Origin of the sequence: Polyangium sp. y55x31, from assembly GCF_029946505.1 — a bacterium.
Lineage (GTDB): Bacteria > Myxococcota_A > Polyangia > Polyangiales > Polyangiaceae > Polyangium.
On the sequence record NZ_JARZHG010000038.1, the window covers coordinates 1 to 112,947 of the forward strand.

Consider the following 112,947-nt stretch of genomic DNA (forward strand, 5'->3'; position numbering starts at 1 on the left):
GCCACCCGCGCCTGCGCCGCCTGCGCCGCCGGCACCACCCGCGCCGCCGGCACCACCTGCGCCGCCGGCGCCGCCCGCGCCGCCCTCGCCCGTCTCGCAGGCGCCTGCCTGGCAGGTGCCGTCGGTGCAAGCCGTGCCGTCCGGCACCGTGCCGTCGGCCGGGCAATCCACGATCGCGCCGTCGCAAAGCTCCGCCAGGTCGCACTCACCCGCCGCTGCGCGGCATTCCGTGCCTGCCACGGCGAGCGCGTCGGCTGGGCAATCCACCGTTGCGCCGTCGCAGCTCTCTGCCACGTCGCAGAGGCCGATCGCCATGCGGCACACGGTGCCGGCGCTCGACAAGACGTCCGCTGGGCAATCGTCCGACGCGCCGTCGCACGTCTCCGCTGCGTCGCACGCGCCTGCCATGCCGCGGCACTCGGTGCCTGCGGCGACCTTCGCGTCCGCCGGGCAAGCGCCGTTCACGCCGTCGCAGCTCTCCGCCACGTCGCAAGCGCCCGCCGCGGCCCGGCATGCGGTGCCTGCCGGGACGAGGTTGTCGCCGGGGCAGAGTGGCGTGAACCCGTCGCAGATCTCGTCGACGTCGCACGCGCCCACGGCTGCGCGGCAAACGCTGCCGCCTGCGGCCACTGCGTCCGCCGGGCAAGCGTTGCTCGCGCCGTCGCACGTCTCCGCCGGATCGCAGCCGCCGATCGAGGCGCGGCACTCGGTGCCGGCCGCGACCTTTGCGTCCGCGGGGCAAGCAGTGCTCGTCCCGTCGCACATCTCGGCCACGTCGCACGCGCCGCCGGTCATGCGGCACTCGGTGCCGGCCGCAGAAGGCGTGCAGGTGCCCACCGCGCCCGCGAGGTTGCAGACCTGGCAATCGCTCGCCACGCCGCCGCCGCAGGCCGTGTTGCAGCAGACGCCGTCGGCGCAGAAGCCGCTCGCGCAGTCCTTTCCGATCTGGCACGCCTGCCCGTTGTCGAGCTTGTTCTGCGGCGTGAACATGTACGCGGCGCCGCTGCCTGCGGCCGCGCCGGTGTGCGCCTCGGCGCCGACGATCGCCCACGAGCCGCTCACGCCGACGGCGTAACCGAACTGATCGCCGAGTCCGGCGTCCGAGCCCGTGAGCTTCTTCTCCTGGGCCCACACGCCCGCGGTCCGCAGGAACACGTAGGCCGAGCCGGTCGACTGCGGATCGTCGTAACGCGCGCCCATGACTGCCGTGTCCCCGACGAGCGATACGGAGTAGCCGAACTGATCCCCGCCGTCGCCGTCCGCCGCGAGGATCTGCGCCTGCTGCGCCCAGACGCCCCCCGTGCGCGTGTATGCGTACACCTTGCCTTGCGAGGCCATGGCGAGCGGCGCGGCGATGAGCGCGGTGTCGCCAGCGATCGCGACGGAGTAGCCGAACCAATCGTTCGCCTTGCCGTCGGGCGGGGCGAGCTTCGCTTGTTGCGCCCAGACGCCGGCGGTCCGGAAAAACACGAACGCCGAGCCCGACGCCGTGCCATTGTCGTCATCGGCGTACGCGCCGACGACGATGGTATCGGCCGAGACCGCGACGGACGTGCCGAACTCGTCCTGCCCGGCGGCCGCTGCGCCTGCCGTGAGCTTCGCGCCCTGCTGCGCGAACGTGGTCGCGCCCTTCAGGTACACGTAGGCCGAGCCTGCGTCCACGTTGGCCCCGTTGTCGTCGAACGGCGCGCCGACCACGAGCGTCGTGCCCGAGATCGCGACGGACGAGCCGAACCTGTCGCCCGCGGCATTATCGGCCGCGACGATCTTCTGGAGCTGCGTGAAATTCGAGCCGAAGGCCGTCCGCTGGAAGACGAAGACCGCGCCGCGGCTGGCGTTGTCGATCGGGGCGCCGATCGCGATGATGTTGCCGGAGATCGCCACCGCGCGGCCGAACCGGTCGCCGGCCGTGAGCGAGGCATCGCCCGAAAGGAGCCTCTGCGCCTGCGTCCACGTGTTGTTCCCGGCGTTCCGGAGGAACACGTACACCGAGCCTGCGTCCGCGCCCTTGGCGGCGTCGTCGTCGTCCGGCGCGCCCACGACGGCCGTGTCCCCGTCGATCGCCACCGCATAACCGAACGCATCGTCCGCCGCGCCGTCGTTCGCCAGGAGCTTCTGCGACTCGGCCCATACGATGGGATCGACCACGATCGGATAGATCGCGCCCGTGTCGTCCACGTGAATGGCGAGCCGGCCCTCTTCGGCCGAGAGGAACGACGGGAGCACGCGGCCGTTCGCGTCCGTGACGTAGAGGTCGGTGTAGCGGAGGATCACCTCGCCCGCCTCGTCGCGCAGGAGCGCCGCGTCCGCCTCGGCCGTGAGCTCGGGCAGGAGCCCCTCGGCGCGCATCGAAAGCGTGACCATGCCGCCGCCCGCCTCGCGGCACGCGGGCCGCTTCGCGAGATCGAAGCCCTGCTCCAGGCCGAGCGGGCCATTCAAATACCACTCCACGACATCGCCGCGGCGATATTCGGCGCGATTGCCGCGCGCCTCGGGTGAAGCCTCGGCCGCAGGCTCGAGATCGCCGTCGCAACCCACGGCGTCGAGCGAAAACTCGAACGGGCGATCGGCCCGCGCGTCGACGGCGACCCGCACCCCCGCCGGAGAGAGCTCCGCGGAGAGGCCCTGCGCCGGATTCCGGGCGGAAATCGTGCCCTTGTCGCCACGCTCCAGCCGATACGCGGGCGAGGCGTCCTTTTGCACCGCCGCCACGTAGGCGGCGCGCAGCCCCGCGTGATCCACCGCTTCCCCTGCCGGGGGCGCCTTCGCCTGCGCCGAAAGGGAAGCGTCCCCCGATTGCGGACCTCTGTCGTCCGCCCCGCACGCTGCCGCCAGCGAGACCGGAAGAGCAAACCACCATCGCTTCGCTGCCAACATTCTTCACCCCGTATCGTGAAGGGAAAAAGCTACACTCTGGACGAGCGGCCATGTTACCAAAGCCGCCCTTGCAGAGCGACGCCTTACGGCGGGACCACGTCCGCTTCGCCTCCACGCGCGTGTCGGGGCCGCGTTGGGAAGGCCACCAAAAAGCGAACGTGCGACCTGCCTGCCCCGTTGATGTAGCGGCGTGAGCGACTATGCTGCGCCGCCATGTCGGAATTTTTGGTGGACAAGAAGCGCACGCACTCCTGCAACGCGCTGCGTACGAGCGACGTCGGCAAGGACGTCGTGCTGATGGGCTGGGTGGCGCATCGCCGGGACCACGGCGGCCGAGTGTTCATCGATCTGCGGGATCGCGAGGGCCTGACGCAGGTGGTCTTCGGCCCGGAGATCGGGAAGGAAGCGCACGAGCTCGCCAGCGAGCTGCGCTCGGAGTACTGCATCGGCATCGCCGGCAAGGTGGTGACGCGCGTCTCGTCGGGCGGGCAGCCCAATCCGAAGCTCGCGACCGGCGAGGTCGAGGTGAATGCCGAGCAGCTCCACATCTTCTCGCGCTCGGAGACGCCGCCGTTCCTCATCGAGGACGAGATCGACACGCGCGAAGAAATCCGGCTGAAGCACCGCTACCTGGACCTGCGCCGTCCCGCGCTGCAGCGAAACTTCCTGGTGCGCTCGAAGCTCTACCGCGCCGCGCGTGATTACTTCCACGGCGAAGGCTTCACCGAGCTCGAGACGCCTTTCATGGTGAAGTACACCCCCGGCGGCGCGCGAAACTTCCTCGTCCCCTCGCGCCTGAACCCGGGGAACTTCTATGCGCTCGCCGAGTCGCCGCAGATCTTCAAGCAGCTCTTCATGGTCGCGGGCTTCGAGCGATATTTCCAGATCGTGCGTTGCTTCCGCGACGAGGACCTCCGGCTCGATCGACAGCCGGAGTTCACGCAGGTCGACGTGGAGATGTCCTTCATCACGGAGGAGGACATTTACGCGACGATGGAGGGCCTCATCGCCCGCGCCTGGAAGGACGTGCTCGACGTGGAGCTGCCGCGGCCGTTCCTCCGCATGAGCTACCGCGAGGCGATGCTCAAATACGGCTCCGACAAGCCCGACCTGCGCTTCGGGCTCGAGCTCGCCGACCTGACCGACGTGCTCCGCCCGCTCGAAGGCGGCGGCGTGCCGCTCTTCAAGACCGCCCTCGAGCAGAAGGGAATCATCAAAGCGCTCCGGATCCCCGCAAAGGAGGCCGCGTCGCTGTCGCGCACGGAGGCCGACAAACTCGAAGAGTTCGTGAAGGGATTCGGCGCACGCGGCCTCGCGCGAGCGCGCGTGGGCGAAGGCGGCGAGTGGACGCAGTCGCCGCTCAGCAAGACGGTGACGCCCGAAGCGCGGGCCGCAGTGAACTCCGCGCTCGGCGCCGGCCCCGGCGATCTCCTGTTCTTCCAGTTCGGCTCGTTCAAGCTCGTGAACGCAGTGCTCGGCGGCCTGCGCCTGCACCTCGGGCACAAGCTCGGGCTCATCCCCGAAGGACAATGGCGTTTCCTCTGGGTCACCGATTTCCCGATGTTCGAGCAAGCCGAGAGCGGGCAATGGGTCGCCGCACATCACCCGTTCACGTCTCCGAAGCCGGAGCACGTGCAACACCTCGGCACCGACAACGGACGCGTGGAGGCGCGCGCCTACGACCTCGTGCTGAACGGCAACGAAATCGCAGGCGGCTCGATCCGTATCCACCAGCGCGAGGTACAAGCCAAGGTCTTCGCCGCACTCGGCCTCTCCGAGGACGATTTCCGCGCAAAGTTCGGCTTCCTCCTCGACGCATTCCGCTACGGCCCGCCCCCGCACGGCGGCATCGCCTTCGGCCTCGACCGCCTGACGATGCTCCTCTGCAACGCAGGCAGCCTGCGCGACGTCATCGCCTTCCCGAAGACGCAAAAAGGCACAGACCTCATGACGGACGCGCCCACCGGCGTCGCCCCCGAACAACTCGACGAGCTCGGCGTACAGCTCAAGAAGGTCTGAGCCCCTGGAGCCGGGGCTCTGCCCCGGACCCCGCGGGGGCTGTTCGCCCCTCGACCCGAACCAGGCACGGCCTGGACCGAGGGCGGAAAAACTGCGCGGTGCGCAGTTTTTCCGACGGGCCGGTGGCAAGACCGTGAGGGTCCGTTTCAAGCTTGAAGCGTCAGCGCTGCGGTCTTGACGGGCAGGGTCGTCGCCGGTCTTGACCTGGCCCGTTCGATGAACTGCGCATTGCGCAGTTCATCGACCCCGAGTCCAGCGCTTGCGCTGGTCCGGGTGCAGGGGCGGACAGCCCCTGCTGGGGCCTGGGGCAAAGCCCCAGCGACAGGGCGCACAGGTATCCTATGCGCTCATGCCGGACATGACCGTGCCTGCGGCATATCCATCGACGAACTCTTGCAGCTTCCGCAACTGGTATGTCCGCACGAGCCCTCGGAGCTCTTCGAGCCATGGGCCGAGTCGCGGATCGTTTTGCTCCATCCGTGCCGCTTCTGCGATCACGTTCCGGACCCGCCCCGACATCACCAGCTTCGACAAAACGGCGAGCTCCTCGCCGGACGGCGGCACCAGCGGACCTCTCTCCCGCGCCTCCGTGACCGGGACCTTCTTCTCGGCATGAATCCATTCTATGCCGAGGAAGCGCTGGAGCTTTTCGAAGAGCGCGCTTGCTTGTACGGGCTTGTGCAAGGAATCGTTCCAACCGGCGCGGGCGCTGTCTTGCCGTTCGACTCCGGATACGTTCGCCGAGTAGACCAGGATTGCGATTTCGCCGAGCTCGGGCATCTGCCGCAGGCGGCGCGTGGCTTCGTATCCGTCCATGCCTGGCATGGCCAGGTCCATCAAGACGAGCCCTGGCCTCCGCTCCAGGGCCAGCCGGAGCGCCGTTTCACCGTCTTCGGCATGAATGACCTCGAAGCCGATCGGGACCAGCAGATCGCTCACCAGGGCTCGGTTTTGCGGGTTGTCGTCCACGACGAGGATCGTGCGACGCTCGCCGCGATATCCGGTGATGGTATCCCACACGAGCGCCATGTCGGCGCTCGTGGAACCGGGCGCTTCTGCGAGCGCGAGCGTCACCGTGAATGCGCTCCCTTTGCCGAGCTCGCTCTCGACCTCGATCGTACCGCCCATATGGTCGACGATCCTCTTCGTGATGGCGAGGCCGAGCCCTGTGCCGGCGCCTTTTGCCTTGTGATCGCCGACCTGCTCGAAGGGATCGAAGATACGCGAGAGGTGCTCCGAGGCGATCCCGGGGCCCGTATCGTCGACCCGGAACCGAAACGTGATCCCTTTCGCGGGGTCGCGTGAAAGCTCGTCGATGACGAGGCTCACGCTTCCTCGCTCGGTGAATTTGATGGCGTTGCTCACGAGGTTCAAGAGCACCTGCGTCAGGCGTTTTTCGTCGCCGTAGACCGCGGACCTCGTGCCCGCGCGTATCGATTGCGTGAAGGTGATGCCCTTCTGGACCGCGCGCACGCGACATAGATCCACCACGGTGCGCACCGTGGCGTCGAGGTCGAACCTCTTTGGAACGAGCTCCATCTTGCCGGCCTCGATTTTCGCGAGATCGAGCAGGTCTTCCAGCAAGGAAAGGAGGTGCTCGCCCGATTTGTGGATGGTTTGCACCCCATCACGGCTCTTCGGGGAGAGCTCGGGCGCGCGCGCGAGGACCTGGGCGTAGCCGAGAATGCCGTTGAGCGGCGTGCGCAGCTCGTGGCTCATGCTCGAGAGGAAATCGCTCTTTGCCCGGTTCGCTCGATCGGCCGCCTCCTTGGCGATCCGAAGCTCGGCCGTGCGCTCCTTGATCTTGGCCTCCAGGTCCCGGTACAGCATCGCGTTTTCGACGGCAATGGCCGCCTGCGAGGCCAGCACCGACAAGAACTCCACGCGCGCGGGAGGGAACGCCGACGCCACGTCGCGGTGCTCGAGGTACAGCACGCCCACGAGATGGCCTCTGTGTGTCAATGGCAGAGCCAAGAGCGCGAGCACCGCATGTGATGCGAGATAGGGGTCGCCGGCGAAACGCGCCTCGTTCCTGGCATCACCCGCCACCACGGGTTCGCCCGTGCGGGCCGCATACTGCACCACGGTCGTCGGTACGTCGTTGCTTTGCCCGAGCAGCTCCGATAGCCCCGTCTCGATGCGAGCCCCCTCCACCGATAGCCGCGCCACGACGGAGAGCGCTTCCCCTTGACTGAGCACGAGGGCGCCGCGTTGCGCTCCGGCATTCTCGAGGAGGAGCCCCATCAGCCGGCCCACCACGCGCTCCGGGTCGAGCTCGCTCGAAAGGGCCTGCGCCGCGCGCACCGCCGTGTTCACGTCGAAATTCGCGCCCGCGGAGGCGCCCGTGGTCGTCGTGATCGCCGTCGTCAGGGTCGCGCGCTCGGCGGCCGACGCTTGCACGGTCGCCTTGAGCAATGCGGGGTATTTCGCGCCCAGATGAGCGACCACGTTGTTTGCGCCCCAACGCGCGTAGGCATCACGCGCCTCGCGCAGGTACAGGGCGCCGATATGGCTCTTGCCTGTTTGCAGGCGGAACTCGGCGGCGAGCTGGGTCGAAAGAGCCTCGATGTGCAGGAAGCGGTGCTCGCGCGAGAGCTCGATGGCCTCGTCGTATCTGGCCGCCGCCTCCTCGGTCTTGCCGAGGACGCGGGCGTATTCGGCCTCGACGAGGCGCAGCTTGTGGAGGAAGTTCGACGGGCAGCCCTCCGCGAAATATCGCAGTCGCTCGAGGCCGTGCTCGAGATGCTCCCGCAGCCGCGCCTGCTCCTCGGCGCCGGCGGTGTCGTGCAAGCGCTTCGCCGCCGAAAGCGCGAGGAAGAGCGGGATGTCCGTCACCGGCGGCATGCCGAGGATGTCGGCTCGGAATTGATCTGCCTCCCGCGCCCGCGACAGCGCGCGCTCCCACCTGCCCGTGACGCAGAACAGATAGGCTTCCAAGGTACGAGCGAGCCCTCCCGTGAAACCGTCCCCGTCCGCCAAGAGGGAGCGCGAACCTCGCGACAAAGGCTCGTCCTCGAGGAGCTTCGGGGCGCCCTCGGGCGTCATCAGCACCTCGCAATAAGATGCGACCGCCTCGTAGTGGTGCCTTCCCACGGCGTCGCCTGAGCGCTGCACGAGATCCCAGCGAGCCTTGACCTGCGCGTGGACCTCTGCGAGCGGCAGGCCACGCCAGGCGCGGTAATAAAACAGCTCGGCCAGGAGGCCCCAGCTCGTGCCCTGGAACGAGCCGATCTTCAAGCCGGTCGTGATGGCCTGTTCGTAGAGGGCAGCCGTCTCGTCGACAGGTCTGGAATAGACCATGTAAATGCCATGCAGCACCAGGCACTCGGGGAGCATTGCGGACCCCACGCGCGTTGCGGCGCGTACCCCGGGCTCGACCCAGCGCAAGACGCGGCGATACATGCCCGTCGCCACCGACCACACATTGGCGAAGCTGCAAAGCATGAGGGTCGCAGCCGGCGTGAGGGCCCCCCGTCGCACCGCCTCGGAGACCAGGCGAACGATGATGAGCGTGTAAAGCATCGGCCGGCCGCCGTAGATCGAACAGAGCTGCGCCTGCGTCATCAGCGCGTCGATGAGCCGGTACTCCTGGGACCGCTCGGGCGGCATTCGATCGAATGCACCGAGATCCTGCTCCAGCCATCGATCCAGCGCGGCGGACTCCTCGACGAGCGCCGGCTGACACGCCTCGTCCGTGGCGGGGAAGGTAAAACCCCGCTCCGCGAGCGCCGCGATGCCGAGCTCGATTCCCCGCGCATACCGGCCCGTCGCCAGGCAGCAGCGGACGCGGATCTCCTGCGCCGAAAGCCAAGGCACCACCGAAAGAGGCCTCGCGAGCAAATCGAGGGCCCGTGCTTCGACGTCGTCGAATTCGCGCAAGAGATAAGCGGCTTCCAGGCGCTCCAGCGCAATCTCCACCGACAGCGCTTGCTCTTCCTCGAAGGCTCGCTCGCCGAGGAGCGCCTTTGCGCTGTCCAGCAGGCTGGCCATCAATCGGTACGAGCTCGCCGCCTTTGCGACGCGAGCGGCCTCCAGGTTCACCCGCGCGACGTCATTGCGCTCCGCAACGGACGAGATCCGCGCCGAGCCCTGGTTCATGTGCCGCACGAGCTCCAGCAGTTGTTGTGCCGTGCCGCCTTCGGCTCGATATCGCGCCCAGAGCCGCCGGCCGATCTCGAGGTGCGCGAGGACGCGCTGCTCCGGCGAGATCCGCTCGTAGCTCGCCTGTTGCACGCGGTCGTGCAAGAACCGGTACGAAGCGTCCAGCGCTCCCTCGCCGACCGCTCCGAGCGCCTGCGCGGGGCGATACGCCCCATCGACCGGCACGACCAGCTCCTCTTGCAGCGCCGGCCACAATGCCCCCGTCACCCGGGCGCGCTCCCATCCGCTCAATCGCTCCAGATCCTGGAGATGGAACGTATGCCCTGCGCACGCCGCGAGCCCCAGGAGCTGCTGCGTGGCGTCCGGCATGTCTCGCACCTTGTCCGTCAGGAGCGCCACCACGTTATCGGTGACCTGCGCCCGCTCCAGATCGGCTTGATTCCAGCGCCATTCTCCGCTCTCCGGGTCCCTCACCACGTGCTTCTGCCGGTGCAGGGAGAGCAGCAATTGCTCCAGGAAAAACGGATTTCCGCGCGTCTTTTGCCATTGCACACGTGAAAGCGGCGCCACGCGGCTCGGCTCGCTCTCGAGCGTCCGTGAAAGCCATTTTTGCACCTGCTCTTCCGACAGGGGGCCCACCGTCAGCCGCGAAACCTTGGCTTCGCTCGCCTCCGTGGCCTCCACGAGCTTCCACAACGGATGCTCGGGCGGCGTCTCGTTGTCACGGTAGGCTGCGATCACCAGGAGCGATTTGCGCTCCACGTCCGTCAGCAGCGTCTGCAGGATGATCAACGTGGCGCTGTCGGCCCACTGCATGTCGTCCAGGAACATCACCAGCGGCGGGTTTGGCGCCGTGACGGCTCGAACGAAATTCAGCCACGTCAGCTTCTGCCGATTGAGCACCTGCTCGCCTTCCACCGGCGGCACGGGCGGCAGTTTGCCCATGACGAGGTCGAGCTCCGGCACCACGTCCGCAATCAGCCGCGCGTTGTCTCCGACCTCGTCCCGGATCCGAGTTCGCCAGCTCTCGAGGACCGCCTTCGGGCTCGAGAGCCATTGACGCATCAGCCCCCCGAATGCTTGGGCCATCGCTGCGTACGGCGTCGACCGCGCGAGCTGGTCGTGTTTGCCTGCAATCAAGAGGCCGCGCCCGGCCTTCGCGATGTCGTGATAGACCGTGCGCACCAGCGCCGTTTTCCCAATGCCCGAGGGCCCGCCGACGAGCAGAAGCTCCGCCGCGCCCCGCGCAGCGCGGGCAAACGACTCCCCTACCCGCTCGACGTCTTGCTCCCGCCCCACGAGCACCTGCGGCAACCTGAGCTTCCGTGAGAAGTCCTTCTTTCCAAGCGGGAAGGGCTCCACCGTGCCGCGCTCGTCCCATTGCCGGAGCGCCTCCTCCAGGTCCTCCGCCACGCCTTTGGCTGTCTGGTACCGCCGGTCGGGATCCTTCGTCAGGAGCTTCGATACGATCGCCGCCACGGCGCTCGGCACCTCCGGCGCGACCGTATCGAGCGCAGGCGGGGCCTTGGCCAGGTGCGCGTGCACCAAGGAAAGCGGATCCCGCTCCGTGAAGGGCCGCCGCCCCGATAACACCTCGAAGAGCGTCACGCCCAGTGAATAAAGATCCGTGCGTGTATCGAGCGCACGCGCCGTGCGCCCCGTCTGCTCCGGCGAGATGTATGCCAGGGTCCCGTCGAGCGCTTCGGGAATGCTCGCCTCCGTCGCCTCCTGGGACAGGAGCGAGGCGATGCCGAAATCGAGCAGGGTGATCTGCTCGCACGTATCATCCACGAGCACGTTTTGCGGCTTGACGTCCTTGTGCATCACACCGGCGGCATGCACGCCTTCGAGCACCCGAGCGAGGCGCCGCCCGAACCGCAGCCCGGCCGCCACCGGCAAACGACCCTGCTTGGCGAGCACCTTATCGACCGAGCGATATCCAGGGTCTTCGAGCACCAGCGCCACGGTGCCGTCCCGCTGCTCGAACGCATGCACGCGCGCCACGCCGGGCACGGCCGCGAGCTGCCGAAGCACTTGATGCTCATGGACGAGTCGCCCCATGACGCGGGGGCTCGGCATCTCGGCCAGCGGAACCTTGATCGCCACCTTCGCGCCCGAGGCGAGGTGCGATGCGCGATAGACGCGGGTCTCGCTTCCCTCGTAAGCGACGTCCCCCAAGCCATACTCCGTCAAATCCATCCGCGAACCCCTCCCGTGCGTCTCGTAGAGATGCACGATCCCGATCTGCACCCAACTAACCTCGGCGAGGCGGCGCACGTCAATGCAATTTTGAACGACGCGAGAATTGGTCGTGTCGAGCCAAACCGCGCGAGCACACAATCGAAGCTCACCGCCCCTGCATCGTGTACAAGCGAAATCACATCCACGCCGGAAAGGCCCACTTTTGCAGACTCGCCGCCATGCGTTTCCAGGAGCGTCGTCACATGTTTGACGCTTTACTGTCGTGGCGCTTCTTGATACGGTCCGCCGGAAACTCTTCGGGGGCTGGGATGGACGCTCTGACGCAATACAATGGACTCGTGGTCGCGGTCGACGACAATCCCGTCAACCTCGACACGCTGCTCGAAGCATTGTCGGGCGAGCGTCTGGACCTCGCCGTCGCCACCGATGGCAACATGGCGATGCGCCTGATCGAGCGCGAGCAGCCTGATCTCGTTCTCCTCGACGTCATGTTGCCGGACATCGACGGCTTCGAGGTGTGCAGGCGGCTGAAGGCCAATCCGCAAACCGCCGACACCCAGATCGTCTTCATGACCTCCTTGAGCAATCGGGAGCATCGATTGCAGGGGCTGCATGCGGGCGCCGTGGATTACATAAGCAAGCCCTTCGATTCCGAGGAGCTCTTGGCGCGCATACGCCCGCACATCGCCGTCCGGCGCATGACGCGGGCGCTGCAGGAAAAAAATACGAGCCTGGAGGCGGAAATCCGGCAGCGCGCCGCCGCCGAGGCCGCGCGCGAGGCGCTGCTCCTCGAGCTCATGGCCCGCACCGACGAGCTGCGTGACGCCAAGGATCGGCTCGAGCGCGAGCTCGTCGAGAAAGGCCGCGTGAATGCGGAGAGGACCGCGCTGCACGAGCAGATCATCGCCGCGCAGCGCACCCGGCTCCTCGAGCTCTCCACGCCGCTCATTCCGATCACGGATCGCATCCTGGTCATGCCGCTCATCGGTACGATGGACGCCGACCGGGCCGAGCAGGCCATCGAGGCGATGCTCCAGGGCGCCAGCAGCCGATCCGCCGATTTCGTCATTCTCGACATCACGGGCCTCAAGCGCGTGGACGAGAACGTCGCCAGCATGCTCCTCGCCGCTGCCAGCGGCCTCAGGCTCCTCGGGACGCGCACGGTGATCACCGGGATACGCGCGGAGGTGGCCCGGACGCTCGTCCATGGCAACGCATCCCTGCAAGGTATCGTCACGAAGGCGACGCTCCAGGATGGCATTGCGGTCGCAATGCGGGCCGCCCGCCATCGCGAATGAGGCATCTTCCCGCGTCCGTCCCCGGAGCACGTCGGCGGCGGCGCGTGCAGCCCCCGGTCGCCGGGAAGCGTAGGGACGACCACGGCTTCGTCGCGCCAAGGTTGCCCTGAAGATCAAAATTCCCCAGAGACCGATGGTCGCATTTCGCCCCGCTCGATCTAGGATCGATGTGCTCGGACGGCGCGCCCCCGGAAAGGACGCGAGGGAAAACGATGGACCTGCGGGAGTACACGCTGGGAGAGGTCGTCTACGACGGCAGCGAAACACGGGTATGGCGCGCGGTCCATGTCCCCTCGGGAGCGCACGTGGCAATCAAGAGCCCGGTGGCCGGGGTGCCCAGTCCGCGCGTGATGGGGCGGCTGATCCACGAGCACCAGGCGCTCATCCAGCTCGCGGACGTGCCCGGGGTGGCGCGCGCACGGACGCTTTTGCAGCAGGGCGGCACGACGGCGCTGGTGCTGGAGGATCCTGGGCTCGACTCGCTCGATCGCCTGCTCGCCAAGCAGGGGCGCTTGCCGATCGGGTCCGCGCTGCGGCTCGGCCGGCGCCTGTCGCGGGTGCTCGAGGGCGTGCATGCCGCCGGCGTGATGCACAAGGACATCAAGCCGCAAAACGTGCTGGTCGACGAGGCGTGTGAGAGGGTCACGCTGCTCGATTTCGGCATCGCCTCGCTCCTGTCCCAGGAGGCGACCGAGGCGAGCATTCCCGAGGCGCTGGAGGGGACGCTGGTTTATATTTCCCCGGAGCAGACGGGGCGCACGGCACGCGCGCTCGATACGCGCACGGATCTTTATTCACTGGGCGTGACGCTCTTCGAGGTGATGTCAGGGCGGCTGCCCTTCACGGAGCGCGATCCGCTTTCGCTGGTGCACGCGCACCTGGCCAAGGACCCGCCTCCGCTCGATTCCGTCGCCCCGGACGTGCCCAGGGCCGTGGCGGCCATCGTGGCGAAGCTCCTGGCCAAGGATCCCGAGCGCCGCTACCAGACGGCCCGCGGCGTGGCGGAGGACCTGGAGGAGGCGCTCCGGCAATGGGACGAGCGGGGCACGGTGGAGCCCTTCCCGCTGGGAAAGAAGGACTTTTCGCGCAAGCTGCGATTGCCGCAGGCGCTCGTGGGGCGGGAGCGCGACGTCGAGCGGGTGGGCGAGTCCTTTGCGCGCGCCGCGCAGGGCATGACGGAGCTTTTGCTCGTCGGCGGTCCCTCGGGCATCGGCAAAACGGCGCTGGTGCGAACGGTTTACAGGGACATCGCGCAGGCGGGGCGTGGGCTCTTGATCGCGGGCAAGCACGATCAGCTCGCACGGTCGACGCCCTACGCGGCGCTTTCGCAAGCGTTCGGGGCGCTGATGCGTCAATGGCTCTCGAGCCCGGAGGCGGTGCTCGAGGCCTGGCGGGAGCGAATTCGGCGCGAGGTCGGGGACAACGCGCGTCTGATTGCGGACGTGGTGCCGGAGCTCGACCTCGTCATGGGCAAACTGCCGCCCGTGCCGCCGGTGGAAGGCGAGCAGGTGCTCAATCGGCAGAAGCTGACGTGGCTGAACTTCGTTCGAGCCGTCACGGCGCCAAACCCGCCGCTCGTGATGTTCCTGGACGACATGCAATGGGCCGACAGCGCCACGTTGATCATCCTGCAGACGCTGCTGACGGACGTGGAGCGCAAATCGCTGCTCGTGATCGCGGCGTACCGCGACAACGAGACGCCGCCCGAGCACCCGCTGTGGAAGCTCGTGGAGGCGGTGGAAAAGAGCGAGGCCAAGGTTTCTCGAATGACGGTGGGCCCCCTGTCGGGAGAGCAGGTGCAAAAGTGGCTCTCGCGAACGCTGGAGAGCGAGCCCGCGCGGGTTTTGCCGCTCTCGCGCGTGCTTTCGCACAAGACCCGCGGAAACCCGTTTTTCCTGGAACAGCTCCTGCTCTCCCTGCACCGGCAGAAGCAGGTGGTGAGGGACCCGGAGAGCGGGGCGTGGCGCTGGGAGCAATCGTCGCTGGAGAGGGCGGGCGTCACCGATAACGTGGTGGCGCTCCTGACGGACAAGGTGCGCGAGATGCCCGAGCCGACGCAAAAGCTTCTGGGGCTCGCGGCCTGCGCAGGGCATACGTTCCATCTCCAGGATCTGGAGCGATTGAGCGGATGGGAGCGCGCCCGGGTGACGGGGGCATTGTGGCCGGCGCTGGATGCGGAGCTGGTGGTGCCGGTCGACGGCGCTTACCGCCCCGCGCAGGCGCTCGGCGGCATTGGCGATGTGGCTCTGGACGCGGCATACCGGTTCCTGCACGACCGCGTGCAGCAGGCGAGCTACGAGCGGATCTCGCCGGAGCAGCGCATCCTCGCGCACCTCGAGATCGGCCGGCGGCTCCGGGCGCGTCATCGTGCCGAGGGGGGTACGGCCCAGCAATTCCTGGAGCTCGTGCGGCACCTGAATCTGGGCTCGGCGCGGCTCGAATCGGCGGAGGAGCGCAAGGAGCTCGCGCGGCTGAACCTCGAGGCCGCGCGCACCGCGAAGGCCGCGAGCTCGCACCGATTGATGGCCAACCTGCTGGACAACGCGCAGGCGCTCCTCGGCGAGCGGGCCTGGGAGGAGGAGCGCGAGTTATCGGCGGAGATCGGGCTGGAGCGGCTGGAGGCCGCTTATCTCTTGCGGGAGTTCGACGACGTCGAGGCGCGGGCGCTCGCGTTGCTGGACAGGTCTCTGCCGGAGGTGGCGTGGCTCTCGGCGCAGGAAATCCGCACGCGCTGCTGCGTCGCCACGGGTCAGTACGCGCGGGGGATCGGCCTCGGGATAGCCGCGCTCGCGAAGCAGGGCATCACGTTCCCCGACACGGACGACGCGTGTCAGGCCGCGCTCCTGCAAGAGTCCACCGAGCTGGATCAATGGCTCGAACACCACCCGGACGGGTTCGATCGAATGCAGATCGATCCGTCTCTGGAGCACCGGCTCATCGATGCCCTGATGACGCAGGCGCAGCTCTGCACGATCTACGGCGGCCGGCCGATGTTGTATTCGCTCATCATCGCCCGCATCGTGTCCGAGGCGATACGGCGGGACGCGCTCACGCCGGCGGCCACCTTCATGATCTGCAGCTTTGCCAACGTGTGGTCGGTGGCGACGGGCATGTATCGCCGTGTCATGCGCTGGCTCACGCCCGGGGTGCGCGCCGCGGAGCGCGTGGGTTCCCCGATGCTCCCCGAGTGCATCGCACTCAAGGGAATTTACCTGGTCCACTCGAGGCCCATCGATGAAGCGTCCCCGGTTTACGAGCAAGGCATCGCAGCCGGCTTGAAGATCGGGTCGTTTCAAGGCACGAGCTGGGGGCTCCTGGCCGAGCTGTTTTATTACCGCGTTTGGCGCGGCCTACCGCTCACGGAGGTCCACGCGCAGCTCAAGGCTCGCTGGGATCTCGTGCAGCGCGCGGGAGACGCCGTGGGAAGGCACCATTTCGAGGCGGTCGCGTCCTATTGCGAGGTGTTGATGACGCCCGAGGGCGCCCCGAAACTCCTCGAGGACGAGCCCTTGTCGCGCGGTTCGCGCTCCCTCCTCGGGGACGGGGACGGTTTCACGGGAGGGCTCGCTCGTACCTTGGAAGCCTATCTGTTCTGCGTCACCGGCAGGTGGGAGCGCGCGCTCTCGCGGGCGCGGGAGGCAGATCAATTCCGCGCCGACATCCTCGGTATGCCGCCGGTGACGGACATCCCGCTCTTTCTCGCGCTCGCATCTGCAAAATGCTGGCATGTCGCCGCCGGCACCGAGGAGCGGGCGCGGCTGCGGGAGCACATCGAGGACAGCCTCGCGCGATTGCGCTACTTCACCGAAGGCTGCGAAGAAAACTTCCTCCACAAGCTGCGCCTCGTCGAGGCCGAATACGCCCGCGTCCTCGGCAAGACCGAGGAGGCAGCGGCCAAATACGACGAGGCCATCGAGCTCGCCCGCGAGCACCGCTTCCTGCACATCGAGGCTTTGGCAGCCCAGCTCGCCGCCGAGTTTCGCCTGGCCATGGGCAAGAGCCACATCGGGGCGATGTACCTGCGCGAGGCGCGTGATGCCTACGCGCGCTGGGGCGCTTATGCCGTGGTCGCCCACCTGGGCGCGAGATATCCCGCCGTGCTCAAGGTCTCCATGCACGAGCCTTCCCCCGAGCGAACGACCGTGACGGCGACGACCACGACCACGGGTGGATCCACGGACGCGAATTTCGACGTGAAAACCGCGGTGCGCGCGGCGCAGGCCCTTTCGAGCGAGCTCGACCCGGAGCGTGTGGTGGGCCGGCTGATGGAGCTCACGCTGGAGAACGCGGGGGCGCAGCGCGGCGCCCTGGTGCTCAGCGACGGGGAAGCGCTCTCCGTCGTCGCGCGGCTCTCGGTGAAGGGTCCCCGCATCGAGACGGGTCTGTCCGAGCCTCTCAGGCAGAGTCAGGACGTGCCGATGGCGGTGGTGAAATATGCGGCCCGCACGGGCGAGCCGGTGGTGACGGGCGACGCGAGGTCCGAGGCGCGCTTCGCCGCCGACCCGTACCTCGCATCACACGCGGTCCTCTCGCTGCTCGCGCTGCCCTTGACGCATCGGGGCCACGTGGTGGGCGTGCTCTACCTCGAGCACCGCGACGTGCCGTCGGCATTCCCTCCGGCGCGCGTGGAGCTCTTGTCGGTGCTCGCCTCGCAGGCGGCGATCGCCGTCGAGAATGCCATGTTGTACCGGGACCTCGAGGTCAAGATCCAGGAGCGCACGGCTCAGCTCCAGATCGCCAAGGAGGCGGCCGACCGCGCCAATCGGGCGAAGAGCGATTTCCTCTCGAGCATGAGCCACGAGCTACGCACGCCGCTCAATGGCATCCTGGGGTATGCGCAGTTCCTCATGCGAGCGCCCGAGCTCTCGCCGAAGAGCCGCGAAGGGGTGCGTATCGTGAAGAAATCGGGCGAGCACCTGCTTTCGCTGCTCAATGACCTCCTCGACCTGGCGAAAATCGAGGCCGGCAAGATGGAGCTCGTCCCGCTGAGGTTCGACTTTTCCTCCTTCGTGCATACCATCGTGGACCTCTGCCGTGTGCGCGCCGAACAGAGGGGCATCACCTTCACCCACGAGGTGCGCGGCCCGGCGCTCGCCGCCGTGAACGCCGACGAAAAGCGATTGACGCAGGTGCTCCTGAACCTGCTCGGCAACGCCATCAAGTTCACCGAGCGCGGCGCGGTCACCTTGCTCGTCGACGTGCTCGGCGACGGCGGAGGTGGTCGGCGCGAGGTTCGCTTCCGGATCGAGGACACGGGCCCCGGCATCGCCCCGGAGCACCTCGCGCGTATCTTCGAGCCCTTCGAGCAGGTGGGAGACCAGAGGGTGAAGAGCGAGGGGACCGGGCTCGGCCTCGCCATCACGAAGAGGCTCATCGAGCAGATGGGCGGAACCATCCATGTCGAGAGCGAGCTCGGCAAAGGGAGCGCATTCACGGTGACGCTCACGCTCGCCGAGGCGCTCCCATTCGCGGCCGCCGACGAATCCCCGGGGTGGGAAACGATCACCGGGTATCGCGGCGAGCGCCGCAAGATCCTCGTCGTGGACGACAACCCCAGAAACCGCGCGTTGTTCTGCGATTTGCTGGTCCCCATCGGCTTCGATGTCGTCCAGGCCGACGGCGGCGAATCCGCGCTGCGGCTGGCCCTCGAGCACAGGCCGGCGCTGATCCTGATGGACCTCACCATGCCAGGCCTGGACGGTTATGAGACCACGCGCCGTTTGCGGCAGATGCGCGAGCTCGACGGGGTGGTGATCCTGGCATCGTCTGCGAACGTCGCCGCCGCCGAACAGCCGAAAGGAGTTCAGGCAGGCTGGGACGATTTCTTGCCCAAACCCGTGCAGGCCAGTGTGCTCTTCGAAAAGATCGCGCGTTACCTGGGCGTGGAATGGACGCATGAGCCGGTGAAATCCGCGGCCTCCGTGGCGGTGGAGGCGGACGGCGCGCTGGCGCCGCCCTCGGCCGAGCAGCTATCGCTGCTATCGCGGCTGGTGGCGTCGGGCCGTATCCGGAACGTGCTGGCGGAGGCGGAGCGAATGCAGCAAAACGAGCCGCGACTCGGCCCCTGGCTCAAGCAATTCCAGTCGCTGGCGCTGACCTACCAGATACGAAAGCTACAGGAGTTCGTCGAGGCGTATGCCGCGGCGGGCCAGCCGGTGGCCAACGAGAACACCTGATCCGCTACACGGACCGGATGCGGCCATCCGGGCTCGTCTCGGCCGCGGCATGGTATCGCCCGGCCAAACTCGCCACGTGCGCCACCAGCTCCGACGGCTTCACTGGCTTGGCCAGGTGCATCTGATATCCGGCCAAGAGCGCCCGCGCGCGGTCCTCGGCGCGCGCGAATGCGGTCAACGCCAGCGCCGGCACGCTCCCCCCACGCTCCTGCGGCAACTGCCGTACCTTCTGGATCAGCTCATACCCGCCCTCTTGCGGCATGCCGATGTCGCTCACGAGGACCGTCGGCTGGACGCGATCGAGCTCCGCCAGAGCCTCCACGACCGAACCCGCCGTCCGCACCTCCGCATGGCACTCCACCAGGATCCGCAGGAGCAACTCTCGCGTATCCGGCTCGTCGTCCACCACGAGCACCCGCACCCCCGTCAAACTCAAAAGCTCCCCGCCGCGGTGCCACAAGGGCCGGCGCTGCGGCATCGAGGGCGGCCTTTCTCCGGCCAAACCCTTGGCATGCTTGGCATCCAGCGGCAGCTTCACCGTGAAGCACGCCCCCTGGCCCTTTCCACGGCTCGCCGCCTCCACCGTCCCCCCGTGCAGCTCCACCAGGTGCTGCACGATCGAAAGACCCAAACCGAGCCCGCCGTGCTCGCGCGTGGTCGAAGCGTCTGCTTGCCGGAACTGCTCGAATACGTGCGGCAAAAACGCCGAATCGATGCCGATGCCCGTATCGCTCACCGCGAGACGCGCGTACGAGCCCTCGCGACGCAGCGATACCTCGACCTGCCCGCCCTGCGGCGTGAACTTGATCGAATTGCTGAGCAGGTTCCACACGATCTGCTGGAGGCGATTCGGGTCCCCGAGGACCGGTTCCCCGGCCGACGCGACGCTGAGCTCGAGGCGAATCCCCTTCGTCTTCGCCGCCGGCTCCGCCGATTCCAGCAACGTTTCGAGCATCTCGGCCAGATCGACCGACTCCGTCTCGAGGCTCAGTCGCCCGCTGATGATACGCGACATGTCCAGGAGGTCGTCGATGAGCTTGGCTTGTGTCCGCGCGTTCCGCTCGATCGTCCCGAGCCCCCGGCGCAGGATCTCGTCCGAGGGACCACGGGTGAGGAGCAATTGCGACCAGCCGAGGATCGCGGTGAGCGGCGTCCGTAGCTCGTGGCTCAAGAGCGCCAGGAACTCATCCTTCAGCCGCCCGGTACGCTCGAGCTCGGCCCGCGCCGCTTGTTCGCGCGAGAGCAGCCTCTCCCGCTCCGCCGCCGTCCGCGTCCGCTCGCTGATGTCCGTGGAAATCCCGCAAATCGCATACGCCCTACCCGACTCGTCGAACAGCGGGCATTTGATCGAGATATACGTGTGGATCCCGTCGTCCTGAGGCACCCACTCTTCCTTTTCCAGCGGCCTCCCGGCCTCCGCCACCTGCCGGTCGAATGCGCGCAATGCGTCGGCGCACTCCACGGGGAACAAGTCATAGTCGGTCTTGCCGACGAGCGACCGCGCGGACACATGAAATAATTCTTCGAAGCGGCGGTTGACCATCAAATAGCGGCCATCGATGTCCTTGACGAAGAGGACCGCCGTGGAATTGTCGGCGATGGCCCGAAGCAGATGCTGGCTCTCGCGCAGAGCCTCTTCCGCGCGCCGGCGCTCGGCGTTCTCCGCTTTGAGAGCCGCGTTCGAGCTCGCAAGCTCCGCCGTGCGCTCTCGCACCCGTTGTTCCAGCTCCTGATGGGCGCGCTGCAACTGCGCGTTCTTCGCTTCCAGCTCCTTCTGTGCCTCGCGCAAGCTGAGGTGCGTCTTGATCCGCGCGAGCACCTCATCAATCTCGAATGGTTTGGTGATGTAATCGACGCCCCCCGCCTCGAACCCCACGAGCTTGTTCGCCGCTTCGCCGAGGCAGGTCATGAAGATCACGGGGATGTCGCGGGTGCTCTCCGCCGCTTTCAGGCGCCGGCACGTCTCGAAGCCGTCGATCCCAGGCATCACGACGTCCAGCAGGATCAGGTCGGGCTTCATGAGGCTCGCCCGCTTCAACGCATCCTCCGCGTCCTGAGCGACGAGCGCCTGGTGGCCCGCGGATTCCAGATGATCCACGAGCACGGCCAGGTTGATGGGCATGTCATCCACGATGAGGATCGTGCCCTCGCGAGCACCGGGCGCGGAGGATCGGCTCATGGTCGTCGACCGCCCCAGGCGCGCCGCGCGCCGCCCCCCGGCATCACCTTCCACGCGAACCGCTGGGCCAGCCGGCCCGAAAAAGGCCAACCCCGCCCGTTCGCCTCACCAAGGCGCCCCCCGGCCGGTATCCCGCCTGTCGAAAAGCGAGGCTCGCTCGTACGCAACACCCGCTGTTTCTGCTGCGCCCGGGAGCCCATTAGGAACCTCGCTATCCAACTGCTCGATCCTGGGCTCTTCGCGAGGCGGCGTCAATCCAAACCGTGGTCCCTCGCAGTCAGGAGCGCTCGTCTGGCCGGGCGCGTGTTGTTTGTCCGACCTGCGGCCGTGCTTCCACGCCTGTTCCGCGCTTGTCAAGCCGAACGAGGACGGCTGCGCCCGGCATGGACGAGGGCCCGAAGCAGCCCTCGAACCTCGACGGCTTCGAGGACGCGATAGGCGCCGCCGCAGAACGGATGGACCGAGCGTCATGTCGTCGACGCTGCCGACACCTCCCCGCGTTTCTCCACCATGTCGATCACGACGTCCAGGGTATCGGCGACGACGCGATTGACGAGCCGGACCATGGCGTGGATGTTCTGCAATCGCTCACGCCCCTCGAACGATCGTCGCGACGGCCGTAAAATGCATTGCGGCGGCGACGACGGTGCAGGCGTGAAAGACCTCGTGGTAGCCGAAGACGCCGACGACGGGGTTCGGGCGCTTCGCTGCGTACGCCAGGGCGCCGAGCGTGTAGAAGACGCCTCCGCCGAACACCAGGAAGAGCTGCGTCATGTCGAGCGCGCGCCCCACGGCGCCCAGAAATGGCACGATGCACCAGCCGGCGGTGACGGCCACGGCAGCGGTCACCCATTTCGGCGAACCCGACCAGAAGACCGACTTGACGATGCCGACGGCTGCGCACGCCCATGCCAGCGCGCAAAGGCGCGTCCCGTCTCCCTGGCCCAGGGCGATCAGGGCGATGGGCGTATACGTGCCAGCAATCAGCACGAAAATGGCCGCGTGGTCGAGGCGACGCATGCGCAGGCGCGCCTTCGGGCCCCAGTTGATCCGGTGGTACGTCGCGCTGACCGAGAAGAGGGTGAGCAGGCTGAGGCTGTAGATCGCGGCGGCCACCGAACGGCGGAGCCCGGCGGAGATGCAAACGAGCGCCACGCCCGCAACGAATGCGACCACCGCCGCCCACTGGTGAATGACGCCCCGGAGCCGGGGCTTCTCGGAGTGTGGTTCGAAGCCGTTCGCGGGCGATGCAAGCGAGTCGTCGTTCATGGCAGGCCTCCTCGAGGTCAGCGACGGCGCGCTTACCTACGGTAACGTAGATACGATCGAGTAGGCTAGCAGGTCAAACGGTCCTTCGTGTCGTTCGTGGTCCTGACCGAAACGTGACCAAACTTGCAGGGTCAGCCGTCTGCGGGCAGGCGCGCGAGACCGGCCGTTGGGATCCTGAAACCTACTCGTCCGTAGGTAGAAGGGCCATGGTGTCGGCGAACGGCCATCACGGCGACCAGCGTGACGGCTCCCGCGGGGCTAAACTCGCCGCGATGCCGCCCCGAGCGCCCCGCCTCTCTGCTTCCGCACGCCGCGCCTCGATCATCGACGCGGGCCGGTTCGTCTTTGCGCGACGCGGTTACGAAGCCACTTCGGTCGAAGAAATCGCCGAACGCGCCAAGGTCTCCAAGCCCGTCATCTACGAGCACTTCGGTGGGAAGGAAGGGCTCTATGCGGTCGTGGTCGATCGAGAGATGGACTACGTGGTCCGAAGGATTTCGGAGGCCATCGCTCAAGGCGGGCCGCGCGAGCGACTCGAGCAGGGGGCCCTCGCCTTCCTCACCTACGTCAAAGACCACCCCGATGGTTTCGCGATCCTCGCCCACGACGCCCCCGCCGCGGGCGGAGGGATGTTGTCGTTGCTCAGCGACCTCGGCGTGCGGGTCAGCGAGGTCTTCACCGCTTCTTTCAAAGCCGCCGGTTACGACGCTCGGGCGGCGCCCATCTACGGTCATGCCCTCGTCGGGATGGTGACGTTCGTCGGCCAGTGGTGGACGACGGCCCGCAAGCCCCCGATCGAGGAGGTTGCCACCCACATCGCGGCTCTCGCGTGGATGGGCCTCCGTCGCCTTCCCAAGCGCCCCACGAGCATCGGAAAACGGGCGGGTTGATTGGCTTCACCAGGTTTTGCCGGGGGTGAAAACGCCCGCGATCGTTCCCACGCCCACTCCCGTTCCCACGCCCACTCCCGTTCTCGCTTCCACGCGCGCTCCCGCCACCGTCCCCGCTTTTGCTCCCGCCAGTGCCACGGTCTCCGCGCCCGACAGCGCATTGCCGGCGTCCGTTTTTACCATTTGAATGAGCACGCCGTGGACGACTCGACAATCGACCAAGTGGCTCGAAGGAGATGGCACTGGGCACTCCTGGGCCGAGGCCGAGCATCGTGGCTCGGCCTCGCAGGAGGCGTCCCAGAATGCGAAGAAAATTGGGAGGCTGCGACATGAATTCCATCTCGAAGCTCGGAACGCTCCTGCTCGCGCTGTCTGGCTCGATCGCCATGTTGTGCACGGGCTGCGCCACAGAGGCTTCCGAAGCCAACCTCGAGGCCGATATCGCCAGCGCCGAGGACGCATCCGTCGCGGACGCCAGCGCCGAGGCCACGAACGACAGCCTAGCCGCGGTGGACGAAAACGCCGACGTCGCGGATGCAGACGAAGGGTCCACGGCGGAAGAGACCTTGGCGCTCTCGGTGGGGTGGGGGCGCGGCGGCTCGTGCGGCAGGCCGTGCGGCGGCGGCGCGTACGGGTACGGGTACGGGGGCTCCTGCAACCGCGGCTTCGATGACGACTTCGACGTGTACCGCGGCCCCCGCGGCGGGTTCGGCTTCGTCGGCCCCGGCGGCAACTTCGGCTTCGTCGGCCCCCGCGGCGGAATCGGCGCTGTCGGCCCCGGCGGCGCGATCGGCATCGGCCCCGGCGGCGGAATCGGTGCCGTCGGCCCCGGCGGCAACTTCGGCTTCGTCGGCCCCCGCGGCGGAGTCGGCATCTACTAGCCGCGCCGGCGCCATCACGCGTCCTGCCACGGGAGCGACGATTGCCGAGCCATTCATCGCTCCTCGGCGGCGGCTGCCATCTTCCGCGATGGCAGCCGCCAACCGGGCAATGCTCACGAGGCGCCATCCGCGCACGACGCGTCCCTCCCTCCTCGAACGTGCACCACGAGGAGCGCGGATCCCGACGCCCCACCTTTCCAGATGCGGCGAGCCCCACGCCTCGGGTAGGATCTTCCTCCTCTACCCCGAGACTGGAGCTTGCCGCATGCGTCGTCCTCTCACCCTCGCTGCCATCGCGATCCCCCTCGCCGCCGCCTCCTTCGCCGCCTGCGGCGGATCGGGCAGCGAAACCACCCAGGGTGCCGGCGCCGCGAGCAGCAGCGGCGTGGGCGGCACGGGCGGCGCCGGCAACGGCGGCGAAGGCCTCGGCGGCGACATCTTCGGCGACGGCGGCCTGGGCCAGCTCGTGTCGATCGACGTCACGCCGAAGGATCTCGTGATCGAGGTCGTCAATGGCCAGATCCCGCCGCCCATCACCTACAAGGCGGTCGGCACGACGAGCACGGGCAGCATCGTCGACGTGGTCGGTTCATGGACGTACGATCGCGGCGACATCGGGAGCATCGTCCCGGCGAGCGGCGCGTTCACCGCGAGCGGCCTGCTCGGCGGCACGGGCAACGTGACGTTCGAGGCCGAGGGCGTGAAAGGCTCGACCACGGCCACCGTAAAACTCCGCTACCTCGACGATTCGCAGATGATCGATCCGAACGTCAAGGCCCAATTCCCCACGGCCGTCGAGGCGGATCCGGCCCTCACGCTCCTCTATCCGTACGACAAGACCGTGTTCCCGCGCGGCCTGCTCGGGCCCACGATCCAGTGGAATGGCGGAAACGCGGGCGACGTCTATCACATTCACATCAAGAGCCCCGCCTTCGAATACGAGACCTGGCGCACGGTGCCGCCGCCCTCGCGCTTCGATTTCCCCAAGCTGCCCGACGACATCTGGCGCAAGCTCACCGATTCCACGAACGGCGACGTGCAGGTCGACATCGCGCGCTTCGACGGGACGAAGGCGTACCTCGCGAAGACGCAGACGTGGAAGATCGCCCCGGCGAACCTCGCCGGCACCATTTATTACTGGGAGGTCAACACGGGCAGCGTCGTGCGCATCAAGCCGGGTGACGTCGCGCCCGAGGCGTTCCTCACGCCGCCCCCGGGCGTCGGCTGCGTGGCCTGCCACAGCGTCTCGAAGGACGGCACGCGGCTCGTGGCCTCGTTCCACGGCGGCTACAGCCCCTGGGGTACGTTCGATACGGCCACGGGCACGTCGCTCTTCAACACGAATGCCTCGTCCGGCTTCCAGGCCATTTCGCCGAACGGCTCGCACGTGCTCTGGCGGCACTGGAACGACGGCGCCTTCAATTCGACGGGCTTCCTCTCGCTCAGCACGTACGACAGCGACGTCGAGCTCGCCCAGCTCAATCCGGGCGGCGGCGCCCCCGCGCACCCGGCCTGGTCGGGCGACGGGCAGAAGATCGCGTTCAGCGTGCGCACGGACGGCAATGGGCTCGATTTCACCCAGTCGACGCTCTGGGTGACGGACGTGAACCTGGCCGTACCTTCCTTCTCGAATACGAAGATGATCGTGCCGAACGACGCCGGCAGGCCCACGGTCACGTTCCCGACCTTCAGCCCCGACTCGAAATGGATCGCGTTCGAGCGCTCGACGATGGCGCGTTCGCGCGGCGCGCTGGCCGAGATCTGGCTGACGAACCCGGACGGCTCGGTGGTCATCCCGCTCGACAACACGAACGGCATGGGCCACATCGAGGCCGAGCAGACGACGGCGAACTACGAGCCGACGTTCAATCCATTCTCGCTCGGCGGCTATTTCTGGCTCGTCATCGTGTCCGAGCGCAAGTACGGGAACACCCTCACCGATACGAACCCGAACACGCGGCGCAAGCAGCTCTGGGTGACGGCGATCGACGCGAACCCGGTGGCCGGCCAGGATCCGAGCCACCCGGCGTTCTGGCTGCCCGGCCAGGGCCTCGACAACCAGAACATGCGCGGTGAATGGGCGAAATCGCCCTGCAAGCAGCTCGGCGAGGGTTGCAACGCCGGATTCGATTGCTGCGACGGCTTCTGCAAGCCCGACGCGCAGAGCGGCGCGCTCGTCTGCTCCGACCAGGCCGAGGGCTGCTCGAAGCTCGGCGAGGCCTGCATGACGGCCGCGAATTGCTGCGACCCGGACGCGAAATGCATCGGCGGCTTCTGCGCGTCCGACGGGCCGAAGTGATTCGCCGTTCGAGCGAGCCCCCGTGGACCTGCTCCACGCGGGCTTCGCTCGAACGAGGTACGCCACGGGTTCGCGTCCCGTGCTCATGACGGCCCTCGTCGCGTCGCTCGGGTTCGTCACGACGGCGATCTCGACGGCGCCCGACGGTGGTGATCGGCAGGCTCATGACGGCGACGCGGCTCACGCTCCTCGTGGTGCAAGCGAAGCGCTTTGCCCGCGCGGAACCCGCGGAAATTCACCACGAACATGCTACGGTCGGGTCCCATGGCGCAACCCTTCGACGCGGAGCTCGAAGAGCTCGTCAGCAAGTTCTCCCGCGATTTGGCAGACCAGATTCGCGCGCTCATCCTCCGTCGGCTGGGGATCGAGCGCGCGCCGGCCACGCGCCCCGCCCCCCGGGCGACGCCGGTGAGGTCCGCGCCCATCTCGGCGCCCGCCGCGCCCCCGTCCTCCCGCACGAAGCGCGCGCCGAGCCGCGCCCCCGCCACGGTCCGCGCCCCCGTCTCCGAGCGAAGGCACGCCTCCCGCCCGACGAACGAGGAGCGGGCCGCGGCCCTCGAGCGCATCGCCCGCATCGTGGGCAACGGCAGCGGCCTCAGCGTCGGCGAGATCGAGCGGCAATCCGGCTTCACCCGCGGCGCCGTCGGCTCCGCGCTGAAGACGCTGAAGGACCAAGGGCGCATCTTCATGGGCGGCACGAAGCGCTTCGCCCGCTACGCGACCACCCAGGCCGCGGCCGATCAGGCCAGCCTCGAAGCCCGACGCGGCGCCGCGGCTTGACCCCCGGATGACCTGGCTCGACGCCCTGCTCCTCGGCGCGCTCGAGGGCCTCACCGAGTTTTTGCCCGTCTCGTCGACCGGGCACCTCATCCTGCTCGGCGCCTTTCTCGGCAAGCACGACGAGGTCGCGAAGACGCTCGACGTGGTGATCCAGCTCGGCGCCGTGGTCGCGGTCGTCGTGTACTACCGCGCCCGCCTCGCCGCGCTCGCCCGCGGCTGCCTGCGCAAAGACCCCGCGAGCCTACGCCTGCTCGCGGCGCTCGCCGTGGCCTTCTTCCCGGCGGCGTTCGTGGGCTTTCTGCTGCACGGCTTCATCAAGGAGCGCCTCTTCGGCCCCTGGCCCGTGGGGATCGCGCTCATCGTCGGCGGCGTCGTGATGACCGGCGTCGACGCCTTCCGGCGCAAAAACGGCGCGGACGCGGCCGGCGACGACGACACGGAGCTCGGCTCCATCACGGTCGGCCGCGCCGCGGTGATCGGCCTCTTTCAGTGCTTCGCGCTCTGGCCGGGGGCGTCGCGCTCCATGACCACGATCGTCGGCGGCCAAATCGCCGGGCTCCGCACCAAGGCCGCGGCCGATTTCTCCTTCCTCCTCGCCATCCCCACGCTCGGCGCCGCGACCGTCTACGACCTCGCCAAAGGCGGCGCGGCGCTCCTCGCCTCCCCCTCCGGTCCGCTCTCGCTCGCCGTGGGCCTTTCCGCCTCGTTCGTCGTCGCGTGGCTCGTGATCGCTGCATTCCTGCGGTACCTCACGCGCTTCGGCCTCGCGCCGTTCGGCCTCTATCGTATCGCCCTCGGGGCGCTCGTCCTCTGGATCGCGCGCTCCTGAGCCAAACGAAAGAGCGCTTCATTTCGAGATCACGAGTCGATAGAGTGCGCGCCTCATGAAGAGGTCCCTGCTCCGCCGGACGAGCGCCGGTTCCTCGCTCGTCGCGCTCGCCGCGCTCGCGTCCGCCGCGGCCACCGCCTGCTCGTCCACGCCGCCGCCCACGCCCAAGCCCATCGCCAAGCCCACGCCGCCGCCCCTGACGGTGGCCGCGCCCCCGCCCCTGCCGCCGTCGCACTGGTCGACCGCGGGCGGCGCGACCGAGGTGGGCCCGAAGCTCGACGCGGGCACGCTGGTCCTCGTCGGCGGGCGCCGCGCGATCGTGGGCAAGGACGGCTCCGTGAAGGCCGAGGCCGCGCCCTCGCCCGAGCCGCTCGAAGAGGTGGTCGAGGTCCCGATGCCGAACGGCGGTCGCCGCCTCGTGGCGCGGGGTCATCGCGGGATCTACAGGCTCGACGATCCGCTCGGCGCCCCGAAGCCCCTCGCCCAGGCCGAGCAGGACATCCGCGGAATGGGCGCATACGCGGGCCTCGTCGCGGTGTGGACCTTCGGCGGCGACATGCCGCGCTTCGTCGACGTGGAGACGGGGCGCCTCAAGCCCGTGACCACGCTTCCGCCGCTGCCGCTGCGCGCGGTCGCATTCCGCGACGCCAAGGAAGGCGCGGGCGTCTTCGACGGCGTGGGGCTCGCGGTCACGGCCGACGGGGGCGCGACGTGGAAGCGCGTGACCGAGGACGTGAAGGGCGACGCGCTCCGTGTGCTCGAGCTCGCGGTGCGGGACGGCATGATCCGCGCGTTCGTGTACGAAGAGGGCCGCGACGCGCCGGTGGACGTGGCGCAGGCGCGCCTCGGTCGGCTCGCGGATCACACGCCCAAGGACGACGATCCGGCGCTCGTGAAGTGGATCCGCGCGACGCATCGGGACCCCTTGGCCGCCGCGGCCGCGTCGGGCGTGCTCTTGCCCGACGGCGGCGCGATCGTGGCGAGCCACGGCATGGTCGCGCGGGTCGACACGAAGACCGGCATGGTCACGGCCGCCGCCGAGTTCGCGCGCGGCGACGGGCTCGGCACGTGTGGCATGAGCCGCGCCGGCAAGCACGCGTGGATGGCCTGCTCGCTCAGCGAGGACATGGGCGGCGACAGGTACGATCCGTTCGGCGTGATGCGCGTCTCGCTCGAAGGCGGCACCTTGAAGCCGGAGCGCCCGGCGCTCATCCGCAGCGGCGAGGCCGAGCTCCGCACCTCGCCGAGCGGCGGCGTCCTTCTGCTCGCCGCCTGCAGCGCGGACGACGACGACGGTGTCTGCACGCGCCAGCCCGACGGCCGCTGGCTCACGCTGCGCGGCGAGGTCGACCTCTTCCCGCGCGGCGCGGGCCCGCTCGCGGACGGCCGCATCGCATTCGTGCGCAACATCTGGGAGGGCGACGTGCCCGAATCCGAGCGCCGCGACGACGAGGAAGCAGCGCGCGAGGAGGACGAAGAGAGCGAGGGGTCGCGCGAGGGCGAGGACGAGCGCGAGGACAAACCCGTCCCCGAGCACAAGCGCGTCTACGTCGCCGCGCTCGGCGAGGGCGGCAAGGAAGAGCGCATCGCCACGCTCGATTTCCAGCCGATCGGTGAGCTCCGCGTGATCAGCGCGATCGAGGAGGACGACGAGCACACGCTCTCCTTCGTGATGGCCGACGACGAAGGCGTCTACGCGGTCTCGCAGCCCGCGGGCTCGGGCAAGGAAGCGCGCAAGCCGCACCGGCTGCAGGGCGCCTCGAGCGCGCGGATCCGCGGCGGGCGTGGCATCGCGATCGGCGACGACGGGATCAGCGCGTCGAGCGACGGCGGCAGGACGTGGCAGAGCGTGCCGCTGCCGGAGAGCGTGCGCTCGTCGCTCTCCGACGTGACGGGCCTGCTCGATGATCCCACGGTGTTCAACACGTCCGAGGTCGGCATGATGCTCGACCGGCACGTGCGGATCGGCTGGGGCGCCGAGGAGCCGCGCGACGACCGCGCCGAGCCTCCGTTCGACGTGACGATCCCGCGTGCCGAGACGAACTACGGCGCGGGCGCCGAGCGCGTGCTCGCATGCACGGGCGAGGGCGCGATCCAGGCCACGGCGCCGCTCACGAGCTCGAGCTTCATCGCGCAGCTCCTCGGCAAGAAGGGCGCGGCGCCGAAGGGCACGAAGAGGACGCAGCGGACAGCGCCCACGGGGCGCAACGGGCTCATGGACGTGGTCGCGCTCCTCGAAGAAGAGGGACCGGACAAACCCGGCTCGGAGCCGGCGAAGTGGACGCTCTCGTGGCACGACGCGGCCGAGGTCGGCGGCAAGGTGCGCTCATGGAGCGGCCCACCGCCGAAGGGCACGGGGTGGGGCACGGAGCTCCGCGCGGCAGCGGGTTCGGGCGCGCGCGCTCTCTTCACGCTACGCGTGGGCAGCGCGAAGAACGTGCTCGTCCGCACGAAGGCCGGCGGCGGCGTGGAGACGGCCGAGGTCGGCTTCGACCTTTTGCCGTCGAACGAAGTCGTATTCGGCGCAGACAAGGGCGAGCCGATCGCGTGGATGCGCGACACGGCGCTCGTCGTGTGGGTCTCGGGCGAGGCGCCGCGGATCGTCGGGCACGTGGCGGCGCGGAGCACGCGCACGCTCGGCGAGCCTACGAAGGATGGGATCCCGGTCCTTTTGAGCTCGTACGACTGGAGCGCGATGCGCGTCTTCCCGATCCCGCCGGCCGAGAAGAAGGGCGCGCCGGCGCCGCTGCCGCTCACACCGACGCTCGAGGGCTGGGTGACCGTGCCGCACATCCGCAACCAGATCGGCAAGTTCGCGCCGTGCGCGGCCAAGCCCAAAGCAGGCGCGCGGTTCTTCGTGACGCGCGGATATGCCCGGGCCCTGGTGGACGGAGCAAACGGCTCGCTCGCCTCGGCGCTCTACGACGTACGCCTCTCGGGCAACGACGCTTGCATCGCGCAGGTGTCCACGCTCTACACGCCGGACCGGGGCTCGGTGCGGCCGCCGCCGCCGCCGACCGGCAAGGGCGCAGCGCCCGCGAAGAAGGGCCCGATCACGTTCGTGCGGGCAGACTTCCTGGGCAAGAAGGCGGAGGGCGGCGATCGAGGTCTGCCCGCGAAGGACCAGGTCTTCAAGCTGTCCTGCACGCTCGAAGACCGGAAGTAAGGAAAGGCCGGCCGGTTCACGGGTCTCCGTGGTACGGAAGCCCGGTCCTCCAACGAAGGTGTTCGTCATGTCCGATCGACATCCCCACCATCACCACGAGCCGCCGCGCGCCGTCCGGGACCTGAGCGACGGCGTCGAAGACCAGCTCGTGCCGCTCACGGCGCTGGATCCCCTGCAGATCAAGAGCTTCGACGATCTCGTCACGGCCATGGGCCGCACGGCCTTCAGCGGCCGCTCGCTCGGCGAGGCGTGCGACGTGCTGACGGAGATGACGCTCGATCCGGAGTGCCTGATCGTCGCGACGTTCTCCGGCGCGATGACGGTCGCAAAGATGGGCCTCGTCATCGTCCGCATGATCGAGGCAGGGATGATCCACGCCATCATCTCGACGGGCGCGCTCATGGCGCACGGACTCAGCGAGGCCGTGGGGCTCACGCACTACAAGGCGAACCCGAACGTGCCAGACGAGGTGCTCTTCCAGAAGGGCTACAACCGCGTCTACGACACGCTCGAGATGGAGAAGAACCTCAACACGATCGACGAGTTCGTCCGAGCCCAGCTCGACAAGCTCGACCCGAACGTGCCGTGGTCGAGCGAGATGATCTGCCGCCAGCTCGGCAAGGCGCTCGCAGAGATGGGCGACTCGCCGGGCATCCTGCGCAGCGCCTACCTGCACAACGTGCCCGTCTACGTCCCAGCCTTCACGGACAGCGAGATGGGCCTCGACGTGGCCGTATGGAAGCTCCGGCAGATCCACGCCCAGCACGGCAACGACCCAAACTTCGATCCGTTCAAGCACGCAGCCGCGCCGACGTACAACCCGTTCCTCGATCTGCTGAGCTACGCAAAGCTCATCGGGACGAAGAAGAAGCTCGGCATCTTCACGATCGGCGGCGGCGTGCCGCGCAACTGGGCGCAGCAAGTCGGGCCGTTCTACGACATCGTAGGTCACCGGCTCGGTGTGGAAGTGGAGCACCCGCGCTTCCAGTACGGCGTGCGCATCTGCCCCGAGCCCGTGCACTGGGGCGGGCTCTCAGGCTGCACCTATTCCGAAGGCGTGAGCTGGGGCAAGTTCGTCCCGCCGAACGAAGGCGGCCGCTACGCCGAGGTCTACGCAGACGCGACAGTCGCGTGGCCACTCATCGTGCGCGCAGTGCTCGAGCGGCTGGAGAAGCGCCGCGGCAAGGCCGTCGAGGCGAAGTAGGACGACGGAAGCCGTTGCGCTGGGGCGTTGCCCCAGGCCCCAGCAGGGGCTGTCCGCCCCTGCACCCGGACCAGCGCAAGCGCTGGACCCGGGGTCGATGAACTGCGCGATGCGCAGTTCATCGAACAGGCCACGACCCCGCCCACCAAGACCGCAGCGCTGACGTCTCAACCGGCAACGTGCCGCTGCGTGCGACGACCTTCATGGTCTTGCCACCGGCCCGTGGAAGAACTGCGCACCGCGCAGTTCTTCCATCACGAGTCCAGGGCTTGCCCTGGTTCGGGTCGAGGGGCGAACAGCCCCCGCGGGGTCCGGGGCAGCGCCCCGGCGCGGCGCGCCCCAAGCACCTCGCTCACTACGGTGACAGTTTTCCCCGCGGATCTTTCCGCCGCGCCCACTCGCACATCACCATGCCTGCGGCGATCGCCACCGGGTACGAGTGGTTGATCCCGTACATCGGAATCGCGAGGATCTGGCTGCACGCGCCGAGCAACGTGTCGGAGAGCCCGTCGTTTTCGCTGCCGAACAGGAACACGAGGCCGTCTGGCATCTCTGCTTCCCACAGCGTCGTGCGCGCGTGATCCCGCTCCACGCCGATCAGCGGGCGGCCGCGCACGGCTTCGAGGAAGGCCTCTTCGTCGGGGCACTCGACGATCGTCTCGTACTTTGCCATCCCCATCGCGGCGCGCTCGTACCAGGGCTCCGTCCCCACGAGGAAGATCTCGCTGACCAGGAACGAGTGTGCCGTGCGGATGATTGCCCCGATGTTGAAGGGGTTTTTCGCGCGGCAGACGGCGATCGAGAATGGGTGGCGGATCGGCGCGAGCTCCTCGCGGATCTCTTCGGTCGACAGGTGGAATGCGGGGACCTTCACGGCTCAGTCGACTTGCCCGAACTCTGCGAACGTCGGGTAGATGGGCCCCTCGCGCAAGGTCACGCTCGCCGTCGTCCCGTCTGCGTGCCGCAGCACGACGGGCAGGCCGTCCGAGGGGATCGAGTTGAACGCGCTCCGCACCGCGTTGCTGCTCATCTTCGTCACCTCCTTACCGTTGATCTGCACGACCTCGTCGCCTGGCTGCGCGCCTGCGCGCTCGGCGGGGCTGCCGCCGATCATGCGCGTGAGGAAGCACGTGTCCGTGCGCAGCTCGAACCACAGCCCGAGCCCGAACATTGCGTGCGCGCGCTCGTAGGCGAGGACGACCTCGCCGGCGCCTGGCACGTCGAGCCGGATGCGATCGCCGAGCACGAGATCCTCGGTCGGGCGGAACTCCTTCACGCCGATGGGCTTGTCCGTGACGGTGTTCGCGTCCCAGATCTCCACGCGCATCTTGTCTGCGGACGAGACCTGGAAGTTGCCGCGTGGCGCGTCGTCCCAGCTCGGCTCGAGCGTCTCGCTCTTCGGGTTCGTCCGCAGCACCTCCTGGTCGTTGATGTAGAGCTTGGCGTAGGGATCCGGCAGCTTGCCGATGGCTTGCTTCCAGCTCCTGCCGTCGCGCATCGTGTCCTTGATCGTCCCGGAGACGACGCGGATCCAGCGCAGATCGTCGGGCGGCGGCGGATCGAGCGCCTGCTCGGCGGTGATCTTGCGGATGTTGGTCCCGATCTCGGGATAAAGCGCGACGCATCCGACCTGGAACGCCGCGGCGGCGAGGAGGGTCGCGAGCACGAGCGCGGGGGCGAGTCTTTTCGTGTTCATCGCGGAGGGGAAGTTCGGGGCGGAGTCACCGAAGCGTCCGGGGCACCCTGGCCAAGGACGAAGCTCCTGTCTATCAGAGATCGAGGGGCGCTGCGGGAGCCCCCGATGGCGTCGCCCTGCGCCTCCCCACGTCGTTCGGGCCCATGGTCCGAATGCCAGCCGGCAAGCGAAGCTGTGACTTGCCCGGACGCCTCCGTTTCATCACAAAAAGGGGAGCAGGCTCCGTCCATCCCCACGTTCTCACCGCGCCGCGGAGAGGGAAGGCAACACCATGGCTCGTCTCGTCGGCTTCGTCGGCAACCGTCCGGACCTCGGGGCACGAGTCCTCGAGCTCGAAGCGCGCCACCTCCTGGTGCACAAGCAGCCCGATCGCATCCCGGGCTGGGGTGTCGGCTTCTACCAGGGTGGCGAGATCCTCTTGAAACGCCGCCCCATCGACGATCGCCCCCAGATCAACGTCGCCGAGATGACCCACGGCCTGCGCGCCGACACCCTCATCGCGCACGTGCGGCTCGGGACCGTCGGCGGCTCGCGCACGGAGAACACGCATCCGTTCCGGTACCGGCAGTGGCTCTTCGCGCACACGGGCACGATCGAGGCGTTCTCCACGCTGCGCGGCCGCCTGTCGGACTCGCTGCCGCAGTTCCTCCAGCGCGACGTTCGCGGCGAAACGGACAGCGAGCTGCTCTTCCACCTGTTCCTCTCGTTCCTCCACGACGCCGGTGTCCTCGAGCGTCAGGACGTACCGCCGGAGGCGGCGCGCAGCGCGCTTCGTTCGAGCATCTCGCTCGTCGACGGGCTCTCGGCCGAGGAGGGCAAGGGCCCGAGCCGCATGAACCTGCTCGTCGCGGCCCCCGATTACGTGATCGCCATGCACGGGGGTGGTCGCATGGTTTCCCGCGTTTTCCAGGGCGCCGCGGATCTCGAGCGTATCCTCGGCGACGGCGGCCTCGGGCGCATGCGCCTGCCCGACTTCGCCTCCTGCCGCCTCTCGATCCTCGCCTCCGACTTCGACGACGACCGGACGCCGCCCGGATGGACGGCCGTCCAGGACCGTGCGATCGTCACGCTCACCCGCACGGATGAGCCTCTCGTCGAGTCGATCTGACCTGCCCCAAAGCACACGCGCTGCCGCGGCTGCGTGCGCGCTCCTGCTCGTGAGCCTCCTCGGCTGCGGGGGCGCGGGGGCGCCCCTGTTCGCCACGACCTCGGAGCTGCCGGAGGGATCACGCAGGCCGGACGGCGTCGCGGTGGATCCGGCGAGCGCGCCGCCGCGCGCGAAGGACGTGGCAAACGCGGAGGCCGGGCTCGTCACGCTGCGCACGCCGCTCGGGACGGAGGCCGTCCTCACGACGGTGAACGGTTTTTTCCGGGCGATCGTGAACGAGGACATGGAGGCGCTCGAAGCGCTCTTCACGCGCGACGCGCTGTCGATCAGCACGACCTACGGCCCGAACAACAACGCGCCTTCGGCGCCGCTCTTCTGGACGCAGCGCATGCGCCGGCTCGACTACACGAAGCTCGCAGGTGAGGTCGTCTTCCGCGAGGCCGAGGTCGAGGTGTACCGCGCCGAGGATGCGCTCACGTCCTCGCCACACCCGGCGATCCGCGTCGAGGCGCTCTCGGCGGGGGATGTCGTCGTGCGCGTGCCGATCGCAGCGTCGCGCGTGGGATCGGATCGGCTCCTCGGAGACGAGGTCGTGCTCTGGCTGCGCCGCGAGGGCGAGCGCTACCGGATCTATCGAATCGTCGAAGATTTCCAGATGCCTTGAGAATCGGGAGCCTGGTTTGCCCGACCTCGCTCGGGTGACCACAATGCTGACCATGAGTCGCCTCAAGGTCGCGTTCGTGGCGTCGGGCGGGGCCGTACGAGGTCTCGCCCACCTCGGGGTCCTCAAGGCCTGCGAGGAGCTCGGGGTCCTGCCGGAGATCTTCGTGGGCACGAGCTCCGGCGCGCTGGTCTCCGCGACGTATGGCCAGGACATCCCCCTCGACGTCCTGCTCGACGCGTACCGCCTCCCATGGCGCCGCCGTCACCGCGGCCCTCGGCTCTTCCCCTCCACGTTCATCGGCCTGCCGAGGCCCAAGGAGTTCCTCGATCCGGGCCACCTCACCTCGGGGATCTTCTCGGCCGATCGGCTGGAGAACTACCTCGCGAGCTTTTTGCCCATCAACGATTTCCGCAAGCTCCCGAACCCCGTGTTCGTGACCGCCGTGGACATCGACACAGGCGAGCGCGTGGTGTTCGGCCCAGGCCACGACGAGACGACACCCATCAGCCGAGCCGTCGCGGCGAGCTGCTGCGTGCCCGGGATCTTCCGCCCATTCCGCATCGGCGATCGATACTTCGTGAACGGCGAGGTCGCACGCACGCTCTCCGCAGACCTCGCGATCGCAGCGGGAGCAGACGTGGTGATCATCTCGAACGTGTACAAGCCGGAGCGCGTGCGCGAAGGGCGGCGCAGCCTGGCGCGGCGCGGCCCCTTCCCGGTCCTGCGGCAGTCGCTCAGCGTGCTGCTCACGGAGAAGGAGCGGCAAGGCGTGGAGCTTTACGGAAAACTCCACCCGCACGTGACGTTCCTCGACATCGCGCCAGATCTCGGGCCGTTCAGCTACCTGAACCGCTTCGCAGTGCGATCACTCGTGCTGCGAGGATATCGGCAAGCACTCCGGGTGCTGGCCGAGGCGAAAGAGAAGGGCTTGTTCGACCGGACGAACAAGCTCGTGCGTCCGCTGAATTGAGGCTCGCGTGAGGCGCCGCGCCGGGGCGCTGCCCCGGACCCCGCGGGGGCTGTTCGCCCCTCGACCCGAACCAGGGCAAGCCCTGGACTCGGGGGGAAGAACTGCGCGGTGCGCAGTTCTTCCACGGGCCGGTGGCAAGACCTTGGAGGTCGTCGCGCGCAGCGGCACGTGGCCGGTTGAGACGTCAGCGCTGCGGTCTTGGTGGGCGGGGTCGTAGCCTGTTCGATGAACTGCGCATCGCGCAGTTCATCGACCCCGGGTCCAGCGCTTGCGCTGGTCCGGGTGCAGGGGCGGACAGCCCCTGCTGGGGTCTGGGGCAACGCCCCAGCGCAACGGCCTCGAGCGAGCCGCTCACATCCCTGCGACGATGCGGAACTCGCCGTTGTAGGGCACGAGCTCCAGGCGGTTGTCCTCGACCTTGCGGCGCCACTCCTCGCTCTTCGTGCCGGGGATGCGGTAGCTCGCGCTGTATGTGTAGTCGACGAAGATCATGTCGTCTTCGTGGATGATGCGGCGGTAGCGGATCTCGTAGCGGATCGCGCGTGCGTCCTGGAATGCGCCGGTCAGGTACGCTTTCAGGCCGGCGTAATCGATGTCGTCGCCTGGGTCGACGTTGCCGCCGTCCTCGTAGTAGTCGGGTGACGCGAAGCCGTAGAGGACGGAGACGTCCTTGTCCTCGACGGCGTGCCGGTACTTCTCGCAAAATGCGATGATCTTGCGGTTTTCGTCGGTGTCCTCCACGTCGGTGTTGGGGATGTAGCGCGTGGCGCATCCCGTGAGCGTGGAGAGGGCGAGCGCGAAGGCGGCAAGGGTTCGGGTCGAGGGCATCGCTTGGATTCCGGGGAATCGAGGGTCGACGACGAGGCGCGCGAGCGCGCCATCGTGGTCTACGCGCAACTTGCCAGACGACCCCTACCCCCGGCAAGCCGACCGCCAATTTGTCACGAAATCGAGCACTTTTGCCTGCAAGGCAAGGTGCCCGATCGGGCCTTCGTGGTGGTCGCTCGTGATGTCAGGGTCGATCGAAGCAAGCGCGTTTTCGGCGGAAACGCCGAGCAAAACGGCCACCGCGCCCTCGGCGTAGGGGCGATGTGATGCGGACGTGAATGACAGAAGATCACGCGCCGCAGGGCCGGCGTCGTCGACTGCGAGCACGATGAGGCGATCTGCGTCGCCCATCGCGACGAGCTCGGCGCCGACGGAGAGCGCCTCGGTGCCGCCGTCGAGGCCTGCGTTCACCGCGAAGCTCGGGCCGCGGAGCTGAAAGACGATCGCGCACTCGCCGGCGACGGCGTTCGGCGAGGTGGCTGGGAAGAGGCGCGGATCGACGGCGGCGGGGCCGCGCGCGCGGCGACGTGCGTCGAAGCGATCGTTCGTGTCGAGCGTGGCGAGCGCATGTCCCGCGACGATGCCGGCGCCCGCGAGGACCTCGCGACCCACGTTGCGGGCGAGCTCCGCGACGGCGCGCATCCCGAGGCGACAGAGCGGATCGAGCCGCGCGAGGCGATCCCGCGGGACACCCGTCAGCGCGGAGAGCTCGACCAGATCGACACTCGTGACCGCGGCGTGCGCGTGCAGATACACGGGGCGCGCCTGCCTGCGCGCGCGGCCGCTCGGCGCGCGCGTGAGGACGAGCGCGGCGTTTGCGCCGCCAAACGCGGCCGAGAGCTTGAGCGCGGCATCGAGCGGTCGTGCTTCGGCGCGGTCGAGCACGGAGGCCGCGGCGTCCGGATCGAGCTCCCCTTCCCCTGCCGCGGCCGGCGCGATCTCGCGTCGCAAAGCATCCGCCGCGGCGAGCGATTCGAGCACGCCGGCTGCGCCGAGCGTGTGTCCGATCTGCGCCTTGAAGGGGTGCACGATCGGCGCGGGAGCTCCTTCGAAGAGCCGGGCGATCGCGCGGGATTCCATCGCGTCGTTGAAGGGCGTCGCGGTCGCGTGGGCGCTGACGAGGCCGATCGTCGCGGGAGTGATCCCGCTGTCTGCGATCGCGGCAGCGCCTGCGCGCGCGAGCCCGTCGCCGGTGCGATCGGGCGCCGTGATGTGCACGGCGTCCGTGGAGGCGCCGAAGCCCGCGACGCGGACGAACACCGAGGCGCCGCGCGTGTCCTCCTCGCGGACGAGCGCGACGAGGCCGGCACCTTCGCCGAGGCTCATGCCGTCGCGGCCGACACGGAAAGGCCGCGGGCGTGAAGCCGTGGTCGCGCGGAGGGCCTCGAAGCCGGTGGCGACGAAGCCCGAGACCGCGTCGTAGCCGCCCGCGATCACGAGGTCACACGCGCCCCGGTCGAGCCAGCGCAGGCCGAGGCCGATCGCCAGGGTCGAAGCGGCGCACGCGGCGACGAGGTGCACGCGGCGGGAAACGTTCGAGCTCGAAAGATTTGCGGCGGCGAAGGCCTCGTCGAACGGCGCGAAGTAGGTGGCGCGCCCGGCGAGCGCGGCGCGTTCGTCCTCACGAGCGGACTCGCCGCGGGCCCAGGCCTCGCGGGCCGCGAAAAACCGCGTCGCCCCGAGCATGCCGCCGCTCGACGTGCCGACGGCGATCCCGAGGCGTTCGCCACGCCAAGCGGGGCGCGCCTCGTCGAGGGAACACACGAGCTGCCCGAGCGCGCAGGCGAGCAGATTTGCCGCGTGATCCTCGAAGGGCGAACCTTCATGGGGCAACGCCGCGCGCGCCGCGAAGGGCCGGTTCAGGCCGGCGCGCGCGAGCTCCTCGTCGTGCGCGAGGACCACGCGTGCAGGTTCGCCGACGTCGCCCGCGTGGTAGGCGCTCGGCCCCACGCCGAGCCCCGAGACCGCGCCCACCGCGATCACGCACGCATCCGTCACGACGCGCCTCCTCCCGAGGAGACGTCCTCCGCGGGCGCATCCGGATCCTCGAAGGCACGCGGGTTCGGCGCGCGCCCCGTCTCCTCGCCCTCACACGTCACGGTCACCGTGAGCCCCGTCGAAGCCTGGTGATACCGCACCGTGCCGCACCCGATCCGATCGGCCTCTACGACCTCCTCGTCGAGCATTTTTGCGCGCGCGCCCTCGCCCGACCACGTCGTCCGCCGCGCCGAGAGCGCCCCCGAGCTCGCCGCGAAGAGGTCGATCACTGCTGCCCCGTCGCGCAACGTGAACCGATCCCCCGCGGGCTCGACCTCGTGCCAGAGCAGCTTCCCCGACGCCGGTCGGAGCAGCCACCAGCGGAGGAAATCCACGGGCAGGCCGCGCATCGCGGCGCGGGGCGTCGAGGCGTCGCCACGCTTGAGGAGTTCGATCGCCGGGACCGCGAAACGAAAGCGCTCGCCGCGCACCCAGAGGTCGAGCGCCGTGGTGCCGCCGGGCCCGAGCAGGATCATGCGCAGCGAATCCGGCGGCGCGATCGCCACGGCGCCACGCGCCTCCAGCGTGCGGCCCGTCAAAGGCTCCCGCAGCGCGAGCGCGAGCCGGAGCGTCCGCGCGCCCTGCCCTTCCGCCTGCTTCGAGAGCGCCGCGAGCTTCCGCCGCGCTTCACGCCAGCTCCCGAGCGTTGGCGCCGCGGCCGAGCGCGGGGCGGGCGCGTTCGGCGCCGCGCACGAGGTCGCGCCGAGGCACGACACGAACGCCCCGAGCAAGGCCGCGCGGCGCATCACGACGAACCGGGTTCGTCCGGAGATCGCTCGGCCGTGAGCAGCAGCGCGTACCCCCGCTCGGGCGCATGCCCCACGACGAGCGCCGCATCGAGCTCGCCCCGCGCGATCGCGGCGAGCGCCGCCGCCATGGCGAACCCGCCCGCGCCCTCGTGCACGCCCGATCGCGGCGCGACCGCACGATGCGGGACAGCCGCCCAGACCTCGGGCAAGCGCAGGCCGGGCGGGAGATCTTCCTGTCCGGTGAGGATCGCAGCTCGTTTCGGCGGCATCGGCGCGCCGTCGAGCGCGCCCTCGCCCTCGCCGCGCCACGACGTCCACCAGGGCAGATGCGCGATCGGCCGGATCCCGCGCGCCTTCGCGTGCTCCTCGGCTTCGAGCAGGATCGCGCTCGCGCCCTCGCTGCGGACGCCGCGCGCTTCACCCGAGCAAACAGGCCCGAGGCACCGCTCGATCATCGGGCTCGCCTCCTCCACGCTGCCAGCCGCGAGCACCTCTCCCTCGCCCACCGCGATCAGATCCGCCGCCGTCACGACCGCGCACTCGGCCGTCACGCCGAGATCGGCCACGGCGAACACCGGACCACGCAGCCCGAGGTAGATCGACGCGTGCCCCACGGGCGACGAGGGCACGAGGTTCGGGAAATCCGCCGGGCTCGCGAACTTCACGCCCTTCTCGTAGATGCGCCGCATGAACGCGGTCGAGCCGTCCACGCTGCCGAACGCCGCGCCGAGGATCGCGCCCACCTCCACGCCGATCGAGGGATCGAGCGGATCGAGGTTCGCATCCCGGAGCGCCCGCTGGATCGCCACCGCCGACAGCCGGCCCGCACGATCGAGCCTTCGCGCGCGGCCCACGTCGAGGTGCTCGGCCGCCTGGAAGTGGATCGGCCCCGGCGCGGGCGCGGGACCCGGCGTGAGGTACGCATCGTTCTCCCGCGCGCCGAGCACGCCGAGCGGGCCGATGGTCGCCGCGGAGACCACCACCACCGATCGTCGCGCCGGCGCCTCGGGCGCGGGAAACACGTCCGGCGCGGCGAACACGAGCGCCGTGTCCGTTCCTCCGAAGCCGAACGAATTCGACATCACGGCACGAACGTCCGCCTTCGTCGCGCGTGTCGCGTGCGCGAGCGGGCAGGCAGGATCGACCTCTTCGAGCCCGATCGTCGGCGGAACCTCGCCCCGCGCGATCGTCATCACCGACACGGCCGCCTCGATCGCGCCCGCCGCGCCGAGCGTGTGCCCGATCTGGCCCTTCACGGACGAGACCAGGACGCGCTCGGCTTCCGGACCGAAACACGCGCGGATCGCGGCCGCCTCCATCGAGTCGTTCAGCGGCGTCGCCGTCCCGTGCGCGTTCACGTGGTCGATGTCCGCGGGCGTGAGGCGCGCCTTCGCGAGCGCCGCCTGCATCACGCGCGCCGCCGTGCGCCCCTCGCGCTCGGGGTTCGTGATGTGGTGCGCCTCGGCGCCCACGCCCCAGCCGACGAGCTCCGCGATCGGCCGCGTCACGCCCCGCGCGCGGCTCGCCTCCTCCGGTTCGAGCACCAGAAACGCCGCGCCCTCGCCGAGGTTCAGGCCCGCGCGACGCTTGTCGAAGGGGCGACACGGATTCGGGTCGACGGCCGAGAGCGCGCCGAACCCCGTGTACGTGAGCCGGCAGAGCCCATCGGCCCCGCCCGCGACCACGCACCGCGAGACGCCCGCGCGGATCCAGGCCGCGCCGAGCAGGAGCGCGTTCGCCCCGCTCGAACACGCGCTGCACACGCTGCGCACGCGGCGAAACGGCCCCACCGCGGCGCGCACGTGATCGGCCGTCGACGAGAGCGGGTGCGTGAGCATCGCCCGCAGCGGCTTGATCGCGTCCGCGTCGCGCGACAGCTCCGCGAGCAAATCTTCGGTCTCGTACATTCCGGCCGTCGTGCCGCCGACGATCAGATCGATCGGCCACAACGAAGGCGCGACGCCGGCCTGCGCGAGCGCCTCGCGCACCGCGAGCACGCTCATCGCGTCCGTGCGTGACCACGCCTCGGCGTCGCCCTCGGGCGCGACCTCGGCCGCCGAGAGCCCCCGGACCTCCGCGGCGAGCCGCGTGCGCAGGTCGGGCAGGTCGAAAAGCGAGAGCTCGCCGAAGGCGCGATCGCCCGCGAGCAGCCTGTCCATCGTGACGCCGGCTCCGCGCCCGAGCGGCGAAACGACGCCAATGCCGGTCACCCAGATGCGCATGCGCCCCTCGGCCTCGTCACGGAGTCTCCCGGCGCGTTCGGCCGGGCGGGAAAGATCCTCGGTCAGGCCGCGGCCTTCGCGCGCACGATGTGCTCGGCGAGCGCGTTGACCGAAGCGAAGATGCTCTTGGCCTCGTCTCCCTCGGGGACACGCACGCCGAACTTCTCTTCCACGGACATGGCGAGCTGCAGCGCGTCGAGCGAATCGAGCCCGAGCCCCGCGCCGAAGAGCGGCGCCGCGTCGTCGATGTCCGCCGGCTCCTTCCCCTCGAGGTTGAGCTCGGTGACCATGAGTTCCTTGAGCCTCTGCCGCACGTCCGCAGGATCCATGGGTATCAACGCGTCCCAGGTAGCACGAAACCGTGCCCCGTTAGAAGGTGGTTCGCGCCGCCGCGCCTCGTGGCCGGCGTCGCGGAAGCAAGGAGAACACGCGCGCATCGCGAGCGAGCCCGCCGTGGCGCAGGCGGTGGATCCCGTCGCGCCGTCACGGTAAATGGGGCGCGCCATGGCCCTTGTCGAGTGCGAAACAAAATCCCGCGTCGCGGTCCTCACGCTGAACGACCCGCCCGTGAACGGCTACACGCACGAGATGATGAAGGAGCTCGACGCGGCGATCCTCGCGGCGCGCTTCGATGACGCGGTGCAGGCCCTCGTCGTGACCGGTCACGGCGAGAAGTTTTTCTGCGCCGGCGCCAACATCAACATGCTCAAGGCCGCGTCGCCGAGCTTCAAGTACCAGTTCTGCTTGCACGCGAACGAGACGCTCCTGCGCCTCGAGCACACGCCGAAGCTCGTCATCGCCGCGCTGAACGGCCACACCGTCGGCGGAGGCCTGGAGATCGCGCTCGCCTGCGACCTCCGCGTCGCGCGTCGCGGCGCCGGGAAGGTCGGCCTGCCCGAGGTCGCGCTCGGCGTGCTCCCGGGCACGGGCGGCACGCAACGCCTCGCGCGCCTCGTCGGCAAGCCCCGCGCCATCAAGCTCATGTGCGAGGGCACGACCTTCGACTTCGACACGGCCCTCGCCTACGGCCTCGTGGACGAGGTCTGGGAGACGGAGACCCACGCCGCGTTCCTCGACCGGGCGATCGCGTATGCCCAGAGCTTCACGACCCCGGGCCGCGCGGCGATGGCCATCGGACGGATCAAGCGCGCGGTGCAGACGGGCCTGGAGATGGGCCTCGAGCAGGGCCTGGCCTACGAGCGCGAGCTCCAGGCCGAGCTCTTCGCCTCGGAGGACGCCCGGGAGGGCATCGCCGCCTACGTGGAGAAACGCAAGGCGTCGTTCCAGGGCAAGTGAACTCCGTCGCGGCGTGGTAACCTTCACGCATGTCGACGAAGGACATCCAGAGCTTCGAAGAATTCTGGCCGTTTTACGTGCGCGAGCACAGCAAGAAGGCGACGCGCACCTTCCACTTCGTGGGGACGACCGCGGCGGGGCTCACGGCCCTCGCGGCGATCGCGCTCCGCCGCCCGGCCCTCATCCCGGTCGCGCTCGTGGCCGGCTACGGGCCCGCGTGGGTCTCGCACTTCTTCATCGAGAAGAACAAACCCGCGAGCTTCAAGTACCCGCTCTGGTCCTTCGCGGCCGACTGGGTGATGTGGAGCAAGATCCTCACGGGCACGATGGACGCCGAGGTCGAGCGCGTGATGGCGGCGAACACGAACGGCCAGGGTCACGCCGATGAAGAGACCACGGCCGGGTACACGCACTATCAGGCGGGTACGAACGGGGTGAACTAGCCCCCCCAGAGCGTATCCGGAAGCCGGTTCGCTGGGGCGTTGCCCCAGGCCCCAGCAGGGGCTCTCCGCCCCTGCACCCGGACCAGCGCAAGCGCTGGACCCGGGGTCGATGAACTGCGCATCGCGCAGTTCATCGAACAGGCCGAGGTAAGAGCAGCGACGACCTGTTCACCAAGAACGCGCTGGCACGCAAGAAGCAACCACAGAACTGGCCGGAGGACCCGCATCGAGCCTCGACGGGAGATTTGAACCGGCCGGAGGACCCACGTCGAGCTCGACGGGAGATTTTGCACGGCTTGCGGGCCGCGGCGCGCGACGCGGGATGGATCCGGGCGGCCGGTAGGCTCTCGTCGAGGAGTGACCGGGGGCGTTGGGGAGCCGGACTGGCTGCCGTCGAGGGTCGGCAGGCGGCAACGGGAGCCGGACTGGCTGCCGTCGAGGGTCGGCAGGCGGCAACGGGGGCCGGACTGGCTTGCGTCGAGGGGTGATGGAGGGGCTTGCGGCCGCGACTTCGTTTCGGCGAGGTCGCGCGGCGGGGGATCGGGCGGGCGATGGGGGATGGTGGCGGTTTACGGGCGGGTGAGGGGCGGTCGAAAACGGGCGGCGAACGTCGACGGGGCGCGGGAGGCGGGCCGCAAGGGGAGCGTGGACGTCGCACGACGCACGGCTAGGGTATCCGTCGATGTCGCCTCGACCTCGCCCTTCCTTTTCCGAGCTCGTGGCGGCGCTGGGCGACCCTGAACACGCCCCCAAAGCCGCGCGCGCCCTCGGCCGAACACGCGATCTCGCCGCGATTCCGATCCTGATCGCCCGATACGACCTCGCCGTCCGCTCCTTCGATTCGTGGGAATGGTGCGGCACGATCGACGGGTGGATGCCCGAGATGAGGTCGGCGTACCTTCGCGCCCAGGCGCTTCGTCGAGCGATCGTGACGGCGCTCGGCGATCTCGGGCGGCCCGCGCTCGAGGCGGCCCTCGCGCTCCCCCTCGGAGACCGTCCCCGTCCGTCCGACCTCGTCGAGATCGCGCGACGATCGGGCCCCACGTCCGTCGAGGTGATCAGCCGAGCGCTCGGCGGCCGCACGGCGTACGAGATCAAATGCAACGTCCGGCTGCTCCGCGATCTCGGCGATCCCCGCGCCATCCCTCATCTCGTCCCCTTGCTCCACCACCCCGCGAGCAGCGTCGGGGGCATCGTCTGGGAGACCCTCGTGAGGCTCGGACGGCGGGATCTCGATGGCCTCGCTGCCCTCCCGGAAAATGTATTGGATCCCCTGTGGAAACTCGCCCTGCGCGCGAGGGCGGGTGATCGGCGGATTTTACCGGAGCTCCTCCGCACGTGCGAGGCGGGTGAAAACGGGCGCGCTCGGAATGCCGCGCTGGGCGCGCTCGGCAATCTACGCGCCGCCGAAGGCGTGCCGTGGCTCCTGCGTGTCCTCGACGAGGGCTCGCCGGACGCGACCGTCGAAATCGCCGTGGAGGCGCTCGGTAAGATCCGCAATCCTGCGGCCATTGGGCCACTCCTCCGGATGCTCTCGCAGGATCAGCGCTGCTTCGGGATCACCTGGGAGGTCCAGCGTGTCTTGCGCCGGCTCCTCCGCTCGCCGCGCCCGCTGCTCGATGCCGTGGCGAATGGACTCGCGCCCAGTCGAGCCGCCGGCGTGCTCTCCTTGCTCTCGCCCATCGAGGATGGAGATGCGCTCGCCGAGGCGCTCGCGCACCCGGCGGTCCAGATACGCGAGGCCGCCGCGATGGCGGCCCACCATGTCGAAGGGCGAGCGCGACGGCATGTATTGCTCCCGCGGCTCGAAGCCCTGGCGCTCGAAGACGGCGAGCCGTGCGTCCGACGTCAGGCCGCGTATGCCCTGGGCCGCCTGCACGTCTCGTCAGCGGTGACCCCCCTGCGGCAGGTCCAAGGTGATCCGGACGAACGGGTGCGCGAAGCGGCTACGCGAGCCCTCGAATGGCTGGCGTGGCGGCATTAGACGGCGCCCGCCTACGCCTTGCTCCGCCAAGCATCGAGCGTGCGTATCCCCTCCCCCGTCCACCCTTCGATGAGGTCTGCCCATGCTTTGGCGGAATGCGGGCCGAGCTTTGCTTCGTATCGGTTGCCCGCTTCTCCTGCTCGGTAGGCCCATGTTTGAACGGCCTCCATCAACCCCACGACGACGAGGTTCCGTGCTTCATCGTCCCCGTGGACGAGCACGTGCTCCATCGCATCGAACACGTCTTGCACCCACGGCGCCTTGCATCCGCTCGTGAATGCGTACATGTGCCTTCGTCCCATGTCGGCGATGCCCGTGTAATCGAGCCACGATTCGTGCCTGCGCTCCGATTCGAGCCTCTCGCGAAAGCGTGGCCAGACGGCCGCAAAGCAGGCGATCGCGCCTCGGGCGCCCTGGGGATGGGGATCGAGCGCGGGCTTTTTCGGCGCGCGCGGCGGAGCCATGTCCACACGCTCCGCGAGAGGAGCCGACAGGAGCGCGCGATCCACATGGCCATGCTTCGTTGCCCAGCGGAAGATGGCGAAACTCTTGCGCCGCGAGCGCCATCCTCGGCTCGGGGCCTTCGCTCCCATCGTCGCCTCGACGAGCTCCGCGCGCACGGTCGGGGCCAAGCCGGGATGGACGAGCGCACACGCAAATGCGTCATGCGCATCGTAAACACGTTCCGCTCGTGGAGCCCGAGGCGCATCCGTCGGATATGCGTTTTGCGCGGCAGCGAGCACCGCGGCCGCCGGGAAATACCCGCGAGACGATAACAAGAGCCGAGCGAGCTTTGCGGGAGGTCTCGGGAAAAGCCCAGGCCAGACAGGCTCGCCGGGCGCCCCCTGCGCCGTACGCACGAGGAGCGGTAGGTCCGCGTCGCCGTGAGGCGGAAGAGGCCCGGGCGGGGGGAAGGTCGTCGTCGACAGGAATGACGCGAGCGTCATCAAGTATACCGATGCCCCGCTGGCAATGCCTCCTCCACGAACGCATGCCCATTTGCCGCGAGGAGCAAGAGCCCGAGCGCGTGCTTGCAGGGACGCTTGCGGCTCGGGCAGCTACATTGCGCGTCTTCCGCCGAGCGCGCGAAGACCGCATAAGCGTCGCCCTTCGAGCCGAGCGCCACGCCCCACACGGCATCTCCCTCACGCCCCAGCCTGCGCCAGGCCGAAGCCTTTGCGAGCTTCTTGCCATCCGAAAACGCACGGGCATCCGGCGCCAGCGCTTGCACGTGATCGACCTTCAGCGAGCCGAGCCAGGTCATGGCGATCCCCTCTATCCTTGAAAAATCGTGAAAAGCCCATGGCCCGACGAGGAGCCCTCTTCGAGCGCGTCCTTCGCCTCGCGGAGCGTCGCTTCGGGGCTGTACCGCTCGTTGAAACGCCGCGACGAGAGCGCATGCGCGATCGAGCCCGAGAGGCTCCGGCACGTCTCGGGGCTACGCCAAGCGATCGCCGGAATGCCGGATTCGGACGCGGGCAAGTCCAGCCATTCCCCGTCGCATCTCCGATACGAAAGCTCCCAGAGCGGATACTCGCTCTCGTCGGGATAATATTCGAGGCACCACTTCCGGCGCGCGAGCGTGGAGAGAAGAACCTCCACGGCGCGCCCGTACATCGCCCCCTCGGGATGCTCCACGCCCTTCGGCAAAAACACGAACGTGCCCCGCGCCATCACCTCGAACGCAGGCCGCAAGCGCTCGTCGGGCGCGTCGGCCGCGCGGTAGATGGCATCGGCGAGATCCGGGATGTCGCCACGAATACGCGCCTGCAAAAGCGCGGGGTCCACGAGCAGGAGGTCGAGGAATTGGCTTCCCATGCGAGAGGGAGTGTCGTCTGGTCGGGTATTTCTGTCAACAACTTCGATTGACGCGACTTCGACGATCAGGCACGGTTGTCCCCCGACTCGAAGGACGAGGTAAAGCCATGATTCAGCTCATTCGCGAGAGAAGGTCTTGCACGATGTTCGTCGCCGTCGCGCTCACGATGCTCGGGTGCGCCGCCTCCGGCACCGGAGGCGCGGGGGGGAATGGCGGAGACGGCGGGGATGGCGGCGATGGATGGGGGAATGGCGGCAACGGCGCGGGCGGTGGGGGCGGCAGCGGCGCGTCCGGCGGCGAGGGCGGGTCTCCGGCAGAACCCAAGCGCATTTTCATCACGAAGACGATGTACAACGGAAACCTCGCCAAAGCGGGCAATGCAGCGACCGGAATCGAGGGCGGCGACAACCTCTGCAAGCTCGCCGCAGACGCCGCGAACCTCGGAGGTGCGTGGAAGGCGTGGCTCTCGGACGCGAAGACCAATGCGATCGATCGCCTCACCGAAGTGGGCCCGTGGTATACCGTCGACCGGTCGGAGATCATCTTCAACAACAAGTCCAACATCCTCACGGGGCCCCTCACGTCGGTCGGGTACAACGAGAACGGGGAGCTTGTGGGATCGGAGGATGGCATCTGGACGGGGACGAAAAAAAACGGCCAGATGGATCCCGAGTACGTGACCGATTGCGACAACTGGACCAACGGCACCAACACAGGGGATGGGTGGACCGGCCTCGGCTACAGCGACGACCCGAACAACTGGACGGCGTATTACCTCAAGCCGTGCCAATCCCCCTACCATCTCTACTGCTTCGAGCAGTGATCTGAACTCGGCGGCACCGAGATCAACCGCCAAACGGCCGTTCAGACTGCGGTGAACGCGAAGAGATCAAGCGGTCTGGACGATCGCCCGGCTTGTCCTTCGGTCTCAGGCAGCTCAATTTTGGCAGCCAATGCGCTCGTTATGCAGCGCGATATCGTCGATCCACGCCGTGAAACCGGGCGGGGCTTGCTGATAGTTCGTCCAGCCGATGCGCACCTCGCTGAAGGCGTTCGGGATCTGCGAGCCCTCGTAGTTACCGGGCCCGTTCGCGATGCTGATCTGATCGACGTGCACGTCGTCGATGTAGAAGTCGTAGCTCTGCGTCGGCCCGTCGATGTGCCATTCCGCGCAATGCCACTGGTCGTCGAACATCCAGGTGTAATCGCTTCCCTTGCCGAACTCGGCCCCGTTCGGCTGGACGTTGTAGAGGTACTGGACGTGGGAGCCGTTGCCGTCGTTGTTCCAGCCGTCTTTGTCCTCCTTCACGGTATCCACCACGCGGACCTCCTCCGGCCCTGCGGTGGGGCCTTCGCCGTAAAGCGCGACGATGGTCGAGTGGACGAAGGCGTCGGGGACGGGGAGCGCCACCTTGTACCGAATGCGGCCCCAGTGCCCGCTGCCGAGCTTCGAGCCGTCGTGATAGATGCGGCGCTCTCCGTTGACGATCGGGCCCAATTTCAACGAGTGGGTGCCGCTCACCGCTTCATCGTCGGCGACCGCGGCGGGGTCGCCGTGCTTGGTCCACTCTTGCGGGATCGCGCCGACCTCGGTGGCCTCGAAATCCTCGCAGATGATGTATTTGCCGGAGGAGCATGAACCTTGATTCTGGCCGGAGCCGCCGGAGCCGCCGCTCCCGCTGCTGGCCGCCCCGCCGCCGCCGGCGCTGCTGCTGCTCGTGCCGGTGCTGCCACCGCCATTTCCGCCGTCGCCCGAGCTCGAATTCGAGGCGTCTGAGCTGCAGCCTGCGTGGAATGCGGTCAAGAGGAGCGCGAGGCCGCAAGCGTGAACACGATGCATGGTTGACCTTCGACTTTCTGCGCGAATGGTCGAGCGCTCGCCCACTCGCCCGTAAGGCGCATGACCCTAGCCCAGTCCGGCGCCTCGAATCAACGATCAACGAAGCGTGTCGGGGAGGTGGTGCTCCCGGCTCGAACCCCCTGGGCGCCCGCGCTTGCCATGGTAAAGCTCGCGCTGATGACGCACCCGTATCGCCGAGACAGCACTCCCCCCGAGGCACCGATGCGACGCTCGGCGGAGGACCGGCTCGGCAGGCTTCGCTCGGTCCACCGCGCCACCAGGGAAAGCTTCGTTTTACCCCTCGTGTTCGCCTCGATCCTGCTCGTTTTGACCAGCACCTTGGGCGCCACGGCGGACGGCCTGCGCGGGCTCCTCCTCTCGTTGCCGTTCGGCCTCGCTTGCTTCGCCTTGCTGGCCATCCCTGCAATACGCCGCCGGGGCCTCTGCATCGAGGTCCACGACTGCGGCCTCGTCGTCCATCAGCGGCGTGCTCGCGCCGTCATCGTCTTCGAGGACGTCGACGAGCTCTGGTTCGAGCTCGACCGGCGCTCGTTGCCATTCGGGGACCTGGCGCTCATCCGCGCGGTGCGGCTCGTCGAGCACGGCGGCGGCCCAGCGCATACGATTCCGCTCCACGTCGAGCTCGGGCACGAGATCACTCGGCAGATCGTCCGTCACTGCTCCCTGCCGCTCGCGGCCGACGCAGAGAAGGCGCTGCGCGCGGGAGAGACGCTCACCTTCGGAAAGGTGCGTATCGACGCCCAGGGAATCATCCTGGGAAAGAGCCGCGCGGCGTGGAAAGACCTGAGGCTCGTCCGCATGCAGCCCGGCAGGATTGTGTTCTTCCGAGGACAAACCGTGATTCCGTGGCGCACGGTTTCCCTCGACAAGGTCCCGCATCCCACGGTCTTCATGAACCTCGTGCGCGCCTGCGCGCCACGGATCGAGGTCGACGATCGCCTCGGCGCGCAGATGGGATGACGGAAGACGAGGCCCCGCGGGCACGCACTTGCATGCAAGTTCGACCCCCCCGCGGGCCTGCTGCCGCGCCGGGTGCAGCGTGATCACATGTGCGTTCCTCCCTCAGAGTCCCGTCATTCGCTCCAGATGTTCGGGATAACGAGCCCCTTGCACGGTGATTTTCGCGGCGGCGCCATCGATTTCGCGCAGATCGTCAGGCGTCAGCTCGACATGAGCTGCTCCAAGGTTCTCCTCCAGGCGGTTCCGCTTCGTCGTACCCGGGATGGGAACGATCCACGGCTTTTGCGCGAGGAGCCACGCGAGCGCGATCTGGGCAGGGGTCGCCTTCTTTCGTTCTGCGACCTTGCCGAGCAGATCGACGAGCGCCTGATTCGCTTTGAGAGCCTCCGGCGTGAAGCGTGGAATGATGTTGCGGATGTCGCTCCCGCCGAACGTGGTGCGCTCGTTCATCTTGCCCGTCAGAAAGCCCTTGCCGAGAGGGCTGAACGGGACGAACCCGATGCCGAGCTCCTCGAGCGCCGGCAGCACGTCCCTCTCGGGTCCTCTCGTCCACAGCGAGTATTCGCTCTGGACTGCCGTGACCGGCTGGACTGCGTGGGCGCGGCGTATCGTCTTTGCGGAAGCCTCGGAGAGGCCGAAGTGCTTGACCTTGCCTTCCTGAATGAGCGCCTTCACCGCGCCTGCCACGTCTTCGATTGGCACGTTCGGGTCGACACGGTGCTGGTAAAAGAGGTCGATGGCCTCGACCTGGAGCCGCTGGAGCGAGGCTTCGGCGACCTGCTTGATGTGCTCGGGCCGGCTGTCCAGGCCCGCTTGCTTCCCGTTGGAATCGATCTTGAACCCGAACTTCGTGGCAATCACCACTTGCCCGCGGAAGGGAGCGAGGGCTTCCCCGACGAGCACTTCGTTCGTGAACGGGCCGTAGACCTCGGCGGTGTCGAAAAAGGTGACGCCACGTTCGACGGCCGTTCGAATCAGCGAGATCGCCTCCTGCTTGTCCGTGGGGGGGCCGTAGCCGAAGCTCAGTCCCATGCAGCCGAGGCCGATCGCCGAGACCTCCAGATTGCCATTTCCGAGCTTGCGCTTCTGCATTGCTTCTCCTCCTTCTTGGCTGTCGCTGCACGTGCGGTACGGCATCCTCGACGTGAAAGGAAGATGCTCCCGGTCCATGCCGAGGACTAGACGCCTTTCAGCGAATGGGCTGTAGAGCCCGGCTTGACAATCCGGCGCGTTTGAACGCCACGGTGCCGCGGACGGCCGTGCCGTTCGTCCTCGCCCCGGGTCGCACCCCGGAGGGCGCACGACGAGTTGCTCTGCCGCGGACAGAGAAGGGATTCTGCGTGCGAGGCGTGCTCAGCGCGGCTCTGCGGCGGGCACGGGCGGCGGGAGACGGCCAGGGAGGAGTGCGGCGCAGCCGAGGGTCACGACCAGCGAGGCGCAGAAAATCACGATCGATGTCGCGTGCTCGCGCCTGGCGATCTCGGGGGCCGGGCTCTCCGTGAGGACCAGGCCGAGCACGGTCAACCCGGCAATGCCGCCGAGGTAACGCATGGTGGAGGTGAGGCCCGCCGCCATTCCGCTTTTTTCCCGCGGGACGTCGCCGATCGACGAGGCTTGCGCGGGCGCCGATGTCAGGCCGAGGCCCAGGCCGAGCAAGCCGAGCGCGGGCACCGCGTCCGTCACGGCATGGAAGGGCAAGATCACGAGCAGCACCATTGCAGCGAGCGCGAGCGAAGTGCCGACGAGCGCGACGGCGCGCGCCCCGAAACGCTCGGACGCGCGCCCCGCGAAGGGGGAAGCGACGATCATCATGGCCATCATCGTCACCAGCGTATTGCCGACGTCGCGCGGCCCCGCGCCGAAGAGGCGCCCCGCGACCTGCGGCAGCTCGAACAGCATCGAGTACATGGCGAAGTTCTGGATGGCGATGAGCACGCTCCCCGCGACGAAGCTGCGGCGCCTGAACAATGAAAAATCGATGACGGGATCCGCGGCGCGTCGCTCCCACCAAGCAAAGGGAACGAGCCCCAGAACGCCGAGCGCGGCGGCCCATCGGAGCTCCTTGTTTTCGAGGCCGATCACGAGCCCGAGGAGTGAGGCCCCGAGCAGCACGGAGCCAAGCACGTCGAAGCGAGGTCGCGCCGCAGCCTCTCGCGGCGGCGAGGCCGCGCGGTCGCCGAGATGCACGAGCGCGGCGGAGAGGAGCAGGACCGGGACGTTCGCGAGGAAAATGGACGTCCAGCCGAAATGCGTCACGAGCAGCGCCCCGACCTTCGGGCCGAGGCCCGCCGAGAGCCCCATCATGGCGCCCATCGCGCCGAATGCGCGCCCGCGCACCTCCGGTGGGAGCTCCGTGCGAAGCATGGCAAACGCGCTCGGGGCGAGAATCGCGCCGCCCGCGGCCATGAGAATGCGCGCCGCCGTGAGCCCCGGGAGCACGGGCCATAAAGAGGCGAGCGCGGCGCCGAGCGCGAAGAGGATCTGCCCCAGCGCGAGCGCCCGCCGATATCCGAGCCGATCGCCGAGCTTGCCGCCCGGGCTTTGCAGGACGATGTTCGTGAGCAGATAACTCGATACGAGCGCCTGCCGGAGCACGCCTGAGTCGGCGCCGAGCGTGCGCGACATCTCGGGCAACGCGACCGCCACCATCGTCGAATTGAGCGGCGCGAGCGACGCCGAAAGCGCGATAGCGACGAGCAGGCGCACAGGGACACGGGGCCCTTGCTCAGCCACGCGTGATCGCCCTTCGCTGGAGCAGATACAGGCGACCCGCGGCGAATGCCCATTCCAGATCCTGCGTGCCGCCGAAGGCCGCTTCACACGCCGAGGCCAGCGCGTCGAGCGCGGCGAGGCGCGCGTCGTCCAGGCAAAGCGCGGAGATCTGGTGCGCCGGGACGGCGACCTCGACCGTCCCGCCTTCCTCGCTCCACGAGATCGCGCAGTCCTTCTCGCCCGCCCTCTTTTCGAGCACGCGCCCCCCGCGCGCCACGCGATAATGGTCCGGCGTGACGATCCCCGCGACGACCGCCTCGCCGAGGCCCCACGTCGCCTCGATGACACGCTCGTCCGCGCCCGTCGTCGGGTGGCGCGTGAAGAGCACGCCCGCGCAATCGGCCTGGACCAACCTCTGGATGACGATTCCCATCCGGGGCTCCGGCGGAAGCCCCAGCTTGCGCCGATAGGCGAGCGCCGACGGCGTCCGCGCCGAGCCGTGCACGGCCTTCAGCGCGTCGAGCAATCCGGACCGGCTGCGCACGTTCAAGATCGTCGCGTGTTGCCCGGCGAAGCTCGCCGAGCCGGAGTCCTCGCCGACGCCGGAGGACCGCACGGCCACGGGCCCGGCGAGCGTCGCGAATGCATCGAAGAGCGCCCCGTGCAGCGCCTCTTCCCCCGCGACCACGCGATCCACGAGAGCGGACGAGAGCGCGAAGGCCGGCGGCACGGGCAGGCCACTTCGATGCGCTTGCCCGAGCTGCGCGGCTTTTCCGCCGAACTCGGCCTCCGGCAGGTGCTGATCGAGCGTCGCGATCACGTCGCCACCTCCAGCGAGACCGCGGGCGCCGCGGCGAGGACCGTCACTTCGCCTTTTTCGCCGTCCACGCGCACGAGCGCCCCGTCGGGGATCGTCGTCGTCGCCTCCTTCGTGCCGACGATCCCGGGGATGCCGTATTCGCGTGCCACGATCGCCGCGTGCGAGAGCTGCCCTCCCCGATCGGTCACGATCGCGCCGAGCAGCGGGAGCACGACGTTGAAATAAGCCGACGTCGATCGTGTCACGAGCACGTCCCCTTTTTGAATGCGCCCGAAATCCGCGGGATCGAGGACGACCCGCGCCGTCCCTTCGTACGCGCCTGCATTGATGGACAGGCCCGCGACGCGCACGACCGTGTCCTTCTCCTCGGGCTTTGGGCCCGCGTGCTCCTGGAACACGTCGGCCATGAGCACGTTCATCGCCTTCATCGCGCGGCGCGCCGGGGCCGGGAAAACGTCGAGGGGCGGCGGCTCGCCGGGCGGCGCGTTCAGCCAGGCAGGCGCGTGATCGAGCGTCATCGTCGCGCGATACAGCGCGCGCTTCGCGAGCTCCTCCGCGGAGGGGCCCTCTCGATCGTCGAGCAGCGCGAACATCTCGTCCATCGTGAGATCCACGGCGAGCTCGGGATCCCCGATCTTCCCGGCCGCGGCGAGGCGCCGCCCCACTTCGAGCACGGCCCTCCGCGCGAGCCCCGTCCCCCAACTGTCCGCGTAAATGCCTCGCTCGTCGCGCAGCCGGTTGACGAGCCGCGCCTCGCCGAGCAGCTCGTCGAATTGCGCCCGGTGCGCGGCCGGCACCCGCGCGCGGAGCTCCCGCTCCTTCGCGTCGCGCGCGGCGAGCGCCTCTTTTTCCTTGAGGTCTCTATCGATCACCGCGCGAATGGCCCGGACGAGCATGTCGGGCAGCTCCCCCGCGGTCTTGTCCGCGATGTCATACCCGATCGACCGATATCGCACGAGATCGAGGTACCCACGCGCCGCCGCCCCGACCTCCCCCGGCACGGCCACGAGCGCATCGAGCACGCCCTGCGGATCTCCCTTCCCGGCGAGCACCGCGCGGCCCTCCTCGCTCGCGCGCAGCGCCTTGCCCAGCGCCTCCAGCTCGTCGATGGCGATCCCGCGGGCGAGCGGCGACGTCCCCTGCAAAAGCGCGAGCACCTCCCCCGTGCTCGCGCCCGTCCATTCGCAGGTATGCGCGGTGTAATCGCCCGTCGGTAGGATGGCCGCGATGTTGTATTCGTGGTGCAGGGTCGCCATGTCCTCCATGTGCCACCGCACGCGCCGCACGAGATCCCGGAGCTTGCCGAGGTCGAGCGAGGCCGGATCGATCGCCTGCAAGGCCCGGTTCTGCGCGATCGCCCGCGGCTTGTCGCTCCGATCCCAACGCTCGAGATCCGCGCGCCACAATTTCGTCTCGAAGGCGCGCTGGCATTTCTGGATCCGCGCCCGGATCCCGGGGTGAAGCCGGAAGAGCAGCCACAACACGGCCTTCGGCGGCGGTTGCCCGCCGCCTCCTCCCTCGGGGACGCCGTACGGCACCATTTGCGCGTACCCGAAGCCGTTCACCGGGACCATGTTCATCCGGGCCATGAGGAGCCCATATCGCTCCATTCCCTTGGTGAAACCTCGCGGCACGCCGCGCGCCATGACCTCGGCGCCGAACCGCGTGCTCGGGCGGATGAAATGGGACTTCTCGAGCTCCCAGGGGCCCGGCCCGGGTGGTTCGAACTTGAGGTCGGGGAACATCGGATGGGTCTTCATGGCCTTCACCTCGACCACGCTCCTCGGTGACGATTTCGTTACGGTTGCGTGTCGAACCCGAGGCTACGAGATTCCCGTCCGCACGTCCAGTACCCGATGACCATCTGAGCAAGTTGGTCATCGAGTACCACCCGGTGTTGGTCATCGGTCGACGGCCGCTGTAGAGTAGGGCGCGATGGCGGCGTACGAAGACGAGCAGCACCGAGCGCGCGCGGAGCGGATCCTCGCGGTGGCCCAGGAGCTGCTCCTCAGTTGGGGCTACAAGCGGGTCACGATCGACGACATCGCGCGTCGTGCTCGTGTAGGGAAGGGCACCATCTACCTCCACTGGAAATCGAAGGAGGCGCTCTTCATGGATCTGCTGCGCCGGGAGGTAGCTGCCATCCTCGACGCGCAGCTCCACGAAATTCGAGCGGAGCCGATGATGGTGCTGCCGCACCGGATGTTTCGCTCGATGTTCCTGCTCCACACGGGGCGCCCGCTCGCCAGGGCCATTCTCGGAGAGGAAGCCGATATCCTGGGCGCGCTGGCGCCGGACCGATTGGCGCCGTCCTTGGCCCGCGTCCTCGGGCTCACGACGCTCCTCACCGGCATCTTGCAGGCCTTGCGGGATCACGGGCTGATGCGTGTGGATCGCCCGCTCGCCGATCAGGCACATGCCATCGAGGCAATCCTGTCGGGTTCCTTTCTGCTCACCAAGCTGCCGTCGCACGAGGTGCCCACGCTGGAGCAACAGGCGGACATCCTGGCCGTCACGGTGCGAGACGCATTCGAGAGGCCCGAGCCGCCGGATCGCGCAACCGTCGAAGCAGCGGCGGAGCGACTCGGCGCGATGCTCGACGACATGCGCACGCAGCTCCTCGGCAAACTATCCTAGGTTTGCCGATCGGATACGTGAAGGAAAACCCTGGGCAAGCCGTGACCTTCTGCTGCAGGCCGCCGGATACGTGAAGCCATGAGCGGCCCCGTACGGATCGAGGCAAACGACTGGATTGCGGAGCGGCCCCTGGACTTTCACCCGACAGGGGAAGAAGTCATTCGCTGCCGCAATCCTTGCCGAGTCTCACTTGCCGCCGGTCCCTGCCGGCGGTGTCTGCTTCAATGGCTCCAGCGGGAGCCTGAAGCCTGGCGCCTGGAAGACGCAGTTTTTCTGCTCGATGAGCACCGTCTTGCTTCGCGGCGCATAACCAGGGTGCGACGCGCGCAAGGTGTAGTTGCCCGCAGAATCGACGACCCAGGAGGACTTGCAGTCCCCAGGCCGTCGAGGTTGCCTGAGAATCTCTTTCCCCTGCGGGCTCGTCAACGTCACCATTGCGTCGCAGAGCGACCTCTCCGTCGACGCGTCCTGCACCTCGACGACCAGCGACTCGACCAGCACGAGGGATCGGTGCGTACAAGGCGGGGCGTTCGCGGCCGCTTTCTCTTCCTCGGTCGGAGGCGCCGGCGGCTCCTTTGCGGGCGGCGCCTGGGACGCGGCTGCCCCCGACTCCGGGGCAGCGCCGCCGTCCGTCACGGGCGCCGCGGCGGTCGGCGAAACGGGAGGAGGTGCAGCCGGACCCGAGGAGGTCGAGCCCGGCGCAGGCCCCTGCGCGGCCGCAGGGCCCTGCGCCGGGCCAGGCGATGCCACGCGCGCGCCGCAGGCGGCGGCGCCCAGCAAGAGGAGAATCGAGCCGATTGCGGAGCGAGCTTTCATGAGAACCCTACGGTTTCTGTCACCGGCAGCCTGTACGATACGTCGTTCATGGATAGCACGGCGCGTTTGGGGCAGGAACTCGAGAGCGGAGCGGCCGTCTCCACCGCCGCGAGCGCACCGGCAGGCGCTGCTGCAGCAGCTTGCATTGCCGCCGGCGCCGCCGTTACGGCCCGACAGTGGTCATGGTGGTCTGTACCCAGGTCCTGAATCGGTCGGCCGGGACGACATACCCGGCGTTGACGGGAGACCCGGAGACTGCGGTCACGACCCCAGATACGCCCGCCCCTCCGAAGACGTCGATGCAGGAAGTGCCGGAGTCTCCCTGCAGTGGGATCTGGCTGAGCGCATTCGGGATGAGCGTCACGTAATTCGTGTTGGTCGCGGAAACGGGCATGGCCCCGCAGTGCAGAATCCCGTGGGATCCGGCCACCTCCGCCGTCCACCCGTAACCGCAGCAACTCAAGGTCGTGCCCGCGAGCGTCGACGTCGCCGCCGTGCTGATCGAGCGTGTCACAGCGCCGCTGAACGCAGTCGAGAGGTGAATCAGCGCCACGTCCACGTCGGCCGGCTGCGTGGGCGACGTAGCACCCCCGGTCGTGTGGCTCGGGTGAATGTAGACGTTTTGCCAGATGCGCGTGGGCGCGCTCGGATCCGTCACGTGGCCCCACGTCACTGAAATTTGAGTCGGAGCGCCACCAATATCGCTGGCATCAACAACATGCCCGGCAGTCAAGACCCATCTCGGGCCCAGCAGCATTCCCGTGCCTCTCTTGCGGTAGAGCAGGCCGCCGACGTTTCTCTCTACCGTGATGTCCACATTCCCATCCGCGCTGGGGAGAGGCGCCCACAGGCCGTTCCGGATCTCCTGCTCCGAGATGCCGACGTCCTCGGTCTCGGTCTGGGTCTCTTCCGAGTCGGCGGCCTCGATCGTGCAACCGCCCAGGAGGGCGAGCAGCGCGACGGATCCAAGCAATTTAGGCAAATTCGACATATTCGTTCTCCACACAAAACATCGCTGCCCACGCACGATCGTTCGATGGGCGCGATATGGAAATTTTCCCAGGGAAACAGCTCCTGGGGCGGCGCCCAAGGCGCAGGTCGCCAGCCAGAACCACACCATGCGCCTACCCAGCATCGACGACCCCACCTCGCAGAGGGTCGCCTCATGGTCCCAATGCAAATGACGACTACTCTACGTAGGTGTATGGCTGAAGAGTGGGCACGGACGGTGCGATGGGATTCATAAGCTGGCATCACCCCGAAATGAAAGTAGATTTGGCGTCGTAAAATTGCTCACGCATCTTGCGCGGGTCCGCCCCCCGCCGCCAGGCCGCGGCGGGGGTCTTCGAGCACTCTTTGCCCCAACGGGGCCCAGAGGCAGCGGGCGCCACGTCTCCCCCTATCACCGGACGAAGAGCTCGCCCTCGACGACGACCCGAAGTGAGGTCCGGGCACTCCGGATGGTCATGGGGAGGCCCCAAAGCCAGGTCCCCGCGGTCGGCAGCGTCTTTGGGGAGGCCCCAAAGCCAGGTCCCGGCGGCCGGCAGCGTCTTTGGGGAGGTCCCAAAGCCAGGTCCCGGCGGCCGGCAGCGTCTTTGGGGAAGCCCCAAAGCCAGGTCCCGGCGGCCGGCAGCGTCTTTGGGGACGCCCCAAAGCCAGGTCCCGGCGGTCCGCAGCGTCTTTGGGGAAGCCCCAAAGCCAGGTCCCGGCGGCCGGCAGCGTCTTCGGGGAGCCCCCAAAGACGGGGCCCCGCGGCCGGCATCGTCTTCGGGGAGCCCCCAAAGGGAACGGGGGGCCGTCCGCAGGGTGTTTGGGCATCTCGCGTGCCACTCCCGCCCCCTGCGGAGGCATCACGCCCTGTCAGGGCTGCGCGGGCCAGGCGCGGACGAACGTCGAGAAAAACGGTAACGCGTGCGCGGAGGGGTGAGGATCCACCTGGGTATCGACGCCGCTCCGCGTGCTGGAGAATTCTCCCTCCCACACGACGGCCCCCGTCGTCGTATCCACGAGCGAAACCTTCCCCGAGAGCGTGGATTCGACGGTATTGCCCCCCATGCTCCCCGCGCCGTGCACCGCCTGCTCGTAATGCAGACGCGACAGGACGAAGTATCGCGCGTCGAGGGCGCTCTTGAGCTCGGCGAGCCGGCTCGGGTCGGTGCCCCCCTCCTCGTAGACACGCAGGAACTTGGCCTCCTCCGCGAGCGCCCCCTGGAGAGCCCGATCATGCTCGGCGTTGCTCGCGATCGGGATGTCCTGGCGATTCTGCCGGGTCGCGCGAATGAATTGCGCGGCCATCAGGGAGCGCTCCCTTGGGCCCACCTTCTCGGTGTCGAACTTCACGGGCATGATCGTGATCCTGCCCGTGACGAGGTCCTTGGAGGTCAACGCGGGATCCGCGCGGAGGATCGTGGGTTTCCAGGCGCAACCCGCAATGGCCCCGAGCCCGAGCACGGGCATCGCGGCGATGAAGAGCATCGAAGCCGCGCGCTTGAGGCGACCCAGGTATGTCGACGACGGAGCCGAGCTCGCGGAGCACATTTCGTTCAAGGAAAACTCCCCATCTCTCGGGTCGAGGGATCGAATGATGTGTACCCTGTCAAACGACGCTACCGGGCAAGGCGGGAGGGCGTCAAGCAGACGCCGGTTCCGCCCGCCACCACCCGCAGACCCGAACAAATCGCTTGACATTCGCCACCTGAATCCTTCGCTCTCTCCGAGAGGTCCCGCTGATGCCGATGAACCCCGTCCCTTCCGAAGAGCTCTGGCAACGTTTGGCCCAAGGAAAACACACGGCCCTCGTCGGGGCCGCGCCCCCCGAGCCGCCCGCGTCGCTCGGCGCCTGCGTCGTGCGCGTCCGTTGCGACGTCCCGCAAACGACGCTCGGTCCGCTCGCCGACGCGCGCGCCAAGCTCGAGCGCCTTCTCGGCGCATCGCAGCCGCTCTTCGCAGAGGCCCGTGATCGCGTCGTCTCGGGCCTCAGGCGCCGGCTCCTCGGCGAGATGCCCGGCCAGGCCGAAGGCGCCGAGCTCGTCGAGCTCGCGAACCGCTTCGCCGTGGAGAGCGGTCGCCCCGCGGTGCTCGTCTTCGAGGCCGTCGACGCCGCCGACGCACCCACGCTCGAAGCGCTGCGCCTGCTCGTCATGCGGAGCGGCTGGCTGAAACTCCCGCTCCTGCTCTGTTTCCGCGCCGAGCCCACGGGCACGGCCGCCTCGCTGCTCGATGCGCTCGCCACGGCCGAGGGGCGCGAGGCAATCGTGCGTCCCGCCGCCGAAGCCGTCGAAGCCGCCGAAGCCACGTCGCCCGAGCCGCCCCCCGCCGCGTTCACGCTGCGCGATCTGCCCGCGGACGTGCTGCGCGTCCTGCGCGCCGGGGCGACGGTGGGCTCGGGCTTCGAGGTGGGGCTCGTGTCGGCGCTCGTCGGAAAGAGCCCGCTCGACGTGCTCGACGTGCTGCAACGCGCAGCCGATCTCGGTGTGCCGCTGGAAGACCGCGGCGAAGGTCGCTTCCACCTGCCCGAGCCAGTGCTCGCGGCGCTGACGAGCTCGACGCTGCCGTCGCTCTCGAACGCATGGCACCGGATGCTCGCCTCGATGCTGAAAACGGAGGAGGAGATCGTCCCGGAAGCGCCGATCGCCGAAGCACCCGCAGAGCCGGTGATCGCGGCCGCGTCCGCTGCCGATGCCGCTGCCGCGCCCGCTGCCGCGCCCGCTGCCGACGCCGCTGCCGCGACCGCTGCCGACGGCGCTCCCGCACCTGCGCCGGAACGGCCCGCGCGCACTCCGGGCGCTCCGCCGTACGCGGACCTCTTCGACAAAGCCGAGGCCCGCGAGCCCGAGCCCGAAGCCCCAACCGCGGCCGACGACGAACCCGCCCCGACCGGAGCCCCCACGGACACCGCCGCCGCCGACACCGCCGACGGCCCCGCGTTCGCCTGGATCGGCAGCCCCGCACCCGCACCCGCCACGCCCGCGATCCGCCCCGAGCCCGTACGCGCCGCCCCGCCGGATCCTCCGCAGCCCCCGCCCGATCCCCCCCGCGCCCCCGCGCCCCCTCCACGCGGCGACGACGCGCGCGCCGCCGGACACCTCGCCGCCGCCGGCGAGATCGAAGCCAGCATCGAGCGATATCGCGCCGCCGCCGAGAAGGCCGCCGCAAGAGGCGCCTTCACCCAGGCCCTCGCCCACGGCAGCCGCGCCCTCGCCCTCCTCGAAAACCTCCCGCCCACGCGCGAGCGTCGCGTCCTCCGCGTCCGCCTCCTCGTCGATCTCGGCCGCCTCCAGTGGCAAGCCGCAGGCCCCGATCCCGCCTTCACCCTGCGCCGCGCCCTCGCCGCGCTCGACGCCGCACGCGCCGCCCTCGGCGACGCCGGCCCCGCCGAGCTGCGCACCGAGATCGCCGTCCTCATCGCGAGCGTCTGCTACGACCTCGGCGACATGCGCTCCCTCGAGCGCGCCGAGGCCGAGCTCTCCCGCGAGAGCCGCGCCCTGCTCGACGCCGGCGACGCCCTCGGCGCCGCGCGTCTCCTCAACGACCAGGCCGCCGTCTACGTCCGCATGGGCGACCCCGTGCGCGCCGTCCACCTCCTCACGGAGTCGCGCAACGTCTTCGAGCAACGCGCGCCGAACGATCCCGTCGCCATCCTCGAGCTCGCCGAGACGGATCACCTGCTCGCGCGCATCCCGCTGACCGTCCCGCCGCGCCCCGGCCGCGAAGTCGACGCCCTCAACATGGGCATCGATCACGCGCTCGCCGCCGAGCGCACCTACAAGCGTCTCGGCGCCGCCCGCGAGCTCGCACGCGTATGGGAGACGCTCGGCCGCCTCGAGCACAAGAAGGGTCGCCTCGACCGCGCCGCCGAGCGTCTGTCCGCCTCCCTCGAGCTCGGCCAGAAGCTCGGCGACATCGTGGGTCTCGCACGCTCAGCCGCCGCGATGAGCGAGGTCCTCGCCGCAAGCGGCCGCTTCCGCGACGCCTTCGGTCTGCTCGGCGACTCGATCGCGCTGAACCTCGAAAAAGGCTCGCTCATCGGCATCGCCGAGTCACGCCGCGCCTTCACGGAGCTCCTGCGCAAAGCCCCGCGTGATCCAGGCGTCGAGGAAGCCGCACGCGCCGTCGCCAAACGTCTCGCCGAAGCCGACGCAGTCTTGCCGCGGATCGAGCTACCAGGTTCGAGGTGACGGCGGAGAGGTGTTCCATGGCGTAGCGCCGGGGTTTCACCCCGGACCCGACGAGGGGCTGTCCGCCCCTCGACCCGGACCAGCGCAAGCGCTGGACCTTTGATGCATCGACCGCGATGCGGTCGATGCACAGGCGCATGGGGTTTCACTCGCGACGCCTGTGGAACACCTTCCAAGGGGACTAGCAGCCTGTGGAATCATCGTCGCGAGCGCCCCGAAGCTAGGGCGACGGAGCGAGGAATCCTGAAGGATTTCGAGCGATGTCGACCGACGATTCGGGGCGCGCAGCAGATAAGTCCACAGGCTGCTAGCGGAGTGTCACCCAGACCTTCACGGTCTTGCCCGTACGCACGTCGACGATGCCCAGCTTCACCTTCGTGCCGCTGGACAGGCCTTGCAACCTGCGGGCAAGCCCGTACTGGTCCAAGACCGGCCGATCATTGACGGACGTGATGATGTCACCCACCTCGGCGATGTAGGTCCCGCCTCCCACGATGCTCGTTCGCAAGAGCGGGCTGAGGAAATGAAGGCTGCGAATTTCAGCGCCCGCCAGGCCAGGCCTGGCACTGGAAGCGAAGTCAGCGCCGAGGGCATAGTTGCTGGAGGGCGGGATGATGATATCAGCCCGCGCCGTCGCCGACGGCATCACGAAAACACCGCTAGTCGCCAGCGCGAACGCAAACGTCATGGGCCTGATGAATCGCATGATTCCCCCCTTTCCGGCGCGATCGCGGCTGCGCCCCCTACGCGGCGCGCATTCCACATCGCGCGATCACACGTATTCAATGCGTCCACGATGTATGCGCGTCAACGCAGGAGCCGGGGAAATTGGCTTGACAAATGCGCGTCGACGGCGCCGAGGCCGACGCGGATTCGCTGGGGCTTTGCCCCAGACCCCACCGGGGCTATCCGCCCCTGGACCCGGACCAGCGCAAGCGCTGGACTCGGGGTCGATGAACTGCGCGATGCGCAGTTCATCGAACGCGCCAGGTCAAGACAGGCGACGACGTTGCCAGCCGAGACCGCAGCGCTGACGGTTCCAGCTTGAAACCGACCTCCGCGGTCTTGCCACCGGCCCGCTGGAAAAACTGCGCATCGCGCAGTTTTTCCACCTGAGGTCCAGGGCTTGCCCTGGTCCGGGTCGAGGGGCGGATAGCCCCCGCGGGGCCCGGGGCAGCGCCCCGGCGAAGCGCTCCAGCTCAGCCTGCTAGAACGACCCGCCCGCCACGATGCCGCCGCCGCCTGGCAAGAACCACGGTGCGACGGCGGTCTTCTTCTCTTCCGCGCCCTTTTTCCCGCCGCTCTGCGTCACCACGAGCACCACGCCTACCGCTGCCGCTACGCCTCCGCCGATCAGCATGATGTCGCCGACCGTGGCGAACGTGTTCGACGACTCGATGTCGTCCTGCGCTGACGAACGACAGAGCTGCCGACCATCCGCCGTCTTTCCACACACGACCGACTCGTCGGGCCTTTTCGCTGCGGCCAGGATGTCGAGCACGCCGCCGCCGATCGCCACGGCCCCGCCTACGGCCGCGAGGATCACGCCTGGCATGAAGATCTTGCCGCCTTCGCGCTTCGCTCGCTCGTCGGCGTCGCGTTTGTCCTTCTCGGCCTTCTCGGACTTCTCCTTCGCGTCCTTGTCTGCCTTCTCCTTCGCGATGCGCTCGTCGAGCTTCGCGAGCCGCGCGTCGAGATCTGCGTGCTCCTCTGGCGGCGCGGCTTCACGCCAGCGGCCGAGGTATTCGCGCGCCTTCTCGGCCTTCCCGAGCCGCTCGTAGGCGTTCGCGATGCTCTCGAGGATCAGCTCTCGCTGCGAGAGCTCGTAGGACATTTCCCACACCTCGATCGCCTTCTCGTAGTCGCCCTTCGTGTAGAGATCCTCGCCCTGCTGGAACAGGCGCTTGGCCTCGACGAGCTTCGGATCGTTCTTGTTCGGCGGCTTCTTCTTCGCCGCTGGCGCGGACGGCGCTGGCTTCTTCGCCTGGGCCGAGGCCTCGGGGCTCGCGACGAGGAAGGACAAACCGAGGAGCGACGCCGCGACGAGCGGCATGGAGCGACGGATCATTCGAAGGGACTCCGGATCTCCGACCTGCGGCCCGTTTTGCTGGTGGTCGTGGGCGGCGGCGCTGCCGTACGAGCGGGCCCCGGTGATGTCGTGCGCGCCTGCGTCTGTGTGGCCGCGGGCGTCGTCGTGGGCGTCGACGTCGGTGCAGACGCGGCGGAGGTCGCGGGCGGCGTCGTCGGCTCGGTCGTCGCCGTCGTGGCGAGCGCTTGCGGCGGCGACGCCGGGATCACGCTCGCGCTCGGGGCGGGCGCCTCGGCGCTCGACGCGCTCGCGCTCTCTTGCGAGCTTCGGCCTCCGCGCATCACGGCGAACGCGAGCACCGCGCCGATCCCGCTCATCGCGAGCGCTGCGACCACGAGGGACACGAGCACGGCTGCGTTGCGCTTCGGCGGCGCCTTCGTCATCCCCGTGGCGGACGTGACGAACCCGCGCTGCGTCGCGCCGCTCTCCCCCATCGGCGGCGGCGCCTGGCTCGGCGTCGCTGCGGGCATCGGCATGGGCACGTTGCCCGTCGAGATCCGCGCGTAGTTCCCGGTCGCGTAGGACGCCTGCGCCTGACCTTGGGGGTTCGGGACGGGCCAGCCTTGGCCTGACGACTTCATCGCGAGCGCGCGCAGCTCCCGCGACACCTCGGCCATGCGTTGCGGCCGCTCCTCGGGCCGCTTCGCCATGCAGCGCAGGATCACGGCTTCGAGCAGCCCGTCCATCGCGCAGAACCGGCTCGGCGGCTCCGGCGCTTCCATCGCGTGCCGCGTGATCACGCCGATCGTCGACTCCGCGGTGAACGGCAGCCTCCCTGTGAAGGCGCGGTACATCATCACGCCGAGCGAGTACACGTCGGCGCGGTGATCCACGCTCTCGCTGCGCGCCTGCTCGGGCGCCATGTAGTGCGGCGTGCCGAGGATCATCCCCTCCTCGGTCAGCTCCGACGAACCGCTGTGCAGCACCTTCGCGATCCCGAAGTCGAGGAGCTTCACGAACAGCGGATCGCCGTTCTCCTGCACGAGGAACACGTTGTCCGGCTTCAGATCGCGGTGGACGATCCCGTGCGCGTGCACGAGCTCGAGCGTGTCGGCGATCTGGATGAACACGTGCAGGAGCTGCGCTGGACCGAGCCTCGACTCGCGCATCGCGCGCGCGAGATCGAAGCCTTCGAGCAGCTCCATCACCACGTAGAACGGGCCGTCGGCGAGCTGGCCGAAGTCCGTCGTCTCGATGATGTGCCGGCTCTTCAGCGCGTTCGCCGTCTGCGCCTCGCGGATGAAGCGCGCGAGCACGCCCTCGTTTTGCCCGCTGCGCGGCGGACGCAGCACCTTCATCGCGAACGCTTTGCCGACGACCACGTGCCGGCAGGCGTAGATCGTGCCCATGCCGCCGTGGCCGAGGACGCGCTCGATGCGGTAGCGCCCGTCGACGAGCTGCCCGACGAGCTGCTCGGCCCGCAGCGCCGCCGTCTTGTCCAGGCTGACGAGCTTGATCCCGTCATCCTGACAATGCGAGCGCGCATCGGGGTACTCGCGCGAGCACGCGGGGCAGATCCTCACGGGGAGGATGATGCCACCGGGGCGGACGGGAGCGGAAGGGGAAAGGAAGGAAGGGCGGGCGCGGGTGGAGAGGGCGGCGGACGCGGACCGGGGACGGAAGCGGTCGCAAAGGGGATGGACGAAAGGAACCGGGCCCGATCGGCCTCCGAGGAGACCGACCGGGCCCGTACGTTCACGTCACGAAGTCAATGCGTCAGAGCCACCTGGCCGCTCACCAGTAACGGCGGTGATGACGGTAGTACGGGTAGCGGCCGTAGTAGCCGCCGTAGTACGGGTAACGGCCGTAGTAGCCGCCGTAGTACGGGTAGCGGCCATAGTACCCGCCGTAGTACGGGTAGCGGCCGTAGTAGCCGCCGTAGTACGGGTAGCGGCCGTAGTAGCCGCCGTAGTACGGGTAACGGCCGTAGTAGCCGCCGTAGTACCGGTGACGGCCGTACCACTGGTTCGAGAGCGCTTCCTGCGACTCGCCGGTCGATTCCTCGGCCAGGCTGAGCTCTCCCTCACCGGCGGCCGTCTGGCCCGCGATCTCCTCGTGGCCCGGCACCTGGCTCTCTTCGATGCTCTCCGCACCCGCGACCTGCCCGCTCTCCTCTGCCTGCCCGAGCGCCGGCTGCTCCGCGGCCTTCTCCTGCGCCGGGATCGGGGCGGCCTTGCTGAAGCCCTTGCCGAGGCCCTGCGCGAGGCCCTTGCCGAGCCCCTTACCGAGGTTCTGCTCGAAGCCCTTGCCGAGGTTCTGCTCGAAGCCCTTGCCGAGCCCCTTCTCCAGGCCCTTGCCGAGCATGCCGCGCAGGACCTGGCCGCCCATGGGCAGGTTCTCGCCGAGCTGGGTGCCCTGGCCCGTCGAGATCTCCGACGTTCCGCTGATGTGCCCCTTGGTGATCCCCGCGCCCTTCTCCACGTTCGCGAGCGCGCTCTCCGTCTCGTCGAGATCCCCGATCTCGGCCGCGCAACCCGTCATCCAGACGCCCGCGGACACCGAGAGAATCAGCGCCGCGATCTTCGACACGTTCTTCATACGAACCTCCCCCTGTTTCCACTTCGCAGCGGCCTTCCTCCCTCGCCGCGAACAGCAATCCGTTCGCATTCGGCGAGAGGCTCCGACCACAAGCGAATTCCTTTGGCCGGGGCGGTCCGACGTCGAGCGGTCTCGGCACTGGAACGTGCGGGACGCGTGTCGCCCCGCGGGCTCGAAAAAGACGAGGTACGGAGCAGGCTCATTTGCTTGGAAATGGTGGAGCGTGAAAATGAAACAGGCCCGATCGAACTCCGAGAAGTCCAACCGGGCCCGTAAGGTCACGTCATGCGCTCGGTTCGGCGAGATCCCGAGCTCTCACCAGCAAAGGCTGCCGTAGCCGCCCCAGTAGCCGCCGCAACCGCCCCAGCCGCCCCAGCCGCCCCAGCCGCCCCAGGGCCGACGCCAGCCGCCCCAGCCCCAGCCACCACGCCACCCGGGGCCGTACCAGCCACCACGCCACCCGGGGCCGTACCAGCCCCACCACTGCGTCGAGAGCGCCTCTTGCGACGACGCCGTATCGCCCTCTTCCGCGGCCTGACCCGCGCTCTCCTCGTGGCGGAGGCCCAGATCCGCGCCCTGCCCCTCGCTGTCGAGCGCCTGGTTTTCCTCGAACCTCTCCTGGCCGCCGATCTGGCCGCCGACCTGCCCGCCGACCTGCCCGCCGAGCTGACCGCCGGCCTGGCCGCCGACCTGCCCGCCAATCCGGCCGCCAACCTGACCGCCGGCCTGACCGCCGGCCTGACCGCCGGCCTGACCGCCGGCCTGGCCGCCGGCCTGACCGCCGACCTGACCGCCGCCGATCTGACCGCCGAGCCCGCGCTCTTCCGTCTGCGTGCCGCCCGAGACCCGCGCGCCCTTGCCGAGCATGCCGCCCTCGAATTGGCCGCCGCCCAGACCCCGCTCCTTCGAGATGCCCGAGATCCCCGCCTGGCCGCCGCCGAGATGCCCCTTGGTGATGCCCTTGCCCTCGTGCACGTTGGCGAGCGCGGAATCGGTATCCTCGTTCGCATCACCGAGCTCGGCCGCGCAACCGGTCAGCCAAACGCCGGCCGACGCGGACAGGATCAGCGCAACGATCCTCGACACGTTCTTCATACGATCCTCCCCCTGTTTCCTGTTCGATGAGGTCGTACCTACGCGAAAAAGAACACACATCGATGTGTCCGCTCGCGCAAAGGTCCGACCCCAAGCGAATTCATTCGGCGCGGGCGCTCGGACGTCGAGCGGTCCGTCGATGGAACACACGCCGTGGGCGTTCGCCCGACACAGGGAAAAGCCTCATGGGAGGGCCCCTACGGGCCGTGCCGATGCCCCTCCCGCGCCGCGCGGGCCACGTTTTCAGGGCCGCGCGGCGCGGGCGCGGAGACAGTCTCAAAATATCTGGTTCGAGAATCGGAAGAGCAGCATTTTCGGCGCTGCGCCCTCCGGATCGAGCACGATGACTCCATCCTGGGCCGCGGTGTTCCGATGCACCTTGTGCGCGCTCGCCCCGCCCGAGCTGTGGGCGTACACGCTGACCTTCTCGCCGAGCGGGATCACGTCGGCGATCATGTCCGAAAGCGTGGGCATGTCGTACGCCGTGAATTCTTCCGCCTGCACCCCGAGGTCGTTTACATAATCGAGGGAAACTCCGGTATGCCAGCCTTCCTCCCACGCCGGGCCGGGCATCACGTGCGTGGTTTCGAGGTATCCCACGTTCGGATCCCCGAAGCTCGACAGCACGTTCACCACCATCCGATACGCCTGGCCGTCCATCATGACCTGCACGACCACGTGGTCGTCGTTCGGCATGGCGCATTGCGTATCGGTCGGCTTGACGATGGCGAGCACCGTTCCATCGACGCGCCCGAACGCGCTCGTGAGCGCGTCGCCGAACGTGTCGGCGCAATCTTTCGCCTTGTCCACGGGCGCGCCGCCGGCGCCGCCTTCGCCGCCCATCCCGCCGCCGCCGTCGCCCCCGCTGCCGCCGGCGCCGCCCGTGCCCGTGCTCGACGCACCCGCGCCGGCCGTGCCTCCCGTCCCGCTGCCTTCTCCACACCCAACGAGCGCGACGCAAAGAAGCGCCACGCTCACCCCGTACATCATCGTCCGCGTTCCCATGTCCTGTCCTTTTTTCTTGACAGGGCCGCGGCTTTATGCCGTATCGCGCCGCGCTACAGCGCCATCACCTTGCTGTAGTGCTCGGCGATCGCCGTGGCCCCGAGCCGTGAGAAGAAGGACGAGTAACACATCCAGATCGCGAGCCCGTTCATGTCGTCGAAGAGCGGCGGCAGGTACGGCGGCGGCTTCACGATTCCGTCGGTGACGTGGGCGTAGAGCACCGGCACGTCCTCGTGCGCCACCTTTCCCACGAACAAGAACGGGATCAGCGCGGCCTTGTCCTGCTGGATCGCGGCCCGCATGAACGCGTAGTTGAGCACGATCCCCTTGCAGTAACAGGCGTCCTTCGTGAACGGCCCGCCGCCTTCGAGCAGCCCGCCGCGGAAGACGCGGCGCGCGTTCTGGAAGCACTCGTCTTCCTCGTACCCCTCGGTCCGGTACCACTCGAACACGTCGAGGAAGCTCGCGCCGTCCTCGGCCTTGTCGACGGCGAGGATCCGATCGTTCAGCTTCTTCGCGCGCCGCGGCGACGACCGGAACGTGAAGATCTCGACCAGCGCCGCGAGCCCCTCCTGCACCGCCGTCGTCCGCGGCGGACCCTTACCGAGCCAGCGCGCCACGGGCTGCGCCTGCCCGTTCAGGTTCGTCGCCACGTGCACCCAGCCCTCGTGCGCCTCGAGGATGTCGATGTCCCGCGTCGAGAACGTCGCGCCGCTCCGGATCTTCACGTAGTCGCTGCCGGCCGCCGCGTCCGCGAGGATCGAGTCGTCCACCTGCACGCGGATCGCCGCGCTCCCGAAGAACCGATCGAAGCGCGCGTTCAGCTCCATCGCCGCCATCTCGGCCGTGATCTCGCGCCGCTCCGGGGGCCCGAGCTTCTCGCCTCCGATCGCCGTGAGCACGTCGTAGAGCACGATCCCCATGTCGCGCACGCTCGTTTGACCGTCGGGCAGCTTGTCCTTCGGCGACCCGTAGAGCACCCGCGACAGCTTGTAAAAATCCCGCTTCCCGCGCGACTTCAGCATCCGCACGACGTCGCGGTACTCCGCCGCGGTTTGCCGCAGGATCTGCCCGAGCCTGTCGTTCTTCCCGAGCTCGCGCTCCGCGTCGCGCAGGATCTCCTCGAGCTCGGCGATCTTCGCGTCCGCGTCGAAGCCGAGGTCCGAGGCGTACGTCACCTTCGGCAGATCACGCTGCTTGCCCCGGAGAAACTGCTCCTCCACCGCCGACTCCCAGCGCAGCGCCTGCAGGATCCGGATCGGCCGCTGCGCCTCCAGCACGCGCTGCGAGAGCTTCGCCAGGATCTCCTTGTACGAGCGCCAGGGCCCGGCCGCGGGCGGCGGCGGCACCGACGGGATCGGATCGTCACGAAGGCTCAGCGACTCGAGCGGCGCCGTCGCGGCGTGCTCCGCGACCTGCCCTTTCGCCGAACCGTTCCCGTTCCCGTTCCCGTTTCGTTTTCCCGGGCTCGACGGCCGTTCCGGCGGACGCTCCCGCTCTTTCGAGGGCTCCTCGGCAAAGTCCTTGGCTTCCCGGCCCTCTTCCGCCTCGGCGGGGACGAGGGGCGGCGGCGGCACGGCGAACGCGGCGACCTCCCGCGGCTCTTTTTCGCGAGGCTCCTGCTTCGGGGGCATCACGATGATTGTCACACAGTTGGGCCCGGACGGATCATGGGAAGTTCCGGAAGCCTTGCTCGGGCACGACGCTCGCGGTACGAGGCCAGCCCCGCATGTCTACCGACGCGACGACCGACACCGGCGAGGCCGAACTCTCCGACGCCGAGCTGCTCGAAAAGACCGAGGCCGCTGCCAAGCGCCTCCGCACCGCCGTGGCCCAGGCCGTCGTCGGCCAGGACGCGGTCGTCGAATCCATGCTCGTCACCCTGGCGGCGCGGGGCCACGCCCTGCTCGTCGGCGTCCCGGGCCTCGCCAAGACCCTGCTCGTGGCCTCCCTGGCTCGTGCCCTCGACCTCTCGTTCGGCCGCGTCCAGTTCACGCCCGACCTCTTGCCGGCGGACATCACCGGCACCGACGTCCTCCACGAGCAGCACGGAAGCCGCACGCTGCGCTTCATGCCCGGCCCGATCTTCCACAACCTGATCCTGGCCGACGAGATCAACCGCACGCCGCCGAAGACCCAGGCCGCGCTCCTCGAAGCGATGCAGGAGCGCAAGGTCACGGTCGGCGCCGCGACGCACCCGCTCCCGGATCCCTTCCAGGTGTTCGCGACCCGCAATCCGATCGAGCAGGAGGGCACCTACCCCCTGCCCGAGGCCCAGCTCGACCGCTTCCTCCTGGAGATCCACGTCGATTACCCGAGCGAAGAAGAGGAGCGCGAGGTCGCGCGCCGCACCACGAGCGGCAAGGCTCCGCAGATCGAGCCCGTCCTCCACGCCGCCGACGTGCGCGCGATCGGCAAGCTCGTCCCGCGCATTCCGGTCACGGACGAGGCCGTCTCCCTGGCCGTCTCGCTCTGCCGGGCCACGCGCCCCACGGCGGGCAAGGTCGCGCGCGAGGTCAAGGAGTACGTGCGTTACGGCGCCGGCCCGCGCGGCAGCCAGGCCCTCGTCCTCGCCGCCAAGGCGCGCGCCGCCCTGCGCGGCGAGGCCGCCGCGGACGTCGATGACGTGCGCGCCATGCTCGTGCCCGCGCTCCGCCACCGCATCGTCCTCTCCTACCGCGCCGAGGCCGACGGCGTACGCGACGTCGACGTCCTCGAAGCGGCGGCGAAGAGCGTGCGCTAAGCCGCGGGCTGCTGCGGGGCCGTCTCTTCGAGCGAGATCACGTCGAGCGAGCGCACGACCTCGAGCCCCTTCGGCTGGAGCAGGAACCGGAAGCTCGCCTCGCGCCGCCCGTCCTGGCCCTCGGCTGGCGTGAACCGGATCGCTGCGACCCCGCTCTTCTTGATCCCGGGCCAGGTCACGTCGCCGAGCAGGTTCCGCGCGAGCATCGACAAACCTGGCTCGTGGCCCACGAGCGCGAGCGGCCCGCGGCCTCGGTGGGCCTCGATGAGCCGCACCAGATCCGAGAGATCCCCGCTCGGCGCGAGCTCGGGCCGCACGAGGATTTCCTCCTCCAGCCCGATCTCTGCCGCGAGGATCTCCGCCGTCTGCACCGAGCGCACCAGGCTCGAGGTCCAGATCGCGGTCGGCCTGCGCGACGATCGATCATCGAGCCAGCGCGCGACTTTTCGCGTCACCCTGCGGCCTTTTGCCGTCAGCCATCTGCCTGCGTCACCGAGTCCGGGAGCGTTCTCCACGGCCTCGCCGTGTCGGAATAGAAGGAGATCCATGGCGTGTGATCTGTACCCCGGCTCGCGGAACCCTGCACCTCACGTTTCACCGAAGGGGTTTCGGGAAATGCCGTCAGGACCTCCGGCGGCACGCGCGGGATCATGTCCAGGGTGACGGCCCTCCGAGGAACGCGCGAAATGCACGTGCTTTCCGGGAAAACGCGCTATTCTCCCCCCTGCGGCCGGCCGCCGCGGGTCATCACGAAGGCACTCGAGCCGGGGAGGAGACGATGTTCTTGAGCTCGTCCGAGCAAAGGGTCGCGAAGTCGTTCGGTGCCGCCTGGGGGGCGCTCCTCGTCGGGGCCTTGTCCGCCCTCGGATGCGGGGGCGGACCGCACTACGTCCGCGCCTCGGCGCCGCTGCCTCCCGATCCGGCGGAGGTCGCCGTGCCCGCCGAGCCCACGGCCATTTACATCATCGTCAACCAGCCCGAGGGCGCCCCCGCGCCCGAGATCGTCACCCAGGAAGACGACGGCTGGGTCCCGCGCGAGTTCCCCGGGGAAAACCCCTTCCAGCGCTCGCGCACCTGGGTCGGCGATTACGACTGCGTGCAGGGAAATACCGGCCTCGCGCTCCGCATCGTCGACGTCCGCGGCCGTGTCGTGCGGGCGGTCTTCGACTTCCACCACGCCCCTTCGGGCGCGGCCGGCTCCTACCTCATCTCCGGCACCTACGAGCCGGAGACCCGCCGCGTGCGCTTCGATCCGAGCCGCTGGATCGTGCAGCCCGAGGACTACGTCATGGTCAGCATGGAGGGCGAAATCGCGACCGACGGCTCACTCTTCGCCGGCAAGATCACGTTTCCGGGCTGCGGCGCGTTCCACCTCAAGCCCACGCGATAGCGAAGCGAAGAAAAGCGAGCGCGTCGGGCCCACCCTGCCCAAAGCGAGCCCGACGCGCTCCGTTGGTCCTTACCGCAGGAACGCGACGAACGCGTCCGGCCCCTTGCCGCTCGTGAGATCACCGGCGCCGAGGTTCATCGTCCCCTCGAACATACCGGTCAGCACCACGTGCCCGTCGGGCGTCACGGCGAGGTCGCCGAGACGCTCGTGCTCCTTGCCGCCGAGCCGCTCGCGACGCTCGATGCGCCCTTGCGGGTTCATCCAGGCCACGAACAGATCCTCTTCCCCGGCGCTCGTGAGCTTCTGCCCGCCGAGATCGATCGAGCCCTGGAAATGGCCACCCAGGACGAGACCGCCGCCCTTCACCGGCGTCGCGTAGACCTGCCCGAGCCGCTCCACCGGGAACACGTCCGCGCGCAGCACCTTGCCCGTGCTGTCGATCTGCACCACCCCGAGCCCCTCGCCCGAGCCGCCTTGCCCGGTGAGCGTCTTGCCGAGGAAATCGATCGACCCTGCCACGGTGCCGACGAGGAACGTCCCATTCTCACCGGCCTGCATTCCGAACCCGAAGAAGCCGGTCTTGTTCGGCGCGCCCTTCGACCACAGCACCTTGCCCGTGGAATCGAGCGCGACGAGCATTTCGCCGTCGGTTTGGCCGGTGTCCGGCAACGCGCCCGCGCCCAGGTTCGGCGCGCCGTCGTAATAACCGGACACGAGGATCTGGCCCTGCGCGTCGATCACGAGCGAGCCATCGGCCTCGGTCCCTGCCCCGCCGAGCGACTTCGCCCAGGTGACCTTGCCCGCTTTATCGATTCGCGCGACGAACACATCCGAATTTCCGGCGCTCGTCAGGGTTTGTCCGCCAATATCGATGGTCCCGTCGAACGAACCGGACCAGTACACGCTCCCGTCGGAGGCGAGCACGACCTCGCCGCCATTTTGCATCATCGCGTCGCCCACGCGCAGCGCATACCGGAATTCGCCGTTCGGCCCGATCGACGCCAGGAAGGCGTCGCCGCCGCCGAGATCCGCGAGCGGCCCGCCGCCGAAATCGATGTTCCCGTCGGCGAGGCCCGAGATCACCACGCCGCCTTGCGCGTCGACGGCGACGCCCACGGGCACGTGGCGGCCCGAATCGCCGAAGCGCCGCGCGCGCTTGATCTTTCCGTCCGGCCCGAGCCACGCCACGAAGATGTCGCTCTTCGTCTTCGCTTGCAGCGCCCCTGCGTCGCCGAATTTCACCGCGCCTTCCATCGTCCCGACCAGGACGAGCTCGCCCGTCTTGGTCGCGCCGATGAACCATCCTGCTTGCCTGCCGTCGGCGCCGAGCGCGTTCGACCACATCGCAGGACCCGAGGCCGCCGGCCCCGTCGAAGTCTCGGTCTTGGTTTCATCGTTCTTGCTACAAGCCCCGAGACCGAGCAGAAGCCCCACGCCGAGCGCCACGCCCGCCATCCGTCGTCGTTGCATGCATCCTCCCTATTTCATTCGCCGAAGCCGCATGCTTCACGCCTTCGGCACCACGTCAAAGTAACCCAGCCTACAATGCTCCGGCGGGAGGAGCACGCGGGAACGGCGCACGAAACACACGAATGCCTGGGGCGCAAAACCCGTCGTGTCGGGGGCGTCTCGATTCCGTCGATCTATTCGCCGCGCGCGGCGCGCTCGTAGAGCTGCGCCGCAGCGCGGAGATCGCCGATTCGCTCGTAGAGCTGCGCCGCGCGGGCGAGGCTCCCTCCGGCGAGGGCGCGCGCGGCTTGCTCGCGGATCTTCTGCGCGTCGATCTCTCCGTCCTGCACGTCGAATTCGACGGGAAGCTTCCGAGCCGCGCGCTCGCCGTCCGCGCGCGCCTGCCGCTCGATCTCCACGAGCTTTCTGGACGCATGACCGAACGGCTCGGCGTGCATCGGCGGCGGCTCCGCGATCCAGGCCGACCAGGCCGGCGAAAGCGAATCGATCCGAAAAACGAACGACCCGCCGCGCGTGACGACCACGAGCTCGCCCTCTTTGGGGCCGAAGGCCCGGCGCCGCGCCTCGGGAGGCATGGCCGGGAAAAACCCGAGCCCCTGCTCGATGTAAATCCCTCCCGGGCCGATCCGCGACAGCGCGATGCCGAACGGCACACGCGAAGCGGTCTCGTCCGCCGCGAGCAAGAGGTGCCGCTCTTCTCCGAACGCGAGATACACCGCATCCCCTGCCGGCAGCCGCACGAGCCATTGCCGCGCCCATGCGAGCTCGTCCGCGTCGAGCAAGACGCCATCGATCCGCGCCGCGCGCCCGTCGTGCACGAGCTCGACTCGGATCGGCTCCGGCAAACGCGCCTCCGCGCTCCCCATTTCGATCGGCGCCGCCGCTCGATCCGACAGCGTCACGAGTGATCCGCCGGAGACCATTTCGCCGAGCAGACGCAGGCGCGCATGCCCCACGTCCACCGCGCCGAGCACCCACACCTCGTCTCGACCGAGGAACGACGCAAAAAACGGCGCCCACGCCGGCGCGTCGCACCGCGCATCCACGAAAAGCCGCGCGTCCCCGCCCGCGGCATATGCGACCACCACGCCCGGCAGATCCGCGAGCCGCGAAATCCACGACACCGGCACAACGCCTTTGGGCGCGTGCACGCGCATCCACACGACGCCTGCGCCCTCCCCTTCCTCGGCGATCTCGCGCCGCGCGGCCGGGGCGAGCTCCACCACGAGCCCGAGCGCGAGACAGCGCCCCACGACCCAGCGCGCGAGCTCCGGCGGCACCACGGCCACGATTTCACTCCGCGCCCGCGCGCGCTCGGCGCGCAGCGACGTCGATTCGAGCAAGACGGGCAGCGGCAGCGCGCTCCAGAGCGTCCACTCGAGCCGCTCCACCTCGCGCCCCGTGACCAGCACCGTACGCGATTGCCCTTGTGGCAATAAAACGCGCGGCGGCATCGGTCTTCCATCCGGCTGCATGGCGACCCATGCCCGCGGCTCGCCGAGGGTCGGCTCCTCCCCGGCGCCTGCGACGAGCCCCGTGAATGCGCGCCCGCCGGCCAGACGCGCGAGCATCGCCGCTTTCTCGGGCGGCGCGGCCGCCTCGACCCAGACCTTTCCTTGTGGACCTCTCCGACAAACCGCCCGCGCCGCGAGCCGCGCCCCGCCGAGCGCCCCGAGAAATGCGAGCGCCTCGCCCGCGCCGGGAAACATCGCTCCGCAGAGATTCGCCTCCAGAAGCGCCATCGCTTGCCCGGCCGGCGCCTGGGAAAACTCCGCCACGGCCGGAGGCTCGGCTGGCGCAACCGCGGCGGGAGGCGCAATGGCAGACCGCGGCGATGGCGCCGATTCGACCACCGGCGGCGTCGCCGGCGCCACCACCCGCGTGACATTCGCGGGCGCCTTCTTTCGCCGGGAAGGCGGGGGCGGCGGCGGCGGCGGTGGGGGCGGCGGCGGCGGTGGGGGCGGCGGCGGGCTTTCCCTCGCCGGCGCCTCGTCCGATCGCGCCACGTCTCCTGCGCGCCCGAAGAGCCGTTGCCAGAACGTCGGGGGTTTGCCCTCGCTCATCCGGCGTTTGCCTCCTCGTCCTCCCGCGCGTGCAGCGAGAAGGGCGGCGGCACCACCTCCCCGAACACCCGCGAAGACCAGCGCTCCCACAATTCATCCGCCTCGACCCCGCGCGGCCCCGCGGCAAGCGCCAGCGCCGACAGATCCGGCCGCCGCATCGATTCCCCGATCAGCACCGCCCATTCCGTCACGCACCGATATCCCGACGCCGGCGACACCCGCGCCAGATCCGGAAACACCTCCCGGAGCTTCTTCGCCGCCGCCGCGTGATCTCCGCGCGAAACATCACACCGCGCGCGCACGAGCGTCATCGAAACCGTCTCCGCCACGTCACGCATCGGCGCCGCGTCGATCACCTTCTCCGCCTCGGCCACGAGCCCCATCTCGTGCACCAGCGTCCAGGCACGACGCATGGGAAGCTCCGCCCGCGCGAGGCACCGCCCGGCCGGCTCCCATTTGCCCGCCGCGTGAAAACACCGCGCCGCGTCCACCCATTGCTGGGAGCGCTCGTAAGCTAGCGCCGCTTCGAGAAAACGCCCTTTTCTCTCGTGCAGCACCCCGAGGCTCCCCCACGCCGCGGCCGCCTCGAAGCACCGCAGCGCCTCGTCCTCGTCCCCGATCGACAGCCAGCACCGCCCGGCCGACGCCCATAACTCCCGCGGCGACGTCATTCGACCTCCGGCACGAGCGGCCCGCCTTCCGCCTCCTCGGCGGGCTCCTCGCGCGCGCCCCCGGCCTCGCGCAAGGGCGAGCCCTCCGGCCCCACCTCCACGAGCCGCGGAAAGGCCGCGACGAACCGCCCCACCTCGGCGGCGATGCGGTCGTGCTCGGCCTCGGGCAGGTTCCGATCCTGATCGTCGACCAGGAACTCCTCGACCTCCCCCGTCACCTTGTTGAATCGAAATCGCACGAGCGTCGGCATGGCGCGCCTCCTACCTCGGCAGCTCGAACTCGATTTCGAGGACATCCCCGTCCTCGCGCACCGAAATCCCCTCCGCCCCCCGGTGCCGCGCCATGGCGAGCAGCGCGTCCCGATACGCCCGCGCGAGCAGCGCGTGAAACGCCCGCCGCGCCTCGGCAAACACCCGATCCGCGCGCGCCTCCACTTGCCGCTGGAGCTCCGCTTGCCGCGCCGCCGCGCGCGCCTCGAAATCGGCATTCGCCGCGCGCGCCGCCTCCGCGTCGACCTCCGCGCGCACGGCCGCCTCCGCATCACTCGCCGCCTGCGCGACGCGCGCCCTTGCCGCCGCATCGAGCGCGACCTGCGCCGCGGCCTGCGCCTCCACGTCCGCCGCCTCCTGCGTCCGGCCGTTGTATCCGTCGTCGTAATAGGCCCCCATCCCGCGCGCCGAGATCCGCTCCTCCACGCGCCCCGACAAACGCCTCTCCGCCTCGCCCCGACCGACCACCTCTTCGCTTTGCGTGGCCACGATCGTCAAGCTCCGATCGTCCGGCGAATAAAGCGCAAATCCCCCGTCGATGTCGTATCGATATCCCTCCGGGACCTCCCGCCACGCGATATCCACCGCGTCGAGCGCGCGCTCGAGCGCGGCCAGCGCCGGCGCGCCGAGTGATGCGGCCAGCGATTGCCGGATCCTCACCTCGCCGCGCACCGTCCCCGTCCGTGACGCCGCGCGCCGGACCTCACGGTCCCACGCCTCCACGATTGCGCGTGTCGCCGTCACCTCCACTCGACGCGGATTGCACATCACGCCTCCTCGAGCCGCGCGAGCACGCGGCGCACGACGACCTCGATTCGCTCCCGGAGCTCCCGCCCGTCCGGATGATCCAGAATGACCTCGCGCCGCAGCCGATTGAGCGCCATCAAATGCGCGGAGATCGCCGTCTCCCCGCGCAAGCTCCCCTCGCGCTCCTCCAGTGTCTCGAGATCCGCGAGAATGTGCCTCTGCCCGCGCGCCCGCGGCGCCTTCGCGCCTCCGGCCTCGGCCATCCGCGTCTCCACCACGCGCCGCAGGATCGGCGCGTCCGACGGTCGCGACCACACGTGCTTGATCGGCCACAGATCCTCGACCGCCGCCTGCTCCCGCCCTGCGAGGAGCGCCGCGCCCGCCACGAGCTTCAGCCCCTTCACGATCCGCCGATCCGAAAGCTCCAGCCCCTCCGCCCGTGTATCCCGCAGCATCTGCTCGTACAGCGGCCGCACCTCGGAGAGCTTCACCCCGGCGAGGTGATGTTGCAGCGCCCGCACCGCCGATTCCTTCAGCATCGGCAAAACGGCCGTCCCCTCCCCGCGCTCGCTCCGTTTCGCGGCGTCGAGCCGCTCGACTTCCAGATCCCAGCCTCGATCGAGCAATTCGCCGAGCCCCTCGTCCGGCGCCGGCGGCGCCAGCACCCGGAGCGCGAATCGATCGGCGAACGCCTTCAGCGTCGGATCGTCTGGCAGCTCGTTCGACGCGCCGACGAGCGACATGAGCGGCACCCGCTCCCGGACGGGACCATTGTGGAACACGCGCTCGTTCACCAGCGTGAGCAACGTGTTCAGGATCGCGCTCCCGCCCTGGAACACCTCGTCGAGGAACGCGATCGTCGCCGAAGGCAACATCCCCTCCGTGCGCACGTGGTATCGCCCCTCCTGAAAGGCTGGCAGATCCATCGGTCCGAAGATCTCGGCCGGCTCCGTGAACCGCGTGAGCTGGTAATGGAACCGCGGCGCGTCGATCTGCTCGGCGAAACGCGTCAAAAGGTCACTCTTCGCCGTGCCCGGCGGCCCGAGCAAGAGCACGTGCTCGTGACAAACCGCGCCGAGCACGAGGATGTCGACCGCCTCGTCGCGCAGGAAAAACTGCCGCTTCAGCTCCTTCGCGAGCCGCGAGAGCCGATCCACCGTCCGAAGGGTCGCCTCCGGATAACTCACGTCGATCCTCCTCCGGACGTACCATTTCCGCCGGGGCCATTCCCCGACGAAAGCGTGAACAAGGCCCCCGACGGCCGCCGCGGCCCCGGACCCGACGGCGCGCGCGCGGCCACCGCCACGATGGGCGCGGCCCCTTCGAGCCTTTGCTCGTCGGCCGCCGCGCGAATCCTCCCGACCAGAAACCCGAGCCGCTCCGGCGTCGGCGGGACGGGCGGCGTCTCGCAAAACAGGCCGACGCACGCGTCCCGAAAGATCGACCGGATCTGATCCCCGTTCATCCCGTGCGTCGCCTCCGCGATCACGTCGAGCAGCGCGGGGCTCGCCTCGATCCGAAAATGCTTTGCGTGCACCTCGGCGATGCGCCTCCTCGCCGCCTCGTCGGGCAACCCGATCGCGATCGGCTGAAACCGGCTCGGCCGGAGCAATGCCTCGTCGATCAAATTCAACCGGTTCGTCGTGCCAATCACCAGCATCGGCACGTCGGGCCGGAACCCATCCATCTCCGTCAGGATCTGCGCGACGAGCGCGTTCCCGGCGCGGCTCCCGCCGTCGTCCCGCCCGCTGCGCTTCGCCGCGATCGAATCGAACTCGTCGAACACCACCACGCTCGGCGCATTTCGCCGCGCCTCGGCGAAGATCGCGCGGAGCTTCCGCTCGCTCTCGCCCACGTACATGTCCGTGACCTCCGGCCCGGACACGACGCGGATCGTCGCGTTCATCTGGTTCGCGATGGCCTTCGCGAACAACGTCTTGCCCGTCCCCGGCGGCCCGTGGAACAAAAAACCCCGCGGAATGAGCTCGCGCCGGAGCTTGTCGTCCGGGAGCTGAAACACCCCGGCGAGCAGCTTGATCGCCCGCGCGAGCAGCCCTTTCACGTCTTCATACCCCCCGATGTCATCCATCGTGACATCGGGAATCACGAAATCCTCGGACGTCTGCGCCTTGAACACGCGGATCGACTCGTAAAGGCGCGCGACCCGCGAGGGGTTGTCCGGGCCATGCCCGCGCTGCGCCTCGATCTGCACCGCGTACGCCATCGCGTCCCGCAGGCGGATCGCATTGAGCCCCGCCACCTGCTTGAACAGCTCGGCCGGCTTGTAATCGGCGAACATCGCCCTTTCTCGCTGGGTCACGAGCGCCACGCCCACGGGCGCCCGCCGCCCGTCCACCGGCACCTCCCGCGGCAACCCCGAGAGCGAGATCCGCACGGAAAAACGCGCCGCCACGACCTCCGGCACCACGAGCGACCGATCCACGAACGCGAGCAGCGGCCGATCCGGCGCCTCGTACAGAAGCTCCGTGATCTCCCGCGCCTCGCTCGACATCCCGCGCTCGGTCGCCGCCACGAGCAGATCGAGGTGCGGCAGCACCAGCACCTGCCCCTCCTTCAGCCCGAAGATCAGCTCCCGCAGCCGCGCGATCTGCATCTGCCGGAGCCCCCGCGGCACGATCCCCGCTTCCGCCTCCTCGGGCGGCAGCTCCAGCACCACCCGATCGAGCCGCGCGGCCGCCACGATCCGCGGCCACAGGTGTCGCACGACGAGTTTGTCACAAATGACCATTGCCGATAGGCCGGCCCGCAGGAACGACGCGACCTGCTCGATCTCGTCGCCGTACGCGATCTCCACGGCCTGCGCCTCCGAGATCGCCTGCGGATGCCCCTCGGTCGCGGGCGCGGCGGGCGCTCGCGCAGGCGCGGGTGAAGGCCTCTGCGCTGCGGCCGCGGGCGCGACGACCGGCACAGGCGCGGGCGGCTCCGGGCGCGCGGGAGCCGTCGGCAATCGAAGCCCCGGCGGCCAGAAAACCGGCGTGCGCTCGGAGATCGCCACCACCTTGATCCGCAGGTCCGACACGCGCCGATCGAGCACCTCGACGAGCGGCTCCAGGGAGAGCGCGGGCCACGCTTCGAGCAAAACCCGCAGCGTCTGATCCTGCGCATTGAACAGCGCATCCTGAAACGCCTCGGCATCCCCGAGCGGCACGAGCGAAACGAGCGGCCGACTCATGCGTCCTCTCCGGAGAGATTCGCGCCGAGCTGATACAGGCGCGTTCCTTCGAGCATCCCTTCGAGATCGAGCCCGTGGCGCTTCCGCAGAAGCTCGCCGTGCGCCCGCCGGATCCGCCAGAGCGGGCCGTAAAACGAAGCCACCGCGAGCGCGTCCTCGATCTTCGCCTCCGCATCCCCGCGCCCGGTGATCACACCACGCGCCGCCGTGATCTCCTCGATCACGCGCTCCCGATGAAACACGAGCGCCGCCTCGTACACCTCGATCACCAGGTCGAGCAAGCCCGCGTCCCCCGTGCGAAGCCGCTCCATCGCCGCCGCGCGAAACCGCCGCACCTCCCGCGAAACGCCCGGCCGCGCGAACGTTTGGACCACCAACCTTCTCCCGTCCGGATGCCGAACGAGCGCCGCGATCGTCGCGATCGTCTCGTCGTCCCCGCCGGGCGCGGGCCTGCCGAGCGCGGCCGAGAGCGGTGAACGCGCGCGCAGCATGTCCGCGAGATCCGCGTCGATCGACGTCGCCAGCGCGCGCGAGGTGATCGCGTCCCGCAGCACGAGATCCCACGCCCCCGAGAGCTCCGGACAAGCCTCCGCGAGCGCCTCCGCCACGCTGGGCGACTCCGCGAGCCCCACGGCCGCCGCGAGCACGACGCCCCCGGGCCCGAGGGACCGCGCATCCCCGAGCGGCGGCGCGCGCAGGCCGAGCTTCGCCGCGTGGATCGAGGCGAGCGCAGCCGCCGCGGATCGCACGGCCTCGGGCGGCGTGAGCAGCGACAGAAACCCCATCGCACCGAGCGGCGCCTTCCCGCGCGGCCGTGCTCCGCCGGGCGCGCTCGCCCACGTGATCACCTCCGCCGCGATCGCCATGGCCGGCGACATCCGCACCGTGGTTTGTCCCGACGCCCCCGGTTCGAGCTCGGTCACGCGAGCACCTCCACGGCGCAGGGCACGAGGAAATCGCCCTGCCGCGCGAACACCGAGACCTCGCGCCCCTCGGGATCCCGCGCCGGATCCACGCAAACGAGCGCCGCCACCTGCCAGGGCCGCCGGAACGTGGAGAAGTGCAGATCACGGTCCACGACGGAGAGCCCCCGATCCTCCGGCCCCGTAACGATGTGCGTATGAAACCACCCGAGGATCGAGGCCCCGTCGCGCGCCGCCTCCGCGTGACGCCGCATCGAGGCGAACGACTCCGGCGAAAATACGAGCGCGTCCGGCGCCTCCTCTGCGTGCTCGGCGCGGATCACCTCCGTCACCACGACGAGCCACCGCGACGGCTGCTCCGCGTCGCGATGCACCTGCCCGAACAAGAACCCGCCCTCCTCCACCTCGCGCGAAAATCCCCACGATCCCCCGAGCGCCTCGCGCACGTTTTCCCGGACGAACACGTCCACGGGCCCCTCCGCGCGCGCCTCTCCGGGCCACGCGCGGGCGCGCGGACCGAGCGCGCTTTTCTTCAGGAGGGGCGGCGGCGGCTCCTCGATCGGGGACACGCCGAACGCCTTCTTCGCCCGGATCATGCCGAGAGCCGCTCGATCCTCACGCTGCGCGCGCGCCGCACCGCGCCGCCTTCGAGCTCGATCCGCGAGCGCCCGCCGATCGCCACGATCGCGGCCTGCCCCTCGGGCGAAGACGCCCAAGCGTGGGCCTCGGCGTTGTAGAACTCGCGCAGCTCGTAGTTCCGGTACGACGCCATGTCGACGAGCATCTGACAAACCGTACCGAAATGCAGCCCCGGCCGGTAGCTCTCCGCGAGCACGCCCAGACAAACGAGCCCCGTCTTCGCGTCGACGTTCGGGTGGAACACCTCGCGCTGGAAATACGCCTCCGGCGCCTTCACCGGGAAATCAGGCGGCATCACGAGCAAGACCTCGTGCTCCTCGATCCGCCGCGGCGGCGCTCCCGGGGCGAACCCCGGCGCGCGAAACCGCACGAGGTACTCCGTCGGCACGTCGAGCGCGTTCGCCTGCACCTCGAAGCCTGGGTGCGTCGCGGCAAACTCCAGGATCTGGTTCTTCACCATCGCGAGGCTTTCGGTCAGCAGAAACGGATTCACGCTGCCCGCGCGCCGCTCCGGGTGCACTTCGAGCAGATCGAAGGGCAATACGCCCGCGTCGTGCAACGTCTGCTGCGAGAAGAGCCGCCGCGCGCCGCGCTCGCCGGGCCGGCGCAGATCGACGACGGGCAGCGCCTTCTCGCCCTTGCCCATGGGCCAGAACGCCTCCTCGTACGCTTCGAGGATCGCTTGCGCCACGTCCACGAGCCGCGTCGAAGCGCGCACGTGATCGAGCACGAACCGCTGTCCATCCGGCCCCTCGGCCTCGAGCGGATCGAGGAAATAATCACGGAACGCGTGGCTCTCGCGCGCGACCGAAACGCGCATCGAGGGCTCGATCGAGGCCCGGAGCGACTGCACGATCGTCTCCGCCTCCGCCTCGCTCGCGCCTTCGAAGGACACGCACAGGCCGCCTTCCTCGCGGCTCACGAGATCGAGCGCCGCCCTTCGCCCGAGCGAGGCCGCGACGCCGCGCGACGCCTTCACGATCGCGAGGATTTGTTCGTCGCCGAGATCCTCCTCCAGCGCGATCGAAATGGGGAGCGCGTGGGGCGCGGAATCACGCGCCGCGGCGGCCTCGCGACCCTTGCCGCTCTTGCCGGGGAAAAGCCGCGACGCCTCGGAGAGCAGCGCCGCGACCCCGGCGCGCCCGCCGCCTTGCTCCACGATCTCGGCGACCTTCCCGAAATACTCGCGCGGCTGCCCTTCGAACCTCGGCAAGCGCGCGCCTTCGAGGCCGGGAACGCCTGCGAGGATCGCGCCTCCGAGCAGCGTGAGGGCGTCTTCGCGTGTCTCCGCCACGCGCCCGAGCTCGCCTACGGCCTCCGCCCTGTCCAGAAGAAGTCCCGCGTTCGACATCAGGAAAGCTCCACGTACGTGATTCCGAATCGACCGAGCACCGCGAGGATCTCGCGCGGCGCCACCCCCAGATCCGACAAGACCACCCCCGCGGGCGCGCTTTCGAGGAGGAGCGTCGTCCGCGCGCGCATCAAGGTACCACAGCGCGGGCAGTCCCGGGTCCCTCGCGTGCCCCACGCCTCCTCGACGTGATCCCCGCGTGGACATTCGAGCCGCTGCAGAAGCGGGCTCCACGCGAGCGGCCGCGCCTCGGGCCCGAGCGCCGCGCGAAGCTCCCCCACCGTCGCCTCGCACCCGAGCGGAATCCTCGTCGCTTCCCCGATCGGCGCGTGCAGCGGGCAATCGGGCGCGCGCTGGATCGTGAGCGGCTCGGCCGCGCCGCGCAGCACGTCGATCACCACCGCGTGCGTCGCCGCGGGCTCGCCCATGATCACCCGCGCCGCGAGCGCGCTCGCCCACGCGCCCACGAGGCCCGCCACAGGCGCGCTCGCCCCTTGTTCCGCGGGCCGCCGCGGATCCATGCAGCTCCACGGAACGTCGCTCTTCGCGCGCTCCTCGGGCGAAAGCGCGCACGCGTAACACGGCCCGTCCGGGTCCAGAAACGGCCGCACCTCTCCGCCCCACGCCGACGTCGCCGCGTCGATCCACCGCGCCCGCACGAGCCCCGCACGCCCCGCGAGCGACATCCGCGCCGCGCGGCTGTCGAGACAACCCACGACGAGCGACGCATCCCGCATCTCCGCGAGCCCCACGCCCGAAACGAGCGCCGCGCGCCGCGCCTCCACGACCGTCTCCGGCGCGAGCGCGGCGAGCATCTCCTTCGCCGCGAGCACCTTCGGCCGCCCCACGTCCGCCGGGCGAAACAGCGGCGCGCGGCTCAAATTCGAGGCCGCGACCACGTCCGGATCACAAAGCACGAGCTTGCCCACGCCCGCGAGCGCGAGCGCTTGCGCGACCACGTTCCCGAGCGCGCCCACGCCCGCGATCACCACGGTCGCCGCGGCGAGCCGATCTTGCCGGAATCCCGGCACGAGCGCGTGCCGCGCGAACCGCTCGGGCAAACCGCTCACGTGAGCTTCCGCGAGGTCACGGGGCAATGCTGCCCGATCTTGCTCTTCTGCCACTCGTCGAAGCAATACATCGTCCGGATCGCGTCGCGATGCACGGCTCCGCGGCAGAGCGGCGCCTCGGGGCTGCACGGACAAACCACGACCTCGTCGAACGGCCTGAGCGTGTGCCCGCAGATCACGCACGAAGGCCGCCGCCCCGCGGGCCCCGGCGCCACGAGCCGCGGATCCCCCGGCAAGAGCCGCACGAGCGAGAGCCCCGGCGGCGGCGGATGCGCGGACGCGACCCCCGCGTAAAACGCCTCGCGCTCCCGCGACGACGTAAGCGTGGACGACGTCTCCTCGTCCGGACAAACCCCGCCGTGACGAACCTCGTCCGTCATCGCCGTTGCTTGCTCCACGACATCCCCGCGCCGGAACGTGTGCCTGCAGCGCGCGCAGGGTTTTCCGAGCCACGGCGAGCGGATCGTGGTCCGGCTGCTCCCGTCCGACCCGGGCTCCAGGCGCGTCGGATCCCGCCCCTTCCCGAGGCCTCGGTCGAACGCCTCTCGGAGGGCCGCTTCCCCGGTGTCCCGCTTCGCCATCTGCAAAGAACCTTAGCAAATCCCCTCGGATTCGGATACACCCGGGGTCGGGAGCTCCGGGGCATGAGCGAGGCGCAGCACGCACGCAAAGCCGCGCTCGACGCGTACGTGGCGCGCCAGGCCGCCACGGTGGGGCGCGCGCCCGCGGCCGAGGACGTCACGACGATCGGCCCCGTCGGCCCTTTCAAAGGCGCCACGGGCGCGGCCTCGCTCGGCATCATCGACGATTTCGCGGAGAGCTACCTCGGCAAGGGCCCGGGCGCCGTCACCTTCGCCCCCGACGGCCGCGCGCTCTATTTCGGCCGCGACGACGGCAAGCTCCGGCGCCTCGCGCTGCCCACGGGCACGCTCGTCTGGGAGCAGAGCGAATCCGAATACGGACGCGGCATTTTATGCGTCGCCATGTCCCGCGACGGAAAGCAGATCGCCTACGCGCGCAAGACCGGCTCCATTTTCGTCGCCGACGCCGAGACCGGCAGGACGCTCCGCCAGATCAAGGGCAGCAATGCCATGTTCGAGCTCTCGTTCTCGAAGGATGGCCCGTACCTCGCCATGGGCGGCCAGGGCGGGGCGCGGGTCGTGCACCTCGACACGATGGCCCAGACCGAGTTCGGCCCGAGCCATTGGTCGATGACCTATTCCGTCGCGTTCGCCCCCGAGGCGCCGCTCCTCGCCGAGGGCGCCTCCGGCGGCAAACTCCGCCTCTGGAACGTGCCGGGCGGCCTCTTCGCCACCCACGAACATCATCGGGGCGACATTCACGGCGTCGCCTGGTCGCCCGGCGGAAATCGCCTCGTCACCGGCTCCGAGGACAAGGACGTCGTCATCTGCGGGCTCGATCCCAAGGCTCCCATTCTCCGCCTCACGGGTCACACGAGCCTCGTCTTTTGCGTCGCCTGGTCCCCCGACGGTCGCCGCGTCGCCTCCGGCTCTGCCGATCGCACCATTCGAATCTGGGACGCGAACACCGGCCTCCCGCTCGCCCGTTATGAGTTCCCCGAGGAATTCGCTTATCGCCTCGCCTTTTCGCCCGATGGCGCCCTGCTCGCGTCGACGCACCCTTGCACGGCGCGCCTCTGGGACACGCGCTCCACCGTGAAAGCCGTGGCGCCCGCGCCGCGCCTCCTCAGCGCGGGCCCGCTCGCCGCCGATCTCGATCCGCTCCCGGGCGCGCTCGTCGCCCTGCTCCGCGTGAATCGATCGGCCCCGCTCTCGCTCCTCCGCGATTTGCTCGCCCTCACCGCGGGACAGGCCTCCTCCCCCGACACGCAGCGCCTCTCGCGGCACCCCGGCGCGAGCGCCCTCGCCGCGCTCCGCTGGCCGCCGCGGGCCCGCATCGCGCTCGTTTTGCTCCTGCTCCGCGACTCCGAGGACACCTCGTTCGCCCCGCCAAACGACATCTCCGCCGCCGAGATCCGTTTCGCCCTCATCGACGCGCTCGCCGGCGACGCCTCCGAGCCCGACGCGCCGCCCTTGCCGCTCGCCTACCTCGAACGTGCCCTCGACGCCGTCGACGATCGCCTGCTCGCTTTGCTCGGCTCCCTCGGCCCCGAGGCGTGCGCCGACGATCCCACGTTGCCGCTTGTGATGCTCGGGCGGTTGTCTCAGCTCGCGCCTCGGATTGCCCTCGATCGCCGGCTCCTCGCCTTGCGTGTCCCCGCGCAGAGCCTCGGCGCCGCGGAGGCCCGGGGCCCGTGGCTCGAACCTTCGGGTTTTTCCTCGGCGGGAAACCTCCTCCAGCTCGTCCCCTCGCAATGGGCGTTGCCCGACGATCTCCGGCATTACCGCGCCCTCACCGGCGGCCTGCTCTACCGCGCCCGCTTCGGCCGCGAGCCGCCGCGCCTCCGCCCGCTCGTCCTCGTCCTCGACGTCTCGCCCACCTCCTTCGGCCCCGTCGAGGCCATGCTCCGGCAAGCCGCGCACGCCCTCGCCGCGTCCCTGCTCGACGTCGGCCTGCCCGCCTATTTCATCGCGGCCGGCGGCCCAAACGAGGCGAGGGCGATCGTGCACCGCGCCGACCTCTTCGAATTGCTCACGGCCCGCGCGCACGAGCCCGTGCATACCGGAAAAACCCTGGCCCTCGCCGCCGAGCTCTGCGCTTCCTTGCCCATGCACGGGCCGCTCGAGCCCACGATCATCGTCCTCTCGCATCCCTCCTTCGGCGAGGAAGACCTCGACGTACCCGCGCCGAAGGATCTCGCGGGCTTTTTCGTCCATTACCCGGGCCACCCGCGGGAGCCCGCGTGGCAGCGGCGTTGCAAACGCGCCGTCTGCCTCGGCCCCGACGATGAAGGCCTGCTCGCGGCCGCCCTCGGGCAGGTGCTCGCGTGACGTCTCCTCCGGAATGGCGCCCCGCGCGGTTTTACCGGACGGATGACGCGCGCCTCACCTGCACCCTCTGCCCCTTCGCTTGCGCGCTGGCGGACGGCGATCGCGGCCGCTGCCACGTGCGGCAGAGGCGCGGCGACACGATGGAAACGGCGACCTACGCGACGAGCGTCCTCCACGCCCAGCCCATCGAGCGAAAGCCGCTGTATCACGTTCATCCCGGAAAAACCGTCCTCACCGTGGCCGCGCCGGGCTGCACGTTCGCCTGCACGTATTGCCAGAATTTTTCCCTCTCGCAGTATGGTCGGACAAACGATGCGCCGTGGACCGCGCGGCCCGTCACGGCGCGGGAGCTCGTCACGGAATGCGCGGACAAACACGCGCTCCTCGCCTTCTCGTACACCGAGCCCGTCCTCGCCGCCGAGCTGACGCTCGACGTCGCGGCGCTCCGGGGTGATGCTCGCCCCTCCATCCTTTGGAAGACCAACGGTTTCGTCACGACGAACGCCGCCCGCCTCGTCGCCCCGGCCCTGCTCGCCGCCAACGTCGATCTCAAGACGCCCGCCGAAACCTCGCACCGCAAGCTCACGGCCGCGCCCCTCGCGCCCGTCCTCGAGGCCCTCTCGATCTGGAAAGAATGCGGCGTCTGGCTCGAGATCTCGACCCCGCTCATCCCGGGCCTGAACACGGACGACGCCTCCCTCCGCGCCCTCGCCGCGCTCGTTTTTTCCTTCGGTGCCGAGACCCCGTGGCACCTCGTTCGATTCCACCCCGATTACCGCCTCCAGGAATCACCCCCGACGCACCCCGACCTCCTCCGCCGCGCCGTCCGTATCGCGAAAGACGTCGGCCTCGCGCACGTGTACGTCGAACGCGCGCTCGGCGACGAGGGACGCAATACATCTTGCGCGGGCTGTGGCCAGGCCGTGATTCGAAGGGACGTGTGGGCGCTCGCGGAGAACGCGCTCATCCATGGGAAATGCCCCCATTGCTCACGAGCGATCCCTGGGCGATGGGACGAGGTGCCGTCATGACGAAACGCGAATTCGTCGAATCCCTCCCGGATCTCATCACGCCCGAGGAGTACGCGGCCGATCCCGAAGGCCGGAAGGTGAAGCTACGCATCCGCCCCACGGCCGACGGCGTGGAGGTGATCGGCGACGCCGTCCGGCCGAAGGAACTCGAAGAGCTGCTCCTCGCCCTCGACCCGGCCGTCCTGCAGCAAATGCTCTGCGGCTAGCCTGCACTTCCGGGCGTTCATGGTACGTTGGTGGTCAAACCATGCTGTACCCGGGATCGCTCCTCGTCCGCGGTTTCGTCACCGGCGCGGCGGCCCTCGCCCTCGGCCTCGTGACGGTCCCATCCCACGCACAGCCCGCGAGCGAGCCGCCGCCCGAGACGACGATGCCCTCGCCGCGCGGGCCGACGATCCCGCCCTATCCCGAGGGCGCGACGGGCGACGCCGACGTCATGCTCGCCATTCTGGTGCGCTCCGACGGCAAGGTCACCGAGGCCCGCGTGATCGAAGGCCCCGAGCCCTTCGCCAGCGCCGCGGCCGCCGCTGCCTCGACGTGGGAGTTCGAGCCCGCGCGCCGCAATGGAAAACCCGTCAGCGCTCGCATCCGCTTCCTCGTCACGTTCCGCGCGCCCGCCCCCGCGCCCGAAAAACCCGCGCCGCCCGCCGAACCGTCCCCCGCGCCCGCGCCCGCCGTGCTTCCTGCCAAACCCCCCGCGCCCGAGGCCATCGAGGTCCGCGTCCAGGGCGAACACCAGGCCCCCACGACGCGCACGATGTCCCGCGTCGAGGTGCGCCAGCTCCCGGGCGCATTCGGTGATCCTTTCCGCGCGATCGAGGCCATGCCGGGCGTCACGCCCATCGCCTCGGGCGTCCCTTATTTTTTCGTGCGCGGCGCGCCTCCCGGGAACGTGGGGTATTTCATCGACGGCATCCGCGTCCCGCTCCTCTTCCACGTGGCCGCGGGGCCGAGCGTCATTCACCCCGGGCTCGTCGATCGCGTGGACCTCTATCCCGGCGGCTTCCCTTCGCGTTATGGCCGGTTCACGGGCGGCATCGTCACCGGCACCATCCGCGAGCCCGAAAATCGCCTGCACGGCGAGGGAAACATCCGCCTGTTCGACGCCGGCGCCATGGTCGAGGCGCCTTTCGCGAATGGCCGCGGCGCCGCGCTCGTCGCCGGCCGGTATGCGTATCCCGAGCTCGTCCTCAAGCTCGCCTCCCCGGGCGTCGAGCTCGGCTACTGGGATTACCAGGCGCGGCTTCATTACGACCTCACGCCCTCCGACCGCATCGGCGTCTTCGCCTTCGGCTCGCACGACTACCTCGCACAGATCGACGACGACGACGGCGAGAAGGAGACCGTCGTGGCGGGGCAGTTCCACCGCGTCGATTTCCGTTACGATCGGAAGCTCGGCGAGCACGGCAAACTGCGCCACGCGATCACGCTCGGCTACGACGAGAGCCAGGCCCGCGGCGGCGAGAACGCCGGCAAAACGTGGCTGCTCGGCTCGCGCACCGAGCTCACCTTGCACCCCTCGGAAATGGTCACCGTGCGCGCGGGCGCCGACGCGTACTTCGAGCGCTTCGAGATCGACATCGAGGAAAACGACGACGACGCGCCGAGCCCGAACGACCTCGCGCTCATGCGCCAGCTCACGAGCCGCGACGATTTCACCGCCGCCGTCTGGGCCGACGCCGTGATCCGCCCCCACCCCGCGCTCGAGCTCATCCCCGGCGTGCGCTCCGACATCTTCACGTCCGACGGCGTCGCCAAGGCGACCTTCGATCCGCGGCTGTCGAGCCGCCTCGAGCTCGGAAAACGCTTCACGGTCGTCAGCGCGTTTGGCGTGACGCACCAGCCCCCGAGCTTCCTCGGCGCGGCCCCGGGCCTCCAGATCGGAGGATTGCAGGGCGGCGTGCAGACGGGGCTCCTTTCGAGCGCGGGCGTCGAGATGGCCCTGCCTTTCGACATCAGCGCGACCGTGACGGGCTTTCGTGGCGCGTTCTTCAACCTGAGTGATCCGATCGGCAATCGCCCGCCCGGGACCGAGCTCGGGTATGCCCGGCAAGCGGAGCTCCGGGGGATCGGCAGCACGTACGGCATGGAGCTTTATCTACGCCGCAGCCTGTCGAAGCGCCTCGGGGGGTTCCTCTCGTATACGCTCTCGCGCTCGCTCCGCCACATCGGCAATGAGACGTTCGAGTCGGCCTACGATCGGAGGCACGTCTTGAACTTCGCGGCCTCCTACGATCTCGGCCGGAACTGGAAGCTCGGCGGCCGCATCGTTTTTTACACGGGCTCGCCGATGATCCTCGATTACCGGGTCCGCCGCCGCGATCTCGGCCTGCCGGAGGACCCCGAGGACGGCCCGGATCTCCCGGACACCCCCGAGGAGCACGCGCAGCGCGAGGAGCTCCGGAAATTGCTCGCGAATTACGTGGCCAGCCTGAATTTGCCCGACCGCCTGCCCGCGTTTTTCCGCCTCGACGTGCGTCTGGAAAAACGATGGTCCTTTTCGAATGGCCGCTGGCTCTCGTTCACCGTCGAGGTGCTGAACGCGACCGCCGGCAAGGAGGTGACGCAATACGAATGCACATTCCAGGACGGATGCGAGCCGGAGGAGATCGGGCCGCTCATGATCCCGAGCATCGGAGTCGAGGGCGGGTTCTAGCGCCTGCGGGCGATTGCGTTCGGCACGCGAGCACCAACGCCAGCACGGCGGCCCGCGCCCAGCGAAGCGAGTGGCGCCCGAGGCCAGTCGAGGGTGGCGCTCGGTGTCAATACAGGCCTGCCCGTTCGGCGTAAGGTCCGCGCACACGGTCGATGAAACGACCACCAGGGAGGAAGAGATGAAACGAAACGCGTGTGCCCTTGCCCTTGCGCTCACCCTCGCGAGCCTGCCCGGCTGCTCCTCCGACGAGGGCACGCAGCCCGATCCCGCCCCCGAGCCCGGACCGACTGTAACCGACGTCCGTGGAGATCGTTATTGCGAGATCCTCGTCGGCGACATCGAGGGCAGCAACATCCTCTTCGACGTATACAATACTTACCAGCTCAACGATTGCCCGGAGGCGGCGTGGCAGTCGGTCGACGCGGCCGCGATCAAGGCCGAAAAGCAGGCCGTCGCCGTGGTCCTGAACGGTCCCCGCTACTGGATCATGGACGAATTCTCCAACTCCAAGGTCGTGGACACCACGGTCGAGACGTTCGGCAGCCTCGAGATGCGTGTCGCGGGCGTGCTCGAAATGCCTCTGGCCGACGCCATGAGCGAGAGCGCGTATGTCCCGCGGAAGGTCGCGCGCACGACGACCTGGGTCTACAAAGCGGGCAAATTGGTGTACGAGCTCGTCGATCCGCAGGGCCAGATTTTCGATATGCAGTCCTACAGCGTGCAGAAGGTGGCCCAGACCGAGAGCAGCCTCGCCGAGCTCGGCGCCACGCTCACCCTTCCCGCAGGGTGGAAGTTTCAGGCGCGGGTCCTCGAATCCGATCTCGAGGTCACGGCGGTCGACGGCGTCGCCACGGTCGTCCAGGACGACCACGGGAACACCTACCAGCTCTCGCAGTAGTAATGCCTCGACTTCACCGGTGAGGGCCCTGGGGCGGGCGCCGCTGGCGCCGCCACACCGCGGGCGTCGTCGATTGCCACCGTCGAAAGGCGCGCTGAAAGGCGCTCTGCTCGGCGAAGCCCAGCAGAAAGGCGACCTCGGCCAATCCGAGGTCCGGCTGATCGAGGTACCGCAGGGCCATCTCGTGGCGTAACTCGTCGAGGAGGCCCTGGAACGATACACCCTCGGATTGCAGGCGGCGCTGGAGGCTACGCGGCGTCATTTTGAGCCGTGTGGCCACGCGCTCCAGCGTCGGGCCGCCGCCGAGCTCCGCCGCGAGTGCTGCCCGCACCCGATCGGCGAGATCACCGCGGCGCGGGAGCGACAAGACCATTTCTTCCAGCAGCCGGTCGAGGTGCCGCGAGATGCGCTCGCTCCTGGTGGGCAGGGCCGTGTCGAGCAGCCCCTTGTCGAAGACGAGCGCGTCGTACGGCTGGCCGAACTCCACCGCCGCCTCGAAGAAACGCGCATGCTCGTCCGCATTGCCCGGTGGTGCTCTGCGAAAACACACCCGCTGGACCTGGAACGCGGGGCCGATCGCTTGCCGCCCGAACAGGAACAACATCGCGAGCGAGCACTCCACGCCGTGCCGGCTCGCCGCGTCGGGAAGGAGCTGGTGATGGCGCAATCGGCACGCCGCCCCCTCGATCTCGACACGGATCTCGAGCGTGTCGTTGACGAGCCGCATATAGCGCGAGGCGCGACGGTACGCCTCGCCAAGCGTCAGGTCGCTTTGCATGGCCAGGGCGAGGACGTTGTCCGGCCTGCCGCGCGCGATCTCCGCCACGCGAAGCCCGAAGGCGGGTTCGCCGGTGATGCGTGCGGCCTCCTCGAACAGCACGAGGACTGTGGCGAGCGGTACCCGGCCCTCCGGATCGTGGAGGACATCCGGCGCGAGCCCCACGGTCGAAAGGAGGCTCTCCAAGTCTGCGCCCAGCAGCGCCGCCGCGCCCGCGACCTTGAGGGCCAGTTGACTGTGCACCATGCTCGGAGGATTCATCGGATAGCGAACATGATATCCGAGTACCGCGGGCATCCTCCAGATACACCTCCTTCTTTTCGCTTCACCCGTTCCGGCTCGGCACCATCCGCCAGCGCCAGCACCCCGAACAGCAGCGGCCCGGCCGACTCGATGCGGCTCAAGGGCCGAGCACGAGATACCGGATCCCGACGTCGCTCGTGATTCCGAGCTCGTACAGCGCGACGTGGAGCTTGCCGGTCCCGTCGCGATCGAACGTGGCGCCGAACGCGGAAAAACCCTCGGTCACGACGGCCTGCGAAATGCCGCCGGGATACGGCGCGGCGACGAGGAGCTGCCCCGTGGTCGGTGAGCCGATCTCGAACCGCGAATAAAAGAGGCGCACGGCGCCCGCCTCGTCCGTCACGATTCCCAGCGGATACACCGTGACCCCTTGCGGCACTTCTTCGATGGGCGTGAGGGTCCACGCATTCGTCCCCTCGCGCGTCGCATACACGAGCTCGAACGCGAAATCCGAGAGCTGGCGTAACGCGAGGACGTGGGGTTTGCCCTGGGGATTCGTCTCGTCCGCCCCGGTGGCGCCGAGCACGAGGCGATACGAATCCGCTTGCAGGGTGCCCGAGCCGAGCGGCATGACGACCTCATGCGCGAGCGGCGGCGCATGCCAGTGAAGCTCCCACGCGCCGTTCACTGCTTCCCACGCGACCAGATGCGGCGCGCCCTCGGGCGAGACCGCGACCGGAAATGGAAACGGAGTCCCGCCCAGCATTTCGACGGACCAGGACGAACCATATCTGCCGAAAAGGAGCTCGTCGCCAGGCCCGCGGAACCCCGCGAACATCTCGCCGGTTCGTCCAATGGCAAACCCCCGCGCCAGGTTTGTGCCCTCCTCCGGGACGTCCGCGACGAGGCTCCACCCCTCCGCGGTGAACGACCACAACGATGCCCCGAAGGCCCCGTCATTCACGAGCGCGACCGGCACGTCGGGCGCGATCGACACGAGCCCGGCCGTGGCCGAATCGAACGGCGTCGGATTGACCTCCCAGTCGCCCGCTGCCTTGCGCACGGCGTAAAACCCTTTGTATTCGCCGACGGCCGACGAAAAGAGCATCCGGGGCCGGCAAGACGCGTCGAGCGAGAGGGCCGGGGCATCGTTCCGGAATGCGGGCGGAACCACGACCAGCTCCTCTTCGACGATCTGGCAAGGCGTATCTCCCGAACCGCAAAGCGGCAGCATGGAAACCGAAGGCTTCGTGAGCGGCACGCACCGCGCGGACGGACCCGGGCCAAAACCGCCCACGCCGGACGAGCCACCGGAGCCGCCGCTCCCGGACGTCGAGGTGTCGCTCGTATCCACCACGGGCCCACAACCCACGAGCCAAGCCGAGAATACAAGAAAGGGAAGAGGGTACTTCATGGGCTCATGGTACCAGGAGCCCGGCCGGTCCGCGAGGCGCGGACGTACCCGTCAAGGGCTCGACAGGATGGAGCTGACGAACTTGGTCGAGGAGAACGACACCAGGAGATCGGGCAACGTGTCGCCGTTCAGACGCCCGACGGCGAGGGAATACCCGTAGATGTTCGAGAACTCGACGTCCGCGACGAATTGCCCGGCCGCATTCTGGAAGTACAGCAGGACCTTCCCGTCGTATGAATCCACGCTGGCGATGTCGAGCTTGCCGTCGAGGTTCAGGTCGTCGAGGATCAGCTTGCGGATCTGCGGGCCCGCAGGCACGATCGTCGGCCCCGAGAAGTCGCCGCCAGGCATTCCCTTGTAGAAGCGGAGGTCGTTCACGAGCTGCCCGTAGATGTTCGGCGCAACCACGAGATCGGCCTGCCCATCCATGTCCACGTCGCCGGCCGCGAGCACACCCAGCACGAAATCGAGCTGCTTCGTGGCGAGCTGCGTGAAGGCCCCGTTGCCCTTGTTTTCGAACGTATCGACCCGGGAGCTGATCCCGACGATGAGCTCGGGCAAACCATCCCCCGTGCGATCCGCGAGCGCGGCGGAATCGACGTCGAACCCGACGGCGACCGTGAACGAGGTCTTCGGCGACAAGCCCCCCATTCCGTCATTGATGATTGCCTGGGCGCCATAAGAACCGACGCTGAGGATGTCCTCGTCGCCGTCGACGTCGAGATCCGCGACGAAAAGCTCGACCGTCGCGTCGAGGACGTTCGATACGGGCACGGGCGCGCCGAAATTGCCTGCGCCGTCATTGGAAAGAACGTGCACCGCCTTCGTGCCGACCGAGGTCCAGAAGACGAGGTCGAGCGCGCCGTCGCCGTTGATGTCCCCGAGCGCGAATCGCGAAGCCGACTGGGTATTCGGCACCTGCACGGGCGCAAGGAGATGCCCCGTTCCATCGTTTCGCGCGACGAAGATGCCCCCTGACTGGAGCACGGCGTCACTGTGGCCGTCTCCGTCCACGTCCCGCATCAGAATCGAGCTCGCCGTACCCTTCGCCAGCACGACCTGGCGCGGGAAGAACCCTTGCGACGGGTTGTACACGAGCGCATTCAGGCCGTACGACGTGTTGATGACGACGTCCTCGTCGCCGTCCTGCTCCAGATCGAGCGCGACCATGGGCCCGAGCCATACGCCCTCGGGGACCCAGAGATCCAAGCCGACCGAGAACGTGCCCGTGCCGTCGTTCGTGAGCACGCTGATCCCCTTCGGATCTGCGGCTTGCACGTCCGCCGAAAGGAAAATGTCCTTGTCGCCGTCACCATCGGCGTCGAAGACGAGGGCCGGGGAGGCACCATCGCCGATCGGCAGTTGTTGCAGCGCAAATGAAAACCCGCCCTGGTTCCGCGCGATCACGATCTCCTTCTGCAGTCCATCCCTCGTGAGGGCGTCGAGCAGGCCATCACCGTCGACGTCGTCGAGAAGCACGCTCGCGGTGAACGAGCCATTCCCCGTCGGAATCGGGACCTCGACGAGCGCACCGAACGTGAAATTGCCCTGGTTCGGGTAGAATCGCAGCGAGTTCGTCGCCGGGGAAAACGAGGCGAGGTCGAGGTCGAGATCCCCGTCGAGATCGCCGGCCACGATGCTATACCCCTCCGGGTCCATGGAAAGTGTCTTCGGTGCGCCGAACACGCCGCCTCCCATGTTCTCGCGCACCGCGAGGCCGTTGAGGCCGTCGAGCACGACGGCGAGATCCGCGTCCCCATCGCCGTCGAAATCGGCGAGCGTGAGGCCGCCGATCGGCTGGTCGGGTGTCGAGCTCTTGGTGAACGTGCCGGCGCCGTCGTTCGTCAGGACAATCAGCTCACGCGAAAGGTCCTGACCGTATGCCATCACGATGTCCGTGTCTCCGTCGGCGTCCACGTCCCCGAGCGCCGTCCCACGGATCGGGGCTCCCGTGAAGAGCGTCGTCGGCGTGAGGCTCCCGTCGCCGCGGTTCCGCATCCACACGAGTTTCTCGCTGCTGTCCACGACGATGTCGACCCGCCCATCGCCGTCGAGATCCCCCTTGCCCACGATCGTCATGCCGTCCGACCCCGAGAACGCGGTGAAACTCGTGTAGCAGCGCTCCTCGGGGGTCGTCACGCCGTCGTGGCAGCCATCCGTCTTGCAATCACTCCCGCAGCCATCGTCGTCGACCGCATTGCCGTCGTCGCACGCCTCGTCGGGGTCCAGGATGCCGTCGCCGCAGACCTCCGGGGTGCAGTTCGACCGGCATCCATCACCGCCGTCGGTATTGCCGTCGTCGCAGACCTCGCCGAGCCCGGGTTGCAAGGTTCCGTCGCCGCACCCCTCGTACACGCAGAGGGCGCTGCATCCGTCACCGTCGGTCTGGTTGCCGTCGTCGCACTGCTCCTGGTTATTGTTGTTGTTGAAGCCGTCGCCGCAGAACTCGAGCTGGCAGCCCATGCAGCCGTCGCCGCCGAAGAAATTGCCGTCGTCGCACTGCTCGTCGCCTTCGACCTCGCCGTCGCCGCAGAACGGGAGCCCCTGACACTGGCTGTCGCAGACGGCCGTGTTCGGCGGATCGCAGGTCTCGTACGGCGCCTCGATCACGCCGTTGCCGCATTTCGCCTTCGTGCAGTCGTTCGGGCACGCGTCGAGGTTGATGTCGTTCCCGTCGTCGCAATCCTCGCCCGGATCGACGACACCATTGCCACAACTTTCCAGGTCGCAGGTCGCGCTGCACCCGTCGCCGTTCGCCGTATTGCCGTCATCGCAATTTTCGAGCGGATCCACGACGCCGTTGCCGCATGTTTCGGACACCTGCTCGGGCACGCATTCGGCGCTGCATCCGTCGCCGTCCTCGGTGTTGCCATCGTCGCAGATCTCGTCCTCGCTCACCTCGCCGTCGCCGCAGCCCGGGGGCTTCGGGGAGACGTCGTCTCCACAGGCGATCGCGAGCAACAAAAGTGGGGCGATGAGCAACGTCCTTCGCATCGGCTCCTCCCGGAAAGCTCGAAAAGAAAGTCAGCGCGGACGACGATTCCACAAGCGCGGAGCGCCGTCACGCCCATCCCGCGTCGAGCACGAATCGTGCGGCCGCTCGTCCGCCTCGCCGCCCCTCGTTTACGTCGCGCGCCGCTCCAGGATCGCGAGCCGCTCCCACTCGAAAATGCCTTCGTAATCGGTCGACCAGTATCGCCGGGCCCACGCGTCCGCGCCCTCGTCGCGGAGGACCTCGAGCCCCGCATCCCGGCCGAGCGCCGCGATCTCCTCGGGCGGGACGAACCCACGAATGGGCTCGCCGAGCGCGCGCGCGAGCACGTGCCCGCCCACGAGCAGCACCCGCTCGATCCGGGGCCTGCGCGGAGGCACGTACGTGAGCGCGACCCGGCTTCCCGGCGCGCTCGCCGCGCCGATCGAGCGGAGCGTGCCCGCAATCGCCGCGCGCGTCAGATAAATGGTGACGCCCTCCCATATCCAGAACGAGGGCTCGTCCGCGGAAAAACCTTCCCGCGCGAGCGAGGTGCCGAGGTCATCACGCTCGAAATCGACGGGCACGAGCCGCGCCTCGCGCGCCTTGGGCTCGATCCGCGCCGCCCGCAGGCGCTCCCGTTTGTCGCGCTGCGTGCTCGGGTGATCCACCTCGAAGACGGTCGCATCCGCGAGCTCGTCCATGCGATACGCCCGCCCGTCGAGCCCGGCGCCGAGCACGACGAGCTGCCGCACGCCGCGCGCGAGGCTCTCGCGAAGCGCGTCGTCGATCGCCCGCGTGCGCAGCGCGACGTGGTACGTCATGCCGAGCGAGGCGAGCCCGAGCCCGCGATGAACGAGCCCGGTCGCGCGATCCGAGACCGCCGCGCGCGCAGCGAGGCGCGCCGCGAGCGAGAGGGGAGCCGGGACGAGCGCGGCCGCGATGGGATCGTGAGCGCCGGCGAAAGGCGCCGGAAGATCGGTGTAAAGCGCCCGGATCGTGGCCACGGCCATGGATGTGAAGCTCGGACGACCGTCGTGCACGAACCCTTGATACCACGAACGTGAGGCTTGCGCGTGGCCTCCGCGCGGGTGCATGATGAGCCCGATCGAAGGGCGAGCGTAGAGGCACTGCGATGGACGTCGTCCTGTCGAAATCGAGGCTCCGGCCGCTTCTTTTCGTGCCCATGGGCCTGGTCGTGCTCGCCGGCGTGCTCGTGGAGGTGCTGAAGCCCCTCTACGACCTGCCGAGCCGCAGCGGGATCGTGCCTTTCCTGTCGATGAGTTACGAGGGCAACGTGCCGACGTTCTACACGGCGGCGCTGCTCGGGTTCACGTCGCTCCTGCTCGCGCTCGCCGCCGCGGCCACGAAACGTGCGGGCGAGCGGTTCGCCGCGCACTGGTGGGGGCTTTCCGCGGGCTTCGCGTACATCGCCGTGGACGAGGTTTTTTCCTTCCACGAAATGGCCGGTACGTTCGTCCAGCTCTCGGGCGTCCTCTACTTCAGTTGGGTCATCCCGGCCGCGGTCGTGGTGCTGCTCGTCGGCCTCGCGTACATCCCGTTCCTGCGGGCGCTCCCGCTGAAAACGCGGATCCGGTTCCTCGTCGCGGGCGCCATTTACGTGGGCGGCGCCGTGGGCATGGAGCTGCCGCTCGGATACTGGACCGAGCAGAATGGCATGCACAACCTCGGATACGGGCTGATCGACGCGGTCGAAGAGTCGCTCGAAATGCTCGGGATCAATCTGTTCGTGCTCTGGCTCGTCGATCACCTCGCGGCGAAGGGTGTCACGCTGCGGTTCGACAGCCCCGCGCCCGAGCCCACGCCCGAGGCCGAGGCCGCGGACGCGCCATGACCACCCTCGACGCGACGAGGCCGGCCGAGAGCGCGACGAAGGCCCGCTCCCCCTACATCGCGGGCCCCGTCTACGATTGGGTGTTTTTCCTGCTGCCGCCGATCGCCTCGGTGATCGTCGGCGCGCTCGTCTCGGGCACGTGGCTCGCCACGGACCGATTCTGGCTCGCCGGCAAGCGGGTCACCTGGAGCACGCTGCTGCTCGGGATCGTGGTGAATGCCCACCTCGTCGCGGTGTTCGTCCGCAGCCACCTCAACCCGGACGTGTTCCCGCGCCACAAGTTCCGCTTCCTCGTCGTCCCGATCGCCGCGTTCGCCGCGATGATGACCTCGATGTGGGCCGTGGTGATCGCCACGGTGCTCGTCACGTTCTGGGACGTCTACCATTCGGCGCTGCAAACCTTCGGCCTCGGGCGCATTTACGAGCGCAACCAGGGCAACGATCCCACCGCGCTCCGTGGGCTCGATCTCGGCCTGAACCTCTTGCTCTACGCCGGCCCCATCGTCTCGGGCGCGACGATGCTCGCGCATTTCCAGAAGTTCGAGCTCTTCGAGGACGTCGGCGCCCTCTTCCTCGCCGAGATCCCGACCGCGATGTCGTCCCACCAGCGCCCCATCGCCTGGGCCGTCCTCGTCGGGGGCCTCCTCTTCCTCGTGCATTACGTGCAGAGCTACGTCCGCCTCGCGCGGCGCGGCCACGCCGTGAGCTTCCCCAAGGTGTTTTTGCTCGCTACGACAGGCCTCTGCTCGATCTGGGCGTGGGGCTGGAACCCCTTCGGGCAAGCCTTTCTCATCATGAACCTCTTTCACGCGGTGCAATATTTCGGCCTCGTCTGGTGGTCGGAGCGTCGCGTGCTCCTCCAAAGGTTGCGGCTCCAACAGTTCCGGTTCGGCGCGCCCATCGCCGCCGCCGTGTTCGCCTGCGTGACCCTCGGCTACGGCGCCCTCGCTGAAATCGAGGCCGACGAGAGCCGCGCGCTCTGGAGCCTCGTGCAGACCGTGGCCCTGATGCATTTCTTCTACGACGGCTTCGTTTGGTCCGTCCGCAAACGACAAATATGACGTGTCCGCACCTCGAAAGGCCGCTGCTCATTCGAGTGACCAGGGTGTATTGCCACCCGAAGCGCGCTCGCGAGGCCTGAAAAGGCACAGAATCGTCGCGATGGATATCGCGCAGCAACACGATTCTGGGTAGGATGACCGGGATGCGACTCGAAAAGCTCCTGCACTCCACGCTCGTCGCGCTGTCGCTCGCCGCAGTCGCGGCGCTGCCCGCGTGCTCGAAGACAGAGGCCAAGGCCGAGGCCGAGGTGACGGCCGAGAACATCGCGGCAGAAGACGCGATCACGGAGCAGCACGAAGCTGCGACCGTGACGTGGGCCATCGCGCCGGAAGGCAAGGTGAAGGCCCGCTTCAAGTCGCCCGACGGGGCGCCGCTCGACAACGACGTGACCGGCAACGTGATCGTGAAGCCCGCGCGCAAGGGCGCCGAGCCCGTGACCGCGAAGCTCGTCTTCGACGCGAAAGCCGGCGTCCACACGGCCGACATCCCCAAGCTCGAAGACGACCTCACCGAGGTGACGTACGACGTCCAGGTGAAGGGCAAACCGCTGAAGAGCACGCTCTACGTGCCCAAGGGCGGCACGCACGAGCTCGTCGCGACCGCGAAGGTCTCCGCCGAAGCGAAGATCCCCGAGGGCAAGAAGGGCCCGAACGGCGGCGTCTTGCAGGTCGCCGGCGATGATCTCATCGAGATCGTGGCCGACTCGAAGACGGGCGAGTCGCGCGTCTACGTGCTCGACGACGATCTCAAGCCGATCCCCGTCGGCAAACGGAAGGTGAAGATCGCGGTCGTCGCGAACGCGCCCGAGTACGTCGAGCTCGATCCGGAGCCGAAGGGCCTCTACTTCACCGGCAAGCTCGTCGTGAAGACGAACCCCCACAAGCTGACGGTCGTGCTCTACCCGGAGGACACGCCGACGCCGGTCGTCGTGCTCTGCGGCTGGCACCCCGGCGCGGTCGTCGTCGTCGGCCCGAGCGCGCCCGTGGTGGGCCTGTTCGTCGTGGCAAACTGGGCGCCGATCGTCGTCGTCCCGACCCCGGGCGTGGTGGTCGTCGGCAAGGGCAAGGGCAAGGGCAAGTGGCACTGGAAGGGCCACGGCCCGAAGGTCCACATCAAGATCCACTGAGGATCGGCGCGCGGGCGGGGAAACCCCTCCCCCCGCCCGCGTCTTCGCGCTCGCCCGAGCGCATCAACGAACCATCAAGGGAACACTTCGCGCAGGAGCGCGTCGGCCGCGACGGGCTTGACGTAATGCCGGGCAAACCCCGCCTCGAAGGCGCGGCGTTTGTCGTGCTCCTGGCCGTAACCGGTCACCGCGACGAGCGTGATGCGGTCGCCGTACGCCGCGCGTAGCTCGAGCGCGAGCTCGTAGCCGTCCATGACCGGCAAGCCGATGTCGAGGATGCCGACCTCGGGCCGGAACGACGCGGCGACGACGAGCGCCTGCGGGCCGTCGTGCGCGAGCTCGACCTCGTGGCCGTGGCTCGTGAGCACCTCGGCGAGCATCTGCGCCGCGTCGCGGTTGTCGTCGACGACGAGGACGCGCCGCACCTTGCCGAGCCGCGGCGAGACGGGCTCCGGGAGGTCCGGCGAGGACGCGCGGCGCGGCGAGAGCGCAGGCAAGCGCACCTCGAACTCGCTACCCTTGCCCAGGCCGTCGCTGCGCGCGCTCACCGTGCCCCCGTGCAGCTTGACCAGGCTGCGCACGAGCCCGAGCCCGAGCCCGAGCCCGCCGCCCGCGCGATCGACGCCCCGCGCGCCCTGCACGAAGAGGTCGAAGATCACGGGCAACATCTCGGCCGGGATGCCGCTGCCGTCGTCCCGCACCGAGAGGACGACCTCGCCCCCCTCGCGCCGCGCCGCGACGGCGATGTGTCCGCCCGCGTCCGTGTACCGCGCCGCGTTCGTGAGCAGGTTCGCGAGGACCTGCGCCATGCGGGTCTCGTCCACGTCGACGAGGAGCCCCTCGGCCGGCACGTCCACGCGGAGCTCGTGCCGCTTCTGCTCGAAGAGCGGGCTCGCGATCTCGATGGCCTGCGAGAAGACGCGCGCGATCTCCATGGGCCGCGTGCTGAGCTGGATCTTGCCGCGCATGATGCGCGAGACGTCGAGCAGGTCGTCGACGAGCGAGACGAGGTGCTGGACCTGTCGCTCGATGACCTCGCGCTCACGCTCGATGCCCGTGGTGCGCCCCTTGAGGCGCATCAGGTAGAGCGCCGTGAGGATCGGGGAGAGCGGGTTGCGAAGCTCGTGGCCGAGGAGCGCGAGGAACTCGTCCTTGCGCCGATCGGCGTCGCGGGCGATCTCGTAGGCGCGGCGCAGCTCGGCCTCGGCCTGCTTGCGCTCCCGGATGTCCATGCAGATGGACAGGCACTGGACGGTGCCGTCCCCGTGCACGACGGGCGCCGAATAGATGGACATGTCGAGGATGTGGCCGAGCTTGTGCCTGCGCTCGACCTGCACGCCCGCGAGGACCTCGCCGGCCGCGACCCGCGCGAGCAGCGCGGCGCTCTCGGGACGTTTGTCGGGGCTCACGAACGGCAAGGACCTGCCCACGGCCTCGGCCGCGGACCAGCCGAACATACGCTCGGCCGCCGGGTTCCAGGCGCGCACGGTGCCGTCGGGATCGAGGATCATGGCGGCCACGGGGCAGGCCCCGATGAACGCGGTGAGCGTGCGGTTCTCGTTCTCGTACGCGGCGTGGAGCATCGCCCGATCGAGCGCGACCGCGCTCCGGTGCACGATCTCCTCGGCGATGGAAGCGCCGTCCGCGTCCGGCGCGCCCTCGGCGCTCCAGCCGAAGAGGAGCACGCCGATCGTGCGGCCGCGAGCGACGAGCGGGTGACAAAGAAGCGAGCCTGGCGTGGCCGTGCCGCCCCAGATCGCAGGCGTGAAGCGAGCTTCGATCGCGGCCTTCGACGCGAGCCACAGGCGCTCGCCCGTGCGGAAGGTGACCGCGGGGGGGATGTCCGCGTCGAGGGGGAACGACGGGCTCTGTAACCCCCACGGCGCCACGCCCTCGTGCTCCAGCACCACGAGCCTCTGCCCGTCCGGCGTGGGGATCGCGAGGATGGCGCGATCGGCCGCGAGGGCCGCACGTGCATCGCCCACCACGGCGCGCGCGACCTCGAGCGGCGTCGTGGCCGCGGCGAGCGCGGCCGTCGTGTGCTGGAGGCGATCGAGCCGCCGAGCGAAGAGCGAGAGCTCGGCGCGCGCCTTGCGCTCGGCGTCGAAGAGGCGCGCCCGATCGAGGGCGAGCGCGCACTGGCGCCCGAGCGTCACCGCGAGCGCTCGGTCGTCTTCGGTGAACCGCACGCTCGATGGGAAGCTGAAGCCCATGCCGCCGAGGACCCGATCCCCCACGATCAAGGGGAGCGCGATGCGAGGCCCTCGCGGCCCGATCGTGGCCCGCACGGCGTCTGGAAACGCGGCTGACCACTCCGCTTCGGTCTCGATGAACACGGGCGCGCGCGTCCGCACGGCCATCGCAATCGGGGTCGAGGCGTCGAGCGGGTGCCGCCGCCACTGCGCGAGCGTCGCCTCGGGCATCCCCCTCACATCGAGGATCACGAACTCCTCGCCCTCGATCATCGCGACGAGCGCCGCGCTCGCGCCGAGTGCGGCCGCACCGAGCTCGAGGATCACCTTCGCGACGGCGTCTTCACCCGTCGCGGTGAGGAGCGCGATCGTGATCTCTTCGAGGCAAGCGAGGCGCCGGCGAGCGCCGCACACGTGGGTCTCGTCGAGCTGTACGGGAGCGCTGCTCTCCTCCCGGAGAACCGAGGATCGAGCGTCCGAGGTGAAGAAGAGATCGCTCCCAGAATCCCCCTCCCAATGTCCAGCACGATCCATGATTTGTCGAAAATCTTCCCCGCTCGGGCCGAGCCGCGAAACCCGTGAAGATCCTGATACTCCGTCGGGGAATTCCGGAGCGAGATGGGCTCGTTCCTGCGCGAAATCACCGGGGAAATGCGGCCTCGGGCGCCCCGATGGCCGCCGACAGATCCCGCACGCAGCGCGGCAACCCGGCCGGATCCGGGCTCGCGGCGAGGGTCCGCGCGGCCTCTGGGGAAACGCCGACGAGCAGGCACTCGGCGCCGATCAAGCGGAGCGCGCGTGACAGGCGCAGGACGAGCGCGAGCGCTTCCTCGTCGATCATGCGCGCGCCGGTCACGTCGATGATCACGCGGCGCGCCGATCGTTCCCAGGCCGCGCGCAGCGCGCGCTCCTCGATGTCGGCCGCGCGCTCGCGATCGATGCGGCCCACGAGCGGCAGGAGCAAGACGCCCGGGAGCACGGGCGCGAGGGGCGCGGCGAGCTCGCGGATGAGCGCGCGTTGCGCCTCGATCCGCGCGTCCTGCCGCGCGTGCGCCTCTTCGAGCTCCATGTGCTCGACGAGCGCCTCCTCGGCGAACGCGCGGGCCCGGATGGACTCGTCGAGCGCGCGTTCGAGCTCGCCGAGCTCGTCGTCCTCGAAGGTCGAGAGCCCGAGATCGGGAGCGCCCCACGCCATGTCGGCGAGCCTGTCGAGGATGCGGTGGATGCGCTCGCGGGCAGGCTCGGCGAGGGTGCACCGCGGCGGCGGCGGCGCGCGCTCGGGCTGGTGGACGCAAAAGGGCGCCGCGCGCACGGCGCCGAGCGGATCGTCGAAGGAGAAGCCGCGCACGCCGTCGAGGTGCGGGGAGACGTCGTCCATGCCGAAGCGCGTCGCGAGCGCGCGCGCCGGCTCGACCTCGAAGATCTCCCGCGCGGCCAGGGCGTGCTCGACGTCCCCCGCGAGCTGCCCCCAGCGCTGCATCTGCGCGAGGATCCACACGCCGTACTCCACGAACGGCGTGGGCGCGAAGCCGAGGCGATCGGGCCCGAGGTCGTCGCTCGGGGTCATGGGATCGCCGGCGAGGGCTTTTTCGAGGGCGCCGCGGGCCTCGACGGGCAGGTAGCCGCGGGCGACGACGAGGCCGGCGGCGGCGCGGCGGCCTTCGGGCTCCATGTGATCGAGCTCGGCCTGGGCCTCGACGACGGCTTCGAGCAGCGCGGCCGCACGCTCGGGCCTCTCTCGCCAGAACCGCGCCGCGAACGAGAGCGTGCAGCAGGGATGGCCCCGCCAAACCTCGCGGCTCTGCATGCAGGCCACGCCGCCGCCGCGATCCACGACGAGCTGACCGAACGGCTCGGGGAACATCGCGCCGTCGATGCGCCCGAGCGCGAGCCAGCGTGGCATGCGCGGGGGCGGGACCTCGCGGATCGTGAGGTCGATCAAGGGATTGACGCCTCCGCGCGCGAGCCAGTCGCAGAGCAGGTAATACTGCATCGAGAACCGGTGCGGCACGCCGAGGACCTTGCCCACGAGCTCGTGCGGCGTGGTGATCCGGCCGTGGCTTTTGCTCACGATGAGCGTGCTGCCGTTCTGGTTCTGGAGGGCGCGGACGCGGATCGGGGCCGCGCGCCCGTCGATCCCGAGGCCCGTGGCGAGGGCGAGGGGCGCGAGGGCGTGCGCGGCGTCGACCTTGTCGTGGGTGAGCAGCCGCCGCACGGCGTCCCAGCTCGGGGCCCTGCGGAGCTCGACGGAGAGCCCCTTCTGTTCGAAAAACCCGCGCGACGCCGCATAAAGGAGCGGCATGCTGCAGGCGATCGGCACATAGACGATACGAAGGGTCATCCGCCCCCGGTCTCCTCGTTCCCCCCGGATCCTCCGCCGGTGAAGGTATCACGAGCGCCCCCCGCCGGGCAGCGACACGCACGGAACTCGCAGGTGATCGAGATCACGCGGATGCGGGGCGCGCCGCGTGCGCCCGGGCGGGCCGGCTCAGAACTCGCATTGGTTCGTCGCGGGATTACAATACGATCCTGCGGCGACGAAGGGGCAGACGTCGCCGAAGTATTGCGTGCAGGGGATGCCGCAGGCGAACGCGGTGTGCGTGTAGCAGATCTGCCCGCCCGAGCAGTCGGCGTCCGAGGCGCAGCGACAGTTGAAGTCGTCGGGGATCTGGTTGCCGTTCTCGTCCTGGCCGTCGCAGCACTCGGTGACGTAATAATCGCTCGCGCTGCAATCCTCGTCGGCGCAGTCGGAGGCGCCGTCGCAGTCGTCGTCGAGCCCGTTCTTGCAGGCCGAGACGCCGAACTCGGGCTTGGCGGGGCCGCCATTGAGGCAGGTCGCGCAGATGCCGACGCTCGCGCAATCGGGATCGGCGCAGTCGACGTAGACGTCGCCGTCGTTGTCCTTGCCGTCGTCGCATTTCTCCTTGGGGTTCGCCTCGATCTCCACGTTGAGCACGAAGGGCCCCTCGTTCGCGCCGAGCTCCGGGTCGACGGTGTATCCGTCGAGGAACACGTAATACGTGCCCGGATAGAGCAGCGTGAAGTCGAGCTTCGCCGACCAGGAGACGCCCGCGCTGTCGTCGTCGCAGCCGATCTCCTTGCCGGAGTTGCATTTGCCGGTGCGCACGTAGAGCGTGGAGTCGAAGCTCGTCCCGATGGAGTCGAGGTGGACGCGCGAGGGCTGGTTCAGCACGAAATAAAAGACCGCCTCGCCAGCGTCGCCGCCGCAGACACCCTTCGTCTCGCTCACGTTGCCCGTGGTGTCGCCCGTGTACTGGCCCGTGCCGGGGATGAGCTTCGGCGAGAGGCAGTTCGCCTGCTGGAGGATGCAGATCGGGTTGTTCGCGCAGTCGGGATCCTGGCAGTCGACGAGCGTGTCGTTGTCGTCGTCGAGCCCGTTGTTGCAGACCTCGGGCTTGGGCATGCAGTTCGGCGAGAAGAAGCAAGCCGGGTCGGCGCAGTCGATCTTGTTGTCGCAGTTGTTGTCCTTGCCGTCGGTGCAGATCTCGGCCGTGCAGTTCTGGCAAGCCGGCGAGACGAGGCAGCTCGGATCGGCGCAATCGACGAGCTTGTCGCAATCCTCGTCGAGCCCGCCCGTGCAGACCTCGGGGCTGCCCGGCGGCTGGCAGGCGCACGGGAAGATGCCGAAGCAATCGGGATCGGCGCAGTCGACCAGGAGATCGCAGTCCTCATCGGCCCCGCTGCTGCAGAGCTCGGTCTGCGCCTGGCAGGAGCAGGCCGTGCTGCCGAAGCAGTCCGGATCGTCGCAGTCGATGCTGCCGTCGCAATCGTCGTCGAACCCGTTGTCGCAATCGGCCGCCTCGCTCGGCTTGCAGCCGCAGGCCGGCGTGCCCACGCAATCGCTGTCGAAGCAGTCGACGATGGTGTCGCAGTCGTCGTCCTCGCCGTTCGCGCACGTCTCGCCGCCCGGCTTCGGCACGCAGCCGCAGGTCGGCGCGAGCTTACAGGCGGGATCCGAGCAGTCGGCGACGCCGTTGCAGTCGTTGTCCGCCGCGTCGGTGCAGATCTCGGGGCTGCCCGGGAAGACCTTGGGGTTCAAATCATTGCAGTCCGCGCCGCCGCAAGCGAGCGGGGGAAACCCATCCGCGTCGTCGTCGCGCGGGCCGTTTTGACAGACGCCGCCGACGCACGTGTCGGTCGTGCACGGGTCCGCGTCGACGCAATCCTGGGCCACGACGCACGGCTCTCCGCCGCCCACGCCGCCCTGCCCGCCGCCGCCGGTGCTCGTGGAGGTCGAGGTCGCGCCGCCGACGCCGCCTTGCCCGCCCGCGCCGCCCGGGCCCGAGGTCTCCTCCTCCGGCGGCGTGCCGATGCCGGTGCGGCTGCACGCCGCGAAGGAGAGGCCCGCGAACGCGAGCGCCGAGAGGAACGACAGCGCCCGCGCGTGGCCGCGGAACCGAGACGAGCGGGGAGCAGAGTGGAAGGTCGACATCGAGGTGCTCGCGTGAAGGCTCGCCCCGGCGTCCCCGCGGCGGCCGCGCCGATGCTATCAAGCCGAGACGCCATCGGGTGAAGTTCATGGCCGAGCTCGCCCGCAAACGTCCCCATCCAAGTGCCCGAGCAGGCCCCGACCTCCCCGCGAACCTCCCTCGCCCCCGCGCGCGTGCTGCTCCGCGGGGCTCTGCCGAGCCTCGTGGTCGTCGCGTCCGCGGCGTGCGCGCAGCGCGTCGCCCTGCCCCTCGCGGCCCTCTGGCTCGGCGATCGCGGGCCCCGCGACGCGCTCGTCCTGCTCGCGGTCGCGGCCGCCCTGAGCTTCGTCCGCGCGCGGGCCGCGGATGCCCTCGCGCGTGAGGTGCGCCTCCGCCTCGTCGACTTGTTCGTCGCCCCGCTCGAGCGTGGCGCGGTCGTGGCGCTGCCACCGCCGGAGGTGACGTCCGCGCGGCTCTCGACGGCGCTGCCCGTGCTCGTGAGCTGGGCCGTGGAGGGCGTGGCGATCCTCTTTGCCGGCGCGATCGCGGTGCCCGCGGTGACGGCGCTGCTCGTCTCGGCGCTCGGCGCCTCCGCGCTCGCGCCGCTCGTGGCTGCGGGCCTCGTGGGCGGGCTCGTCACGATGCTCGGCGCGTCGCGCGTGGAGGCGGCGTGGGACGTGGTGTTCGAGCGGTCGCGCGTGCTCTTGGCGCGGGCGTCGGCGGGGTTTGCCGGTGCTGCGGAGCTCGTGGCCCACGGGCGCGCGCGGGCGTTCGCCGATGAGCTCCGAGCGGAGGTGTCGGCGTGGTCCTCGGCGGAGCTTCGTGCCCGCGCGACGAGCGCGATCACGGGCTGGGGCGCGCTGCTCGCGACGATCGCCGCGGCGCTCGGCGCGGCGGAGCTCTTCGGCGTGAAGGCGTTCGAGGCTGGCGAGGGGCGCGACGTGCACCGGTCGCTCTTGCTCGTGCTCGCCGCGATCCCGACGTTGCAGATGACGATCGCGGGGCTCGGGAACTTCGTGCACGCGCGGGGCGAGCTCGCGTCGCTCGGGGACATGCGGGCGTCGGGCGAGGCGGAGGTTCGTGCGAGGAAGGTGGACACGTCTGCCCGTGCGCTCGATCCTCGCGCGGAGATCCGGCTCGACGGCGTGGGGTATGCGTACCCGTCGCGGGGAGGTGCGGGCGCGTCGAAGACGCGCGCGCTGCGTGATGTTTCGCTCGTGCTCCCGGCCGGCGAGAGCCTCGCCGTGCTCGGCCCGAACGGGGCGGGGAAAACGACGCTGCTCTACCTCGTGCTCGGGCTGGTTCGTCCAGACGAGGGGCGTGTCCTCGTGAACGGCGAGGAGCCGCCGGGGCCGGGGGATGCGCGGTTCGGGGATCGCGTCGCGTTCGTGTCGCAAGCGCCGTTCGAGCCGCCGGACGCGACGATCGCCGCGTCGCTGCGCGCGTTCGATGCAGATGCGCCCGATACGCGCCTCGTCGCCGCCCTCGACGAGGTGGGGCTCTGGGACACGCTGCGGGCCCGCGCCGGCTCGGATGCGGCAGCGCTCGCGCTTCGCCTCGGCTCACTCTCGCGCGGGCAGGCGCGGCGCGTGATGCTTGCGCGCGCCCTCGTGCGCGAGGCGGATCTCGTGGTGCTCGACGAGCCCGAGGCGCACCTCGATGCAGCGAGCGTCGCCGAGCTCGCTGGGTTGCTACGGCGGCTCGCCGAGCGTCGCCGTGTCATCGCTGCGATCCATGATCCCGCCGTGCTCGGTTTTGCCAAGCACGTGCTCCGGCTGTCCGCATGACGACGCATCCGATGCCGCTGTTTGATCTGCTGCGTGACCCGCGCGCCGGGATCCCCGCGCCAACGCCGCAAGCGCATGCCGAGGCGATGCTGCGGGCCCATGTGCTCGGGCAGATCTCGCGCGCGCTCGTGGCGCGAGGGGAACGCGTGATGCTCGTGAAAGGCGCGGCGCTCGCGCTGACGGTGTATCCCTCGCCGGCCGCGCGTCCGATGTGCGACGTGGATCTGCTGGTGCCTCCGCAGCGTGAGCGTGCGGTGATCGATGCGCTCGTGGCGGCGGGGCTCGAGCTGCACGAGAATCGTTGGCGTCCCAAGAGTCGGGGCATGCTCGGCGAGACGCAGCTCGTGGCGCGCGCCGGGGAGATGCGGCTGCTCGTGGAGGTGCACGGGACGCTCGACAAGATCGTGCCGCGGCCGATCGACATTGCAGCGGTGGAAGGGCGCGCGAGGAGTGCACCAGGGCTTCCGGGGTTGCTTGTGCCGTCGGCGGAGGATCATGTGCTGCTCGTGGCGCTGCATGCCGCGGGGCACGAGTTTCGGCATGAGATTGCGTGGATCGATTTGGAGCTTTTGCTGCGAGGTGGGATCGATAAGGGGATCCTCGTGGAGAGAGCGAGGGAGTTCCAGCTCGGGACGGTGATGTTCGTGGTGCTGTCGACGTTGCAAGCGCTCGGGGCCGCGAGTGTCGAGGCGGAGTTCGTAGAGGCGTTCGAGCCGGGGCGTTTTCGGCGCGCGGCGCTGGTGCCGTTTTACGATGTGGGGGGGTTTCCGGTGGCACGCACGGAGGCGGCGCTGGGGGTGCGGTGGGTCGTGGGACAGATGCCGCTGCGGGATGATCTCGGCGGGTGGGTGCGGGGGCTCGCGCGGTATGCGGTGGCGCGGGTGGGGGATCGGATAGCGAGGCGGTAGGCGGAGGCGCTGCCGCTGCTGCTGCGGCGGCTGCGGCTGCGGCGGCTGCGGCGGCTGCTGCGGCTGCTGCTGCTGCTGCTGCCGCTGCCGCTGCTGCTGCCGCTGCTGCTGCTGCGAACGCTCAGCGCCCGTTGTGTGCGACGAGCAAGGCAGCGAGGTCTGCCGGCGAGAGATCGAGGGCCATGTCCGTGAGACGGGTGGCGCCCTCCTTGCGGAGCTGCACGGCGAGGGTCTCACGCTCGTCGCTGGTCAACGGCCGGGCGAGCCGTCGCTCGAACAGGCGTGCAACAGGTTCGAGGCTCCCCTCCTCGCGCCCCTCCTCGCGCCCCTCCTGCACGTACTTGCGGGCGAACTCGCTTTGGTACTCGTAGTTCGGGATGCTCATGAGCTGCTCCAGGGCCATGCGGGCGGCTTCGCCCAGGGAAAATAGCACGAGATCCGCGTAAAGCTTCGCACGC

The 112,947-nt window shown here is 69.2% G+C and carries 80 protein-coding genes and 2 pseudogenes; 32 read left to right on the forward strand and 50 right to left on the reverse strand.

Features of this window, described 5'->3' with window-relative positions:
- Positions 1 to 2,742, reverse strand: a pseudogene (locus QHF84_RS40300) (hypothetical protein); the annotation flags it as partial.
- Positions 2,743 to 3,090: 348 nt separating this feature from the next.
- Between QHF84_RS40300 and aspS the strand changes: the two are divergent.
- Positions 3,091 to 4,896, forward strand: coding sequence for an aspartate--tRNA ligase (gene aspS / locus QHF84_RS40305; RefSeq protein WP_281318892.1), 1,806 nt, complete (start codon positions 3,091 to 3,093; stop codon positions 4,894 to 4,896).
- A gap of 339 nt (positions 4,897 to 5,235) precedes the next feature.
- Here aspS and QHF84_RS40310 read toward each other — a convergent pair whose 3' ends face one another.
- On the reverse strand, positions 5,236 to 11,274 hold the full coding sequence (locus QHF84_RS40310; RefSeq protein ID WP_281318893.1) for an AAA family ATPase: 6,039 nt from the start codon (positions 11,272 to 11,274) through the stop codon (positions 5,236 to 5,238).
- Between the two features lie 233 nt (positions 11,275 to 11,507).
- Here QHF84_RS40310 and QHF84_RS40315 point away from each other — a divergent pair, with 233 nt between their 5' ends.
- Both QHF84_RS40315 and QHF84_RS40320 read left to right on the forward strand, forming a co-directional pair.
- Positions 11,508 to 12,497, forward strand: coding sequence for a response regulator (locus tag QHF84_RS40315; RefSeq protein ID WP_281318894.1), 990 nt, complete (start codon positions 11,508 to 11,510; stop codon positions 12,495 to 12,497).
- Between the two features lie 212 nt (positions 12,498 to 12,709).
- Positions 12,710 to 18,673: an AAA family ATPase gene (locus QHF84_RS40320; RefSeq protein WP_281318895.1), complete on the forward strand. Its 5,964-nt coding sequence runs from the start codon at positions 12,710 to 12,712 to the stop codon at positions 18,671 to 18,673.
- Between the two features lie 4 nt (positions 18,674 to 18,677).
- Here QHF84_RS40320 and QHF84_RS40325 read toward each other — a convergent pair whose 3' ends face one another.
- A complete protein-coding gene (locus QHF84_RS40325; protein WP_281318896.1) occupies positions 18,678 to 20,852 on the reverse strand; it encodes a response regulator in 2,175 nt (724 codons plus the stop codon).
- Positions 20,853 to 21,440: 588 nt separating this feature from the next.
- Positions 21,441 to 22,121, reverse strand: coding sequence for a hemolysin III family protein (locus QHF84_RS40330; protein WP_281318897.1), 681 nt, complete (start codon positions 22,119 to 22,121; stop codon positions 21,441 to 21,443).
- 272 nt (positions 22,122 to 22,393) lie between these two features.
- Here QHF84_RS40330 and QHF84_RS40335 point away from each other — a divergent pair, with 272 nt between their 5' ends.
- The 7 genes from QHF84_RS40335 (at position 22,394) to QHF84_RS40365 (ending at position 32,170) form a co-directional block, all read left to right on the forward strand.
- Complete coding sequence (locus tag QHF84_RS40335; RefSeq protein ID WP_281318898.1) at positions 22,394 to 23,011, forward strand: TetR/AcrR family transcriptional regulator; 618 nt, start codon at positions 22,394 to 22,396, stop codon at positions 23,009 to 23,011.
- 329 nt (positions 23,012 to 23,340) lie between these two features.
- Complete coding sequence (locus QHF84_RS40340; protein ID WP_281318899.1) at positions 23,341 to 23,892, forward strand: hypothetical protein; 552 nt, start codon at positions 23,341 to 23,343, stop codon at positions 23,890 to 23,892.
- A gap of 265 nt (positions 23,893 to 24,157) precedes the next feature.
- Positions 24,158 to 26,191, forward strand: a complete 2,034-nt coding sequence (locus QHF84_RS40345) for a hypothetical protein (protein ID WP_281318900.1) — start codon at positions 24,158 to 24,160, stop codon at positions 26,189 to 26,191.
- A 264-nt stretch (positions 26,192 to 26,455) separates the two neighbouring features.
- The gene (locus QHF84_RS40350) at positions 26,456 to 26,971 is read left to right on the forward strand and encodes a hypothetical protein (RefSeq protein WP_281318901.1); all 516 of its coding nucleotides are present in this window, start codon (positions 26,456 to 26,458) and stop codon (positions 26,969 to 26,971) included.
- Between the two features lie 7 nt (positions 26,972 to 26,978).
- Positions 26,979 to 27,800, forward strand: coding sequence for an undecaprenyl-diphosphate phosphatase (locus QHF84_RS40355; RefSeq protein ID WP_281318902.1), 822 nt, complete (start codon positions 26,979 to 26,981; stop codon positions 27,798 to 27,800).
- A gap of 55 nt (positions 27,801 to 27,855) precedes the next feature.
- Positions 27,856 to 30,966, forward strand: coding sequence for a hypothetical protein (locus tag QHF84_RS40360; RefSeq protein ID WP_281318903.1), 3,111 nt, complete (start codon positions 27,856 to 27,858; stop codon positions 30,964 to 30,966).
- Positions 30,967 to 31,033: 67 nt separating this feature from the next.
- Positions 31,034 to 32,170 carry a deoxyhypusine synthase family protein gene (locus QHF84_RS40365; protein ID WP_281318904.1) on the forward strand — a complete coding sequence of 379 codons (1,137 nt, stop codon included), beginning with the start codon at positions 31,034 to 31,036 and terminating at the stop codon, positions 32,168 to 32,170.
- A 355-nt stretch (positions 32,171 to 32,525) separates the two neighbouring features.
- Here the strand turns inward: QHF84_RS40365 and QHF84_RS40370 are convergent, their stop codons facing one another.
- Together QHF84_RS40370 and QHF84_RS40375 are read right to left on the reverse strand one after the other, a co-directional pair.
- Positions 32,526 to 33,044 carry a TrmH family RNA methyltransferase gene (locus QHF84_RS40370; RefSeq protein ID WP_281318905.1) on the reverse strand — a complete coding sequence of 173 codons (519 nt, stop codon included), beginning with the start codon at positions 33,042 to 33,044 and terminating at the stop codon, positions 32,526 to 32,528.
- Positions 33,045 to 33,047: 3 nt separating this feature from the next.
- Positions 33,048 to 33,866: a PDZ domain-containing protein gene (locus QHF84_RS40375; RefSeq protein ID WP_281318906.1), complete on the reverse strand. Its 819-nt coding sequence runs from the start codon at positions 33,864 to 33,866 to the stop codon at positions 33,048 to 33,050.
- A gap of 271 nt (positions 33,867 to 34,137) precedes the next feature.
- Here QHF84_RS40375 and QHF84_RS40380 point away from each other — a divergent pair, with 271 nt between their 5' ends.
- From QHF84_RS40380 to QHF84_RS40390, 3 genes are read left to right on the forward strand one after another with little or no spacing between them, the layout of a single operon-like run.
- Positions 34,138 to 34,974, forward strand: coding sequence for a class II glutamine amidotransferase (locus QHF84_RS40380; RefSeq protein ID WP_281318907.1), 837 nt, complete (start codon positions 34,138 to 34,140; stop codon positions 34,972 to 34,974).
- Complete coding sequence (locus QHF84_RS40385) at positions 34,949 to 35,638, forward strand: hypothetical protein (protein ID WP_281318908.1); 690 nt, start codon at positions 34,949 to 34,951, stop codon at positions 35,636 to 35,638. Before QHF84_RS40380 ends, QHF84_RS40385 begins: the two co-directional genes overlap by 26 nt.
- Positions 35,639 to 35,690: 52 nt before the next feature.
- Positions 35,691 to 36,608 carry a patatin-like phospholipase family protein gene (locus QHF84_RS40390; RefSeq protein WP_281318909.1) on the forward strand — a complete coding sequence of 306 codons (918 nt, stop codon included), beginning with the start codon at positions 35,691 to 35,693 and terminating at the stop codon, positions 36,606 to 36,608.
- Positions 36,609 to 36,959: 351 nt separating this feature from the next.
- Here QHF84_RS40390 and QHF84_RS40395 read toward each other — a convergent pair whose 3' ends face one another.
- From QHF84_RS40395 to QHF84_RS40415, 5 genes are all read right to left on the reverse strand, one after another.
- Positions 36,960 to 37,436, reverse strand: coding sequence for a nuclear transport factor 2 family protein (locus QHF84_RS40395; protein WP_281318910.1), 477 nt, complete (start codon positions 37,434 to 37,436; stop codon positions 36,960 to 36,962).
- Positions 37,437 to 37,520: 84 nt separating this feature from the next.
- The gene (locus QHF84_RS40400; RefSeq protein WP_281318911.1) at positions 37,521 to 39,434 is read right to left on the reverse strand and encodes a beta-ketoacyl synthase N-terminal-like domain-containing protein; all 1,914 of its coding nucleotides are present in this window, start codon (positions 39,432 to 39,434) and stop codon (positions 37,521 to 37,523) included.
- A complete protein-coding gene (locus QHF84_RS40405) occupies positions 39,431 to 40,219 on the reverse strand; it encodes a hypothetical protein (protein WP_281318971.1) in 789 nt (262 codons plus the stop codon). The genes QHF84_RS40400 and QHF84_RS40405 overlap by 4 nt, the downstream gene beginning before the upstream one ends.
- Positions 40,219 to 42,444: a beta-ketoacyl-[acyl-carrier-protein] synthase family protein gene (locus QHF84_RS40410; RefSeq protein WP_281318912.1), complete on the reverse strand. Its 2,226-nt coding sequence runs from the start codon at positions 42,442 to 42,444 to the stop codon at positions 40,219 to 40,221. The genes QHF84_RS40405 and QHF84_RS40410 overlap by 1 nt, the downstream gene beginning before the upstream one ends.
- Positions 42,445 to 42,506: 62 nt before the next feature.
- On the reverse strand, positions 42,507 to 42,773 hold the full coding sequence (locus tag QHF84_RS40415) for a phosphopantetheine-binding protein (RefSeq protein ID WP_281318913.1): 267 nt from the start codon (positions 42,771 to 42,773) through the stop codon (positions 42,507 to 42,509).
- A gap of 175 nt (positions 42,774 to 42,948) precedes the next feature.
- On the opposite strand from QHF84_RS40415, the gene QHF84_RS40420 reads away from it, so the two are divergent.
- From QHF84_RS40420 to QHF84_RS40430, 3 genes are all read left to right on the forward strand, one after another.
- Positions 42,949 to 43,740, forward strand: coding sequence for an enoyl-CoA hydratase/isomerase family protein (locus QHF84_RS40420; protein ID WP_281318914.1), 792 nt, complete (start codon positions 42,949 to 42,951; stop codon positions 43,738 to 43,740).
- Positions 43,741 to 43,769: 29 nt separating this feature from the next.
- Positions 43,770 to 44,183: a DUF962 domain-containing protein gene (locus tag QHF84_RS40425; RefSeq protein WP_281318915.1), complete on the forward strand. Its 414-nt coding sequence runs from the start codon at positions 43,770 to 43,772 to the stop codon at positions 44,181 to 44,183.
- Between the two features lie 682 nt (positions 44,184 to 44,865).
- The gene (locus QHF84_RS40430; protein ID WP_281318916.1) at positions 44,866 to 46,167 is read left to right on the forward strand and encodes a HEAT repeat domain-containing protein; all 1,302 of its coding nucleotides are present in this window, start codon (positions 44,866 to 44,868) and stop codon (positions 46,165 to 46,167) included.
- Positions 46,168 to 46,178: 11 nt separating this feature from the next.
- On the opposite strand, the gene QHF84_RS40435 is transcribed toward QHF84_RS40430, so the two are convergent.
- From QHF84_RS40435 to QHF84_RS40445, 3 genes are all read right to left on the reverse strand, one after another.
- The gene (locus QHF84_RS40435; protein ID WP_281318917.1) at positions 46,179 to 46,799 is read right to left on the reverse strand and encodes a hypothetical protein; all 621 of its coding nucleotides are present in this window, start codon (positions 46,797 to 46,799) and stop codon (positions 46,179 to 46,181) included.
- 314 nt (positions 46,800 to 47,113) lie between these two features.
- The gene (locus QHF84_RS40440) at positions 47,114 to 47,431 is read right to left on the reverse strand and encodes an SWIM zinc finger family protein (RefSeq protein WP_281318918.1); all 318 of its coding nucleotides are present in this window, start codon (positions 47,429 to 47,431) and stop codon (positions 47,114 to 47,116) included.
- Between the two features lie 11 nt (positions 47,432 to 47,442).
- Entirely contained in the window at positions 47,443 to 47,985 is a 543-nt protein-coding gene (locus QHF84_RS40445; RefSeq protein ID WP_281318919.1) for a hypothetical protein, read from the reverse strand.
- Between the two features lie 107 nt (positions 47,986 to 48,092).
- Between QHF84_RS40445 and QHF84_RS40450 the strand changes: the two genes are divergently transcribed.
- The gene (locus QHF84_RS40450) at positions 48,093 to 48,809 is read left to right on the forward strand and encodes a hypothetical protein (protein ID WP_281318920.1); all 717 of its coding nucleotides are present in this window, start codon (positions 48,093 to 48,095) and stop codon (positions 48,807 to 48,809) included.
- Between the two features lie 114 nt (positions 48,810 to 48,923).
- On the opposite strand, the gene QHF84_RS40455 is transcribed toward QHF84_RS40450, so the two are convergent.
- Positions 48,924 to 49,826 carry a hypothetical protein gene (locus QHF84_RS40455; RefSeq protein ID WP_281318921.1) on the reverse strand — a complete coding sequence of 301 codons (903 nt, stop codon included), beginning with the start codon at positions 49,824 to 49,826 and terminating at the stop codon, positions 48,924 to 48,926.
- Positions 49,827 to 50,048: 222 nt separating this feature from the next.
- On the opposite strand from QHF84_RS40455, the gene QHF84_RS40460 reads away from it, so the two are divergent.
- Entirely contained in the window at positions 50,049 to 50,807 is a 759-nt protein-coding gene (locus QHF84_RS40460; RefSeq protein ID WP_281318922.1) for a DUF6585 family protein, read from the forward strand.
- A 102-nt stretch (positions 50,808 to 50,909) separates the two neighbouring features.
- On the opposite strand, the gene QHF84_RS40465 is transcribed toward QHF84_RS40460, so the two are convergent.
- From QHF84_RS40465 to QHF84_RS40480, 4 genes are all read right to left on the reverse strand, one after another.
- On the reverse strand, positions 50,910 to 51,899 hold the full coding sequence (locus QHF84_RS40465) for an aldo/keto reductase (protein WP_281318923.1): 990 nt from the start codon (positions 51,897 to 51,899) through the stop codon (positions 50,910 to 50,912).
- A 261-nt stretch (positions 51,900 to 52,160) separates the two neighbouring features.
- The gene (locus tag QHF84_RS40470) at positions 52,161 to 53,540 is read right to left on the reverse strand and encodes an MFS transporter (RefSeq protein ID WP_281318924.1); all 1,380 of its coding nucleotides are present in this window, start codon (positions 53,538 to 53,540) and stop codon (positions 52,161 to 52,163) included.
- Positions 53,533 to 54,339 (reverse strand): PEP/pyruvate-binding domain-containing protein, encoded by an 807-nt coding sequence (locus QHF84_RS40475; RefSeq protein WP_281318925.1) that lies wholly within the window; start codon positions 54,337 to 54,339, stop codon positions 53,533 to 53,535. The genes QHF84_RS40470 and QHF84_RS40475 overlap by 8 nt, the downstream gene beginning before the upstream one ends.
- Positions 54,336 to 56,099 (reverse strand): PEP-utilizing enzyme, encoded by a 1,764-nt coding sequence (locus tag QHF84_RS40480; protein WP_281318926.1) that lies wholly within the window; start codon positions 56,097 to 56,099, stop codon positions 54,336 to 54,338. Before QHF84_RS40480 ends, QHF84_RS40475 begins: the two co-directional genes overlap by 4 nt.
- Positions 56,100 to 56,274: 175 nt before the next feature.
- On the opposite strand from QHF84_RS40480, the gene QHF84_RS40485 reads away from it, so the two are divergent.
- Positions 56,275 to 56,976 (forward strand): TetR/AcrR family transcriptional regulator, encoded by a 702-nt coding sequence (locus QHF84_RS40485; protein WP_281318927.1) that lies wholly within the window; start codon positions 56,275 to 56,277, stop codon positions 56,974 to 56,976.
- 186 nt (positions 56,977 to 57,162) lie between these two features.
- Here QHF84_RS40485 and QHF84_RS40490 read toward each other — a convergent pair whose 3' ends face one another.
- From QHF84_RS40490 to QHF84_RS40500, 3 genes are all read right to left on the reverse strand, one after another.
- Positions 57,163 to 57,792 carry a hypothetical protein gene (locus tag QHF84_RS40490; RefSeq protein WP_281318928.1) on the reverse strand — a complete coding sequence of 210 codons (630 nt, stop codon included), beginning with the start codon at positions 57,790 to 57,792 and terminating at the stop codon, positions 57,163 to 57,165.
- Positions 57,793 to 57,955: 163 nt separating this feature from the next.
- Positions 57,956 to 58,783, reverse strand: a complete 828-nt coding sequence (locus tag QHF84_RS40495) for a trypsin-like serine protease (protein WP_281318929.1) — start codon at positions 58,781 to 58,783, stop codon at positions 57,956 to 57,958.
- Between the two features lie 869 nt (positions 58,784 to 59,652).
- Entirely contained in the window at positions 59,653 to 60,339 is a 687-nt protein-coding gene (locus QHF84_RS40500; protein ID WP_281318930.1) for a hypothetical protein, read from the reverse strand.
- Between the two features lie 182 nt (positions 60,340 to 60,521).
- On the opposite strand from QHF84_RS40500, the gene QHF84_RS40505 reads away from it, so the two are divergent.
- Positions 60,522 to 62,969, forward strand: a complete 2,448-nt coding sequence (locus QHF84_RS40505) for a tetratricopeptide repeat protein (RefSeq protein WP_281318931.1) — start codon at positions 60,522 to 60,524, stop codon at positions 62,967 to 62,969.
- Between the two features lie 307 nt (positions 62,970 to 63,276).
- On the opposite strand, the gene QHF84_RS40510 is transcribed toward QHF84_RS40505, so the two are convergent.
- The 7 genes from QHF84_RS40510 to QHF84_RS40540 all read right to left on the reverse strand — a co-directional run bounded on the left by QHF84_RS40510 (position 63,277) and on the right by QHF84_RS40540 (position 71,330).
- Positions 63,277 to 63,675, reverse strand: a complete 399-nt coding sequence (locus QHF84_RS40510; RefSeq protein ID WP_281318932.1) for a hypothetical protein — start codon at positions 63,673 to 63,675, stop codon at positions 63,277 to 63,279.
- Between the two features lie 501 nt (positions 63,676 to 64,176).
- Positions 64,177 to 65,037 (reverse strand): hypothetical protein, encoded by an 861-nt coding sequence (locus QHF84_RS40515; RefSeq protein WP_281318933.1) that lies wholly within the window; start codon positions 65,035 to 65,037, stop codon positions 64,177 to 64,179.
- Positions 65,034 to 66,581 carry a serine/threonine-protein kinase gene (locus QHF84_RS40520; RefSeq protein ID WP_281318934.1) on the reverse strand — a complete coding sequence of 516 codons (1,548 nt, stop codon included), beginning with the start codon at positions 66,579 to 66,581 and terminating at the stop codon, positions 65,034 to 65,036. The genes QHF84_RS40515 and QHF84_RS40520 overlap by 4 nt, the downstream gene beginning before the upstream one ends.
- 211 nt (positions 66,582 to 66,792) lie before the next feature.
- Positions 66,793 to 67,596, reverse strand: a complete 804-nt coding sequence (locus QHF84_RS40525) for a hypothetical protein (RefSeq protein WP_281318935.1) — start codon at positions 67,594 to 67,596, stop codon at positions 66,793 to 66,795.
- Between the two features lie 315 nt (positions 67,597 to 67,911).
- Positions 67,912 to 68,682, reverse strand: coding sequence for a hypothetical protein (locus QHF84_RS40530; RefSeq protein WP_281318936.1), 771 nt, complete (start codon positions 68,680 to 68,682; stop codon positions 67,912 to 67,914).
- 285 nt (positions 68,683 to 68,967) lie between these two features.
- Positions 68,968 to 69,696: a hypothetical protein gene (locus QHF84_RS40535; protein WP_281318937.1), complete on the reverse strand. Its 729-nt coding sequence runs from the start codon at positions 69,694 to 69,696 to the stop codon at positions 68,968 to 68,970.
- A gap of 53 nt (positions 69,697 to 69,749) precedes the next feature.
- Positions 69,750 to 71,330 carry a flavohemoglobin expression-modulating QEGLA motif protein gene (locus QHF84_RS40540; protein ID WP_281318938.1) on the reverse strand — a complete coding sequence of 527 codons (1,581 nt, stop codon included), beginning with the start codon at positions 71,328 to 71,330 and terminating at the stop codon, positions 69,750 to 69,752.
- Positions 71,331 to 71,425: 95 nt separating this feature from the next.
- Between QHF84_RS40540 and QHF84_RS40545 the strand changes: the two genes are divergently transcribed.
- Positions 71,426 to 72,439 (forward strand): AAA family ATPase, encoded by a 1,014-nt coding sequence (locus QHF84_RS40545; protein WP_281318939.1) that lies wholly within the window; start codon positions 71,426 to 71,428, stop codon positions 72,437 to 72,439.
- Here the strand turns inward: QHF84_RS40545 and QHF84_RS40550 are convergent.
- Positions 72,436 to 72,987, reverse strand: coding sequence for a histidine phosphatase family protein (locus tag QHF84_RS40550; protein WP_281318940.1), 552 nt, complete (start codon positions 72,985 to 72,987; stop codon positions 72,436 to 72,438). The two genes, QHF84_RS40545 and QHF84_RS40550, sit on opposite strands and share 4 nt — an antisense overlap.
- Positions 72,988 to 73,217: 230 nt before the next feature.
- Between QHF84_RS40550 and QHF84_RS40555 the strand changes: the two genes are divergently transcribed.
- A complete protein-coding gene (locus QHF84_RS40555) occupies positions 73,218 to 73,829 on the forward strand; it encodes a hypothetical protein (protein WP_281318941.1) in 612 nt (203 codons plus the stop codon).
- Between the two features lie 69 nt (positions 73,830 to 73,898).
- On the opposite strand, the gene QHF84_RS40560 is transcribed toward QHF84_RS40555, so the two are convergent.
- From QHF84_RS40560 to QHF84_RS40615, 12 genes are all read right to left on the reverse strand, one after another.
- Positions 73,899 to 75,299, reverse strand: coding sequence for a hypothetical protein (locus tag QHF84_RS40560; protein WP_281318942.1), 1,401 nt, complete (start codon positions 75,297 to 75,299; stop codon positions 73,899 to 73,901).
- A 173-nt stretch (positions 75,300 to 75,472) separates the two neighbouring features.
- Entirely contained in the window at positions 75,473 to 77,362 is a 1,890-nt protein-coding gene (locus QHF84_RS40565) for a hypothetical protein (RefSeq protein ID WP_281318943.1), read from the reverse strand.
- Positions 77,359 to 78,033 (reverse strand): hypothetical protein, encoded by a 675-nt coding sequence (locus QHF84_RS40570; protein ID WP_281318944.1) that lies wholly within the window; start codon positions 78,031 to 78,033, stop codon positions 77,359 to 77,361. The genes QHF84_RS40565 and QHF84_RS40570 overlap by 4 nt, the downstream gene beginning before the upstream one ends.
- Positions 78,030 to 78,284 carry a hypothetical protein gene (locus tag QHF84_RS40575; RefSeq protein WP_281318945.1) on the reverse strand — a complete coding sequence of 85 codons (255 nt, stop codon included), beginning with the start codon at positions 78,282 to 78,284 and terminating at the stop codon, positions 78,030 to 78,032. The genes QHF84_RS40570 and QHF84_RS40575 overlap by 4 nt, the downstream gene beginning before the upstream one ends.
- Before the next feature lie 10 nt (positions 78,285 to 78,294).
- Positions 78,295 to 79,071 (reverse strand): hypothetical protein, encoded by a 777-nt coding sequence (locus QHF84_RS40580; RefSeq protein WP_281318946.1) that lies wholly within the window; start codon positions 79,069 to 79,071, stop codon positions 78,295 to 78,297.
- Positions 79,071 to 80,237, reverse strand: coding sequence for an AAA family ATPase (locus tag QHF84_RS40585; RefSeq protein ID WP_281318947.1), 1,167 nt, complete (start codon positions 80,235 to 80,237; stop codon positions 79,071 to 79,073). Before QHF84_RS40585 ends, QHF84_RS40580 begins: the two co-directional genes overlap by 1 nt.
- Complete coding sequence (locus QHF84_RS40590) at positions 80,234 to 82,243, reverse strand: ATP-binding protein (RefSeq protein ID WP_281318948.1); 2,010 nt, start codon at positions 82,241 to 82,243, stop codon at positions 80,234 to 80,236. Before QHF84_RS40590 ends, QHF84_RS40585 begins: the two co-directional genes overlap by 4 nt.
- Positions 82,240 to 83,166 carry a hypothetical protein gene (locus QHF84_RS40595; protein ID WP_281318949.1) on the reverse strand — a complete coding sequence of 309 codons (927 nt, stop codon included), beginning with the start codon at positions 83,164 to 83,166 and terminating at the stop codon, positions 82,240 to 82,242. Before QHF84_RS40595 ends, QHF84_RS40590 begins: the two co-directional genes overlap by 4 nt.
- A complete protein-coding gene (locus QHF84_RS40600) occupies positions 83,163 to 83,762 on the reverse strand; it encodes a hypothetical protein (protein WP_281318950.1) in 600 nt (199 codons plus the stop codon). Before QHF84_RS40600 ends, QHF84_RS40595 begins: the two co-directional genes overlap by 4 nt.
- On the reverse strand, positions 83,759 to 85,156 hold the full coding sequence (locus QHF84_RS40605; protein WP_281318951.1) for a ubiquitin-conjugating enzyme E2: 1,398 nt from the start codon (positions 85,154 to 85,156) through the stop codon (positions 83,759 to 83,761). The genes QHF84_RS40600 and QHF84_RS40605 overlap by 4 nt, the downstream gene beginning before the upstream one ends.
- Positions 85,156 to 86,226 (reverse strand): ThiF family adenylyltransferase, encoded by a 1,071-nt coding sequence (locus QHF84_RS40610; RefSeq protein WP_281318952.1) that lies wholly within the window; start codon positions 86,224 to 86,226, stop codon positions 85,156 to 85,158. The genes QHF84_RS40605 and QHF84_RS40610 overlap by 1 nt, the downstream gene beginning before the upstream one ends.
- Positions 86,223 to 86,807 carry a hypothetical protein gene (locus QHF84_RS40615; protein WP_281318953.1) on the reverse strand — a complete coding sequence of 195 codons (585 nt, stop codon included), beginning with the start codon at positions 86,805 to 86,807 and terminating at the stop codon, positions 86,223 to 86,225. The genes QHF84_RS40610 and QHF84_RS40615 overlap by 4 nt, the downstream gene beginning before the upstream one ends.
- 63 nt (positions 86,808 to 86,870) lie before the next feature.
- On the opposite strand from QHF84_RS40615, the gene QHF84_RS40620 reads away from it, so the two are divergent.
- From QHF84_RS40620 to QHF84_RS40640, 5 genes are all read left to right on the forward strand, one after another.
- Positions 86,871 to 89,138, forward strand: coding sequence for a WD40 repeat domain-containing protein (locus tag QHF84_RS40620; protein WP_281318954.1), 2,268 nt, complete (start codon positions 86,871 to 86,873; stop codon positions 89,136 to 89,138).
- Positions 89,135 to 90,169, forward strand: a complete 1,035-nt coding sequence (gene amrS / locus QHF84_RS40625) for an AmmeMemoRadiSam system radical SAM enzyme (RefSeq protein WP_281318955.1) — start codon at positions 89,135 to 89,137, stop codon at positions 90,167 to 90,169. The genes QHF84_RS40620 and amrS overlap by 4 nt, the downstream gene beginning before the upstream one ends.
- Positions 90,166 to 90,375 (forward strand): radical SAM-modified peptide, FtsH ternary system-associated, encoded by a 210-nt coding sequence (locus QHF84_RS40630; RefSeq protein ID WP_281318956.1) that lies wholly within the window; start codon positions 90,166 to 90,168, stop codon positions 90,373 to 90,375. Before amrS ends, QHF84_RS40630 begins: the two co-directional genes overlap by 4 nt.
- Before the next feature lie 41 nt (positions 90,376 to 90,416).
- Complete coding sequence (locus QHF84_RS40635; protein ID WP_281318957.1) at positions 90,417 to 92,825, forward strand: TonB family protein; 2,409 nt, start codon at positions 90,417 to 90,419, stop codon at positions 92,823 to 92,825.
- A 178-nt stretch (positions 92,826 to 93,003) separates the two neighbouring features.
- Complete coding sequence (locus tag QHF84_RS40640; RefSeq protein WP_281318958.1) at positions 93,004 to 93,723, forward strand: hypothetical protein; 720 nt, start codon at positions 93,004 to 93,006, stop codon at positions 93,721 to 93,723.
- Between the two features lie 13 nt (positions 93,724 to 93,736).
- Here the strand turns inward: QHF84_RS40640 and QHF84_RS40645 are convergent, their stop codons facing one another.
- The 4 genes from QHF84_RS40645 to QHF84_RS40660 all read right to left on the reverse strand — a co-directional run bounded on the left by QHF84_RS40645 (position 93,737) and on the right by QHF84_RS40660 (position 100,172).
- Positions 93,737 to 94,762 carry an AraC family transcriptional regulator gene (locus QHF84_RS40645; protein WP_281318959.1) on the reverse strand — a complete coding sequence of 342 codons (1,026 nt, stop codon included), beginning with the start codon at positions 94,760 to 94,762 and terminating at the stop codon, positions 93,737 to 93,739.
- Positions 94,763 to 94,901: 139 nt separating this feature from the next.
- Positions 94,902 to 96,158: a hypothetical protein gene (locus tag QHF84_RS40650; protein ID WP_281318960.1), complete on the reverse strand. Its 1,257-nt coding sequence runs from the start codon at positions 96,156 to 96,158 to the stop codon at positions 94,902 to 94,904.
- Positions 96,159 to 96,209: 51 nt separating this feature from the next.
- Positions 96,210 to 99,152 (reverse strand): FG-GAP-like repeat-containing protein, encoded by a 2,943-nt coding sequence (locus QHF84_RS40655; protein WP_281318961.1) that lies wholly within the window; start codon positions 99,150 to 99,152, stop codon positions 96,210 to 96,212.
- A gap of 129 nt (positions 99,153 to 99,281) precedes the next feature.
- Positions 99,282 to 100,172: a class I SAM-dependent methyltransferase gene (locus QHF84_RS40660; protein ID WP_281318962.1), complete on the reverse strand. Its 891-nt coding sequence runs from the start codon at positions 100,170 to 100,172 to the stop codon at positions 99,282 to 99,284.
- Between the two features lie 92 nt (positions 100,173 to 100,264).
- On the opposite strand from QHF84_RS40660, the gene QHF84_RS40665 reads away from it, so the two are divergent.
- The 3 genes from QHF84_RS40665 to QHF84_RS40675 all read left to right on the forward strand — a co-directional run bounded on the left by QHF84_RS40665 (position 100,265) and on the right by QHF84_RS40675 (position 103,172).
- Positions 100,265 to 100,984: a hypothetical protein gene (locus tag QHF84_RS40665; RefSeq protein WP_281318963.1), complete on the forward strand. Its 720-nt coding sequence runs from the start codon at positions 100,265 to 100,267 to the stop codon at positions 100,982 to 100,984.
- Positions 100,981 to 102,045, forward strand: a complete 1,065-nt coding sequence (locus QHF84_RS40670) for a hypothetical protein (protein WP_281318964.1) — start codon at positions 100,981 to 100,983, stop codon at positions 102,043 to 102,045. Before QHF84_RS40665 ends, QHF84_RS40670 begins: the two co-directional genes overlap by 4 nt.
- Positions 102,046 to 102,188: 143 nt before the next feature.
- Positions 102,189 to 103,172, forward strand: coding sequence for a hypothetical protein (locus QHF84_RS40675; RefSeq protein WP_281318965.1), 984 nt, complete (start codon positions 102,189 to 102,191; stop codon positions 103,170 to 103,172).
- Positions 103,173 to 103,246: 74 nt separating this feature from the next.
- Here QHF84_RS40675 and QHF84_RS40680 read toward each other — a convergent pair whose 3' ends face one another.
- The 3 genes from QHF84_RS40680 to QHF84_RS40690 form a co-directional block, all read right to left on the reverse strand.
- Positions 103,247 to 105,898 carry an ATP-binding protein gene (locus QHF84_RS40680; RefSeq protein ID WP_281318966.1) on the reverse strand — a complete coding sequence of 884 codons (2,652 nt, stop codon included), beginning with the start codon at positions 105,896 to 105,898 and terminating at the stop codon, positions 103,247 to 103,249.
- A gap of 106 nt (positions 105,899 to 106,004) precedes the next feature.
- Positions 106,005 to 107,705, reverse strand: coding sequence for an ABC transporter substrate-binding protein (locus tag QHF84_RS40685; RefSeq protein WP_281318967.1), 1,701 nt, complete (start codon positions 107,703 to 107,705; stop codon positions 106,005 to 106,007).
- A gap of 147 nt (positions 107,706 to 107,852) precedes the next feature.
- Positions 107,853 to 109,817, reverse strand: coding sequence for a MopE-related protein (locus tag QHF84_RS40690; RefSeq protein WP_281318968.1), 1,965 nt, complete (start codon positions 109,815 to 109,817; stop codon positions 107,853 to 107,855).
- Positions 109,818 to 109,937: 120 nt separating this feature from the next.
- Between QHF84_RS40690 and QHF84_RS40695 the strand changes: the two genes are divergently transcribed.
- Together QHF84_RS40695 and QHF84_RS40700 are read left to right on the forward strand one after the other, a co-directional pair.
- Positions 109,938 to 111,581, forward strand: coding sequence for an ABC transporter ATP-binding protein (locus QHF84_RS40695; RefSeq protein WP_281318969.1), 1,644 nt, complete (start codon positions 109,938 to 109,940; stop codon positions 111,579 to 111,581).
- Positions 111,578 to 112,489: a nucleotidyltransferase family protein gene (locus QHF84_RS40700; RefSeq protein ID WP_281318970.1), complete on the forward strand. Its 912-nt coding sequence runs from the start codon at positions 111,578 to 111,580 to the stop codon at positions 112,487 to 112,489. Before QHF84_RS40695 ends, QHF84_RS40700 begins: the two co-directional genes overlap by 4 nt.
- Before the next feature lie 121 nt (positions 112,490 to 112,610).
- Here the strand turns inward: QHF84_RS40700 and QHF84_RS40705 are convergent.
- Positions 112,611 to 112,947: pseudogene (locus tag QHF84_RS40705) on the reverse strand (hypothetical protein); the annotation flags it as partial.

Bases quoted from the DNA above. Each gene is read 5' to 3' on its own strand.
- aspS (WP_281318892.1), top strand. From the start codon at position 3,091: ATGTCGGAATTTTTGGTGGACAAGAAGCGCACGCACTCCTGCAACGCG.
- QHF84_RS40315 (WP_281318894.1), top strand. From the start codon at position 11,508: ATGGACGCTCTGACGCAATACAATGGACTCGTGGTCGCGGTCGACGAC.
- QHF84_RS40320 (WP_281318895.1), top strand. From the start codon at position 12,710: ATGGACCTGCGGGAGTACACGCTGGGAGAGGTCGTCTACGACGGCAGC.
- QHF84_RS40325 (WP_281318896.1), bottom strand. From the start codon at position 20,852: ATGAGCCGATCCTCCGCGCCCGGTGCTCGCGAGGGCACGATCCTCATC.
- QHF84_RS40330 (WP_281318897.1), bottom strand. From the start codon at position 22,121: ATGAACGACGACTCGCTTGCATCGCCCGCGAACGGCTTCGAACCACAC.
- QHF84_RS40335 (WP_281318898.1), top strand. From the start codon at position 22,394: ATGCCGCCCCGAGCGCCCCGCCTCTCTGCTTCCGCACGCCGCGCCTCG.
- QHF84_RS40340 (WP_281318899.1), top strand. From the start codon at position 23,341: ATGAATTCCATCTCGAAGCTCGGAACGCTCCTGCTCGCGCTGTCTGGC.
- QHF84_RS40345 (WP_281318900.1), top strand. From the start codon at position 24,158: ATGCGTCGTCCTCTCACCCTCGCTGCCATCGCGATCCCCCTCGCCGCC.
- QHF84_RS40350 (WP_281318901.1), top strand. From the start codon at position 26,456: ATGGCGCAACCCTTCGACGCGGAGCTCGAAGAGCTCGTCAGCAAGTTC.
- QHF84_RS40355 (WP_281318902.1), top strand. From the start codon at position 26,979: ATGACCTGGCTCGACGCCCTGCTCCTCGGCGCGCTCGAGGGCCTCACC.
- QHF84_RS40360 (WP_281318903.1), top strand. From the start codon at position 27,856: ATGAAGAGGTCCCTGCTCCGCCGGACGAGCGCCGGTTCCTCGCTCGTC.
- QHF84_RS40365 (WP_281318904.1), top strand. From the start codon at position 31,034: ATGTCCGATCGACATCCCCACCATCACCACGAGCCGCCGCGCGCCGTC.
- QHF84_RS40375 (WP_281318906.1), bottom strand. From the start codon at position 33,866: ATGAACACGAAAAGACTCGCCCCCGCGCTCGTGCTCGCGACCCTCCTC.
- QHF84_RS40380 (WP_281318907.1), top strand. From the start codon at position 34,138: ATGGCTCGTCTCGTCGGCTTCGTCGGCAACCGTCCGGACCTCGGGGCA.
- QHF84_RS40385 (WP_281318908.1), top strand. From the start codon at position 34,949: ATGAGCCTCTCGTCGAGTCGATCTGACCTGCCCCAAAGCACACGCGCT.
- QHF84_RS40390 (WP_281318909.1), top strand. From the start codon at position 35,691: ATGAGTCGCCTCAAGGTCGCGTTCGTGGCGTCGGGCGGGGCCGTACGA.
- QHF84_RS40395 (WP_281318910.1), bottom strand. From the start codon at position 37,436: ATGCCCTCGACCCGAACCCTTGCCGCCTTCGCGCTCGCCCTCTCCACG.
- QHF84_RS40405 (WP_281318971.1), bottom strand. From the start codon at position 40,219: ATGCGCCGCGCGGCCTTGCTCGGGGCGTTCGTGTCGTGCCTCGGCGCG.
- QHF84_RS40410 (WP_281318912.1), bottom strand. From the start codon at position 42,444: ATGCGCATCTGGGTGACCGGCATTGGCGTCGTTTCGCCGCTCGGGCGC.
- QHF84_RS40415 (WP_281318913.1), bottom strand. From the start codon at position 42,773: ATGGATCCTGCGGACGTGCGGCAGAGGCTCAAGGAACTCATGGTCACC.
- QHF84_RS40420 (WP_281318914.1), top strand. From the start codon at position 42,949: ATGGCCCTTGTCGAGTGCGAAACAAAATCCCGCGTCGCGGTCCTCACG.
- QHF84_RS40425 (WP_281318915.1), top strand. From the start codon at position 43,770: ATGTCGACGAAGGACATCCAGAGCTTCGAAGAATTCTGGCCGTTTTAC.
- QHF84_RS40430 (WP_281318916.1), top strand. From the start codon at position 44,866: ATGTCGCCTCGACCTCGCCCTTCCTTTTCCGAGCTCGTGGCGGCGCTG.
- QHF84_RS40440 (WP_281318918.1), bottom strand. From the start codon at position 47,431: ATGACCTGGCTCGGCTCGCTGAAGGTCGATCACGTGCAAGCGCTGGCG.
- QHF84_RS40445 (WP_281318919.1), bottom strand. From the start codon at position 47,985: ATGGGAAGCCAATTCCTCGACCTCCTGCTCGTGGACCCCGCGCTTTTG.
- QHF84_RS40450 (WP_281318920.1), top strand. From the start codon at position 48,093: ATGATTCAGCTCATTCGCGAGAGAAGGTCTTGCACGATGTTCGTCGCC.
- QHF84_RS40455 (WP_281318921.1), bottom strand. From the start codon at position 49,826: ATGCATCGTGTTCACGCTTGCGGCCTCGCGCTCCTCTTGACCGCATTC.
- QHF84_RS40460 (WP_281318922.1), top strand. From the start codon at position 50,049: ATGCGACGCTCGGCGGAGGACCGGCTCGGCAGGCTTCGCTCGGTCCAC.
- QHF84_RS40465 (WP_281318923.1), bottom strand. From the start codon at position 51,899: ATGCAGAAGCGCAAGCTCGGAAATGGCAATCTGGAGGTCTCGGCGATC.
- QHF84_RS40480 (WP_281318926.1), bottom strand. From the start codon at position 56,099: ATGAAGACCCATCCGATGTTCCCCGACCTCAAGTTCGAACCACCCGGG.
- QHF84_RS40485 (WP_281318927.1), top strand. From the start codon at position 56,275: ATGGCGGCGTACGAAGACGAGCAGCACCGAGCGCGCGCGGAGCGGATC.
- QHF84_RS40490 (WP_281318928.1), bottom strand. From the start codon at position 57,792: ATGAAAGCTCGCTCCGCAATCGGCTCGATTCTCCTCTTGCTGGGCGCC.
- QHF84_RS40495 (WP_281318929.1), bottom strand. From the start codon at position 58,783: ATGTCGAATTTGCCTAAATTGCTTGGATCCGTCGCGCTGCTCGCCCTC.
- QHF84_RS40505 (WP_281318931.1), top strand. From the start codon at position 60,522: ATGCCGATGAACCCCGTCCCTTCCGAAGAGCTCTGGCAACGTTTGGCC.
- QHF84_RS40510 (WP_281318932.1), bottom strand. From the start codon at position 63,675: ATGCGATTCATCAGGCCCATGACGTTTGCGTTCGCGCTGGCGACTAGC.
- QHF84_RS40515 (WP_281318933.1), bottom strand. From the start codon at position 65,037: ATGATCCGTCGCTCCATGCCGCTCGTCGCGGCGTCGCTCCTCGGTTTG.
- QHF84_RS40525 (WP_281318935.1), bottom strand. From the start codon at position 67,596: ATGAAGAACGTGTCGAAGATCGCGGCGCTGATTCTCTCGGTGTCCGCG.
- QHF84_RS40535 (WP_281318937.1), bottom strand. From the start codon at position 69,696: ATGGGAACGCGGACGATGATGTACGGGGTGAGCGTGGCGCTTCTTTGC.
- QHF84_RS40540 (WP_281318938.1), bottom strand. From the start codon at position 71,330: ATGCCCCCGAAGCAGGAGCCTCGCGAAAAAGAGCCGCGGGAGGTCGCC.
- QHF84_RS40545 (WP_281318939.1), top strand. From the start codon at position 71,426: ATGTCTACCGACGCGACGACCGACACCGGCGAGGCCGAACTCTCCGAC.
- QHF84_RS40550 (WP_281318940.1), bottom strand. From the start codon at position 72,987: ATGGATCTCCTTCTATTCCGACACGGCGAGGCCGTGGAGAACGCTCCC.
- QHF84_RS40555 (WP_281318941.1), top strand. From the start codon at position 73,218: ATGTTCTTGAGCTCGTCCGAGCAAAGGGTCGCGAAGTCGTTCGGTGCC.
- QHF84_RS40560 (WP_281318942.1), bottom strand. From the start codon at position 75,299: ATGCAACGACGACGGATGGCGGGCGTGGCGCTCGGCGTGGGGCTTCTG.
- QHF84_RS40565 (WP_281318943.1), bottom strand. From the start codon at position 77,362: ATGAGCGAGGGCAAACCCCCGACGTTCTGGCAACGGCTCTTCGGGCGC.
- QHF84_RS40570 (WP_281318944.1), bottom strand. From the start codon at position 78,033: ATGACGTCGCCGCGGGAGTTATGGGCGTCGGCCGGGCGGTGCTGGCTG.
- QHF84_RS40575 (WP_281318945.1), bottom strand. From the start codon at position 78,284: ATGCCGACGCTCGTGCGATTTCGATTCAACAAGGTGACGGGGGAGGTC.
- QHF84_RS40580 (WP_281318946.1), bottom strand. From the start codon at position 79,071: ATGTGCAATCCGCGTCGAGTGGAGGTGACGGCGACACGCGCAATCGTG.
- QHF84_RS40590 (WP_281318948.1), bottom strand. From the start codon at position 82,243: ATGAGTCGGCCGCTCGTTTCGCTCGTGCCGCTCGGGGATGCCGAGGCG.
- QHF84_RS40600 (WP_281318950.1), bottom strand. From the start codon at position 83,762: ATGATCCGGGCGAAGAAGGCGTTCGGCGTGTCCCCGATCGAGGAGCCG.
- QHF84_RS40605 (WP_281318951.1), bottom strand. From the start codon at position 85,156: ATGTCGAACGCGGGACTTCTTCTGGACAGGGCGGAGGCCGTAGGCGAG.
- QHF84_RS40615 (WP_281318953.1), bottom strand. From the start codon at position 86,807: ATGGCGAAGCGGGACACCGGGGAAGCGGCCCTCCGAGAGGCGTTCGAC.
- QHF84_RS40620 (WP_281318954.1), top strand. From the start codon at position 86,871: ATGAGCGAGGCGCAGCACGCACGCAAAGCCGCGCTCGACGCGTACGTG.
- QHF84_RS40630 (WP_281318956.1), top strand. From the start codon at position 90,166: ATGACGAAACGCGAATTCGTCGAATCCCTCCCGGATCTCATCACGCCC.
- QHF84_RS40635 (WP_281318957.1), top strand. From the start codon at position 90,417: ATGCTGTACCCGGGATCGCTCCTCGTCCGCGGTTTCGTCACCGGCGCG.
- QHF84_RS40640 (WP_281318958.1), top strand. From the start codon at position 93,004: ATGAAACGAAACGCGTGTGCCCTTGCCCTTGCGCTCACCCTCGCGAGC.
- QHF84_RS40645 (WP_281318959.1), bottom strand. From the start codon at position 94,762: ATGAATCCTCCGAGCATGGTGCACAGTCAACTGGCCCTCAAGGTCGCG.
- QHF84_RS40650 (WP_281318960.1), bottom strand. From the start codon at position 96,158: ATGAAGTACCCTCTTCCCTTTCTTGTATTCTCGGCTTGGCTCGTGGGT.
- QHF84_RS40655 (WP_281318961.1), bottom strand. From the start codon at position 99,152: ATGCGAAGGACGTTGCTCATCGCCCCACTTTTGTTGCTCGCGATCGCC.
- QHF84_RS40665 (WP_281318963.1), top strand. From the start codon at position 100,265: ATGGACGTCGTCCTGTCGAAATCGAGGCTCCGGCCGCTTCTTTTCGTG.
- QHF84_RS40670 (WP_281318964.1), top strand. From the start codon at position 100,981: ATGACCACCCTCGACGCGACGAGGCCGGCCGAGAGCGCGACGAAGGCC.
- QHF84_RS40675 (WP_281318965.1), top strand. From the start codon at position 102,189: ATGCGACTCGAAAAGCTCCTGCACTCCACGCTCGTCGCGCTGTCGCTC.
- QHF84_RS40680 (WP_281318966.1), bottom strand. From the start codon at position 105,898: ATGGATCGTGCTGGACATTGGGAGGGGGATTCTGGGAGCGATCTCTTC.
- QHF84_RS40685 (WP_281318967.1), bottom strand. From the start codon at position 107,705: ATGACCCTTCGTATCGTCTATGTGCCGATCGCCTGCAGCATGCCGCTC.
- QHF84_RS40690 (WP_281318968.1), bottom strand. From the start codon at position 109,817: ATGTCGACCTTCCACTCTGCTCCCCGCTCGTCTCGGTTCCGCGGCCAC.
- QHF84_RS40700 (WP_281318970.1), top strand. From the start codon at position 111,578: ATGACGACGCATCCGATGCCGCTGTTTGATCTGCTGCGTGACCCGCGC.